This window comes from Arthrobacter oryzae, assembly GCF_030812315.1.
Classification (GTDB): domain Bacteria; phylum Actinomycetota; class Actinomycetes; order Actinomycetales; family Micrococcaceae; genus Arthrobacter; species Arthrobacter oryzae_B.
Genome location: NZ_JAUSSM010000002.1, coordinates 562866 through 676041 on the forward strand (window position 1 = coordinate 562866; position 113176 = coordinate 676041).

At 65.5% G+C, this 113176-nt stretch carries 106 protein-coding genes, 6 tRNA genes, 1 other RNA gene, 1 pseudogene and 1 riboswitch (2 of these 115 only partly in view); of the genes and pseudogenes, 34 read left to right on the plus strand and 80 right to left on the minus strand.

Translation table 11 applies throughout. The features are described from left to right. Together J2S97_RS06100 and J2S97_RS06105 are read right to left on the minus strand one after the other, a co-directional pair. Positions 1–255, minus strand: the 5' end (the start) of a protein-coding gene (locus tag J2S97_RS06100; RefSeq protein WP_307047513.1) for an amino acid ABC transporter permease. 411 nt of this gene lie to the left of the window's left edge; 255 of the gene's 666 nt are visible here — the first part of the coding sequence; the start codon lies at positions 253–255; its stop codon lies beyond the left edge, outside the window. A gap of 36 nt (positions 256–291) precedes the next feature. Then, positions 292–1113 carry an amino acid ABC transporter substrate-binding protein gene (locus tag J2S97_RS06105; protein WP_307047790.1) on the minus strand — a complete coding sequence of 274 codons (822 nt, stop codon included), beginning with the start codon at positions 1111–1113 and terminating at the stop codon, positions 292–294. Positions 1114–1265: 152 nt separating this feature from the next. On the opposite strand from J2S97_RS06105, the gene J2S97_RS06110 reads away from it, so the two are divergent. The 5 genes from J2S97_RS06110 (at position 1266) to J2S97_RS06130 (ending at position 5307) form a co-directional block, all read left to right on the plus strand. Then, positions 1266–1913 (plus strand): DUF7255 family protein, encoded by a 648-nt coding sequence (locus J2S97_RS06110; protein WP_307047515.1) that lies wholly within the window; start codon positions 1266–1268, stop codon positions 1911–1913. 180 nt (positions 1914–2093) lie between these two features. Then, positions 2094–2390 carry a hypothetical protein gene (locus tag J2S97_RS06115; protein WP_307047517.1) on the plus strand — a complete coding sequence of 99 codons (297 nt, stop codon included), beginning with the start codon at positions 2094–2096 and terminating at the stop codon, positions 2388–2390. 40 nt (positions 2391–2430) lie between these two features. Next, on the plus strand, positions 2431–3141 hold the full coding sequence (locus J2S97_RS06120; protein WP_307047519.1) for a maleylpyruvate isomerase family mycothiol-dependent enzyme: 711 nt from the start codon (positions 2431–2433) through the stop codon (positions 3139–3141). Between the two features lie 154 nt (positions 3142–3295). Then, positions 3296–3802, plus strand: coding sequence for a DUF2087 domain-containing protein (locus J2S97_RS06125; protein ID WP_307047520.1), 507 nt, complete (start codon positions 3296–3298; stop codon positions 3800–3802). An 80-nt stretch (positions 3803–3882) separates the two neighbouring features. Further along, on the plus strand, positions 3883–5307 hold the full coding sequence (locus J2S97_RS06130) for an HNH endonuclease (RefSeq protein ID WP_307047523.1): 1425 nt from the start codon (positions 3883–3885) through the stop codon (positions 5305–5307). A 122-nt stretch (positions 5308–5429) separates the two neighbouring features. Here J2S97_RS06130 and J2S97_RS06135 read toward each other — a convergent pair whose 3' ends face one another. Beyond that, positions 5430–5948, minus strand: coding sequence for a hypothetical protein (locus J2S97_RS06135; RefSeq protein ID WP_307047525.1), 519 nt, complete (start codon positions 5946–5948; stop codon positions 5430–5432). Positions 5949–6015: 67 nt separating this feature from the next. Between J2S97_RS06135 and J2S97_RS06140 the strand changes: the two are divergent. After that, positions 6016–6179: pseudogene (locus J2S97_RS06140) on the plus strand (Y-family DNA polymerase); the annotation flags it as partial. Between the two features lie 380 nt (positions 6180–6559). On the opposite strand, the gene J2S97_RS06145 reads toward J2S97_RS06140, so the two are convergent. The 11 genes from J2S97_RS06145 to J2S97_RS06200 all read right to left on the minus strand — a co-directional run bounded on the left by J2S97_RS06145 (position 6560) and on the right by J2S97_RS06200 (position 19667). After that, on the minus strand, positions 6560–7219 hold the full coding sequence (locus J2S97_RS06145; protein ID WP_307047527.1) for a hypothetical protein: 660 nt from the start codon (positions 7217–7219) through the stop codon (positions 6560–6562). A 481-nt stretch (positions 7220–7700) separates the two neighbouring features. Then, positions 7701–8789 (minus strand): class I SAM-dependent methyltransferase, encoded by a 1089-nt coding sequence (locus J2S97_RS06150; RefSeq protein WP_307047529.1) that lies wholly within the window; start codon positions 8787–8789, stop codon positions 7701–7703. Positions 8790–8966: 177 nt separating this feature from the next. Then, a complete protein-coding gene (locus J2S97_RS06155) occupies positions 8967–10601 on the minus strand; it encodes a helix-turn-helix transcriptional regulator (RefSeq protein ID WP_307047531.1) in 1635 nt (544 codons plus the stop codon). Between the two features lie 394 nt (positions 10602–10995). Next, the gene (nrdF, locus tag J2S97_RS06165; protein WP_307047532.1) at positions 10996–11970 is read right to left on the minus strand and encodes a class 1b ribonucleoside-diphosphate reductase subunit beta; all 975 of its coding nucleotides are present in this window, start codon (positions 11968–11970) and stop codon (positions 10996–10998) included. Then, a complete protein-coding gene (locus tag J2S97_RS06170) occupies positions 11967–12758 on the minus strand; it encodes an NUMOD3 domain-containing DNA-binding protein (protein ID WP_307047534.1) in 792 nt (263 codons plus the stop codon). Before J2S97_RS06170 ends, nrdF begins: the two co-directional genes overlap by 4 nt. 35 nt (positions 12759–12793) lie before the next feature. Next, the gene (gene nrdE / locus J2S97_RS06175; RefSeq protein WP_307047792.1) at positions 12794–14938 is read right to left on the minus strand and encodes a class 1b ribonucleoside-diphosphate reductase subunit alpha; all 2145 of its coding nucleotides are present in this window, start codon (positions 14936–14938) and stop codon (positions 12794–12796) included. Positions 14939–14940: 2 nt separating this feature from the next. Beyond that, entirely contained in the window at positions 14941–15414 is a 474-nt protein-coding gene (gene nrdI / locus J2S97_RS06180; protein ID WP_181038801.1) for a class Ib ribonucleoside-diphosphate reductase assembly flavoprotein NrdI, read from the minus strand. A 41-nt stretch (positions 15415–15455) separates the two neighbouring features. Beyond that, complete coding sequence (nrdH, locus tag J2S97_RS06185; protein ID WP_104173085.1) at positions 15456–15701, minus strand: glutaredoxin-like protein NrdH; 246 nt, start codon at positions 15699–15701, stop codon at positions 15456–15458. Positions 15702–16138: 437 nt separating this feature from the next. Continuing rightward, positions 16139–17560, minus strand: coding sequence for a class I SAM-dependent methyltransferase (locus J2S97_RS06190; protein ID WP_373460501.1), 1422 nt, complete (start codon positions 17558–17560; stop codon positions 16139–16141). Beyond that, positions 17557–18288: a DUF1365 domain-containing protein gene (locus tag J2S97_RS06195; protein ID WP_307047540.1), complete on the minus strand. Its 732-nt coding sequence runs from the start codon at positions 18286–18288 to the stop codon at positions 17557–17559. Before J2S97_RS06195 ends, J2S97_RS06190 begins: the two co-directional genes overlap by 4 nt. Then, complete coding sequence (locus J2S97_RS06200) at positions 18285–19667, minus strand: NAD(P)/FAD-dependent oxidoreductase (RefSeq protein WP_307047542.1); 1383 nt, start codon at positions 19665–19667, stop codon at positions 18285–18287. Before J2S97_RS06200 ends, J2S97_RS06195 begins: the two co-directional genes overlap by 4 nt. A gap of 211 nt (positions 19668–19878) precedes the next feature. Between J2S97_RS06200 and J2S97_RS06205 the strand changes: the two genes are divergently transcribed. Beyond that, positions 19879–20799, plus strand: coding sequence for a LysR family transcriptional regulator (locus tag J2S97_RS06205; protein ID WP_307047544.1), 921 nt, complete (start codon positions 19879–19881; stop codon positions 20797–20799). A 28-nt stretch (positions 20800–20827) separates the two neighbouring features. On the opposite strand, the gene J2S97_RS06210 is transcribed toward J2S97_RS06205, so the two are convergent. Beyond that, a complete protein-coding gene (locus J2S97_RS06210; protein WP_307047546.1) occupies positions 20828–22234 on the minus strand; it encodes an aldehyde dehydrogenase family protein in 1407 nt (468 codons plus the stop codon). A gap of 98 nt (positions 22235–22332) precedes the next feature. On the opposite strand from J2S97_RS06210, the gene J2S97_RS06215 reads away from it, so the two are divergent. Then, the gene (locus tag J2S97_RS06215) at positions 22333–22839 is read left to right on the plus strand and encodes a DUF2004 domain-containing protein (protein WP_307047548.1); all 507 of its coding nucleotides are present in this window, start codon (positions 22333–22335) and stop codon (positions 22837–22839) included. A gap of 76 nt (positions 22840–22915) precedes the next feature. Here J2S97_RS06215 and metE read toward each other — a convergent pair whose 3' ends face one another. The 8 genes from metE to J2S97_RS06255 form a co-directional block, all read right to left on the minus strand. Further along, the gene (metE, locus tag J2S97_RS06220) at positions 22916–25264 is read right to left on the minus strand and encodes a 5-methyltetrahydropteroyltriglutamate--homocysteine S-methyltransferase (RefSeq protein WP_307047552.1); all 2349 of its coding nucleotides are present in this window, start codon (positions 25262–25264) and stop codon (positions 22916–22918) included. A gap of 94 nt (positions 25265–25358) precedes the next feature. Further along, the gene (locus J2S97_RS06225; protein WP_307047554.1) at positions 25359–26330 is read right to left on the minus strand and encodes a methylenetetrahydrofolate reductase; all 972 of its coding nucleotides are present in this window, start codon (positions 26328–26330) and stop codon (positions 25359–25361) included. Between the two features lie 433 nt (positions 26331–26763). Beyond that, positions 26764–27546 carry a hypothetical protein gene (locus tag J2S97_RS06230; RefSeq protein WP_307047556.1) on the minus strand — a complete coding sequence of 261 codons (783 nt, stop codon included), beginning with the start codon at positions 27544–27546 and terminating at the stop codon, positions 26764–26766. Next, the gene (locus tag J2S97_RS06235; protein ID WP_307047558.1) at positions 27543–28553 is read right to left on the minus strand and encodes a vWA domain-containing protein; all 1011 of its coding nucleotides are present in this window, start codon (positions 28551–28553) and stop codon (positions 27543–27545) included. The genes J2S97_RS06230 and J2S97_RS06235 overlap by 4 nt, the downstream gene beginning before the upstream one ends. Beyond that, entirely contained in the window at positions 28550–29563 is a 1014-nt protein-coding gene (locus tag J2S97_RS06240; RefSeq protein ID WP_307047560.1) for a vWA domain-containing protein, read from the minus strand. Before J2S97_RS06240 ends, J2S97_RS06235 begins: the two co-directional genes overlap by 4 nt. Continuing rightward, entirely contained in the window at positions 29554–29991 is a 438-nt protein-coding gene (locus J2S97_RS06245) for a hypothetical protein (RefSeq protein WP_307047562.1), read from the minus strand. Before J2S97_RS06245 ends, J2S97_RS06240 begins: the two co-directional genes overlap by 10 nt. A 37-nt stretch (positions 29992–30028) precedes the next feature. After that, positions 30029–30919, minus strand: a complete 891-nt coding sequence (locus tag J2S97_RS06250) for a DUF58 domain-containing protein (RefSeq protein ID WP_307047564.1) — start codon at positions 30917–30919, stop codon at positions 30029–30031. A 10-nt stretch (positions 30920–30929) separates the two neighbouring features. Further along, positions 30930–31937: an AAA family ATPase gene (locus J2S97_RS06255; protein WP_307047793.1), complete on the minus strand. Its 1008-nt coding sequence runs from the start codon at positions 31935–31937 to the stop codon at positions 30930–30932. Positions 31938–32099: 162 nt separating this feature from the next. Here J2S97_RS06255 and J2S97_RS06260 point away from each other — a divergent pair, with 162 nt between their 5' ends. After that, positions 32100–32303 carry a hypothetical protein gene (locus tag J2S97_RS06260; protein WP_231510972.1) on the plus strand — a complete coding sequence of 68 codons (204 nt, stop codon included), beginning with the start codon at positions 32100–32102 and terminating at the stop codon, positions 32301–32303. 6 nt (positions 32304–32309) lie between these two features. On the opposite strand, the gene J2S97_RS06265 is transcribed toward J2S97_RS06260, so the two are convergent. The 20 genes from J2S97_RS06265 to J2S97_RS06360 all read right to left on the minus strand — a co-directional run bounded on the left by J2S97_RS06265 (position 32310) and on the right by J2S97_RS06360 (position 53661). Then, on the minus strand, positions 32310–33185 hold the full coding sequence (locus J2S97_RS06265; protein WP_307047566.1) for a carbohydrate ABC transporter permease: 876 nt from the start codon (positions 33183–33185) through the stop codon (positions 32310–32312). Further along, complete coding sequence (locus tag J2S97_RS06270; protein ID WP_307047568.1) at positions 33182–34063, minus strand: carbohydrate ABC transporter permease; 882 nt, start codon at positions 34061–34063, stop codon at positions 33182–33184. Before J2S97_RS06270 ends, J2S97_RS06265 begins: the two co-directional genes overlap by 4 nt. A 3-nt stretch (positions 34064–34066) precedes the next feature. Then, positions 34067–35452, minus strand: a complete 1386-nt coding sequence (locus J2S97_RS06275) for an extracellular solute-binding protein (protein WP_307047570.1) — start codon at positions 35450–35452, stop codon at positions 34067–34069. 117 nt (positions 35453–35569) lie between these two features. Beyond that, entirely contained in the window at positions 35570–36772 is a 1203-nt protein-coding gene (locus tag J2S97_RS06280; RefSeq protein WP_307047572.1) for an ROK family transcriptional regulator, read from the minus strand. Between the two features lie 205 nt (positions 36773–36977). Next, positions 36978–38120, minus strand: coding sequence for a class I SAM-dependent methyltransferase (locus tag J2S97_RS06285; protein ID WP_307047574.1), 1143 nt, complete (start codon positions 38118–38120; stop codon positions 36978–36980). Between the two features lie 79 nt (positions 38121–38199). After that, positions 38200–39369 (minus strand): NAD(P)-binding domain-containing protein, encoded by a 1170-nt coding sequence (locus tag J2S97_RS06290; RefSeq protein ID WP_307047576.1) that lies wholly within the window; start codon positions 39367–39369, stop codon positions 38200–38202. A gap of 56 nt (positions 39370–39425) precedes the next feature. Next, positions 39426–39779, minus strand: coding sequence for a zinc ribbon domain-containing protein YjdM (locus J2S97_RS06295; protein ID WP_307047578.1), 354 nt, complete (start codon positions 39777–39779; stop codon positions 39426–39428). Between the two features lie 89 nt (positions 39780–39868). Continuing rightward, positions 39869–39944, minus strand: a tRNA-Ala gene (locus tag J2S97_RS06300). 187 nt (positions 39945–40131) lie between these two features. Further along, positions 40132–40204 (minus strand) — tRNA-Ala (locus J2S97_RS06305). 140 nt (positions 40205–40344) lie between these two features. After that, complete coding sequence (gene rsfS / locus J2S97_RS06310; RefSeq protein ID WP_307047580.1) at positions 40345–40746, minus strand: ribosome silencing factor; 402 nt, start codon at positions 40744–40746, stop codon at positions 40345–40347. Between the two features lie 105 nt (positions 40747–40851). Next, positions 40852–42318 (minus strand): hypothetical protein, encoded by a 1467-nt coding sequence (locus tag J2S97_RS06315; protein ID WP_307047582.1) that lies wholly within the window; start codon positions 42316–42318, stop codon positions 40852–40854. A 7-nt stretch (positions 42319–42325) separates the two neighbouring features. After that, positions 42326–42943, minus strand: coding sequence for a nicotinate-nucleotide adenylyltransferase (gene nadD, locus J2S97_RS06320; protein ID WP_373460502.1), 618 nt, complete (start codon positions 42941–42943; stop codon positions 42326–42328). A gap of 55 nt (positions 42944–42998) precedes the next feature. Further along, positions 42999–43223, minus strand: coding sequence for a hypothetical protein (locus J2S97_RS06325; protein WP_307047584.1), 225 nt, complete (start codon positions 43221–43223; stop codon positions 42999–43001). 80 nt (positions 43224–43303) lie between these two features. Beyond that, positions 43304–44653, minus strand: a complete 1350-nt coding sequence (locus J2S97_RS06330) for a glutamate-5-semialdehyde dehydrogenase (RefSeq protein WP_307047585.1) — start codon at positions 44651–44653, stop codon at positions 43304–43306. 26 nt (positions 44654–44679) lie between these two features. Beyond that, the gene (proB, locus tag J2S97_RS06335) at positions 44680–45777 is read right to left on the minus strand and encodes a glutamate 5-kinase (RefSeq protein WP_307047797.1); all 1098 of its coding nucleotides are present in this window, start codon (positions 45775–45777) and stop codon (positions 44680–44682) included. A gap of 64 nt (positions 45778–45841) precedes the next feature. After that, entirely contained in the window at positions 45842–47431 is a 1590-nt protein-coding gene (obgE, locus tag J2S97_RS06340) for a GTPase ObgE (protein WP_307047587.1), read from the minus strand. A 116-nt stretch (positions 47432–47547) separates the two neighbouring features. After that, positions 47548–47811 (minus strand): 50S ribosomal protein L27, encoded by a 264-nt coding sequence (rpmA, locus tag J2S97_RS06345; RefSeq protein ID WP_009372867.1) that lies wholly within the window; start codon positions 47809–47811, stop codon positions 47548–47550. Between the two features lie 61 nt (positions 47812–47872). Next, positions 47873–48181: a 50S ribosomal protein L21 gene (gene rplU, locus J2S97_RS06350; RefSeq protein WP_011692233.1), complete on the minus strand. Its 309-nt coding sequence runs from the start codon at positions 48179–48181 to the stop codon at positions 47873–47875. 323 nt (positions 48182–48504) lie between these two features. Beyond that, positions 48505–50097: a bifunctional hydroxymethylpyrimidine kinase/phosphomethylpyrimidine kinase gene (locus J2S97_RS06355; RefSeq protein WP_307047589.1), complete on the minus strand. Its 1593-nt coding sequence runs from the start codon at positions 50095–50097 to the stop codon at positions 48505–48507. Beyond that, positions 50080–50177, minus strand: a riboswitch (TPP riboswitch). It overlaps the preceding gene by 18 nt. Before the next feature lie 118 nt (positions 50178–50295). After that, positions 50296–53661, minus strand: a complete 3366-nt coding sequence (locus J2S97_RS06360; RefSeq protein WP_307047591.1) for an Rne/Rng family ribonuclease — start codon at positions 53659–53661, stop codon at positions 50296–50298. 469 nt (positions 53662–54130) lie between these two features. Here J2S97_RS06360 and J2S97_RS06365 point away from each other — a divergent pair, with 469 nt between their 5' ends. Further along, positions 54131–54799: a vitamin K epoxide reductase family protein gene (locus tag J2S97_RS06365; RefSeq protein WP_373460503.1), complete on the plus strand. Its 669-nt coding sequence runs from the start codon at positions 54131–54133 to the stop codon at positions 54797–54799. A gap of 116 nt (positions 54800–54915) precedes the next feature. Here J2S97_RS06365 and ndk read toward each other — a convergent pair whose 3' ends face one another. Genes ndk through ileS form a run of 4 tightly spaced genes read right to left on the minus strand, consistent with a single transcriptional unit; the run spans position 54916 to position 60555 of the window. Beyond that, complete coding sequence (ndk, locus tag J2S97_RS06370) at positions 54916–55335, minus strand: nucleoside-diphosphate kinase (protein WP_307047593.1); 420 nt, start codon at positions 55333–55335, stop codon at positions 54916–54918. Between the two features lie 37 nt (positions 55336–55372). Next, complete coding sequence (locus tag J2S97_RS06375; RefSeq protein ID WP_307047595.1) at positions 55373–55816, minus strand: DUF4233 domain-containing protein; 444 nt, start codon at positions 55814–55816, stop codon at positions 55373–55375. Between the two features lie 2 nt (positions 55817–55818). Continuing rightward, positions 55819–57177 carry a bifunctional folylpolyglutamate synthase/dihydrofolate synthase gene (locus J2S97_RS06380; RefSeq protein ID WP_307047597.1) on the minus strand — a complete coding sequence of 453 codons (1359 nt, stop codon included), beginning with the start codon at positions 57175–57177 and terminating at the stop codon, positions 55819–55821. A 3-nt stretch (positions 57178–57180) separates the two neighbouring features. Continuing rightward, complete coding sequence (ileS, locus tag J2S97_RS06385) at positions 57181–60555, minus strand: isoleucine--tRNA ligase (protein WP_307047599.1); 3375 nt, start codon at positions 60553–60555, stop codon at positions 57181–57183. Positions 60556–60913: 358 nt separating this feature from the next. Here ileS and J2S97_RS06390 point away from each other — a divergent pair, with 358 nt between their 5' ends. Beyond that, positions 60914–61939, plus strand: coding sequence for an endonuclease/exonuclease/phosphatase family protein (locus J2S97_RS06390; RefSeq protein WP_307047601.1), 1026 nt, complete (start codon positions 60914–60916; stop codon positions 61937–61939). 44 nt (positions 61940–61983) lie between these two features. Here J2S97_RS06390 and J2S97_RS06395 read toward each other — a convergent pair whose 3' ends face one another. Continuing rightward, positions 61984–62745: an SDR family oxidoreductase gene (locus J2S97_RS06395; RefSeq protein WP_307047603.1), complete on the minus strand. Its 762-nt coding sequence runs from the start codon at positions 62743–62745 to the stop codon at positions 61984–61986. Between the two features lie 9 nt (positions 62746–62754). Next, positions 62755–63009: a DUF488 domain-containing protein gene (locus J2S97_RS06400; protein ID WP_307047606.1), complete on the minus strand. Its 255-nt coding sequence runs from the start codon at positions 63007–63009 to the stop codon at positions 62755–62757. Between the two features lie 61 nt (positions 63010–63070). On the opposite strand from J2S97_RS06400, the gene valS reads away from it, so the two are divergent. After that, positions 63071–65692 (plus strand): valine--tRNA ligase, encoded by a 2622-nt coding sequence (gene valS / locus J2S97_RS06405; RefSeq protein WP_307047608.1) that lies wholly within the window; start codon positions 63071–63073, stop codon positions 65690–65692. A gap of 397 nt (positions 65693–66089) precedes the next feature. Here valS and J2S97_RS06410 read toward each other — a convergent pair whose 3' ends face one another. The 6 genes from J2S97_RS06410 to J2S97_RS06435 form a co-directional block, all read right to left on the minus strand. Then, a complete protein-coding gene (locus tag J2S97_RS06410; RefSeq protein ID WP_307047610.1) occupies positions 66090–66704 on the minus strand; it encodes a mycothiol-dependent nitroreductase Rv2466c family protein in 615 nt (204 codons plus the stop codon). A gap of 68 nt (positions 66705–66772) precedes the next feature. Continuing rightward, complete coding sequence (gene clpX, locus J2S97_RS06415) at positions 66773–68062, minus strand: ATP-dependent Clp protease ATP-binding subunit ClpX (protein WP_028268994.1); 1290 nt, start codon at positions 68060–68062, stop codon at positions 66773–66775. Positions 68063–68259: 197 nt separating this feature from the next. Next, the gene (locus J2S97_RS06420; RefSeq protein WP_307047612.1) at positions 68260–68919 is read right to left on the minus strand and encodes an ATP-dependent Clp protease proteolytic subunit; all 660 of its coding nucleotides are present in this window, start codon (positions 68917–68919) and stop codon (positions 68260–68262) included. A 38-nt stretch (positions 68920–68957) separates the two neighbouring features. Further along, positions 68958–69569, minus strand: coding sequence for an ATP-dependent Clp protease proteolytic subunit (locus J2S97_RS06425; RefSeq protein ID WP_307047614.1), 612 nt, complete (start codon positions 69567–69569; stop codon positions 68958–68960). 259 nt (positions 69570–69828) lie between these two features. Next, on the minus strand, positions 69829–71226 hold the full coding sequence (tig, locus tag J2S97_RS06430) for a trigger factor (RefSeq protein ID WP_307047616.1): 1398 nt from the start codon (positions 71224–71226) through the stop codon (positions 69829–69831). 67 nt (positions 71227–71293) lie between these two features. Continuing rightward, positions 71294–71368 (minus strand) — tRNA-Pro (locus J2S97_RS06435). Positions 71369–71536: 168 nt separating this feature from the next. Between J2S97_RS06435 and J2S97_RS06440 the strand changes: the two genes are divergently transcribed. Continuing rightward, a tRNA-Gly gene (locus J2S97_RS06440) sits at positions 71537–71610 on the plus strand. Positions 71611–71694: 84 nt separating this feature from the next. Here J2S97_RS06440 and J2S97_RS06445 read toward each other — a convergent pair. The 3 genes from J2S97_RS06445 to J2S97_RS06455 all read right to left on the minus strand — a co-directional run bounded on the left by J2S97_RS06445 (position 71695) and on the right by J2S97_RS06455 (position 74257). Further along, positions 71695–72621 (minus strand): Fpg/Nei family DNA glycosylase, encoded by a 927-nt coding sequence (locus J2S97_RS06445; RefSeq protein WP_307047618.1) that lies wholly within the window; start codon positions 72619–72621, stop codon positions 71695–71697. Then, positions 72621–73115, minus strand: a complete 495-nt coding sequence (locus J2S97_RS06450; protein ID WP_307047620.1) for a ribose-5-phosphate isomerase — start codon at positions 73113–73115, stop codon at positions 72621–72623. The genes J2S97_RS06445 and J2S97_RS06450 overlap by 1 nt, the downstream gene beginning before the upstream one ends. 140 nt (positions 73116–73255) lie before the next feature. Next, complete coding sequence (locus J2S97_RS06455; protein ID WP_307047622.1) at positions 73256–74257, minus strand: hypothetical protein; 1002 nt, start codon at positions 74255–74257, stop codon at positions 73256–73258. A 145-nt stretch (positions 74258–74402) separates the two neighbouring features. Between J2S97_RS06455 and pepN the strand changes: the two genes are divergently transcribed. Continuing rightward, on the plus strand, positions 74403–76955 hold the full coding sequence (pepN, locus tag J2S97_RS06460) for an aminopeptidase N (RefSeq protein ID WP_307047624.1): 2553 nt from the start codon (positions 74403–74405) through the stop codon (positions 76953–76955). An 89-nt stretch (positions 76956–77044) separates the two neighbouring features. Beyond that, positions 77045–77524, plus strand: coding sequence for an OsmC family protein (locus J2S97_RS06465; protein ID WP_307047626.1), 480 nt, complete (start codon positions 77045–77047; stop codon positions 77522–77524). Between the two features lie 30 nt (positions 77525–77554). Here the strand turns inward: J2S97_RS06465 and J2S97_RS06470 are convergent, their stop codons facing one another. Further along, the gene (locus tag J2S97_RS06470; protein WP_307047627.1) at positions 77555–78553 is read right to left on the minus strand and encodes an NAD-dependent epimerase/dehydratase family protein; all 999 of its coding nucleotides are present in this window, start codon (positions 78551–78553) and stop codon (positions 77555–77557) included. A 109-nt stretch (positions 78554–78662) separates the two neighbouring features. Here J2S97_RS06470 and J2S97_RS06475 point away from each other — a divergent pair, with 109 nt between their 5' ends. After that, the gene (locus J2S97_RS06475; RefSeq protein ID WP_307047629.1) at positions 78663–79328 is read left to right on the plus strand and encodes a mechanosensitive ion channel family protein; all 666 of its coding nucleotides are present in this window, start codon (positions 78663–78665) and stop codon (positions 79326–79328) included. Between the two features lie 2 nt (positions 79329–79330). Further along, positions 79331–79786 carry a globin gene (locus J2S97_RS06480; RefSeq protein WP_307047631.1) on the plus strand — a complete coding sequence of 152 codons (456 nt, stop codon included), beginning with the start codon at positions 79331–79333 and terminating at the stop codon, positions 79784–79786. 69 nt (positions 79787–79855) lie between these two features. On the opposite strand, the gene J2S97_RS06485 is transcribed toward J2S97_RS06480, so the two are convergent. Further along, complete coding sequence (locus tag J2S97_RS06485; protein ID WP_307047633.1) at positions 79856–80521, minus strand: hypothetical protein; 666 nt, start codon at positions 80519–80521, stop codon at positions 79856–79858. Positions 80522–80584: 63 nt separating this feature from the next. On the opposite strand from J2S97_RS06485, the gene tesB reads away from it, so the two are divergent. Continuing rightward, positions 80585–81565 carry an acyl-CoA thioesterase II gene (gene tesB, locus J2S97_RS06490; protein WP_307047635.1) on the plus strand — a complete coding sequence of 327 codons (981 nt, stop codon included), beginning with the start codon at positions 80585–80587 and terminating at the stop codon, positions 81563–81565. A 108-nt stretch (positions 81566–81673) separates the two neighbouring features. Here the strand turns inward: tesB and ettA are convergent, their stop codons facing one another. The 3 genes from ettA to J2S97_RS06505 all read right to left on the minus strand — a co-directional run bounded on the left by ettA (position 81674) and on the right by J2S97_RS06505 (position 84757). Then, positions 81674–83356, minus strand: a complete 1683-nt coding sequence (ettA, locus tag J2S97_RS06495) for an energy-dependent translational throttle protein EttA (protein WP_307047637.1) — start codon at positions 83354–83356, stop codon at positions 81674–81676. 127 nt (positions 83357–83483) lie between these two features. After that, complete coding sequence (locus J2S97_RS06500; RefSeq protein ID WP_307047639.1) at positions 83484–84113, minus strand: DUF6993 domain-containing protein; 630 nt, start codon at positions 84111–84113, stop codon at positions 83484–83486. Positions 84114–84178: 65 nt separating this feature from the next. After that, positions 84179–84757 (minus strand): single-stranded DNA-binding protein, encoded by a 579-nt coding sequence (locus tag J2S97_RS06505; RefSeq protein WP_307047641.1) that lies wholly within the window; start codon positions 84755–84757, stop codon positions 84179–84181. 221 nt (positions 84758–84978) lie between these two features. Between J2S97_RS06505 and J2S97_RS06510 the strand changes: the two genes are divergently transcribed. After that, positions 84979–85051: transfer RNA gene (locus tag J2S97_RS06510), tRNA-Arg, on the plus strand. 232 nt (positions 85052–85283) lie between these two features. After that, the gene (locus J2S97_RS06515; RefSeq protein ID WP_307047643.1) at positions 85284–85715 is read left to right on the plus strand and encodes a LapA family protein; all 432 of its coding nucleotides are present in this window, start codon (positions 85284–85286) and stop codon (positions 85713–85715) included. 78 nt (positions 85716–85793) lie between these two features. Here J2S97_RS06515 and J2S97_RS06520 read toward each other — a convergent pair whose 3' ends face one another. From J2S97_RS06520 to J2S97_RS06540, 5 genes are all read right to left on the minus strand, one after another. Then, positions 85794–85970 (minus strand): hypothetical protein, encoded by a 177-nt coding sequence (locus J2S97_RS06520; protein WP_307047645.1) that lies wholly within the window; start codon positions 85968–85970, stop codon positions 85794–85796. Between the two features lie 107 nt (positions 85971–86077). Further along, the gene (locus J2S97_RS06525; RefSeq protein WP_307047647.1) at positions 86078–86509 is read right to left on the minus strand and encodes an SRPBCC family protein; all 432 of its coding nucleotides are present in this window, start codon (positions 86507–86509) and stop codon (positions 86078–86080) included. Positions 86510–86732: 223 nt separating this feature from the next. Beyond that, the gene (locus J2S97_RS06530) at positions 86733–87590 is read right to left on the minus strand and encodes a sugar phosphate isomerase/epimerase family protein (protein WP_307047649.1); all 858 of its coding nucleotides are present in this window, start codon (positions 87588–87590) and stop codon (positions 86733–86735) included. Then, entirely contained in the window at positions 87587–88801 is a 1215-nt protein-coding gene (locus J2S97_RS06535) for a dihydrodipicolinate synthase family protein (protein ID WP_307047652.1), read from the minus strand. The genes J2S97_RS06530 and J2S97_RS06535 overlap by 4 nt, the downstream gene beginning before the upstream one ends. Next, positions 88801–89970 carry a Gfo/Idh/MocA family protein gene (locus J2S97_RS06540; protein WP_307047654.1) on the minus strand — a complete coding sequence of 390 codons (1170 nt, stop codon included), beginning with the start codon at positions 89968–89970 and terminating at the stop codon, positions 88801–88803. The genes J2S97_RS06535 and J2S97_RS06540 overlap by 1 nt, the downstream gene beginning before the upstream one ends. 159 nt (positions 89971–90129) lie before the next feature. Here J2S97_RS06540 and J2S97_RS06545 point away from each other — a divergent pair, with 159 nt between their 5' ends. From J2S97_RS06545 to J2S97_RS06555, 3 genes are all read left to right on the plus strand, one after another. Then, entirely contained in the window at positions 90130–91227 is a 1098-nt protein-coding gene (locus tag J2S97_RS06545; protein ID WP_307047802.1) for a LacI family DNA-binding transcriptional regulator, read from the plus strand. Then, positions 91215–91976 carry an alpha/beta hydrolase gene (locus J2S97_RS06550; RefSeq protein ID WP_307047656.1) on the plus strand — a complete coding sequence of 254 codons (762 nt, stop codon included), beginning with the start codon at positions 91215–91217 and terminating at the stop codon, positions 91974–91976. The genes J2S97_RS06545 and J2S97_RS06550 overlap by 13 nt, the downstream gene beginning before the upstream one ends. A gap of 77 nt (positions 91977–92053) precedes the next feature. Next, positions 92054–92701 carry a GNAT family N-acetyltransferase gene (locus tag J2S97_RS06555; protein WP_307047658.1) on the plus strand — a complete coding sequence of 216 codons (648 nt, stop codon included), beginning with the start codon at positions 92054–92056 and terminating at the stop codon, positions 92699–92701. Positions 92702–92743: 42 nt separating this feature from the next. On the opposite strand, the gene J2S97_RS06560 is transcribed toward J2S97_RS06555, so the two are convergent. Then, positions 92744–93982: an ROK family transcriptional regulator gene (locus J2S97_RS06560; protein ID WP_307047660.1), complete on the minus strand. Its 1239-nt coding sequence runs from the start codon at positions 93980–93982 to the stop codon at positions 92744–92746. 116 nt (positions 93983–94098) lie between these two features. Between J2S97_RS06560 and xylA the strand changes: the two genes are divergently transcribed. After that, complete coding sequence (xylA, locus tag J2S97_RS06565; RefSeq protein ID WP_307047662.1) at positions 94099–95286, plus strand: xylose isomerase; 1188 nt, start codon at positions 94099–94101, stop codon at positions 95284–95286. Between the two features lie 85 nt (positions 95287–95371). Further along, positions 95372–96799: a xylulokinase gene (gene xylB / locus J2S97_RS06570; RefSeq protein ID WP_307047664.1), complete on the plus strand. Its 1428-nt coding sequence runs from the start codon at positions 95372–95374 to the stop codon at positions 96797–96799. Here the strand turns inward: xylB and J2S97_RS06575 are convergent. Together J2S97_RS06575 and map are read right to left on the minus strand one after the other, a co-directional pair. Continuing rightward, positions 96789–97694: an aldose 1-epimerase family protein gene (locus J2S97_RS06575; protein ID WP_307047666.1), complete on the minus strand. Its 906-nt coding sequence runs from the start codon at positions 97692–97694 to the stop codon at positions 96789–96791. The genes xylB and J2S97_RS06575 overlap by 11 nt on opposite strands. 83 nt (positions 97695–97777) lie before the next feature. Continuing rightward, complete coding sequence (gene map / locus J2S97_RS06580; RefSeq protein WP_307047668.1) at positions 97778–98545, minus strand: type I methionyl aminopeptidase; 768 nt, start codon at positions 98543–98545, stop codon at positions 97778–97780. A gap of 126 nt (positions 98546–98671) precedes the next feature. Between map and J2S97_RS06585 the strand changes: the two genes are divergently transcribed. Beyond that, a complete protein-coding gene (locus tag J2S97_RS06585; RefSeq protein WP_307047670.1) occupies positions 98672–99361 on the plus strand; it encodes a DNA alkylation repair protein in 690 nt (229 codons plus the stop codon). A 39-nt stretch (positions 99362–99400) separates the two neighbouring features. Here the strand turns inward: J2S97_RS06585 and mptB are convergent, their stop codons facing one another. Continuing rightward, positions 99401–100957 carry a polyprenol phosphomannose-dependent alpha 1,6 mannosyltransferase MptB gene (mptB, locus tag J2S97_RS06590; RefSeq protein ID WP_307047673.1) on the minus strand — a complete coding sequence of 519 codons (1557 nt, stop codon included), beginning with the start codon at positions 100955–100957 and terminating at the stop codon, positions 99401–99403. 157 nt (positions 100958–101114) lie between these two features. On the opposite strand from mptB, the gene orn reads away from it, so the two are divergent. The 3 genes from orn (at position 101115) to def (ending at position 102685) form a co-directional block, all read left to right on the plus strand. Beyond that, positions 101115–101750, plus strand: a complete 636-nt coding sequence (gene orn, locus J2S97_RS06595; RefSeq protein ID WP_307047675.1) for an oligoribonuclease — start codon at positions 101115–101117, stop codon at positions 101748–101750. A gap of 131 nt (positions 101751–101881) precedes the next feature. Next, positions 101882–101954: transfer RNA gene (locus J2S97_RS06600), tRNA-His, on the plus strand. A 158-nt stretch (positions 101955–102112) separates the two neighbouring features. Next, positions 102113–102685, plus strand: a complete 573-nt coding sequence (def, locus tag J2S97_RS06605; RefSeq protein ID WP_307047677.1) for a peptide deformylase — start codon at positions 102113–102115, stop codon at positions 102683–102685. 84 nt (positions 102686–102769) lie between these two features. Here def and J2S97_RS06610 read toward each other — a convergent pair whose 3' ends face one another. The 4 genes from J2S97_RS06610 to rnpB all read right to left on the minus strand — a co-directional run bounded on the left by J2S97_RS06610 (position 102770) and on the right by rnpB (position 106099). Continuing rightward, positions 102770–103567: an HNH endonuclease family protein gene (locus tag J2S97_RS06610; RefSeq protein WP_307047679.1), complete on the minus strand. Its 798-nt coding sequence runs from the start codon at positions 103565–103567 to the stop codon at positions 102770–102772. Between the two features lie 92 nt (positions 103568–103659). Then, complete coding sequence (locus J2S97_RS06615) at positions 103660–103869, minus strand: hypothetical protein (protein ID WP_307047682.1); 210 nt, start codon at positions 103867–103869, stop codon at positions 103660–103662. A 77-nt stretch (positions 103870–103946) separates the two neighbouring features. Next, complete coding sequence (locus J2S97_RS06620) at positions 103947–105428, minus strand: glyceraldehyde-3-phosphate dehydrogenase (protein WP_307047683.1); 1482 nt, start codon at positions 105426–105428, stop codon at positions 103947–103949. Positions 105429–105706: 278 nt separating this feature from the next. Next, positions 105707–106099, minus strand: an RNA gene (rnpB, locus tag J2S97_RS06625) — RNase P RNA component class A. A gap of 111 nt (positions 106100–106210) precedes the next feature. Between rnpB and J2S97_RS06630 the strand changes: the two genes are divergently transcribed. Both J2S97_RS06630 and J2S97_RS06635 read left to right on the plus strand, forming a co-directional pair. Next, positions 106211–107065 (plus strand): alpha/beta hydrolase, encoded by an 855-nt coding sequence (locus J2S97_RS06630; protein WP_307047685.1) that lies wholly within the window; start codon positions 106211–106213, stop codon positions 107063–107065. A gap of 60 nt (positions 107066–107125) precedes the next feature. Then, the gene (locus J2S97_RS06635; protein ID WP_307047687.1) at positions 107126–107890 is read left to right on the plus strand and encodes a YaaA family protein; all 765 of its coding nucleotides are present in this window, start codon (positions 107126–107128) and stop codon (positions 107888–107890) included. Positions 107891–107951: 61 nt separating this feature from the next. Here the strand turns inward: J2S97_RS06635 and J2S97_RS06640 are convergent, their stop codons facing one another. Together J2S97_RS06640 and J2S97_RS06645 are read right to left on the minus strand one after the other, a co-directional pair. Further along, the gene (locus tag J2S97_RS06640) at positions 107952–108689 is read right to left on the minus strand and encodes a zinc ribbon domain-containing protein (RefSeq protein ID WP_307047689.1); all 738 of its coding nucleotides are present in this window, start codon (positions 108687–108689) and stop codon (positions 107952–107954) included. Positions 108690–108749: 60 nt separating this feature from the next. Then, the gene (locus tag J2S97_RS06645; protein ID WP_307047691.1) at positions 108750–109682 is read right to left on the minus strand and encodes a Nif3-like dinuclear metal center hexameric protein; all 933 of its coding nucleotides are present in this window, start codon (positions 109680–109682) and stop codon (positions 108750–108752) included. A gap of 99 nt (positions 109683–109781) precedes the next feature. Here J2S97_RS06645 and msrA point away from each other — a divergent pair, with 99 nt between their 5' ends. From msrA to epsC, 3 genes are all read left to right on the plus strand, one after another. Next, the gene (msrA, locus tag J2S97_RS06650) at positions 109782–110306 is read left to right on the plus strand and encodes a peptide-methionine (S)-S-oxide reductase MsrA (protein WP_307047693.1); all 525 of its coding nucleotides are present in this window, start codon (positions 109782–109784) and stop codon (positions 110304–110306) included. Positions 110307–110383: 77 nt separating this feature from the next. Continuing rightward, positions 110384–111319, plus strand: a complete 936-nt coding sequence (cysK, locus tag J2S97_RS06655) for a cysteine synthase A (RefSeq protein ID WP_307047695.1) — start codon at positions 110384–110386, stop codon at positions 111317–111319. A 41-nt stretch (positions 111320–111360) separates the two neighbouring features. After that, positions 111361–111945 carry a serine O-acetyltransferase EpsC gene (epsC, locus tag J2S97_RS06660; RefSeq protein ID WP_307047697.1) on the plus strand — a complete coding sequence of 195 codons (585 nt, stop codon included), beginning with the start codon at positions 111361–111363 and terminating at the stop codon, positions 111943–111945. On the opposite strand, the gene J2S97_RS06665 is transcribed toward epsC, so the two are convergent. Together J2S97_RS06665 and gndA are read right to left on the minus strand one after the other, a co-directional pair. Further along, positions 111942–112775 (minus strand): oxidoreductase, encoded by an 834-nt coding sequence (locus J2S97_RS06665; RefSeq protein ID WP_307047699.1) that lies wholly within the window; start codon positions 112773–112775, stop codon positions 111942–111944. The two genes, epsC and J2S97_RS06665, sit on opposite strands and share 4 nt — an antisense overlap. Before the next feature lie 135 nt (positions 112776–112910). After that, positions 112911–113176, minus strand: the 3' end of a protein-coding gene (gene gndA / locus J2S97_RS06670; RefSeq protein ID WP_307047701.1) for an NADP-dependent phosphogluconate dehydrogenase. Its footprint extends 1171 nt past the window's final position; only the last 266 of its 1437 coding nucleotides appear in the window; its start codon lies off the right edge, out of view; it ends in the stop codon at positions 112911–112913.

Below are 113176 nucleotides of genomic sequence, written 5' to 3' on the forward strand. Positions count from 1 at the left end.
GGTGACGCCGATCGAAGGAAGCCCGTAGAAAATGACGAACAGCTGGACCAGGAGGGGTGTGCCGCGAATGACCGAGATGTAAATCCTCGCAATGGCCGCGAAGACGGGGTTCCGGCTCAGCCGCATCAGGGCAATCAGCAGGGCCAGCAGCAGTCCGAGTCCGAACGACGCCAGGGCCAGGGGAATCGTGCCCGTGACGGCACCCATCAGGATGGGGCCAAGCGAGCTCCATACGAGGTCCCAGTTGATAGTCATGCTCTGACGCTGCGTTCTCCGTCGGCCTCCATACCGCTATTTCGAAACGTCGGCGTCGAAGTACTCCTGCGAAATCCTGGCAAGCGTGCCGTCGGCCTGCAGCTCGCCGAGGGCGGTGTTCACGGCCTCCGTCAGGCTCGTTGATCCTTTGCGGAACGCGAACGCGCTGAGCGACTTGTCAGTGGTCTCGGCGGCAATTTTGATCTCGTCGTCTTTCGCGGTCTTCTGATAGTCGAGGTAGGTCAGTTTGTCGTTGATCGTGGCGTCAACACGCCCCTGCTTCAGCAGTGTCACCGCCTGCGCCCATCCCTCCACTGCCTCCACATTGGCGCCGCTTTCCTGCGCCAACTTGTACCAGTTGCTCGTCAGGGACTGCGCGGTGGTCTTGCCCTTAAGGCTGTCGAAGGAGCTGACGCTGCTGTCATCAGCCTTGGTGACGATGACGCCTGTGCTCACCGTGTACGGCTCCGAGAATTCGTATTTCGCCTTGCGTTCGTCGGTGATCGAGACCTGGTTGGCGACAACGTCGAACCGCTTGGCCTCAAGGCCGGCGAAGATGGCGTCGAACTGCGTTTCCTGGAAGGACGCCTTGACCCCGAGCTTCTCGGCGACGGCCGTGATGATCTCCACGTCATAGCCGGTCAGGTCGCCGCTTCCGTCGGCATGGAAGGAGAAGGGTTTGTAGGTGCCTTCCGTGCCGATCTTGAGCTCGCCTGCGTTCTTGACGTCGCTCAGCGACGTGTCCGCCCCGCCCGCCGGAGAGGTGCCGGACGGAGGGGTGGAACCGGAGCCGCAGCCGGCCAAGGCCAGTGCTGCCGCTGCAACGAGGCCGATAGCGGAAAGACGTGTGCGCTTCATCATGAACCTTCGTCCTGTAGCCGGAAGAGGCTTGCCAGCTATACCGCGGCCGGCAGTCCACTACCGACGATAGCAAGATCTGCCTTTGGGGAACACAAGATGCGGAGGCGCGGGACACATGGTTCCCCGCCCCGGCTCGCTAGGATTCGACCATGGGAAAGCACGGGAAGCGGGCCAGCGCCTTCAAGGCCTCGTTGGAAGCGGCCGGATATGACGTTCTGGAAACACCCCGCGAACATGGCGTGGCGGCAGCCACCACGAAGCAGCTTTCCGATGAGGTCCGGGTCTCCATCGTCAACGTCTACCGCGCACTGGGTGGTGTCAGGGACGACGCCGAGTTCACGGCCGGGGTGTGGGACTTTGCGTGTTCGGACGGGTTGTTCATCGAGTTCGACGAGGCCCTGCACTTCAACCGCTACCGGCCGGTGACTCTTCAGACCCCGTGGTCGTCTGAACTCCCTTGGGCGCTGGACTACAGCGGCTACAGCGGGGCCATGGAAGGAATGTGCCTGAAGGACGGGAAGTCCGGCGGCAGGTGGGCCAGCCCGTCGTCGGACGCCATGTTCGGCGGCTCGGACGCTCCGGGAGTGTTTGGGGACAGAGGCTCATCCCGGTGGAAGCAGCGCGCGCTCTACGATGCGGTCCGCGATGCCTACGCCTGGTCCACACCAGGGGCGAACCTGGCCCGCATCTCGATTCACGATGAGATTGGCGGCCTCAGCGTCAACTGGGCGACCAGCCACGGGCTCCTGCTGGACCCCCTGGAACTGAGGGAATTCATCGAATCGCGCACAGCCTAGGGATCCCCGTCACCGGCTCTGCCCGTAAAGCTACGACGTATTGGTCCCCATTAAGTTGCCGAATTGATCAATTCCTCAACTTACTGCCCGGTAAGGGTTATGCCTGCACACCGCAGCGGCTAGCCTTTCATAGAGGCCGGGGGGAGGTCCCCGGCTGATGGCTACAGAGGACCAGCGAAAATGCCAAGCACAGTGACCTTTTCGGTGACAACCATGCCCAGGAGCGGCTCAGAAGGCAGCTTCCGGGAAATCGTCCGCAACCTGCGGACGGACGAACTCGAGGACTGCTTTCTGACGGTCTTCCACGTCGGCGACTCATACGCCCTGCTCAGCGGTGAAGCGATCCACAGCGCGCACACTGCCACCAACGATGCCCTCCGCGCCTACCTCCTCCGCCGCCTCGCGGGCAACGGCATCGGTTTGGATTTTGATGTGAGGATCGACCGGGCTTCGGAAGCCGCCCGCTCCCGTTCATAACCCGTCCGGGATGTGATCGACGGCGCGATACGCTCATCCCATGTCGCCCGAACGCTACCTCGCCGCACTGGCCGGCATAGTCGACAGCCTCAGCGCGCTCGCCCGCCAGCCCGACGACGTGCTGTCCCGTTCCGTACCGGCCTGCCCCGGGTGGACACTCAATCAGCTGTTCGGGCATCTCGGTTCAATTGAACGCTGGGCCGCCGCTGTGGTTCTGGGCGGGAAATACGTCGAGGAGCCGGCCCCGCCAACGTTGGGTGCCGCCCCATGGTTCCTCGATGGCACTGCTCCGTTCCTCGCGACGATGGCGGCCCTGGATCCGGAGGCACCGTGCTGGAACTTCGGACCGCCGCCGCGCACCGCGGGTTTCTGGCTTCGCCGTCAGGCGCACGAACACGCCATCCACCTCATCGACGCCAGCCAGGCTTCCGGCCGGGCGGCGCCGGACCTTGGAGCGGACATCATGCTCGACGGCGTCGACGAGGTCCTGACCATGTTCACCCCGCGCCAGCTACGGCTGGAGCGGATGCAGCAGCCGGAGAAGGCCGTGTCATTCCACGTGCCGGGGGCAGCCAGCTTGTCCGCGGGTAGCTGGACGGTGGGCCCGGGACCCGCGGCGGCATCCATCACCGCGCCGTTGCCAGACATGTACCTCGGCCTCTGGGGCCGGTCCAACCTCGAAGATGCGGCCGTCATCGATGGTGACGCTTCCCTGGCCCTTCGCGTCCTCCGCGGCCCGCTGACACCGTGAGCCGGACCTTTACACTCGGCAACGCCTGCCATTGCTGCGGTTTCCGTCGCACCGCTGGAGGACTACGATTTGCCTGTTGACGACGCACTTGGTGACCAGCGATAACCGGGGGCAGGCGAAGAGTGAGGAAAATGCTGTGACTGGAGGGACGAGGATGAGCGGACCGCACTGGCGGCGAGTGGTGGCAGCCCTCGCCAACAGCGACGCGCGGACCGCCTACGCGCAAATAGTGCTCGGGGCCAAGCTCTCCGACGTCGTTGCTGATCTCAATGACCACCGGCGCAACCGGGCCATCGCCGCCCTGCTGGAGTCTGGGCTCGTCGAACGGACTGCTGCCAACGAACTGGAAGCGCCTGAGGCGATTTTCCGCAACCTCCTCACGCAACAACCCCGGCGACAGGCGCAGACCGGGCTGGCCCGCTTCATGCGCCTGGGCAGGATCGACAGGTATCCGGCCAATATGGCGGAACGGCGGGAGCTCCTGGCCTGGATTGTCAGCGAAGCCATTAAGCCGGGCGAAGACCTCACCGAAAAACAGGTCAACGAAAGACTCCTTAGCTATGCCGACGATGTAGTGATGCTCCGCCGCTACATCATCGACTTCGGACTGCTGGAACGGACCCCTTCGGGATCCTCGTACTCCCTGCCTAGAGGCGGGTAGGGCGTCAGTCGGAGCCGGAGTCACACCGCAACACAGCCAATTCCATCATTACTGTCAGGGGTGGCTGGCAGACTCTGACTATGGACGGCACTCAGGATCTCCTGTCGAATCAGACGACGACGCCCCACGGCGCCGCTGTCCCGATTGCCACGGTTCAGGACCTGATCGCTGCCGTGGGCTCCATCGAGTTGTGTGCCGACAGCGCCGGGCTAATCGGGCAGCTGAGCGGACTCGAGCACGCGAAGTCGGCCATGGCCGGCCTGGAGGCGAGGATCGCCGTTGCAATTGACGGCAACGAGCGGCGCGCCCAGGCAGCGGCGGGGGTTCCAGTGTCGGAACAGGGCCAGGGCGTTGCCGCTCAGGTCGCCCTGGCCAGGGGCGAGTCCCCTTCCCGTGGCAGCCAACTGCTGGGCCTGGCCAAGGCACTGGTAACGGAGATGCCGCACACCCTGGCGGCCTTGGACACCGGCCAGCTGAGCGAATGGCGTGCGACTCTGCTGGTGAAGGAGACAGCGTGCCTGACGCCCGCGGACCGCTGCGCCGTCGACGAAGAGCTGGCCGCAGATGCCGGAACGTTCATCGGCGCCGGGGACAGGACGATAATCGTTGCGGCCAGGGCGGCTTCCTACCGGCGGGACCCTCGTTCCGTGACGCAACGGGCCAGCCACGCAGCCAACGAGCGGCACGTCAGCCTGCGCCCGGCACCGGACACCATGACTTACCTGACCGCGTTGCTCCCGGTGGCCGAGGGCGTCGCTGTCCACGCAGCTCTAAGCCGCCACGCCGACTCCGTGCGCTCGGACGGGGACCCGCGTTCCCGCGGCCAGATCATGGCTGATGCCCTTGTAGAGCGGACCACCGGTGCCCCGGGAGGCATATCCGGAGTTGAGATCCAGCTCATCATGACCGACCGCACACTCTTTCAGGGAGACAGCGAGCCCGCCCGACTGGCTGGTTACGGCGTCGTGCCGGCCGGCTGGGCACGGAACGTCGTTAAGCCGGGACAGAAACGACCCGGAAACGACAGAGGAACCGCCGCCAGGACGGACTCCGGCCGGAGGGACCTCGACATCTGGCTCCGCCGCCTTTACACAGCACCTGCGACTGGTGATCTCGTCGCCATGGACTCCCGGGCCCGGCTATTCCCGGCAGGGCTACGCCGGTTCATCCAAGCGCGCGACCATACCTGCCGTACTCCTTACTGCGATGCCCCGATCCGCCATCACGACCACGTCGTTCCGTGGCATGACGGGGCCGCCACCAGCCTCGGAAACAGTGCCGGCCTCTGCGAGGCCTGCAATCAAATGAAAGAAATCCCGGGTTGGAACGCAAGGCCACGTCCAGGGCCCCGGCATCGGGTGGAATTCACCACGCCCACCGGACACAGCTACTACTCCACCGCACCTCCGTTGCCGGGGGCCAGTTGCACCGGGTGGACGTCAGCTTCCACCATGGCAGGGTTCACGCCAGCGTCTGCTACTCAGGTGACCGGACGCGCGGCGTAAACACGGGCTTGGTTTGGCATTTGCCGGCACCTGGCGGCGCAGGAGCTGGATCTCCTGGTAGGCGCCGGTCCGTCCGAATCTCAGCTGCTGACTACGATCCACCGGCGGCCTGGTTCGGAATCTCAGTCGTGTTTCATCGCAGGGCGTCGCATTCCGCTGTAGGCTACCCCGACCCCTGCCAGGAAAATCAGGACAGCGAGGTAGACCGGGCCGAGGTGCCCAAGCGTGGCCAGACCCCACGGGTAATGTGCGGGGACGGCCACTGCGAGTCCCACGGTCGGGACCACAACAGCTGTGGCGAAGGCCCACCGTTCTCCTCGGCGCACCCCGTACCAGGACAGGCCTGCGATGGCCAGCCCGGTCGCCGCGATGAAGCCGCTGAGCGCAATGTGCAGATGGCTGATGTAGTGATGCAGCTGCGGGCTAAACGCCTCAACCTCCGCCATCCCCTTGTCTACTTGATCGGGGCCGATACCCAGCTCGAGGAAGGCACCCGTAAAGTTGAGTCCCAGGAAGACTGCGGCGTACGCAACAAAGGCCAGCCCAGCAAGCGTCATGAGAGCGGCCCCCGTCCTGAGGCGGGCCTGGTCCCCCGGAGTAGTTTGGATGGCAGGCATAGCCACCACCCCTCTCTCAGTCATGTAGGTACTCGATAAGAGCCCCGTGATGGTAGGCCTGTCAAGAGAGAGTCCCGAATAGGAGGCAGGCTTCTGCGCCTCGGCCGAGCGGGCGTTCGACCCGCCCTGGAAGGCAGGCACGTGGTTGTGCTGTCCAACAACAACGGCTGCGCCGTCACCCGGTCCCAGAAAACCAAGGCCCTGGGCATCCCTATGGGTGAGCCGTGGTTCAAACTCGCCCCGCGGACCAAGGAGTTGCAGGTAAGGGGCGCTATTCAAACGAGCGCTATTCGGAGCGAATATCGGCCTTGGCCAATACTCGGGTTCGTAAGGGCGACCTACCGGCTCACTAATTCCGAGCCGCATCGGTTTACGGGCGGCGCCCCTCAGATCGCAACCGACGTGGCCTGGCTCCGGTTCCAACACCGACAAGCGCCGAGATGGTCGGCGAAGCAGGGTACTCGGCGGCACCCCGGAGAACTCACGTAGACCCATGGTTGGTTCCAAGTAGACAGCGCGCTCATGCCGAATTGAGGATGTCCGCGGCAATGTCCAGTGATCTATCTGACCGAGGCCTTCAAGAACGTCCGCGCGAGGGTCAAGGCCAACGCACGTCGGTGCCCGTCAGGTCGACTTCACGGCACCCTGGGGGCAGGGACGGATGTTGTCGGATGCTTCCACATGCTGTACGCCACCGGCAGCATGGCCACGAGAGCGGCGACACCATGGACGTAGAACTGGACGGCGGACAGCGGGACAACGCGCGACAGGGCCATGACGAGCAGCGCCACGACGACGACCCAGGTAAGCAAAGGGCTCAGCAGTCCGCTACGCGAGACACTGATGGCAAAGCCGACCATCCCGACAGCAAATGTGACCGCCGCGGCGATCAGCAGCGGGATGAACCATGGGATCAGGGCATCTTGAGCCGCCCCGACGTCTCCCCCCGTTTCACTCGCGGCGAGCGGTGCGAATTCCATTGCTGGCAGCATCGCGTACAGCGTGCTGCCGATGACGACGAAGGGCAGCGCGGCGGCGCTCCAGCGGTCTTCGCCTAGCTCCTGGAGGTGACTTCTGATCGCGAGGAATGCCACCGCCAGGACTGCTGAAGCGACTCCCGACGCCAAGTGCACAACTCCCCAACGCGTCGGGTCGGCGGTGACCTCCGCAACCAATGCATCCGTGTTCGGCAGTCGGCCGGGCAGGTACGGGTGGTAACTGAGAGCCGCGAGCAGGATCACTGGCGCGATCGCTACGACGCCTGCGCGGAGCGAATGCTTGGCCTGGATAGACATAAGGAGCCTCCTGCAGCAGGTGCCACGCCGGGCTCCGTCCCACCGGAGTCGGTTCTGGAAACTCAGTATAAACCTGTGAGTCATGGGAGCGATGCGGACGGCACTCGCCGGTTCCTTCCATCCGATAACCATCCAGGCCAACCCAAGGCGGATAAGCGGAATCTCCAGCAGCCGCTCGTCAAGCTCCAACAGGGGGCCTCCGACCACGAGCGCCGGCACAATCACGGGCAGGCCACGCCCTCGACCTCACCGCCCGGTCGCCGGACAAAGGAGAGAGGAGGCAGATGTGAGACCCGCGAACGGACGCATAGAGGCGTCGACTAATTGGAAGTTTGTGGGAGGAGAAGCTGGCCTTGGTGACAGCTGAAGTCCTCCCTAAAACTGCGGCCCCGAAAGTCAAAGCTGAATTCTCAGTCCAACTTCCGGGGAGCAGTTCACGGCATGGGCGGGGATCTTCGGATATACGTTGGGCGGCAGCGTGTTACCTTCTGGCGATGAAGTAGGCGTTGAACGGATCTGATTCGATGTCCTTGGACTCCACGTTCGCGAAGCCGACGTCGGCGAGCATCGACAGCGCGAGCTGTTCGCCCCAGGCGGTGCCCAGCCCGTCGCCGTCGAGTCCGAGCGAAACGCTCATGCAGTGGAAGGTCGAGATCGCGTACAGGTAGCTGCCCCAAGGGAGCTCAATGTTCTCCTCCACCTTGCTGGATGCCTTGATGTCCACCATCAGGAAGATCCCGTCCGGCCGCAGCGCGCGATGGATATTGCGCAGCACGGCCGCCGGATGCGCCTGGTCGTGGATGGCGTCGAAAGCCGTCACCGCATCGAAGCAGGCCCCGACGTCCAAGCCTGCCACATCAACGACCTCGAAGCTGGCGTTCGCCAGTCCCAACCGTTCCGCCTCACTGCGGGCGGCGCGGATGGCTGCCTCGGAGAAGTCGTAGCCGGTGAACCTGCTGGCGGGGAAAGCCCGGGCCATGAGGTTGATCGCGTGGCCGCTGCCGCAGCCGACGTCGGCCACGTCGATCCCGGCCTTCAGCCGTTCAGGCAGATCAGGTACCAACGGCAGGATCACGTCCAGCAGTGCCGCATCGTGTACCGCCGCGCTGGTCTCGGCCATGTTCCGGTGGAAGTGGGGGTAGTCCCCGTAGGACAGCCCGCTGCCGTGCCGGAAACGCTCGATGATCTTCTGTTCAACTTCGCCCATCATGGAAATGTGCTGCATCAGGATGGCCATGTTGCCCGGACCCGCGGCGCTGGTCAGGACGGCAGCATGCTCACGGGGCAGCCAGTACGTCCCGGTCGCCGCATCGTAGCGGACCACGCGCGCCGCGGTCATTCCGCCCAGCCATTCGCGCACATAGCGCTCGTTGAGGTCGCTGGCGTCGGCTAGCTGCTCACTGGTGGCGGCGGGCAAGCCTGCCAGCGTCTCGAACAGGCCTGTCTGGTGCCCAACGCTGGTCAGCAGGGCGATCGCGGCATCATTCAGGATGCCTACGAAGCGTCCGGCTAGAGCCTCGGAGGCCTCGGCGTCGAACTCCGCCAGTGAGGTTTCGTGGTCGATGGTCATTGTTTTCGTTCCTCCCTTTACTCCAGGCGTCTGTGCCTGATTGATTCCAGCGTAGGAATTTCCAGGTGCTAACGGCATCGGGCGAATGATGCGTTCTGTCCGGAGCAAATGGGGCGAATCATGCAGACGCCGGTCCGGGTAGTTAGCGCCCCGACGTCGGCCGGAAGACGGCGGGAACTAGCGGCGCGGCTGCAGTCCGTGTTCGTGAGCCCAGGCCGCGGCGGCAGTGCGCGAGGAGACGCCGATCTTGGCAAAGATGTTTGCCAGGTGCCTGCCGACCGTCTTCTGGCTGATGAACAATGCCTCGGCGGTTTGCTTGTTGCTGGCTCCCGCGGCGGTGAATGCCAGCACGTCCGCCTCGCGCTCGGTCAGCCCGCCGGGCAGTCCGCCCGATAGTCGGCCGCCGTCGAGCCGGCGGACATCCGGCAGGGCACCGAGTTCGCGATAGATCGCCAGTGCGGTGGCGGAGTCCGCGGCGGCGACGCTGGACTGTCCCAGCCCGAGGTGCGCCTGGGCGAGCTGTTCGTAGGCTCTGGCTGTGTCGTAGCGGGCATGCAGGCTCCGGTACTCGTGGACGACGGCCTGCAGCACCGGCAACGCCTCGGCGTGCTGAGACTGGGCGATCAGGATGGCGGACCGGGCCTGCCCGGCCCAGGCGCGGAAGCCGGCGGTGGCGAACACGGCTGCGGTTTCCTCCAGCCGGGTGCAGAGCCGCTCGGCCTCATCAAAGTGCCCGAGAGCTAGGGCGATTTCGACGCCGGCCACCAGCAGCCGTGCCCCCGCCAGCCTGTCCCGCCCGGCCAAGGCGGCACAAAGGCCAGCCCAGGCCGCCTCGTTCTTCCCTGCGGCGTGCAGAAGCAGCGACTCGCCCGGCTGCGGTTCGGTCCCCAACTCCCGGGCCCGGGCGTAAGCTTTCGCAGCGCCGCTGCTGTCCCCGCGAAGTCGGCGTATTTCGCCCAGCTGGTAGTAGGCCTCGCCTGCCACCCAGTTGTTCCGGCCCACGAGTTCCGCCCCACTCTGCTCGATCGCGTGTTCCGCCGCGTCCCAGCCGCCTTCGATGCTCAGCAGCTGCAGTCGATGGATGCGGCAGATGCCGGCATACACGACGTCTCCGACGAACTGCTCGCCCCACTGCTCGGTGGCGTCAGTCCAGGCGCGCATCCGGTGCAGGTCGGCCAGCTCGTGGCACGCGTGGATCACCGTACAGTAGATTTCGCCTGCCCATTCCGGCGGTAGCCGGCCGGCGAGGACCGGAAGCATTGCCTCGTCCAGCTGGGCAAAGCCGGATACGGTACTGCCGCTGCGCAGGTCTGCCAGGCCGGCGAGCACCAAACCGAAGGATGTGAGTGCGGGGACGCGCAGGCTCCGGCCCAAATCCTGCAGCTTGGCCGCGGTCTCCCTCGCCGGGCGCAGGTCCTCGAGACTAAGCGCGAGGCTGGCATCTAGGTAGAGCAGATAGCCGTGCTCCGGACCCTCTGGAAGACCCTGCAGTAGTCCCCGGGCCCGACTCACCCAACCGGACGCGATGACGACATCTCCACGGATGAACCACAGCAGACCCAGGTGCAGGGCCTTCATGGCCGCATCTGATGCATCGCCGTCGTCCTGGAAGCGGTGGTAGACGTCCTCGGAAACCTCCAACGATTCCTTGACCTGTCCGAGCCACCACGCGGCTCTGCCCAGGAGACTCAAGTCCCCTGTTTCCAGCTCTGACAATGCTCGGGCTTGGCTGAGCTGCCGGTAAGCGGCATGCCAGTCGCCGCGGGCGTACGCCGTCCGCGCTATGGCCAGCAACCCGTCAAACTTGTCCATCCCAGACACCACTTCAACGGTAGCGCCGCGGATAGCAGCCGGTCGAGCCACTCTTGAGGGCAATTCCGGTGAACGAGTGGGACACTCGGTTCCATGCGCGAACTCGTCGTTCTCGGTACGGACCCCCGGGTCCCGACGCGGTTCCGCAACCACAAGCGTTACCTGCTGCGCCGGGATGGCGAGGCCCTGCTCTTCGATCAGAAGCTCCATGCGGAATGGCAACCTAGTAACCCGAGCCATTCACCTGCCCAACAAAGGAGAGTGGCCCCTGTGCACTGCACGGGGCCACTCTCTCTTAGCTCTCAGAAGCTGAAGAAGTTCTCAGTGCTGCTCGAACTAATGCTGTGCAAAACCGCCAGCTAGCCTCCAACATGTGCAACTAACAAAGGAGGAACTAGAAGTCCCAGTCGTCGTCCTCAGTGGTGACAGCCTTGCCAATCACATACGACGAACCCGAGCCCGAGAAGAAGTCGTGGTTCTCGTCAGCATTCGGCGATAGGGCCGACAGGATGGCCGGGTTCACGTCGGTGACCGAGGCCGGGAACATGGCTTCGTAGCCCAGGTTCATCAGCGCCTTGTTGGCGTTGTAGTGCAGGAACTTCTTGACGTCCTCGGCCAGGCCAACGGAGTCGTAGAGGTCGTGCGTGTACTGGACTTCGTTTTCGTACAGCTCGAAGAGCAGCTCGAAGGTGTAGTCCTTGATTTCCTGGCGGCGCTCCTCGGAGACCTTCTCCAGGCCCTTCTGGAACTTGTAGCCGATGTAGTAGCCGTGCACGGCTTCGTCGCGGATGATCAGGCGGATCAGGTCAGCCGTGTTCGTCAGCTTGGCCCGTGAGGACCAGTACATGGGCAGGTAGAAGCCCGAGTAGAACAGGAAGCTCTCCAGCAGCGTCGAGGCCACCTTGCGCTTCAGGGGATCGTCGCCCTGGTAGTAGTCCATGACGATCTGGGCCTTCTTCTGAAGGTTCTCGTTCTCGGTGGACCAGCGGAACGCCTCGTCGATTTCCTTGGTGGAGGCCAGCGTGGAGAAGATGGAGGAGTAGCTCTTGGCGTGCACGGACTCCATGAAGGCGATATTCGTATACACGGCCTCTTCATGCGGGGTGATTGCATCCGGGATCAACGAGACGGCGCCGACGGTGCCCTGAATGGTGTCCAGCAGAGTCAGGCCGGTAAACACGCGCATGGTGAGCTGCTGCTCGTCCGGGGTCAGTGTGGCCCACGACTGCACGTCGTTGGACAGCGGGATCTTCTCCGGAAGCCAGAAGTTGTTGACCAGGCGGTTCCAGACGTCCACGTCCTTTTCGTCCTGGATGCGGTTCCAGTTGATGGCTTCAACATGGCTGAGAAGCTTTACTTTTTCTGTCATGACTCCGACTCGCTTTCTGAAGAGAGACTTGGTTTGGCTGAGTCCTCGACGCAATACTTGCAGTCGGCTTTCTCGACGCCTTTGTTGGTGTGATGTCTGGTGTGGGCACTGCGTTGGCTGGACGGCTTAGGGACGCCTTTTCGGACCGCTGACATTTTCGCACGGGTCTCCGCGCTAGCCTTCTTTCCGAAGTTTGGGTTGCCGGCACCCTTCTTGGCCTCTGAGAGCGCTACGCGAGTTTTTTCACTGACAGAATGCCCGAAGCTCGGGTGCTCCGGGCCGAACTTGCCGAAGTTGGGATTCTCCGGACCTGAGTACGATCCCTTGCGCTCCTGCGACCACTTCTCCCGCTGCTCTAAACTGTGGCTCTTGCCGTAAAAGGACGCTCCCGGCCCGGACTGCCTGGCAATTTTGCAACCAGTGGAACGAATCCGAGCAGCCTCCCGCATCTCCTCTGTCCACACGACGCCGGTCGGCCCCAATCCGCCCTCCGATAAATTCAGGAGCCGGTCGCCTTCGCGCCGCAGGTAGCTGATCCAGTCCATCTCGGCCTGTCCTAGTTCAGGCAGTCCTTCAATCCAGTCCAGCTCATCTGCAATAACCTCAGAGCGATCGTGCTTCCGGAGCCAATCGTAGAACGGCGTTTTGCGCCCTTCGGTAGCTACGCGGAGGTGCTGATGGAAACGACGACTGGCCGTCTTGGTGGTGATACCGACATAGCGGTACTCGACCTCCCGCCGAAGCCGGATGCCGTAAACCACGCCGCCCGTCGCCGTCGTCGTTTCCATCTTTCATCCCTTACTAGATCAACCGATTTCAGTTGTCATAGCGCACATGAGACGCAACCCTCAACCTCGGTCCCTTCCAGCGCGAGCTGGCGGAGACGGATGTAGTAGATGGTCTTGATGCCCTTTTTCCAGGCGTAGATCTGGGCCTTGTTGATGTCGCGCGTGGTGGCGGTGTCCTTGAAGAACAGCGTCAGGGACAGGCCCTGGTCCACGTGCTGCGTGGCGGCGGCGTAGGTGTCGATGACCTTCTCGTAGCCAAGCTCGTACGCGTCCTGGTAGTACTCCAGGTTGTCGTTCGTCAGGTACGGCGCCGGGTAGTACACGCGGCCCAGCTTGCCTTCCTTGCGGATCTCGATCTTGGACGCCACCGGGTGGATCGAGGAGGTGGAGTTGTTGATGTAGCTGATCGAGCCCGTCGGCGGGACGGCCTGCAGGTTCTGGTTGTAGATGCCGTGCTCCATGACGGAAGCCTTCAGCTCGCGCCAGTCATCCTGGGTGGGGATGTGGATGTTCTTGAACAGCTCCGCGACCTTCTCGGTCTGGGGCACCCACTCCTGCTCCGTGTACTTGTCGAAGAACTCGCCCGAGGCGTACTTGGACTTCTCGAAGCCGCCGAAGGTCTGGCCGGTCTGGATGGCCAGCTTATTCGAGGCGCGGACAGCGTGGTACACCACCGAGTAGAAGTAGATGTTGGTGAAGTCCAGTCCCTCTTCGGAACCGTAGTGAACGCGCTCCCGTGCCAGGTACCCGTGCAGGTTCATCTGGCCCAGGCCGATGGCGTGGCTCTGGTCGTTGCCCTTCGCGATGGACGGCACCGAGGTGATGTTGGACATGTCGGACACGGCCGAGAGCGAGCGGATGGCCGTCTCGATGGTGAGGCCGAAGTCCGGGGAATCCATGGTCTTCGCGATGTTCAGCGAGCCCAGGTTGCAGGAGATGTCCTTGCCGGTCTGGTCGTAGGACAAGTCATCGTGGTACGTCGTGGGCTGTGAGACCTGGAGGATCTCGGAGCACAGGTTGGACATGATGATCTTGCCGTCAATCGGGTTTTCCCGGTTCACGGTGTCCTCGAACATGATGTACGGGTAGCCGGATTCGAACTGGATCTCGGCGAGCGTCTGGAAGAACTCGCGTGCCTTGATCTTGGTCTTCTTGATCCGGGAATCGTCCACCATCTCGTAGTACTTCTCGGTGACCGAGACGTCGGAGAACGGCATTCCGTAGACGCGTTCGACGTCGTACGGGGAGAAGAGGTACATGTCCTCGTCGCGCTTGGCCAGCTCGAAGGTGATGTCCGGGATCACGACGCCGAGCGAGAGGGTCTTGATGCGGATCTTCTCGTCCGCGTTCTCCCGCTTGGTGTCCAGGAACCGGTAGATGTCCGGGTGGTGGGCGTGCAGGTACACGGCACCTGCGCCCTGGCGGGCACCGAGCTGGTTGGCGTAGGAGAAGCTGTCCTCGAGGAGCTTCATCACGGGGATGACGCCGGAGGACTGGTTCTCGATCTGCTTGATGGGCGCGCCGACTTCGCGGATGTTGGTCAGCGCGAACGCCACGCCGCCGCCGCGCTTGGACAGCTGCAGGGCGGAGTTGATGGAGCGGCCGATCGACTCCATGTTGTCTTCGATGCGGAGCAGGAAACAGGAGACCAGCTCGCCGCGCTGCTTCTTGCCGGCGTTCAGGAACGTGGGCGTGGCCGGCTGGAAGCGGCCTTCGATGATCTCGTCCACCATCTGCAGGGCGAGCTGCTCGTCGCCGCGGGCCAGGTGCAGGGCAACCATGCACACGCGGTCCTCGTAGCGCTCCAGGAAGCGGTTGCCGTCGAACGTCTTCAGCGTGTAGGACGTGTAGAACTTGAAGGCGCCCAGGAAGGTCTCGAAGCGGAACTTCTTCTTGTACGCGCGCTTGTAGAGCTCGCGGATGAAGTTCATCGTGTACTGGTCGAGCGTCTCGCGCTCGTAGTACTGGTTCTTCACCAGGTAGTCGAGCTTCTCTTCCAGGTCGTGGAAGAACACGGTGTTGTTGTTAACGTGCTGCAGGAAGTACTGGTGCGCAGCCTCGCGGTCCGCCTCGAACTGGATCTCGCCGTTCGGCCCGTACAGGTTCAGCATGGCGTTCAGCTCGTGGTAGCCCAGGCCCTTGTAGGCAGCGGGCAGCGCGGGCTTCTCCGCGGCGGGCATGGTTACTTCTGTGTCTGCGACAGTAGTGTCCAAAACTTGTCCAATCCTTGATTTACCAGGCGGACGTCGTCAGGCGTCCCCATGAGTTCGAAGCGGTAGAGGTGCGGTATCTGGCATTTGAAGGCGATGATGTCGCCGGCCATGCAGAAGTTGTCCCCAAAATTTGTGTTTCCTGCGCCGATCACCCCGCGGATCAGTTTTCTGTTCTGCGGGTTGTTGAGGAATCGGATCACCTGTTTCGGCACTGAGCCCTCGCCGCCGGTCCCCCCGTAGGTGGGAACCACCAGGACGAAAGGCTCTGTGGCGACGAGCTCAGCTTCACGCTGATACAGGGGAATCCGGGCTACATCCCGGCCGAGCTTCTCAACGAAGCGCCGGGTGTTCTCGGATGCCGAGGAAAAATAGATGAGTTGGCTTTGGGTCGTATTGACGGCCTGAGCCCCAAGGGGAGCATCGGCCAATGCCAGTGCTGCCACGGGAGTCACCTCGCCTGTGTTGTTGGTGGGAAGTTTTGCCCCTACGCGACGGAGGATGCGGCAGCCAGTGCCAGTTCCTCGATCTTGTCCGGACGGAATCCGGACCAGTGGTCCTGCTCGGTAACCACAACGGGAGCCTGCATGTAACCCAGGGCCTTCAGGCGCTCGAGTGCATCCGCGTCCTGCGAGATGTCGACGCTCTGGTAGGTGATGCCCTTCTTGTCCAGCGCACGGTAGGTCGCGTTGCACTGAACACAGGCCGGTTTCGTGTAAACCGTTACGGTCATGGTCCCTGTCCCCTTTGTTGAAGTCATTGCTCTTCGTTTTCCGCGAGCCCTGCCCGAACTGGAATCCATGTCCGAATACTGGTCTCGCCGGCGGCTGCCCAGGCAGCCTATATGCATGTTGATGTCTGACGCAGATGCCCCGGTCAATCTGTATGTCGATACTACATGTAGTGCAAGCGCCTCGGACGAACCCCTAGATGATGTATTACAAGTATGTCATTTAATGCACCGTTAATCCACAGGCCATTGGGTGAAAAATGTCCGTGTTTCTGCTGTTTTCGAGGACGAAATCCACACCCTGTGGAGTAGTTAGCCACATTTAATCCCCTGCGTGTCGCGTGGTGGACGGCGTGTCGCCCCGGTGCCGCACGCGTGTCGCGGGGCACACAAAAGGGGTCCTGATCGCTTCGTCAGGACCCCCGATGTGATGAACGGAACTATGTGTGCGGGTTGGCGGGAGGACCGCCGGCCGCACGCTTGGACGCTGCGTGGTCCAGGACAATCTGCTGGACGTCGAGGTAGCCCGTCTCGAAGCCGGCCCTGGAGTAGCACAGGTAGAACAGCCACATCCGCTGGAAGACCGCGTCGAAGCCCATCGCCGCCACCTCGTCGGCGCGGGCCATGAACCGCTCCTCCCAGAGGCGCAGGGTCTGCGCGTAATGCTCGCCCATGGCCAGGCGTTCACGGACCCGGAGGCCGGTCTGCTTCTCGGTGATTTCCTCGATGGCCCGGACGGACGGGATGACGCCGCCGGGGAAGATGTACTTGTGCACCCAGGTGTAGCTCGTCCGGGTGGCGATCAGCCGGTCGTGGGCGATGGTGATGGCCTGGATGGCCACCTTGCCGCCGGGGGCCAGAACGCGCTCGATCGTCTGGAAGTACGTGGCCCAATACTCGTAGCCGACGGCCTCGATCATTTCGACCGACACGACGGCATCGTACTCGCCCTCCACGGCCCGGTAGTCCTTGAGCTCGATGGTCACGGAGTCGGCGTAGCCGGCCTCCGCTACGCGCCAGCGGGCGAGTTCCTGCTGTTCGCTGGAAAGCGTGACGGAATAGACGGTGGCGCCGCGTGCAGCCGCCCGCAGGGCGAGTTCACCCCAACCTGTGCCGATTTCCAGGACCCGCGTCCCCTGCCCGACGCCGGCTTTGTCCAGCAACCGGTCGATCTTCGCCTGCTGGGCGGCGGCGAAACCGTCCCAGGCAACGGTCCGCAGGGCGTCCCCGCTCTCCGGAAAGAGCGCGCTGGAGTACGTCATGGTGCTGTCCAGGAAGGAGGCGAACAGCTCGTTGGAGAGGTCATAGTGCCGCGAGATGTTGGAGCGGGTGTTCTGCTCGGTGTTGCGTTCCCTGAGCGGCTGGCGCGGGAGGTATAGGGCCCTCAGTTTCTGCAACGGCTCGGGCACGAGCGACCCGACGCGGGCGGCGAAGACCTCCATCACCGCGGTGAGGTCGTCGGCGTCCCAGTCCCCTGCCATGTAGGACTCCCCCAGGCCGATCAGCCCGCCGCCGCCGAGCCTGGCAGCAAAGGCATCCGGACGGTTCATGGTCATGACCGGGTAGGTCTGGCCGGGCCCGGCTGCCCTGCCGAGGACCGTCCCGTCCGGGTAACGGACTTCGAGGGGGAGCCTCCGCACCGCGGCCTTGAAGATGGCGTCGGCGGCCCGGCCGGCCACCAGTGCCTTGAGGCTCGTGGGCACCGTGGCGATGCTCGGCCACACTTCGGCGTCGATCACTGCCGGCGGCTGGGGAACGGTGCAGGGACCTGTACTGTCCGGGGCGAAGCCGGTCCGGACCGGGGTGGAACCCCGGTCCGCAGGCTGTCCGGCGGGGGATCCGGTCGTTTCGGTCATTGTCACTGAACTGCCTCCTGTGAGGGGTGGTGGGGTCGTTTGATGAGGGGCAGCCGGCGCGCCCAGAGCTTGATGCCCTGCCACCGGATCTGCGCGGCTACGCGCAGCGGCGCCAGGGGAACGGCGAGCGCGGCGGCGAGGATGTTCGGGACGGACGCGTCATGGCGTTCGCCGTCCACGGTGGCCACGAAAGGCTTGTGCCCGTCGCGCTCCAGCACGATGGATACAGCGAGCCGCTCCCCCGGTTCGGGGAGTTTCATCCGGTACTGGCCCTCGACGTCGTTGAACGGAGAAACGTAAAACGCCTTGGGCACACTGGCCCGGCCGGCGTCGTCCGTTTCGAGCAGGTAGCAGTGCCGCTCACCGTAGGTGTTGTGCACTTCGGCGACGACGCAGCGCAGGCCGCCGGCGGCGTCGTGGCACCAGAACAGGCTGAGCGGGTTGAAGACGTAGCCCAACACCCTTGCGCTGGCCAGCATGGTGATCCTGCCGCCGTCGGGCTCTATCCCCCGGGTCCGCAGGAACCGTTCCACGTTGCCGCGGAACGAGCCTTCCGGATCGCCGAGGTGGTCCGCGACGCGGAAATCCGCGAGGGGTCGGAGCGGCCAGGGCACGGACGGGAGCCGGTCGACGTCGACGTACCAGCTGTAGCTGCGGTACGTAAACGCATTGTGCAGCGGCGTGCGGCGCACATGCGCAATGGAGGTGCGGTAAATGGCTGCCTGGGTGCTCATCGGGCCCCCACCGCGGCAGCGCCCTGCAGGGACGAATGCTGCGGGCCGGGACCGGACAGTGCGGACTGCTGTTCCCACTCCCGTCCAAGGCGGGCTGCCGCCTTGACGCCGGAGAGTGCGCCGTCCTCATGGAAACCCCAGCCGTGGTACGCGCCGGCGAAGGCCAGGCGCCCATCCCCCAGCGCCAGGATCTGCTGCTGGGCCCGGAGGGATTCGGGCGTGTACTGCGGATGTTCGTAGACCATCCTGTCCAGCACCGTCCCGTCGGCAATGAGGTCGGACTCCCCCAGGCTCACGATGTAGCGGCCGCCGTCCGCGGGCACGAGCCGCTGCAGGCGCGTCATGTCGTAGCTGACCAGGACCCTGTCCGGCTGCGCGTCGCAGGACGGCAGCCGGTAGTTCCAGGAGGCCTTGGCATTGCCGCTGGACGGCAGGACGGCCTCGTCGCGGTGAAACACCGTCTGGTTGACGGAGTAGGGCATGTTGCCCAGGGCGTCCCTCTCCGCCGGTGACGCGTCGGACAGCATGCGCAGCGCCTGCCCGGGATGCGTGGCGATCACGACGGCGTCGAAGGTTTCCCTTCCGTGCGGGGTGGTCAGTTCGACCCCCTCCGCATGGCGGCGTACGGAGGTGACCGGGCTGGCGAGCCGGACGTCCGGCAGGGTGGCGGCCAGCTTATCCACGTAGGCACGGGATCCGCCGGTCACCGTCCGCCACTGCGGCGAGCCCGTGACACCCAGGAGGCCGTGGTGGGCCAGGAAGGTGAAGAGGTACCGTGCCGGGTAGGCCAGCGCGGTGGTGGGATCGCAGGACCAGACGGCACTGACCACGGGGGTCATGAAGTGCGAAACGAAGTAGCTGCTGAACTTCTCCCGGGCCAGGAAATCTGCCAGCGTCAGGCCGTCCTTGCCGGCATCCGCGGCTGATTCTTCCCGGGCCAGCAGGGCGCGGGCGCGGCGGTGGAACCGCGTCACCTCCAGCAGCATCAGCAGGTACCTTCCGCGTAGCAGGGTGGAGGGCCGGGGAATGATGCCGCGCCCTTTGGCACGGGCTCCGGCATATTCCAGGCCGCATCCGTCGCAGCGGACCGACATGCTCATCTCGGACTCCTGCGTCTCGACGCCCAGCTCCGCGAAGAGCCGCAGCAGCGTTGGGTACGTGCGTTCGTTGTGCACGATGAAGCCCGTGTCCACGGCAAGGGACGGGTTGTCCGCCTGCATCACGTCGTGAGTGTGCGCATGTCCGCCCAGCCGGGACTCCGCCTCGAAGAGGGTCACGTTGTCCCGTTGGTTCAGGACATAGGCCGCGGTCAGTCCTGCCACGCCGCTGCCAATCACGGCTACCCGCCGGCCATCCGGAATCGTTGCTGCTTGCGACACTGATCTGCTCCTGTTGGTTTGGCCTGAAACATCCTGATGGATCGTCTTATGGGCAATTCGTCACCGACGGGCGTCCGGATGAGTATTAATTCCAACTGGCCGTCGTGGCGCGATTCTCCGCAATGGACACAGCCCCAGGGGAGTCGACGTCCCGGGGTCCCGGGGCGATATGCCACAATGAAGCGGGATTTCCGAAGGCGAAGGGCAACCATTGATCAACCCTGTTCATTTGCGGACGCTGGTCGAGGTCACTCGCCTGGGCTCATTCGCGGCGGCGGCCAGCCGGCTCGGCTACACCGCCTCCGCCGTCTCCCAGCAGATGTCCGCCCTGGAGCGGGACACAGGCGTGGATCTTTTCCAGCGCTCCGCCAGGAGTATCCACCCCACCGAAGCCGCCCTGGTGATGACCCGGCACGCCGCCAAGGTCCTGACGGACATCGAGGCCCTCATGGCGGCCGCCTCCAGGACCCACGACGCCACCAGCCAGGAGCTCAGGCTGGGCATTTTCCCCAGCCTCGCCACCTATGTCCTGCCGCTGATCCTGCGGAACCCGGCGTGGAAGAAGCTCGGCATCGACCTGCGGGTTTCCGTGGCCGAGCCTGCGCAGACCATCCAGGGGTTGCGCACCGGGGGCGAGTTGGATGTCGCCCTGGTCTACCAGGTGGGCCAGTCCGGCCTGGCGTGGCCCCACACCGTGAACCGGCAGTGGATCGGCGACGACGAATTCCGCGTGGTGCTGCCCGCGGCCTGGGGTTTCCGCGCTGACGCCAAGGTGGCTGCGGACCATCTGTCCGATATGCCGTGGATCGTCCATCACCCGGGGACCAGCGACGCGACGGTGATTGAACGGCTGTTCGCCAGCTGCAACCTGCACCCGCGGGTCGTTGCCTACAGCGATGACTTCCACGCCAGCCTCGAAATGACCGCCTCGGGACTTGGCGCCGCGCTTGTTCCCGAACTCGCCCTGCGGCACCGGCCTGCCGGCGTGGTGGTCCTTGACGTTCCGGAGATCAGGCTGGCCAGGAACGTCTTCGCCCTGCTGATCAACGACAAGCAGACGGCACGGGTCCAGCTCTTCGTCGAGCTACTGGCCGACACCCTGCACAGCCTGGGAGCTGCCCGCAAGGACTAACGGGTCCTGGAGCTAACGGGTCCTGAAACTAACGGGTCCTGGAACGGCCGGGCATCCGGCCTGTAAAGGACAGTAGGGCGGTCACCAGCTTGTCCTTCGCCGTGCCGTACGGCGGATAGGCCAGCCCGATGGTGTCCGGCCACATCGGCTTGTCCAGGCTGGCCCGCTCGTGCGAGAACGTCCGCACGGAATGTTCACCGTGGTACGCCCCCATGCCGCTTCCGCCGACCCCGCCGAACGGGAGCCCCGGGATCGCAGCGTGCGCCGCCGGCGCCCCGTATGCAAGCGCGCCGGATGAGGTACTCTCCGCGAAGGACCGTCGGACGTTGTCATCAGGGCTGAAAACATACACCGCGAGGGGCTTGGGACCGGCGTTGATCATGCGGATGGCCTCGTCCCTTCCGCCAACGGGGACCAGCGGGAGCAGCGGGCCGAAGATTTCCTCGCCCAGGACCAGGTCGCCGGGTTCGGGCCGCAGCAATGTCGGCGCAAAGTACCGGCTGCCCCGGTCCCGCTGGCCGCCGTGGACCACCGTACTTCCGTCAGCCAGTTCCGCGAGCCGTTCGAAGTGCCGGTCATCGACGATCCGGCCATAGGAACCGCTGGACGACGGGTCTGTCCCGAACATTGCGGTGATGGCGTGGACCAGCTGCGGTTGAAGGGCGTCCAGCACCTCGGGGGTGGCCAGCACATAGTCGGGCGCCACGCACGTCTGCCCGGCGTTCACGAACCGGCCCCAGACTATGCGCCTGGCTGTGGTGGCCAGGTCAGCGGTGCCATCCACATACGCCGGGCACCGGCCTCCCAGTTCCAGGGTCACAGGCGTCAGGTGTTCGGCTGCAGCCCGCATGACCACGCGGGCGGCGTTTTGCCCGCCGGTGAAGAAGATATGGTCGAAACGCTCCGCCAGCAGGGCCGTGGTTTCAGGGATGCCTCCGGCCACCACCTCGGCGGCGCCGCCCAGGTACCCTGGCACCCAGCGGACCAGGGCCGCCGATGTGGCCGGGGCGTGCTCGCTCGGCTTCAGGACCACGGTGTTGCCGGCGGCAAGGGCTCCGGCGAGCGGTGCGAGGGCCAGCTGGACAGGATAGTTCCAGGGACCGATTACCAGCACCACCCCGAGCGGAGTCAGCTCGGTCCAGGCCCTGGCCGGCTGCACGGCGAGCGGCACGTCGACCCGGCGGGGCCGCAGCCATCCGGCCAGGTGCCGTTCCAGGTGGGCCGCCTCGGCGGTGACGAATCCAAGTTCGGTCAGCTGCGATTCGCTCCGGTGCTTGCCCAGGTCGCTGAGCAGGGCATCGGCAAAATCCTCACCGCGCTCGGCCAGCATCCTGCGCAGATTGCCCAGTTGTTCGAGGCGCCAGGCCAGCGGACGCGTCGCCCCGCTGTCGAAAAGCTTGCGGGATCGGGCGACGGCGGCGGCAGCAGTGTGCATCCGATCAATGTACCTGCGCGGGGACCCGCTCGGGTCCCGTCCCAGATAAAAAATCCCCGATGCTGGAATGGACTGCCCGAGAGGACTATGTTGAAGATATGAACAAGGTACTCAGCCGCCACTTTGGAGAGATCGAGCTCAACCACGGCCGGGACCATAACATCGCCGCCAAACACGAACTGGCCGGCCAGCCGGTTGAGCTGGACCTGAACATCAACGCGCATGACCACTTCGACGAGGCGGCCATGCACAAGGTGGACTACCGGCTGCGGTACCTGCCCGAGCTTGTGGACCAGGTGCGGGACATGATCGCCGAGGAACTGGACCAGGAAGGCACCAGCCCCCAGGAGTACCGCCACTTCCACTGCAATGCCATCAAGGACGAGCACCTCAAGAAGGTGTTCGGCGTCGAGGACAAGAGCCAGCTGACGAATGCCGTGTTCCTGAAGGCCCTGAAACTGGGCCATGTGGGCATCTACCCCGGCCAGCCAGAACGCTACTTCGTCCTGGACTTCACCCTGGGCGAGCACTTCACCGACGAAGTGCTGGTGGCCTCCGCTGACGAGGACGGCGTGGTGGACGACGAAATCGTCTGGGAGTCCTGAAGCAATCGATTGTTAAAGCACGACGGCGGCCGGTCACCTGAGGTGACCGGCCGCCGTCGTGTGTGGCTGCTTTTGGCTACTGCGTGGCTGCTTCCAGCAGGCCGGCGCGGACCGTCTTGGTGGCCGCGACGAGGTTGCGCAGGGACTCTTCGGTCTCGACGTAGCCGCGGGTCTTCAGGCCGCAGTCCGGGTTGACCCAGAGCTGGCGGGACGGAACGTGCTTCACAGCGGTGCTGAGCAGATCGGTGACCTCCTGCTCGCCCGGAACGCGCGGCGAGTGGATGTCGTAGACGCCCGGGCCAACGCCGCGGCCGAAGCCGTGGGACTCGAGGTCGTGGACAACCTCCATGCGTGAACGTGCGGCCTCGATGGAGGTGACGTCCGCGTCCAGTCCGTCGATGGCGTCGATGATGGCGCCGAACTCGGAGTAGCACAGGTGGGTGTGGATCTGGGTGGCGTCGGCAGCACCGGCCGTGGCGAGGCGGAACGAGTTCACGGACCAGTCCAGGTAAGCGGCCTGGTCGGCCTTGCGCAGGGGAAGGAGCTCGCGGAGGGCGGGCTCGTCCACCTGGATGACCTTGATGCCGGCGGTTTCGAGGTCGGCGATTTCGTCGCGCAGGGCCAGGCCGACCTGGTTGGCGGTCTCGCCCAGCGGCTGGTCGTCGCGGACGAACGACCAGGCCAGGATGGTGACCGGACCGGTGAGCATGCCCTTCATCGGCTTGCTGGTCAGCGACTGGGCGTATTCGGCCCAGGCCACCGTGATGGGGGCGCTGCGGGTGACGTCGCCCCAGAGGATGGACGGGCGGGTGCAGCGTGAGCCGTAGGACTGGACCCAGCCGTGGACCGTGACGTCGAAGCCTTCGAGGTTCTCGGCGAAGTACTGGACCATGTCATTGCGCTCAGGCTCGCCGTGCACCAGGACGTCGTAGCCGAGCTCTTCCTGCAGCTCCACAACGCGCTTGATCTCGTCCTTCATGAGCTGCTCGTACTGCTCGTTGGTGAGGTCGCCCTTGTTGTTGCGGGCACGGGCCGAACGGATTTCGGAGGTCTGCGGGAACGAGCCGATGGTGGTGGTGGGCAGCGGCGGCAGGTGCAGGGCCTCTTCCTGGGCGGCTTCGCGGACCGAGTACTCGGAGCGGTTGAAGTCGGCCGGGGTCAGGGCAGCGGTGCGGGCACGGACGTCGGCGCGCTGGACGCCCTCGGCTGCGGCGCGGGAAGCGATGATGCGGGTGGCTTCATCGATGGCCGGCTGCACGGCGGCAGCGTCGGTCAGCAGGCCGGCGAGGGTAACAACCTCAACAGCCTTCTGGTCGGCGAATGCCAGCCAGCTGCGGAGCTGCTCGGACAGCTGGGCCTCTTCCTCAACGTCGTGCGGGACGTGCTGGGTGGAGGTGGAGGTGCTGATGGCCAGCTTGGCAACGGACATCTTCAGTTCGGCGATCTTGTCCGCCGAGGCGGCAAGATCGTTGCGCCAGATGTTGTGGCCGTCCACGACGCCAGCGACCAGGGTCTTGCTTCCCAGTGCGGCGAGTGCTGCTGCGGAGGGGACGGCGCCCTTGAAGATGTCGATGTGCAGGGCATCGATGTTGGTGGCGGCGAGGGTGCCGAGCTGGCCGTTCAGTGCGCCGTACGGGGTGGAAACGAACAGCTGCGGGCGCTGGGCAGCCGAGGAGAGAACCTCGTAGGAGCGGGCGACAGCGGCCTGGATTTCCTCGGCGGAGGTGTCCTGGTCAACCACCAGGGCGGGCTCGTCCAGCTGGACCCAGCTGGCGCCGGCGGCGGCGAGCTTCTCCAGCAGCGCGGTGTAGACCGGCAGGACGTCCTCGAGGCGGGACAGCGGGCTGAAGCCGGCGGGGGCGTCGTCGGAAGCCTTGCTCAGGAGCAGGAAGGTGACCGGGCCGACGATGTACGGGCGGGTCTCCACACCATTGGCGAGGGCGTATTCGAATTCCTCAACGATGCGGTTGGAGGCCAGCGTGAAGTTGGTTTCCGGGCCGATTTCCGGCACCAGGTAGTGGTAGTTGGTGTCGAACCACTTGGTCATTTCCAGCGGCTGCTCTTCCTTGTTGCCGCGGGCGAGGGTGAAGTAGCCGTCGATGTCCAGCTGTCCCTCGGCGTTGAGGAGGTTGCCGAAACGGGCCGGCACGGCGCCCAGGTGGGCGGCGGCGTCGAGCACCTGGTCGTAGAAGGAGAAGGTGCCCGGTACGGCTGCTGCTTCGGTGAGGCCCAGGCCCCGCAGGCGCTTGGCGGTGCCCAGCTGGATTTCCTTGGCGGCGGCGTCAAGCGCGGCTGCGTCGATCTTGCCCGCCCAGTAGGCTTCGACAGCCTTCTTCAGTTCGCGGCGGCGGCCGATGCGCGGGTAGCCCAGGATCGAGGCCGACGGGAACGGAGTGGCCACGGCCGGGGTGTTCTGCTCAGTCATGTGAAATTCCTTGGATCTGTTGGTGAAAATCGGGGGGTGTTTGGTGCTGCAGATGCTAGGTGCTTGGTGCTAAAGGGGCGGGCGGGGCCGACCCTCAGCTCGCCATTTCCTGGTGGCGGCGGGCAATAGTATTGAGCCTGCTCGCCGGACGGGCCGGCCGCGGCAGGGCCAGCTTGTCCAGGACCTCCAGGGCACACGCATGTTCGTTGAAGGTGTACAGGTGAATGCCCGGTGCTCCGGCATCCAAGGCGGCGTTAGCCAGGTCCACCGTGGCGCGGACGCCGATCAGCCGGCGTTCCGCGTCGGTATCCGCCGCGGCCAGCCGTGCCATCAGTTCCGGTGCGGGTTCGACGCCGGTCAGCTCACCCAGGCGGGTCAGCCGGCGCACGCTGGTCAGCGGCATCACGCCCGGAATGATCGGGATCGTGACCCCCGCCCGGCGTGCCCTCGTGATGAGGTCGGCATACTGTTCGGTCTGGAAGAACACCTGGGTGATGGCAAAGTCAGCACCGGAGCGCTGCTTGGCCAGCAGCACCTCGACGTCGTGGGCCTCCGTGGGCGATTCCGGGTGCCGGGTGGGGTACGCGGCCACACCGACAGCCACCTTGCCGGCGCACAGCAGGGCCGAACGGCGCTGCTCCACGCGGCGGATCAGTTCGATGAGGTCCTGGGCGTAACGCAGGGAGCCGCTGGCGGGGGTTCCGCCGTCCTTGGGCTGGTCTCCGCGGAGCGCCAGGATGCCCCGGACGCCGACGTCGAGCAGTTCACCGATGATTTCGGACAGCTCCTGGGGCGTGTTGCCCACGCAGGTCAGGTGTGCCAGCGGGCGGAGCGTCGTCTCCAGCAGGAGACGGTTGATGAGTTCGACGGCGGTGTCCCGATTGGATCCGCTGGCGCCGTACGTCACGGATACGTAGTCCGGGTCCGTGGATTCCAGCTCGCGGATGGTGGTCCAGAGCGACTCGGCGGCAGCCGGGGAACGCGGCGGGAACAGCTCATAGGAGAGCGCCACCGGGGCAGTGTCGGAGAGATTCGGGTGCGTGTCAATAAGGCTAGGTGGAGACATTTGCGTCCTTGGCTTTGAGCCATTGGCGGCAGCTGCGCCTCAGTCCATGGGACCTCGGAAACGCCGAACCGTCAATGAATTTGAGTTTGGGGAACACGGAATTAACTTCGGCAGGGCGCAGCCGCGACTGTTACGCCTGACAAGAAGTATTCCGTGAGCAAATGTCAGGCCCACATGGGGGCACCCACACCCTCCTGGCGGCCGCTGGGCGGCACATCCACTGCGGAGGATCGCTGACACGTTACGTCGGTAACTTGTATAAGACTCTAGGGCCCGCCTCCGGGGCGTTCAAGCTGGCCGCCGAATTAAGACGCACCTTTACGCCTTGTTGCGTCACGGCACAGAACATTGTTCGCCCGCAGGTCCGAAATCGACCAGCCCCCGAACTCCGTTGGCGGCGGGCCCTCCGGTTCCGGTCCTTGCAGGTTCCCCGCTACCAGGGTTTTTCGGCACCGGTTTCGGCGTCGCTCCCGTTGAGGTATTCGTCCCGCTGCCTGCCGTCGTTCCGCTCCCGCTGTGCGGACTTGGCGGATTCCTCCAGCTTGTCCAGTTGGCTTTGCTGCGGTTCGGGGTCGGGCTGCGGCTGCTCTTCGGCTCCGTCGCCGGGTTCCGCCTCCGGGCTTCCGAGCTTGTCGGCTTTGGCCTGCAGCCGCCCTTCAGCCTCCCGCAGGCGGTCGCCTTCGCCGTCGGCTCCGTTGGCGCTGTCCTGGCTTCCGTCCGGGCTAAAGCACCCGGTCGGGGCAGCCTTGACCACGGCCAGGCCGTCGTCGTAAAGTTTGGCGGCGTCGGTGCCGGCATTGCCGGGCTCCGCAGTCTGGTCGGCCAGCCGTTCGATGCTCAGGACCAGGTTGACGCGCACTTTGCATTCATCGGCCGGCGGGGCGTCGGCGAGGGATGCCTCGAAAAGGGTGCGGGCGCCGGCGTAGTCTCCGTTCAGCACCAGGGCATCGCCGGCGGCAAAGGGCGCCTTGTGCCGTTCCACGATGTTCGCGATTCCCAGCCCGGAGGCCGCGGACGCGACGGCAGCCCGGTCGCCGCTGCCGAATGCCACGGTTGCCTGGCCGCCCAGGTAGCCGACGCTCAGCAGCTTGACGGCGAGCGCCACGGCAGCCAACGCGGGCACCGCGGACACCAGCAGCAGGCGGCGCCGTAGATGCTTTCCCGGATTCGGCTTGCCCTCTTGCGGCGGGAATGGCGGGAACGTCTCCCTGTTCATGCGCGGGCCTCCTCTTTCCCAGACCCGAGCTGCCTCAGCTGGCGAAGCACCTTGAGGCTCTCCCACAGTGCAAGAAGGAACGCGGCCAGTGCCGGCGCCCAGTAAAGCTCCACCCGGCCCTCGAGTGACTCCGACGTTTCCTTCAGCGCTCCGGGCCTGGCCGCCTGCATCATCGGCGCCACTGCATCCCCTGCCGCCCGGTGCACGTACGGCACGCCCAGCTGCGTTGCGATCTGCCTCAGCATGTCCTCGTCGATTCGGGACACGGCATCCCCGGCGCTTCCGCCGCTGCGGTCCTGGATATAGTCGGTGCCCGCGGCGGATGAGTAGTTGGCCTTCTCCTTCATCCGCCCGCCCTGCCCGGTTCCGTAACCCAGCACGGCGCCGCCGTTAACCAGGGATGCGTCCACGCGCATCGGTTCGGGTGCCTTGCCGCTGGTCTGCTCGCCGTCGCCCAGGTAATACACGATCCGGGCCCGCTCGGGGTGGCTGTCCCGTGCCGCTTTCAGCCGTTCATTGAGCACAGTCCGGGCAACCGTCACGCTGCTGCCCGTGGAATACACGGTGACCTGGGGCTCCAGGACACCGGTCAGGGTGTCAAGGGCGGAAGCGTCCGTGGTCAGCGGCATCCGTACAACAGCCTGGGAGTCGAACGTGATCAGGGAGAACCTGGCTCCGGCTAGCTCCCCGGCTATTGCCATGATGTCCTTCCGGACGCCGTCGAGCCTGGGGCTGCCGTTTCCGTAGTCCTCGGCTGCGATGCTGCTGGTGGTATCCACGAGAAAGAAGACGTTCAAGTCGGTGGCGGCTGCGCGGACGCTGCCGCCTGGTATGCCGGGCCGGAGCGCCGCGAACAGCAGTAGCACTACCAGCCCCGCGGGCAGCAACGAGCCGCGGAGTCGCGAGCGGCCGTGCCGGCTTCGGACGGCCGTCCACGCCAGGAAGACAACGACGGCGAGAACCACCGAAACCATGACCCACCAGGGCCAGATCGGCTGGAAGGTCATGACCTCAGCCTCCAGGATGCGCCGGCCAGCACCAGGCCGGACACTAAGGCGATTCCCAGCGGAATCTCGGCGCGGTCCGCCAGGGCGGCCTGCGGGGCGGCCTTGAAGGCCGTGGCCTCCGTCGACTGGACCTTGCGGATGATGTCCTGGACCGCTTCCGGGCTGTCCAGGGCGTAGTACGCTCCGTCGGTCCCTTCCGCGGCCATCCTCAGTTGGGCACCGGGCTGGTCCGGGTCAATTCCGTAATCGAACTCTCCGGGGTTGAGGGCATAGACGCGGACGTCCTTCTCCTTGGCCAGCACCGCCGCTTCCTCGAGAGTGAAGATTGGGTCCCCAGAGACAAAATTGTCGGTGGCCAGGATGACGGAACGCGACCGTTCCACTGTGCCGCCGGAGTCTCCCGGCGCACCGTCCTCGGCCGCCGGGAAGCCCTCTACGCACGAAGCCAGCCCGTCACCGATCAGCGAGGAGCCGGCACCGTTCCACGTGCCGTCCAGGAAGCCGGCGCTGCCGGGCGCGCCGTCGAACGCTTCCTTGGCCTCCGCAAGCTGTTCCTGCACGAAGTCATAGTCGTCCGTCAGTGGAAAGACCTGCACCGCGCTGCTGTCGAAGACGGTCAGGCCCAGCCGCTCGCCGTCGAATCCCTGCGCCAGCCGGGCGAAGACTTCCACCACAGCGGCGTCGGCGCTGCTCATGGATCCGGACGCGTCGAGGCACAGGATGATGTCGCGGTTGCGCTGCTCGGGGCTGACCGTGCTTCGCTCGGCCGGGCGTGCTGCTGCCACCACTGCGGCTGCCATCAGCACTCCCCCGGCGACCGCAGCAACAGTGAGCCAGCGGCGGTGGCGCCGCACTGCGGCCCGGTACTCAGGCAATTCGGTCAGCCGGTGGCTGTGGGCCACGGGCCGCCGGACGGAACCGTCGATCCGGTCCCGCTTCCTGACCACCCAGTACGTCCCCCCGGCAACAAGGAAGGCCGCCGGAATCATCCACCAGAAGATCAGTTCCATGTCCGGACCAACTCCCGGGCCGTTTCCGCCGCGGCCGCGACAGAGTCGCGGGGTTCAGTGTCCCGGGGCTCGGGGCTGAACTCCGCCGGATATAGGCTGCTGACGGCCAGTGCGGCGGCCGGAATGCCCTGCCGGTGGAGTTCCGCCAGCGTCATCCGCGGAGCGTCGATCCCGGCAATGTCGCGGACAAAGCTCCTGATGAGCAGGCTCAGCTCCTGGTGAGACGCGCGGGCCGACAACCGGCCGGCCGCGGCCTCGCCCGCCACGGCATCGATGCGGCGCAGGTAGTCCCGCTTCAGGATGGACGGATCCGACGTCGGCCCGAAGGAAGCGGCGGGCACCGCACGCTGCCGTTGCCGGGTGCTCAGGAAGACGAAGGCAAGCCAGGCGGCCACGAGGAACAGCAGGCCAAGGCCTGCCCACGGCAACCACGCACTGTATGACAGCGGGGCATAGAAACCCGAATCATTTTCCACGGCGGTGCCGTTCCAGCAGCGTGAACACCGCAGGCATCACGTCATGGCTGCTGCCCGCGTGGACATGGGCAATGCCCAGCCTGCGCAGCACGGCCTCGCGAGCGGCATCGCGCTGTTCCTGCGCCGCCGTGTAGGCACGGATAACCGCCTCCGACTCAGCCAGCCGGCCGGGGAGGAGACGGGAGTCCGCCACGTCGTAGCGGTCGGCGGGTTGGGTGGCGGAGTCTGCCCCTGCCAGCTGCGCGTCCTGCACTGTCAGCCAAAGGACTTCGTGCTGGGCCCGCAAACGGCGAAGCAGCCGCTCCATCCCGGCATCGGGCACCAGTTCATCGGCCACCACGAAGAGCAGCATGCGCTGCCCGTAGTTGCGTGCCACATAGGAGAGCTGTTCGCCGATGCTGCTGCGGGGCGAGGTCAGCCCCGTGCCGCCGTCGACAGTCCGCAGGATCCTTTCCAGGTGGGCTTCGCCGGCCTTTGCGGGCAAGGACCGGGAGCCCGTGGCGTCACCGCAGACCAGGCCGACGACGTCACCGTGGCGCTGGGCAAGGTAGCCCACCACTCCCAGGGCCATCACGCCAATATCTTTCTTCTCCTCGCCGCCGAGTGCGGAAGCGGCCATGTTGCGGCCGGTGTCCGTGATCAGCAGCACGGTCTGACGCCGCACGGCCACATAGCGCTTGATGAGCGGGGAGCCGTGCCGGGCGGAGGCTTTCCAGTCGATGTCGCGGACTTCGTCTCCGGGGATGTAGGCCCGGAGGTCGTCAAAGTCCAGGCTGCGGCCTTTGAAGACGGAACCGTATTCGCCGTCGAGCATTCCCCGGGCCTTACGGTGGGCGAAGATGGACATCTTCGATTTGACCCGGGTCAGGAGGCTGGACATAGGGGCGCGCTCAGGGGGTCTGGACGGATGCAACTATGGCATCGATGACGGCCTCGACGGGAACCTGTTCCGCCACTGCCTCGAAGCCAAGGATGATCCGGTGCCGGAGCACGCGGTGGGCCAGGGCCTTCACGTCCTCGGGGATCACGTGGTCGCGGCCGTTCAGCAGGGCGACGGCGCGGGCGGCCTGGCTGAAGGCAATGCTGGCGCGCGGGCTGGCACCGAACTCGATGAAACCCGCCAGGCGGGTGTCAATGTACTGGGCGGCGTTGCGGGTGACGAACACCAGCCCCACGATGTACCTGACGATCGCCGGGTCGATGTAGACGCGCTTGACCAGTTCCTGCACCTCCGAGACCGCGTCCAGTGACGCGGCGGCGGCGGGGCGCTGTTCATCGGTGAAGACGCCGGAATCGATCCTGCGGATGATCTCGGCCTCTTCGGCCGGTGTGGGGTAGTCCAGGACGTCCTTGAGCATAAAGCGGTCCATCTGTGCCTCGGGCAGCAGGTACGTGCCCTCCTGCTCGATGGGGTTCTGCGTGGCCAGCACCAGGAAAGGCGTGGGCAGACGGTGCACCACGCCGCCGATGGACGTCTGCCGTTCCTGCATCGCTTCGAGCATGGCGCTCTGCGTTTTGGCGCTGGAGCGGTTGATCTCGTCCAGGAGGACGATGTTGGCGTGGACCGGACCCAGCTGCGTGACGAATGTCCCCTTGGCCGCATCGTAGATCTGTGTGCCCACGATGTCGCTGGGCAGCAGGTCAGGCGTGCACTGGATCCTTCGGAACTCTGCGCTCACGGAGTCCGCCACGGTTTGCGCAGCGGTGGTCTTCGCCAGCCCCGGGACGCTTTCGAGCAGGATGTGGCCGCCCGTCATGAGTCCCACCAGCAGCGATTCACGGAGCCTGGCCTGCCCCACGACCTTCGCGTCGAAGCTGCGCGAGATGTTGGCCATGACCTGCTGTGCCCGGGCCAGTTCCGCCGCTTCGATCCGGACGGCGGCCGTAGTCTGAAGCACTGAAGAATCCCCCTGGTTGGTGTTCATGACCGGCCGCTGCTGCTGCCAGGTTGCCGGCGGCCGCAATGCGTCCGCCACGGGCCATACTATCCAAGCCGCGGCCGGCAGTTTCCACAATGGGGAGCCCTCCCCATGGCGGCCGGGCGGGACTATCCTGATGGGATGATCCAGCTTCCAGCCAGTTACCAGGAGTATCTCGCCGGCAAGAGCGAGAGTTTCATCAACACCGTCCGGCCGATCCTCATGCAGTCGGCGGCCGAAAAGTTGCACGGCGTCAGGGTTCTTTACAACCCCGGCCCCACCGGCCACCAGGCGCACCTGGACGACACGATCCCGTTCGGAACTGTGGTCGAAGACATCGACTGAGCGGCCTCAGCCCTTCATCGCCCCGGACAGCGCAAACGATCCGGCGGACCCGCGCGCCACCAGTACGTACAGGACCAGGACGGGAACCGAATAGAGGACGGAGAATGCGGCCAGCTGGCCGTAGGCGATGGCCCCGTGTTGTCCGAAGAAGCTGAAGATCGAAACGGACGCGGGCTGCTTGGACGGGGACAGCAAAAGCACGAAGGGTACGAAGAAGTTGCCCCAGGTCTGGATGAACACAAAGATGAACACCACTCCCAGGCCCTGGCGCATCAGCGGCAGCACCACCGTGCGCAGCGCCGTAAGCCCGGAAGCGCCATCCACCCAGGCGGCTTCCTCCAGCGAAACGGGCACTGCATCCATGAAATTCTTGGTCATCCAGATGGCCATAGGCAGGGCGGTTGCCGCTAGGAACAGGACCGTGGCCGGCATGGAATCGAGCAGCCGCAGCTGGACGAACAGGCCATAGACGGGCACCATGATGGCAGTCACCGGCAGGCACGTGCCGCACAGGATCGAATAGAGGAACGGCCTGTTGAACCTGGACTGGAAACGGGACAGCGGGTAGGCGGCCAGCACTGCTGCCACCAGGGTAACCGTCGCCGTCCCGCCTGAGAGCAGCAGGCTGTTCCAGAGTGGAATGATCAGCAGCTCCGGAGTGAGCACGGCCGCAAAGTTGGTGAGCGAGGCACTGGCCGGCAGCTGCGTCTGGTACCCGGCCTTGGTGTCCAGCGAGGCGAAAACCAGCCAGAGCAGCGGCAGCACGAAACAGGCACCGATGAGCAGCAGGGCCGCGTCCGCCGGAGCCCGGGCCGAGCGCCGCGCCGGTGAGGTCACTCCCCCGTGCGTTGCCCGCCGGGCGGCACGTTCCGCCGTCGTCATCGCCTGTCCCCCTTTAGCAGCCGGACGTAGGCGATCCCGAACACCAGGCCAAGGACAATGAGCACTGAGGCGATGGCCGTGCCGTAGCCGATGTCGCCGAACTTGAAGGCTTCCTGGTAGGCCAGGACCGGCAAAGTGGTGCTGGCGTTGGACGGTCCGCCCGCAGTCATCACCCAGATCAGCGTGAAGACCGCCAGGGTCTGCAGGGTGACGAGCATCAGGTTGGTGGCGATACTGGACCTGATCAGCGGCAGGGTGATGAACACCAGGCGCTGCCAGCCCGCAGCACCGTCCATGAGCGCGGCCTCGGAGATGTCGCGGGGCACGTCGGCGAGGGCTGCCCGGTACACCAGCATGGAGAACGCGGTGCCGCGCCAGGTGTTGGCCAGCACCACGGCCACCATAGGGAACGCATACAGCCAGTCGGCACCGGCCAGGCCTGCACCGCCGAGCAGCTGGTTCAGTGTCCCGTCGTTGCTGAAATACGCGTAGGCGGCAAAGGCCGCAACAATCTCGGGAAGCACCCATGCCGCCACCACGGCCGTTCCCACGAGGGTTGACACAGACTTCCGGGCGCGGGTCATCAGTCCGGCAATGAGAAGTCCCAGCAGGTTCTGGCCCACGATCGCGGACGCGACGACAAAAACCATCGTCAGGACCACCGAGGCGGGGAACGCGGCGTCGCTGAGCAGGCGGCTGTAGTTATCGAGGCCGGTCCAGGCCGGGTTCCTGGCGTTGCGCCCGGTCAGGGCTGCGTTGGTGAAGGACGCGTGGAAGGACCACAGGACGGGTGCCGCCAGGAAAAGGAGCATCAGCAGGACAGACGGCACGACCGGCAGCAGCCGAAGCTGCTGCCGGACGGACTTTCGTGCAACCATCCGCTACTTCTGCAGGACCTTGGCGTCACCCACCTGGTCCCTGACTGTTTTGTCGTACTGCTCGGCCGCTTCCTGCGGTGAGAGGGCGCCGGTGATCACGGCTTCGGTGGCGACCTGCACCGCGGCGGAGATCCGTGGATAGTCGGCGGTGGCAGGCCGGTAGTGAGTGACGGAGACCAGCTCTGACACGTCCTTCACGAACGGGTTGGCCGCCAGGTAGTCGGGTTCGGAGGCCACGTCCGTGCGGACGGCGATCTGGGAACTGGCCACGGTGAAGGACAGGGAGTTCTTCTTGTTCAGGGCCTCGGTGAGGAACTTGAACGCCAGGTCCGGATTCTTAGAGTCCGCACCGACGGCCAGGGTCCAGCCGCCGGACATGCTGACGCCGCCCGGTTCCTGGCCACGCTGCGTGGGGAACCTTGCAACACCCATGTCCTCCGTGTAGCCGGCCCACTCGTAGCTGCCGCCCTTCTGCCAGAACGACGGCGTGTAGGACCCTTCAACAGTGGCCCCCATTTTGCCCTGCGGCAGCCATTCGCCGAAGACCTTCTTCCAGACGTTGGCATCAAGCGCCTCGGCCGGCGTGACAGCCAGTTTCTCGTCGTAGAGGGTTTTCAGGAACGCCAGCGAATCCGTGAACCCCTGCGAGCCGACAACCCATTTCTTCTCCTGCTGGTCGTACAGTTCCGAATCGGTGCCGTAGAGCAGTTCGTAGAAGCTCTGCATCACGGTGCCTTCACCGGTTGCTTTGCCGGCGTACATGTTGAACGGGACGACTTCCGGGTCCGCGGCCTTCATTTTGCGTGCGGCATCGAGGATGTCGTCCCAGGTCCGGGGCTGCCACGGAACGGCAATGCCGGCCTTCTGCAGGACCTTCTTGTTGTACCAGATGGCACGGGTGTCAGTTCCGAGGGGCACCGCGTAGATGCCGCCGTCGTCTCCGGTGCCGGCAGCCTTGGCGGCCTCGTTGAAGGACTTCCAGTCGTCCCATTTCTCAAGGTAGCTGTCCAGTTTCAGGAGGTATCCGGCGTCGACGTCCGACCTCACTTTGAACGTGTCCTCGTAAAAGACGTCAGGGGCCGTCTCTGCCGACCTCAGGGCCAGCGCAAGCTTGGTGCCGTAGTCGTCGTCATTGGCCTCGATGGGCTGCAGTTCCACGGTGGTGCCTTGGTTCGCAGCTTCGAAGTCCCTCTTGGCGTCCTTGAACAAGGTGTCGAGGGCGGAAAACGAATCGGTCTTTTGGTAGACGATCTTCAGGGTCCGGTTTTCGGCGGCCGGCTGTTCCGCGGAACAGGCGGCTGTTGCCAGCAGACCTACCGCGGACAACACGGCGACAAGTAGTCTGGCAGGGTGGAATTTGGCAGGTAGTAATTTGGCAGGGCGGTGCATGACGCTCCAATCTTCGAGCGGCTGCAGCCCCCAATAACCTCCAGCTGGCCCCAGCCTTTAGCCGATATGCAATTTCAGGTTAATGCTGCCCACTGGCACCGCAGCTCCGGCCAGGCCTTAGCCTTCCAGCAGCAGCCGCTGTGCGCGCGGGGCCAAGGTATGCTCGAGCACCAGGCAGGCCGCGCCAATGGCTCCTACGTCCTCTCCAACGCCGGTGCCGACAACCTCGACGCCGTGGATCTGGCGGGCCGCGCTGTTCTCCGCCAGCAACTGCGGAACACGGTCCAGGTACCTCTGCGAGAGGAGCGTCCAGAACGGGCCGCCGAACACCACCCTCTCGACGTCGAGGGTGTTGGTGACGACGGCGACTGCCCGGGCTACGAGGACGGCGGACTGATCAATGATCTCCCCGGCCTTGCTGTTGCCGGCTTCGGCTGCCTCACACAGTTTCGCGAAGCTCTCCTGGACCGCCGGAGCGCCCGAAGGGTGGCGTTCAATGTCCAGGACTCCGGCGGCTTCGGCCTGCGCCACCAGGACCTGCGGAATGCAGGAAGACTTCACGCATCCCTTCAGCCCGCAGTCGCAGGGCGCACCGTCCGGGTCCACGATGATGTGCCCGATTTCGCCGGCGTTCCCGGACGTGCCGCGCACCACTTCGTCGTTCAGGACGATGCCGCAGCCAATGCCGGTGCCCATGTACATGAAGACAAAGCTGCCGGAGCCGCTGGGGCCGCCTGCCCAGGTTTCGGCGACGGCGGCGCTGGTGACGTCTTTGTCCACCAGGGTGGACAGGCCGGTAGCCTCCGCCAATGCGTCGCGCAGCGGCACACGGTCCCAGCCGAGCAACAGCGGCGGATCCACCACCGTGCCCTCTTCCAGGTTGATGGGGCCCGGGGCAGCCACGCCCAGCCCGGCAATCTTGTCCGGATCGACGCCGGAGGCGGCCACAAGGTCCTTGATCTCGGCGGCAACGGTGGCGATGACCCCGTCGGGGTCGCTGGCACCGGGAGTATTGATCCGGGAGTGCCTGACCACGGCCCCCACGAGGTCCAGCACCACGAAGGTAGTGACGGCGGGATCGAGGTGCACGCCTACGGCATACATTCCGGCAGGATTCAGCCTGAGGATGGTGCGGGGCTTGCCCGGCCCGCTCCCTTCCTTCCCGGCTTCGACAATAAGGTTTTGGTCGAGCAGGCGCCGTGAGATGTTGGAAATCGTCTGCGGGGAAAGCCCGACGATCTGGGCAAGTTCCACGCGGCTGAGGCCACCTGAGGAGCGCCGGATGGCGTCCAGGATCACCGTGAGATTGAAGTCCCCCATACGGGGCAAATTTGTTCCGCGCCTCGGCGATGGCGTGCGGATCTCAGTCACGGATTCCCCTAAACTTCTTCGGTTATGCACTACTGATGCTTGAATCGTACGTTACCTGCGGGCGTGGCGGTACGCTCACACGCTGACTTATGGCAGGGCGGTTTCCCTGCCGTGGCGGCCCTTCAGCCGGCCCGTCATCCCCGCGCCGGCGGCGTTACGGGTGCGGGGCGCGTGCGGTGCTGACCGCAACGGTGAACTTGGCGTTCCGGCCCGCTACGCGGGTGGGACCGACGAACCGTTCCAGGGCCGGCAGATACTGCAGGTGGCTGTTATACACGGTCCAGAGTTCCCCGCCCGGTGCCAGTACCCTTCCGGCGGCACGGAACATCTTGAGCCCCGCCCCGGCATGGACGCTGGCGCCCAGGTGAAAGGGCGGATTCAACAGAATGAGCCCGGCACTTCCTTCGGGAAGCGAATCCATGGCGTCGTCCTGGAGAACAGTGATCTGCCCCGCCAGTCCGTTGGCCTCGGACGTTGCCCGGGCAGAGTCGACGGCGGCGGCCGACTGGTCTGTCGCTGTGACTTTGGAGCCCGGATGGCTTCTGGCATACATGGCGGCCAAAATGCCGGTCCCGCAGCCCAAATCCACCACGTTCTCGGCCGACGGCATGTCGGGCAGGAACCTCAGCAGGAACCTTGTCCCGATATCGAGCTTGGTGCCGGCGAACACCGCACCGCGTGCACAGACCGTCAGGTCCAGTTCACCGTTGGGGTCAGCGACGGGAAACGGCGGCGGTCCGGTCACGGGCAGCGGGTCCCGGGCTATGAGCACCCTGGATTTCTGCCGGGCCAGCTGCGGCTGTACATCGTTGAAGTGGCGTAGCAGGACGGAGTTCATGCCCAGGCTCATGTGCTTGATCCGGCCGCCGGCCAGCAGGACCGCGTTTGGTGCCGCGAAGCGGGCCACGGAGTCGGCCACTTCCTCCAGCTCCGCGAGCGTTTTGGGCAGCTGGAGCAACACGACGTCGGCGCCGTCGAACAGGGCTGCGCCGAGCGGCAGCTGGTCAAAACCGGCGTCGACGTTGAGGGCCGCGGCATTGTTCCGGAGGGCCCGCTCCCCCGTGATGAGGTCCTGGTGGACCCGCACGTTCCTGACGCCGCAGGCGGCCAGCGCCCCCAGAGTGAGGGCTCCATAGCGGTCCCCGACCACGGCGATGCGGCTGTCCGGGGTCAGGAGCTCCGCCGCAGTTTCGAGCAGGAGCCTGTCAGTTGCGTCCCAGGCCTGCAGGTTGGGGGCTTCAACATCCGGGAACCGGCGAAGGCCCAAGAGGACTGATTCCAAGCTGTTGTCCGCCACGTGCTAGCTGCCGCCTTCTCTGTCCATCGTCGATCCGCTGCCGGGAAGATTCACCGGGGCGAAAAGCTACCCAGTAAACCTACCGCGAAACGGCCCGGTCCGCGGTCGGCGGCACCGCTTCCGGGGCTGGCCTACCCAGCATCCCCAGGACGCCGGCCACGGCCGCCCGACCGGCACGGTTGGCGCCGATAGTGGACGCCGACGGCCCGTAGCCGACCAGGTGAACGCGTTCCTCTGCTGCCACCTGCGTGCCGTCCATCGCGATTCCGCCGCCGGGGCCGCGAAGGTGCAGCGGGGCCAGGTGTTCCAGCTCGGCCCGGAATCCGGTGGCCCAAAGAATGACGTCGGCTGCCAGGAAGCTCCCGTCGGCCAGCCGGACTCCATGGGGTTCGATGGTGGTAAACATCGCGTGCCGGTCCAGGGCGCCGCGCGCCGCTGCGGCCCGCAGGGAGGGGGTCCAGATCAGTCCGGTCACGGAAACCACGCTCTGCGGAGCAAGCCCCTGCCGGACCCGCTCTTCTACGAGGGCGACGGCGTCGTGTCCCGCCTTCTGGTCAAAGCCGGCGTCGCGCCATATCGGCTCCCGGCGGGTGAACCAGGTTGTGGAGGTCACCTGGGATATTTCGTCCAGCAGGCCGACGGCGGAAATACCTCCGCCCACCACAATCACGTGCTGCCCGCGGAAGTCCTCGGCATCCACGTAGTCGGCCACATGCAGCTGCCTCCCCCGGAATGTGGACTGGCCGGGGTAGATGGGCCAGAACGGCCTCGTCCAGGTGCCGGTGGCGTTGATGACTGCCCGTGCCGACCAACTGCCGGCCGAGGTTTCGATCCTTAGCCGCCCGGACGGGTGGTTGTCCTCGCGGGATACGGAGCGGACTTTCACGGGCCGCAGGATGTTCAGCCCGAGTCCGTCCTCGTAGTCCCCGAAATAGCGGGAGAGAAACCCGGAACTGGGCTCAGCCGGGTCAACGTCCGGTTTGGGAATGCCTGGCAGGTCGCTGATCCCGTTTACGGTGGCCATCCGGAGGCTCTGCCAGCGGTGTCGCCACGCTCCGCCGGGTCCGGCTTCGGCGTCCAGCACAACATACGAACGGGGCGATTCCTCCGGGGCGGGAACCGCGTTGGCCGGGGCGGGAACCGCGTTGGCCGGGGCGGGAAAATTGGCTGGGGCGGGAGCAGGGACGAAGCCACGCCGCTGCAGGTGGTAGGCAGCCGACAGGCCGGCCTGTCCTGCGCCGATCACCACAACATCCGCGATCTGAAGTTCCGTTGCCTCGGGGTCAGCGATTTCCGGTACCCGCCCTAGACCTTCTTGACCACGCTGGATTTGAGTTGCATGGGACCAACGCCGTCCACTTTGCAGTCGATGTCATGGTCTCCGACGCCATCCCTGAGCCGGATGCCGCGGACTTTCGTCCCCACTTTGATAACTGTGGAGCTTCCCTTGATTTTGAGGTCCTTGATCACAGTCACCGTGTCACCGTCGGCAAGCACATTGCCCACTGCGTCCTTGATCACAGATTCCGCCGTTGCTGCAGGTTCCGCGGCCTCGGCTGACCACTCGTGGGCGCACTCAGGGCACACCAGCAGCGCACCCATCTCATACGTGTACTCGCAGGAGCATTCAGGGCAAGGGGGAAGGGCGGCGTCGTTCACGCTCCCATATTAGTCGAGCGCACCTCGGCGGGACGCGGAGGCGCTTAAACAACAGAAGCCGCCCGATCGGGCAGCTTCCGCTGTGAATTTGGTGGAGCTGAGGGGACTCGAACCCCTGACCCCCTGCATGCCATGCAGGTGCGCTACCAGCTGCGCCACAGCCCCAAACTCTTGATCCTTTCGGAGTGACCTCCGTAAGCAACTTGATTATCTTAAACCACAATCGTGTAAGACGCCAATCCGGCGGAGGCGTTCGGCGGACGCCCGCAATACTCACCGTCGGCGCCGGCACGAGAGAGCGTAAATAACAAAATGGCCCGCCGGAATCTGTCGATTCCGGCGGGCCATTCGGTGGAGCTGAGGGGACTCGAACCCCTGACCCCCTGCATGCCATGCAGGTGCGCTACCAGCTGCGCCACAGCCCCGAATTTTCATTGCTCCGGCACCTTCAGCTTTCACTGTCGGGCCCGGCTCTCCGTCCGGATCTCTCCGAAGCAACTCAAATATCTTAGAACAGCCGTTCCGAAAATTCCAAATCGGGCATATTCGGGCGGCAGCTTCCGGCTTACTCGCTGTCTGAGGAAACAGCAGCCTTGGCCGAAGTGTCGTCGCCGAGCTGGAGGTCCACGACGGGGCAGTCCTTCCACAGTCGCTCAAGGGCGTAGAACACGCGGTCTTCCTCGTGCTGGACGTGGATGACGACGTCGGAGTAATCCAGCAGGACCCAGCGTCCGCCGGAGCGGCCCTCACGGCGAACAGGACGGAGGTCCTGCTTGCCCAGCTCCTCTTCGATGCCGTCAACGATGGCGTTGACCTGGCGCTCACTGGGCGCCGAGGCGATCAGGAAAACGTCGGCCAGGGCAAGCCGCTCGCTGACGTCCAGGGCAACAATGTCCTGGGCGATTTTTTCCGCAGCAGCGCGCGCTGCTACGCGGGCTGTGGCGATGGATGTTTCGGTTGCAGTCACGGGACTCCTTGTAGTGGTTTAAAGCTATGTATGTTCCGACGCCAGGGGTGTCTGCCTCAAAGTGAGGGGAGAACAGCAGCGTTGGCGGCGCGCCGGAACGTTGAATCAGGGCGCCAGGCCGCTGATGATCATGGTGACGCCGGCAATCAGCGCGACGATCCCCAAAGCGAGAACGCCCAACTGCAGCAGACGGATACGGTGCGCCCGGCCCAAGCCGGCAGTGACGGCATCAAGCGGTTCCAGGCCGTAGGCGGAATTGGCGGACACACGTGGCCTGTCCACGAAATTTTCACCGGCTTCGGCTGCCCAGGGCTCGCCGGACGCGGATGCTGCAACCTGCGTGGCCGCAGGATCAGTTGCGGCCTGAGCCGCTGCTTCGGCACGGGCGAGCACCCCGGCCCGCCCCGTCACCGGCCTGCCAGTCCGTTGCCTTGACGGTCCGGACTTGCGTGTTCCCTTGGTGCCTGGCGGCTGCAGCCGGGGTCCGGGGTTGGTGACTACCGGCACATAGGAGGTCGCGGGCTTTTTCATCACCGGCCGGTCTATGCCCGGAACCTTCTCGAACTCCAGGGGCGTCACCATCGCAAGGTTGCTGACGGCTGACGGCTCGGTCTTTGGATGCGCTGACTGGCTGGTCTGCTCGGCCAGCTTCTGCTTGGCCATGGCCCGCTTGTTCAGGACGGCGGCACGCTCGGCCAGGGCAATCTGCTCAGCGAGGATTTCGGGGTCCACCGCTTCAGGATCGTTCGCCGCGATGTGCTCCATCTTGGCGATCTGGTTCCTCGCCTGTTCGGCGAGGAGGGAACGTGCTGCGAGGGCCTGCTCAACGGTCATTCCATCAGGAAGCTGGCTGTCCGGGTTGGCCTGCGGGGGTTGTGCCTGCGTCGGCCTGGCCTGTGAGGGTTTTGTTTGTGGCTGTCCGGCCGCAGGGGGTTGTGCCTGCGTCGGCCTGGCCTGTGAGGGTTTTGTTTGTGGCTGTCCGGCCGCAGGGGGTTGTGGCTGCGGGGTTCCCGCCTGCGGCGAAGCCGACGTCGGCCGGGCTGGCTGAACGATCCGCTGTGCGGACGTGCGGGCAGGCGGAACGATAAGATTGGCAGCCGTAGCCGGTGCGGCCTCGGCCTGAAGCTGCTGAAGGCGAAGCTGGCGGCGCGTCGGCGGACCGCCGCCGGCAAGCCGTTCTTCCTTCTCTGCCAGTTCCTTGATGGTGCGCAGGGCAGCACGGTCCCGTGCCCTGCTCTGTGAGGAACGCTCGGCTCCGGTCGGAGGACGCACGGAGTCCACCGGGCCTGGAGCCACACGCCGGATCCGGCCGGTCCCGGCGCCGGGGTGGTCCGTGCCGGCACCCGAGCCGGTTTCGCCGGGTTGCGTCCCGGGTCCGGGCTTGGTCGTCACATCAACGTTCTTCAGCGCATCGCCGCGGGCAGGTGCGGGTGTCGCATTGGCGGGTGCTTTTGAGGCAGGGGTAACCGGACGCGGAGCCGAGGGCTCCGCATCCTGGCGTGTTTCCGCGCGCTCATCTCTGGCCTGTCGCAATTCACGACGGCTGCGGAGGGGAGGCTGTTCCTGGCTCATTTAAAACTCACTCGGTACTGGCTGGTTCGTGTAATTCGGTAAGTGCGGCGCTGTGGTCCGGGTCTGACTGCCCGGCGTACAGGCCGTATTTCGCAATATACTGGACCACCCCGTCGGGTACGAGGTACCAGACGGGATTGCCTGCCGCGACGCGGGTTCTGCAATCCGTGGACGAGATCGCCATGGCGGGCACTTCCAGCAGGCTGACGTCCTTCCGGCCCATCCCGTCAAGGATGTGGCCCGGACGGGTCACACCCACAAAATGTGCCAGCGACCACAGCTCGTCGATGTTTTTCCAGGACAGGATCTGCGCCATGGCGTCCGCGCCGGTGATGAAGAAAAGGTCTGCATCCGGCCGTTGCGTCCGGAGGTCCCGCAGGGTGTCGATGGTGTACGTCGGACCGGGACGGTCCACATCCACCCGGCTGACCGTGAAACGCGGGTTGGAGGCTGTGGCGATCACCGTCATGAGGTAACGGTGCTCGGGTTCACTGACCTGCTTGTGCGTTTTTTGCCACGGCTGGCCGGTCGGGACAAACACCACTTCGTCGAGGCCGAACTTCGCCGCAACTTCGCTGGCCGCGACAAGGTGGCCGTGGTGGATGGGATCAAATGTGCCACCCATCACACCCAAACGCAGGCGGCGCTTGGCGCCGCGCCGCTTCAGGACGGCAGTGATGTTAGTGGCCTTGGCCGTGATCGTGCTTGTTCGGGTGCTGGCGGTGCGGGTCCGAGTGCTCTTCAACGGCTTCGTGCCGGTTACCCAGGTTGCTGTAGGACAGTGTCACGAACATCAGAACGAGCATGATCGCAAAGATCACCACACCGAAGACCCACGGTTCTGCCCACAATGGAGCCAGTTCTTCATGTTCGGCGACGGACGCGCCCACCTGCTGCAGCAGCATTTTCTCCCCTAAAGAGTTCACACAATGACGACGGCGGTACTTCCCGCCGTTCCGGACTTCTGTTCCATGTTACAGCGTTGCTAGCTGCGGATCTGGCCCTCGCCCTGGACTATCCACTTGGTGGTAGTCAGTTCGGTCAGCCCCATGGGGCCACGCGCGTGGAGCTTCTGGGTGGAAATGCCCACCTCGGCGCCGAGTCCCAGTTCCCCGCCGTCCGTGAACCTGGTGGAGGCGTTGACGATGACCGCCGCCGAGTCGATTTCGGAGATGAAGCGTTCCGCGTTGGCAAGGTCGTTGGTGATGATGGCCTCAGTGTGGCCGGTCGACCAGCTGCGGATGTGCTTGACTGCCTCTTCGAGGTTGTCCACCATGGCAACGGCAAGGTCCAGGTCCATGTACTCGGTGGCCCAGTCCTCATCGGTGGCAGGAACCGTTTCGACGGACGCGGGCAACGCGGCTCGTACGCGGGCGTCGGCGTGCAGCGTGACTCCGGCCTTCCGAAGTGCCTCGGCGACGGCGGGAAGGACGGTGGACCCGGAGTGCACCAGGAGGGTCTCCACCGTGTTGCAGACGCTGGGCCGCTGGGTCTTGGCGTTGAGGAGGATGTCCACCGCCATGTCTTCAGTGGCAGATTCGTCAATGAAGATGTGGACGTTGCCCTCGCCGGTCTCGATGACGGGGACGGACGAGTTGTTGACCACGGTCTGGATCAGGTCCCTGCCGCCGCGCGGAATAAGGACGTCCACCCGGCCGCGGGCGCGCATCAGGACGTTGGCCCCTTCACGGCCGAACTGGTCCACCGTCTGGACAGCGTCTGCCGGCAGGCCAACAGAAGCGAGTGCGTCGCGGAGGACCCTGATGAGGGCCTCGTTAGTGGCTGCCGCGGCGGTGCCGCCGCGCAGGATGACCGCATTGCCGCTCTTCAGCGCCAGTCCGGCGATGTCCACCGTCACGTTGGGGCGGGCTTCATAAATGGCGGCAACTACGCCCATGGGAACGTTGACCTGGCGCAGGCGCAGGCCGTTGGGCAGCGTCTGGCCGCGGACCACGTTTCCCACCGGATCCGGCAGGCCGGCAAGATTCTCCAGGGCGGCGGCGAGGGCTTCGATACGGGTTTCGTTCAGCGACAGGCGGTCAAGCAGGGCGGCCGACGTTCCGTTGGCGCGTCCGGCCTCTACGTCCTTGGCGTTGGCGGCCAGGATTTGATTCTTGCTGTCGATCAGGGCGGCGCCGATGGCGCGGAGCCCCTTGTCCTTCCAGGCACGGTTTGCGCGCGCCATGCTGCGGGCAGCGTGACGCGAACGGTCGGCGACGGAATAGACGGCAGCCTCGACGTCATCCGGCGAAAGCTGGGCCTGTTCCGGCGTGGAAGATACCTCCGTGGAGTCGTTGGATTTCTCAGCGGCTTGGTGAATCAGTGCCTCAGTCATCATTCAAGTCTAGGCGAACCGGCCCGTTAGACCAGAACCAGGTCGTCAACGTGAACAACCTCACGGTCAAAGCCGCGCCCAAGCGACTCCCCCAGCTCCACCGTGGAACGTCCCAGCATTTGCGGCAGTTCATCGGAGGAATAGTTGACCAGGCCCCGTGCTATGACGGTACCGTCGGGCGACAGCATTTCAACGGCGTCGCCGGATTCGAAGGTTCCCTCAACGGCGGTAATGCCGGCCGGGAGCAGCGAGGTGCGGTTATCCCGGATGGCCGTGACGGCGCCGTCGTCCAGGATCAGCCGGCCCTGCACGTGCGCAAGGTGGGCGAGCCACATCATGCGCACCGACTTGCGTCCGCTGTTGACGGAGAACCAGGTTCCGACGTCCTCGCCGTTAAGCGCTGCGGCAGCATTGGCGGTGGAGGTGACCAGGGCAGGGATTCCCGAGTCTGCTGCCATCGTGGCGGCCTCAACCTTGGTCTGCATTCCGCCGGTTCCGACTCCTGCCTTGCCGGGCTTGCCGATGTTCACGCCTTCGAGGTCCTGCGGGCCATCAACCTGCGGAATCCGCTTGGCGCCCTTCGAGGGCGGGCCGTCATACAGGGAGTCGACGTCGGAGAGCAGCACGAGGGCATCCGCGCGGACCAGGTGCGCCACCAGGGCAGAGAGCCGGTCGTTGTCACCGAAGCGGATTTTGTGCGTGGCAACGGTGTCGTTCTCGTTGACCACGGGCACAACACCCAGGTTCAGGAGCCGGTTGAGCGCACGGAAAGCGTTCATGTGGTGGCTGCGCCGCATGAGGTCATCCGCGGTCAGCAGCACTTGGCTCACCGTTACACCGTGCGCTGCGAAGGCATGGGTGTAGCGGGCCATAAGAAGTCCCTGGCCCACGCTCGCGGCGGCCTGCTGGGTGGCGAGGTCCCGCGGACGCTTCAAGAGGCCCAGCGGCGCGAGGCCTGCCGAGATGGCGCCGGAGGACACAAGGATGATCTCCGTGCCCGCGTTGGACTTCGCGGCCAGCGCGTCCGAAAGTTCGATCAGCGCCTCTTCTGAGATTCCACCCTTGAGGCTGGTGAGCGACGACGATCCGACCTTGACTACGATGCGGCGGGCCCTCGCGAGCATGCTGCGGTCGTCGGTCCTGGGTTCCTCGATGACAATTGCGGAATTATCGGTCACGTGTGGGGGTTCACTCCTCATTCTCGGTGGTCAGTCCGCTTTCCTTAAGCGGCCGGGCGGCCCGGCGCCCGCTGACTGATTCAGTCCAGATACCGGCTTTGCGCTCGGCTTCAAGCTCGGCCCGGGCCGCAGCCTTGGCGTCGCGGCGTTCCTGCTGTTCGTCGCGCTTCTGCCCGCGGGTGGGGCGGTCGCCGATGTCGGCAAAGCGGACGTCGGTGCCACGCGGCGAGGCGAGCAGTTCGGCGCCGGCCATCATGGTGGGCTCCCAGTCGAACACCACGCCGTCGTCTTCACCGATCACCACAGTGTCGCCGGGCTTGGCGCCCTGCTTGAACAGCTCGTTTTCCACGCCCAGTTTGGCCAGGCGGTCGGCGAGGTAGCCAATGGCTTCCTCGTTGGTGAAGTCGGTCTGCTTGACCCAGCGCACAGGCTTGTCGCCCAACACGCGGAACAGCGGCTCGAGGTTCTTCTCTTCGCGGCGGATCTTGAAGCCTGACTCGTTAACTGCCCTCGGGCGCAGCACAGGGGCGTGCACCTTGGGCGGCGTGGCAGCCACAGCATCCCGGGCGGCCTTGACGATCTCTGCCATGGCGAAGCCGAGCTGACGCAGGCCTTCGTGGCTCGTCGCGGAAATCTCGAACACACGGTAGCCGCGCGACTCAAGCTCGGGCCGGACGAAGGCGGCCATGTCCTTGCCGTCAGGCAAATCGACCTTGTTAAGCGCCACCAGCCGGGGGCGGTGGTTCAGCGGCACAACCTCGCCGTCGGAGCCGGCATAGCTCATGTCAACCGCGTATTTTTCGAGTTCGGCTTCGATGATGGCGAGGTCGGAGAGCGGATCCCGGTCCGATTCCAGGGTACCGCAGTCCAAAACGTGGACCAAAGCTGCGCAGCGCTCCACGTGCCGCAGGAAGTGGTGGCCCAGGCCCTTACCCTCGCTGGCCCCTTCGATGAGTCCGGGGACGTCGGCGATGGTGAAGCGGACGTCGCCGGCCTGCACCACGCCCAGGTTGGGGATCAGAGTGGTGAAGGGGTAGTCGGCAATCTTGGGGCGTGCCGCTGACATGGCGGCGATGAGGCTGGACTTGCCCGCGGACGGGAAACCCACGAGGGCGATGTCCGCAATGGACTTCAGTTCCAGGACGATGTCGCTGGATTCGCCTTCGATGCCGAGCAGGGCGAAGCCCGGGGCACGGCGCTTCTGCGAGGAAAGCGCAGCGTTGCCCAGGCCGCCAGGACCGCCGGCGGCCGCGATGAACTCGGTGCCTTCGCCGACGAGGTCGGCCAGGACGCGGCCGTCCTTGGTCTTGACGACGGTGCCTTCCGGAACCGGGAGGATCAGTGTTTCGCCGTTTTTCCCGCCGCGCCAGTCGCCCATGCCGGGTCCGCCGTTGGTGGCGTGGCGGTGCGGTGCGTGGTGGTAGTCCAGCAGCGTGGTGGTCTGGGCGTCAACGCGAAGGATGACGTCGCCGCCGTCGCCGCCGTTGCCGCCGTCGGGACCGCCCAAGGGCTTAAACTTTTCGCGGTGGACGGAGACACAGCCGTGACCGCCGGTACCGCCGGATACGTGCAGTACTACCCGGTCTACAAAGCTCGCCACGTGAATCTCCTCTGTGCATAACCTGACCGTCTTGGACGCCCAAATTGATTGTAATGCGGTTAAAAGAACAGTGGAGCGGGCCATCATGGCCCGCTCCACCGGTTCAGATCTTGTTGTTACTCTGCAGCTGCAGCAGCAACGATGTTCACGACTCGACGTCCGCGGCGGGTGCCGAATTCGACAGCGCCGGGGGTCAGTGCGAACAGGGTGTCGTCACCGCCGCGGCCAACGCCTGCACCCGGGTGGAAGTGGGTGCCACGCTGGCGGACGATGATCTCGCCTGCGGAAACTACCTGGCCGCCGAAGCGCTTGACGCCGAGGTACTGGGCGTTGGAGTCACGACCGTTGCGAGTGGAACTCGCGCCTTTTTTATGTGCCATTTGAAATGCCTGCCTTAAAAATTCTGGGGAATCTGCTGAAAACCTGAAAAGTAACGGAAGGTTACTTGATACCGGTGATCTTGACCTTGGTCAGTTCCTGACGGTGACCCTGGCGCTTCTTGTACCCGGTCTTGTTCTTGAACTTCTGGATGACGATCTTCGGACCACGAAGGTCCTGAAGGATCTCAGCCGTAACCGTTACCTTGGCCAGGTCCGCAGCGGCAGACGTGACTTTGTCACCGTCTACCAGGAGCAGTGCGGGCAACTCAATGGTGCTGCCGGCTCCACCGGGGACGCGGTTCAGGGTAACGAAGTCTCCAACGGAAACCTTCTCTTGGCGGCCGCCTGCGCGGACAATCGCGTACACCACTGGGGAACTCACTTCTCTCGACGTTTATTACTAGATTTGCGTGCGGAACCTGGGTCCAATTGTTTGGCCTGGCTCACGCTGTGCCTCAACGCCGGTGGATTCCCCGGGGGAACCCATGAGTTATCCCACGAACGATTCTGTTTGTAATTCCAAACAGACTGATCCGGGGTCATAACCCAAGTGTTGGCGTAAGCACCGAAGATCTAGAATACGCTAATTTTGCCTTCGGCCGCAAATGAGGCTGGCTCCGGTGGTAGTACGTGATAGGCGCCACTCCGTGTAATACGGACTGGCACTGCAACGACTTCCGGAACCGTGCCCCACTATCCTACCGGCTTTGGAACGCTTTCCGGTCCAGCGTGCAGGCGCGGCGCGTCGAAGAATTCCACCTCGTAGCGGCACGACTGCCGGAAGACCAGCCGCATGGCCTGCCGTTCCGCTTCCGACGCCGCCCGGGCGGCGTCATCGGTGATCCGCACCGCCTGCCTGGTAGCGGCGGCGAAGTCCTCGTCCGCGTACGTCCGCAGCCAGTCGGCGTAGGAGTGGCCCGACGGCGATCCGGCCGCCAGGAACTGCCCGTGCAGCGTGGCCCCTACTTCGGCGTACAGCCAGAAGCACGGGAGTACCGCTGCGACGAGCACTCCGTAGCTGCCGGAAACAGACGAGGCCAGCAGGTGGTCCACATATGACTTGGTCACCGGCCCCAGTCCGGAGTCCACAGTCCGGGTGCTCAGCCACGTCCGGTGCAGCTCGGACTCCACCTCAAGGCATTGCTGTGCCGACCGGGCCCAGAACAGCTGCTCGGCCTCGGTGGGGGCGATCGCGGCGGCACGGGACAGCACCCTGGAATAGCCGTTCAGGTAGACGGCGTCCTGGGCAAGGTAGTAGGCAAAGTGCCGTTCCGCGAGGGAGCCATCGGCCAGGCCGCGGATGAAGTCCAGCCCGTAGATGTCCTCAAGGTCCGGTCCCGCGTCCTGCCAGAGTACTGCGGCGAACCGGCCTTCCGCCGGCACGTCCTGACCCCTGGGCGCCAGATGGTGGAAGTGGTGGACCGGGCCGTTGCCCGTTCCCACGTCCAGCGCTCCGGATTCCCGGAGCGCACCCTGCAGCCACGGCTTCACGGCACGCAACGACGCCTCCCAGTCCCCCAGCCTCGCCTGCACGGTGGCCATGGCGGAGGACAGCGAGCACCCGGTCCCGTGGCTGTTCGCTGTGGCGATCCGGTCGCCGTCGACCACCACAACGTCCTGGGCCAGCAGCCCTTCGGTGTTGACGAGTGCGTCCGGGCATTGCCCGCCGTCAAGGTGTCCGCCCTTCACCAGCACGGTGGTGCCGGCCTGGGCGGCGAGCCGTTTGCCTTGGGCCAGTGCGTCCTCCCAGTTGCCCGCGAGGGGTTCGTTGAGGAGCATCGCCAGTTCTGCAAGGTTCGGTGTGATCAGGTCGGCGAGAGGCAGGAGTTCACGCAGTTCCGCTTCGGCGGCCTCCTGCAGGAGCCGGTCCCCGCTGGTGGCGACCATGACGGGATCCAGAACCACGACGGCGGGACGGGCCTTCGCCAGCCAGCTGCGGACTGCGGCAATCACCGCGGAGTCACCGAGCATGCCGATCTTGACGGCGTCGATGCTGATGTCATCGCTGATGGCCTCAAGCTGGGCGGCCAGGAAGTCCGCCGGGGGAACGTGGACGGCCCGGACGCCGTGGGTGTTCTGCGCCGTCAGGGCGGTGATGGCAGCCATGCCGTAGCCGCCGTTGGCGGCAATGCTCTTAAGGTCTGCCTGGATCCCGGCCCCTCCGGACGGGTCCGATCCGGCGATGGCCAGCACGCGCGGCGTGGCGCGCAGGGCGGCATCTGTAGTTTTTCCGGCTGCCGTCGTGGAGGCCGGGGTGGGCAGGAATGATGAAGACAAAGGAGACATCCCTTCGCCGGTGCTAACCGGACAGGTTCTACGGGTGTGGATCTCAGCCGGCCCTGTGCGCGGCACCCCGTGTCAGTCCCCTAGCCTAGCTGTTTTCCTTTAACGACCTCGCGGGTACGGCCCGAACCCGGCGTATTACTACGCCCGGTTCGGACCGCACCCGCGGGGTCGGTCGGCTGTGGGATCAGAGCTCTCGGTCTAAAGTTCGGAGGCCGGTACTCCCACACCGAGGATGATCGGTTCGTTGGCCGGGGCCTTGGCCGGCGTGTCCTTTTTCGCCGGCTCGGGTGCCTTCGCCTCGTGGCTGTGTCCTGACGCGACCACTGGAGCAGTCTCGTGGTGTTCCACGGACGTTTCGTTCGCTGCGCCCTGGGCACGGCTCGCGCTGCGGTTCCTGCGCGGACGGCGCGCCCGGCCCTGCACCGCAGTGTGGTCGGTGTAATCCGCTTCAGCAGCCTGGACCGCCGGGGCCCGGGTTGCCGGAGCCTGTGCTGCCGGTGCCTGGGCTGCCGGAACCTGGACTGGCGGTGCCTGGACTGGCCGCACCGGCTGCTCGGCCGGTGCGGCCGGGCTCTCAGCCGGTGCAGGCTCGCCAAGGTGCGCGAACGCCTCGGCCAGGCGGTCAAGGGTCAGGGCCGCACCGCTGGCCGGCGCTTCCCCTGCGTGCTCAACGAACGGCAGCGCAACCTTTTCGCCGCCGAAGGTCAGGACAGCCGCCGGACGCCCGGCTGCAGCCGCCTCGGTTTCGGAGACCTTGGCCGGCCGCGCCGTGGCGGGAGCGGACTGCGCTGATGTGGCCTGCGCGGAAGCGGACTGCGCCGGCGTTGACTGGACCGCAGCGTGCTGGCCAGCGAGTGCCTGCCCGGCCGACTGTGCAGCGGTTGCCGCCGCCGGGGCGGCGTGGCCGGTCTCGGCGTCGTGCAGGTGCGCGGCGTGCGCCGCAGCAGCGATGTTGGCCAGCGCCAGGCGGGTAGCCTCGGCCTTGGCATGACGCTCGGCATCGGTGGGCTCGTGGTGAACCGCGGCCGGCGTTACCGGAGCGGCCTCGGGAGCCTGCCCGCCCTTACCGCGGCGGCGGCTCTTGCGCTCCGTGCGGACGGGCGGCTGCGCTTCGGTCCGCGGGACGTGGTGCTCTGCGGCAACCACGTTGGCCCGGCGGTGTTCCACGGGCTCGTCGTGGGTGACGATGCCGCGGCCGGCGCAGGTCTCGCACTGCTCGCCGAAGACCTCCAGGAGCCCGGTGCCCATCCGCTTGCGGGTCATCTGCACCAGGCCAAGCGAGGTCACTTCGGCAACCTGGTGCTTGGTCCTGTCGCGTCCGAGGCACTCCACCATGCGGCGCAGCACAAGGTCGCGGTTGGACTCCAGCACCATGTCGATGAAGTCGATGACGATGATGCCGCCGATGTCGCGAAGGCGCAGCTGGCGCACCACTTCCTCGGCGGCTTCCAGGTTGTTCTTGGTGACGGTTTCCTCGAGGTTGCCGCCGCTGCCGGTGAACTTGCCGGTATTCACGTCCACCACGGTCATGGCTTCGGTGCGGTCGATGACCAGGGAGCCGCCGGACGGAAGGAATACCTTCCGGTCCAGGGCCTTGTGGATCTGCTCGTCGATCCGCCAGGCCGAGAAGATGTCCTGGTCCTTGGTCCACTTTTCGAGCCGGCCCACCAGGTCCGGAGCAACGTACGTCACGTACGCCTCGATGGTGTCCCAGGCTTCCTCGCCCGAGACGATCAGCTTGGAGAAGTCCTCATTGAAGACGTCGCGGACCACCTTGATGGTGAGGTCCGGTTCGCCGTAGAGGAGTTCCGGAGCAAGGATCTTGGTGGACGTTGCCTGGCCTTCGATGCCTTCCCACTGGGCACGCAGGCGGTTGATGTCGTGCGTCAGCTCCTCCTCGGAGGCGCCCTCGGCAGCGGTGCGGACGATCACGCCGGCATCTTCCGGCAGGCGGTCCTTGAGGATCCGCTTGAGGCGGTTGCGTTCGACGTCGGGCAGCTTGCGCGAGATTCCGGTCATGGAGCCGCCGGGTACGTACACGAGGTAGCGGCCGGGCAGCGAGATCTGGCTGGTCAGGCGGGCGCCCTTGTGGCCGACCGGGTCCTTGGTGACCTGGACCAGCACGGAGTCCCCGGACTTCAGCGCGTTCTCGATCCGGCGCTGCTTGCCTTCGAGGTTGACCACGTCCCAGTTGACTTCACCGGCGTACAGCACGGCGTTCCGGCCGCGTCCGATGTCCACGAAGGCGGCTTCCATGGACGGCAGCACGTTCTGGACCTTGCCTAGGTAGACGTTGCCGATCAGGGAATCCTGCTGGGTCTTGGACACGAAGTGCTCGGCCAGGACGCCGTCTTCGAGGACGCCGATCTGGATTCTGTCGTCGCGCTGGCGGACGATCATCTGGCGGTCCACGGATTCGCGGCGCGCCAGGAACTCGGCCTCAGTGATAACGGTGCGGCGGCGGCCGGTGTCGCGGGATTCACGGCGGCGCTGCTTCTTGGCCTCGAGCCGGGTGGACCCCTTGACGGATGTGACGCGGTTGTTGACCGGCGCCTCGCTGACGGCGCGGGGGGCGCGGACGCGGGTCACGGTGTTGGGCGGGTCGTCGTCTCCCCCGCCCGTGAGCTCAAGATCCTGGTCGCCACGGCGGCGGCGGCGACGTCGGCGGGACGTCACGCCGTCCTCTGCGGTCCGGGTGGACTCCTCGTCGGCATCCTCTTCAGCGGCGCCTTCGGTGTCTTCGGCCTCGCCGGTGGCTTCGCGGTCGGTCACGCGGCTGCGGCCTCGGCGTCCGCGGCTGCGGCGGCGACGGGGGCCGCCTGCCTCAACGTCGCCGTCCTCGTCCGTTTCTTCCTCTTCAGTTTCCTCGACCGCTGCAGCGGGCGTGGCCGCAGGGCGGAGCACGGTGCTCAGGTCGGGTGCCTGGAAGATCATGGACGTGACCGAGCCGGGCTCAAGGAAGAGCGCACCCACCGGGCTGCTTGTTTCCGCGGCTGCGGGCTTTTCAGGTTCGGCAGCTGCTGCTTCCTCCGTGGCTGCTGATGCGCCGGCGGGTGCTTCCTCAACGGGCGCGGTTTTGGCGGACGGGGCAGCCTCTTCCCCTACGGGCGCGGGTTCAGCGATCGGAGCAGGCTCCTCGGCAGGCGCGGGTTCAGCGGCGGGCTGGGCCGCGGCCACTTTGGCGGGGGCCTTGGCGCGTGAGGCGCGGCGGCGGACGGGTTTTTCGACGACGGCGGCCTCGACCGGCGCCTCGTCTGCGGGCGCTGCATCAACGGGGGCTGCGTCGACCGGAGCGGCGGCGTCCTCGGCGAACACCGGGAGCGGCTCGGCGGGCTCGACCTTCTTGCGGGACCGGCTGCGGCGTGCCGGGGGCTTTTCCTCCGCTGCCGTATCGGCCACCGGCGACTCCGCCGGAACTGCCTCCGATTCACCCGCTGCGACGGCTTCCGCCTTGGGAGCGGCTTTGCGCCGTGTCCGGGTGGCCTTCTTCGGCGCCTCGGGGGCTACTGCTTCTTCGCTGGCAGCGGCTTCTTCATTAACGGCTAGGACCTGGTCATTTTCCATATGTGGCGACACTCCTGCCCCTGACGTACCGCCACATCCGGCACCCATTGGGGCACATATTGTCAAAACCCGCAGGCGTTGACAGAAGTCAATTGGATACCCTCAGGTTCGCACCGGCAGTGGGGTGCGGCAGCCCTGGAGGGCCGGCGACGTCGTTCTGAAACCCGTTGTTCCTCAAGCCACAACCAGGTGCCGTCCAATGGCATTGCGGGAAAGCCGGGATCTATCGTGGATCCGGAGCCTGCCCTGCTCATCATTGGCGGTCTTACAAACGAGCAACCGGACCGGAATCCGAATGTGGATCGTATTCCAGCCAGCTTCATTCTCTCATACGCTCAGTCAATCGCGGCGGAAGCACGGCCTGCCAACGCACAATCAGGCTGCCGGCGTAAGGATTCTGTGCGGCTCATCCAGCCTGCGGCGTTACAATCAGGGCGAGGAGCCCTCGAGAAAAAGGACGCAACATCCCATGCCCAGCATCTCCAATTCCACGCAGGCCCAGATGGTGGACGGCGGTCTCCGCGAGCGTGAGACGGCCCAAAGCCTGCCTCCCATGACCAGGGACAAGCCATTCGGATGGCTGCTGGTTATCACCGGCATCGTCGGATGGCTCGCGTCGGGCGCCCTCGTCCTGGAAAAGCTCGAGGTCCTCAAGGATCCGAACCACGTAACGGCCTGCGATATCAATCCGTGGGTGTCCTGCGGTGCCGTCATGCAGACTTGGCAAAGTTCCGTCTTCGGCTTCCCCAACATGTTTATCGGCATCGTGGCGTTCGCCGTCATTATCACCACGGGCATGGCTGTTCTTGCCGGCGCAAAGTTTGCCCGCTGGTACTGGCTTGGCCTCCAGGCCGGTGTGACGCTTGGCTTTGCCTTCGTGGTGTGGCTGTGGTCCCAGGCCCTGTATTCCATCCACATCCTCTGCCCGTTCTGCATGGTGGTCTGGGCCGCGATGATCCCGCTCTTTGTATGGGTCACGGTCCGGAACATCATGCACGGAGTGATCAAGGTTCCGGCCGGGCCCGCGAAGCTTGTGGGCGACTCCGGCTGGATCGTCACGGCCCTGCTCTACGTGGCCGTCATCGCAACCATCTTCTTCGCCTTTATCCAGGTGTTCATCGGAACGTCCGGCTACTAAGCCAAGGAAAAAGCGCGAGCGTACAGTTGAGGCCCCGGTTTCCGCGGAAACCGGGGCCTCAACTGTACGCTCGCGCTTAAGGCAGGGTGCTTAAGTGTCCGTTCGCGCTGTGGCTGTTAGTCCTGAAACCAGATCTTGATCTCGCGTTCCGCGGACTCCACCGAATCCGAACCGTGAACCAGGTTCTGCTGGACCTTCAGGCCCCAGTCGCGGCCGAAGTCGCCGCGGATGGTGCCGGGCGCCGCCGTCGTCGGGTCCGTGGTGCCGGCGAGGGAACGGAAGCCCTCGATGACGCGGTGGCCTTCGAAGATCGCGGCGACAACGGGTCCGCTGAGCATGAACTCCACGAGCGGCTCGTAGAACGGCTTGCCCACGTGCTCCTCGTAGTGCTGTTCCAGCAGTTCGCGGCTGGCGTCGACCTTCTTGAGCTCGGTCAGGTTGTAGCCCTTGGCTTCGATCCGGCCAAGGATGGCGCCGGTCAGGTTGCGGGTCACGCCGTCGGGCTTGATCAGGACGAGGGTGCGCTCAATGCTCACAACTGCTCCAATGTGGTTGGTGGGGTTTGGACTAAGTCTAGTTGGTTTCGCCGTCGGGGTGGGCTGCTTCCCACTCGGCCTGTTCACGCTCGCGCTGCGCGGCCTCGCGGTCGATCCGGATGCCGGTCCGGATGCCATACCACCAGGCCACGGCAAAGAGGATCCCGACCACGAACATCATGGGCTCAATGAATCCGGTGAAGATCAGGACGAGCTGCAGGATCCAGCCCAGTGCCACACCCCACGGCTTGGACAGCACGGCGCAGGTCAGTACGAGCACCAGGCTCAGGACGATGCCCACCGAGAGAATCACTGCCGGCGGGAACTCGTCGCGCCGGAGTCCGAAAACCGCCAGCGTGGCGAAGAACGCGACGAACCCTTCGAGCACCAGGACCGTGGAGGCGAACATGACTTTGGTGGAACGCCGCTTCTTGGGCATGCCCGGCCGCCACTCCCGCTGCGCCTTTGTGAGTCGAGCCATTGTCAGGCGTCCGCCTTTCCGAGCAGGATCCGGGCTTCGGCCACGAGCGTGATGGAGCCCGTCACCAGGACGCCGCCGGCGAGGTCCTCATTGGCTTCGGCATGCTCCACGGCCCATTCCAGGGCGTCGTCGAGTTTTTCAGCCACATGGATGTTGTCTTCGCCGAAGCCCAGGTCCAGCGCAAGTTCCGCGAGGTCCTCGGCCGGGACTGCCCTGGGCGAGTTCGACTGGGTGAAGCAGTATTCCGCGGCGAGGTCACCCAGGGACTCCTTGAGCTGACGAAGGATCTCCTCGGCGTCCTTCTCCTTCAGGACGCCCACAACCAGCACCAGTTTGGTGAAGCTGAAGGCTTCGTGGATGGCCTCGGCCGAAACCCGGATGCCCTCGGGGTTGTGGGCGGCATCCACAATGATGGTCGGCGCAGTCCGGAGGACCTCCAGGCGGCCCGGGGACGTGACCGAAGCAAACGCTTCCTGCAGGACCTCGGCGTCAAGCGCCTTCTCCCCGCCGAAGAACGCCTCGAGCGCGGCAATGGCGACGGCGGCGTTTTCCGCCTGGTGCGCTCCGTGCAGCGGAACCAGCAGTTCCTCGTACCGTCCGGCCAGGCCCTGAATGGTGACCATCTGGCCGCCGACGGCAACGGTCCGGGACTCGACGCCGAACTCCACGCCTTCGAAGCGGTACGGTGCCTGGACTTCCCGGGCCTTTTCCAGCAGGACCTGGGCGGCGCCGACGGGCTGCGCGGCGCTGATCAGGAAGCCTCCGGGCTTGATGATGCCCGCCTTCTCGTAGGCAATGTCTTCCGTGGTGTCGCCAAGCAGGTCCGTGTGGTCCAGCGAAATGGGCGTCACGACGGCGACCTGTCCGTCACCGACGTTCGTGGCGTCGGTGATGCCGCCCAGGCCCACCTCCATCACGGCCACGTTGACCGGTTGGTCGGCAAAGACGGCGAACGCCAGGATGGTGAGGCATTCGAAGTACGTCAGCCGGGGCTGGCCCTCGGCCTCAAGCTCGCCGTCCACGATCTGCAGGTATGGCCGGATCTCGTCCCAGATCCGGACGAAGGTCTCGTCCGATACCGGTGCGCCGTCGATGCTGATCCGCTCGGTCACCTTGGACAGGTGCGGGCTCGTGTACCGCCCGGTGCTCAGCCCGTGGGCCCGGAGACCGGCCTCGATCATGCGGGCGGTTGACGTCTTGCCGTTGGTGCCGGTGACGTGGATGATCGGGAACGCCTTGTTGGGCTCCCCCAGCACATCCATGGCCCGGAACAGCGGTGCGAGGCGCGGTTCCATCTTGTTTTCCGGCGCCCGGCCCAGCAGTTCGGCGTAGACGCTCTCTACGGAAAATTCGTCTGTCATTGCTTAGGCCTCTACTTTTTCAACGCTGATCTGCGGTTCTGCGGAATCTGCTGCAACGGTGCCCAGGTCCACTGTCAGGGTTTCGGTCCTGATGAGTCCGGCATTGGCTTCCAGGGCGTCGATGACGTTCTGCGCGGCGGTCACGGTGGTGCGGATCCGGTCGCTCACGTTGAGGCCGGCATCCTTTCGGGCCTGCTGGATGGCACGGACCATGTCCCGGGCCAGGCCTTCGGCTTCCAGTTCGGGGGTGACCTCGGTGTTGAGGACCACGAAGCCGCCGCCGGGCAATACTGCGACAGCAGAAGATGCAGTCGCCGAGCCGCCCTCGGACCCCGCCACGACCGTTTCCAGCGTGTATTCCTGCGGTTCGAGGACGAGTCCGCCCGCCGTGACCACTCCCGCGTCGTCCACGGACCAGTCGCCGGACTTGGAGCCCTTGATGGCCTGCTGGACGTTCTTGCCGAGGCGCGGTCCTGCGGCCCGGGCGTTGACCACGAGCTTCTGCTCGATGCCGAACTCCTCCGGGGAGGCGCTCTCGGCGTCCAGCAGGCGGACGGAACGCAGGTTGAGTTCATCGGCGACGACGGCGGCAAAGCCTCCCAGCGCATCCGCGCCGGGTGCCACCACGGTGAGCTCCTGCAGCGGCAGGCGGACCCGGAGGTTCGCGGCCTTGCGGAGTGAGGAGCCGGTGGAGCAGATTTGCTGGACCCTGTCCATGGCCTCGACGAGTCCCGGGTTGGCCGGGAAGAGGTCAGCCTCCGGCCAGTCGGCCAGGTGCACGGAGCGCCCGCCGGTGAGGCCGCGCCAGATCTCCTCGGAGACCAGCGGCAGCAGCGACGCGGCCACCCGGGAGACGGTCTCCAGCGCGGTGTAGAGCGCGTCAAACGCGTCGACGCTCTCGTCAAAGAAGCGCTGGCGGCTGCGGCGGACGTACCAGTTGGTGAGCATGTCCAGGTAGCTGCGCAGTTCGTCGCAGGCACCGGAGATGTCGTAGCTGTCCAGCTGGGCGGTCATGTTGCGGACCAGGTCTCCGGTGTTGGCCATGAGGTACTGGTCCAGTGTGTCCGCGTAGCCGTCATAGCGCAGCTTCGCGTCGTAGCCCTTCGCTTGTTCACCGGCTGCGCCAGACGCCGCGTTCGTGTACAGCGTGAAGAAGCTGTACACGTTCCACAGCGGCAGGATGACCTGGCGGACGCCGTCGCGGATTCCCTGCTCGGTGACCACAAGGTTGCCGCCGCGCAGGATGGGGCTGGACATCAGGAACCAGCGCATGGCGTCGGAACCGTCGCGGTCCAGGACCTCGGAGACGTCCGGGTAATTGCGCAGGCTCTTGGACATCTTCTGCCCGTCCGAGCCGAGCACGATGCCGTGGCTGATGACGTTGCGGAACGCCGGCCGGTCGAACAGCGCCGTGGACAGGATGTGCAGCATGTAGAACCAACCGCGCGTCTGCCCGATGTACTCGACGATGAAGTCTGCCGGGTTGTGGGTGTCGAACCATTCCTCGTTCTGGAACGGGTAGTGGACCTGGCCGTACGGCATGGAACCGGAGTCGAACCAGACGTCCAGGACGTCCTCGACGCGGCGCATCACGGACTGGCCCTCTTCGGGGGTGCGGGGGTCGTCGGGGTTCGGGCGGGTCAGTTCGTCGATGAACGGCCGGTGCAGGTCAACCTGTCCGTCCTTGTTCAGCGGGAGCCGGCCGAAGTCGGCCTCGATCTCGGCGAGCGAGCCGTAGACGTCGGTGCGCGGGTATTCGGGGTCGCTGGACTGCCACACCGGGATGGGGCTGCCCCAGTAGCGGTTGCGGCTGATGGACCAGTCGCGGGCGTTGGCCAGCCACTTGCCGAACTGGCCGTCTTTGACGTTGCCGGGGATCCAGTTGATCTCCTGGTTCAGCTCGGACATGCGGTCCTTGAACTTGGTGACCTCCACGTACCAGGAGGACACCGCACGGTAGATCAGCGGGTTGCGGCAGCGCCAGCAGTGCGGGTAGCTGTGCTCGTAGCTGGCCTGCCGGACCAGGCGGCCCTGGGCGCGCAGGACCTGGGTGATGGGCTTGTTGGCCTCGAACACCTGCAGTCCGACGATGTCGTGCAGGTCGCCGTGCGAGAACAGCGGCAGGAACTTCGCGCCCTCGTCCACGGACAGGACCACGGGGATGCCCGCCTCTTCACAGACCTTCTGGTCGTCTTCACCGTAGGCGGGCGCCTGGTGGACGATACCGGTGCCATCGGTGGTGGTGACGTAGTCGGCCACGAGGAAGCACCAGGCGTTTTCCGTGCCGAACTTTTCGGCGTCGCTGAAGTCGGTCCAGAGCGGCTGGTACTGCAGGCCGGCCAGTTCGGCGCCGGTGTACGTGGCGGTGACCGCTGCCTCGGCCGCCTCAACGCCCGCGGTGCCGTCGCCGTAGCCCAGGTCCTTGGCATAGGTGCCCAACAGGTCGGCGGCGAGCAGGAAGCTCCCCGCGACGGGGGCCTCGGGGGACGCCGCCTTGATGCCGTTGGGGCCAACTGGCAGTACCGCGTAAGTGATGGACGGCCCGACGGCGAGCGCCAGGTTGGTGGGCAGCGTCCAGGGCGTTGTGGTCCAGGCGAGCGCCTGCACGCCGGCGAGCTGCCTGGACAGTTCCGACTCCCCTGCCGTGATGGGGAACGTCACGGTGACCGTCTGGTCCTGCCGGTTCTTGTAGACGTCGTCATCCATGCGCAACTCGTGGTTGGACAGCGGCGTCTCGTCCTTCCAGCAGTACGGCAGGACCCGGTAGCCGTTGTAGGTCAGGCCCTTTTCGTGCAGCTGCTTGAAGGCCCAGAGCACGGACTCCATGTACTCGACGTTGAGCGTCTTGTAGTCATTGTCGAAGTCCACCCAGCGGGCCTGGCGCGTGACGTAGCTCTTCCATTCGTCCGCGTACTTCATCACGGAGGCGCGGCAGGCGTCGTTGAACTTGTCGATGCCCATGGCTTCGATCTGGGTCTTGTCCGTCATGCCCAGCTGCTTCATGGCTTCCAGCTCGGCGGGCAGGCCGTGGGTGTCCCAGCCGAAGCGGCGCTCAACGCGGCGGCCGCGCTGCGTCTGGTAGCGGCCCACCAGGTCTTTGGCGTAGCCGGTCAGCAGGTGGCCGTAGTGCGGCAGGCCATTGGCGAAGGGAGGGCCGTCGTAGAAGACGAACTCGTTGCTGCCGGGTTCGCCGCCGGGCATGTCTGCGCTGCGCTGGTCGATGCTCGCCTGGAAGGTGCCGTCCTGGTCCCAGTACTTGAGGATCCGTTCTTCGATCTCCGGGAACTTCACGGAGGCAGACACGCCAGAGGTGTTGGAAGCGGACGTGGTGGAACCGGAGCCTGACAGTGCGGCAGAGGCCTTGGGGTAATGAGTCATCTCGACATCCTGGGTTGAGCTAGTGAGCAAGTGGATCATTCAGGATGCGAGGACGGCCCGTACGCTGTCTTCCAACAGCACCGGCACCGCGGTACCACCTCACTTACCGCCGCCGGACCCCGTGAAGGGAGAGAACCGGCGTCGGCCGCTCATTGCTGCTGTGACGGGCTTACCCGTCCGGTTCTACTGGTCCGGGTTCCTGCGCCGCAGGGCCCGGAGGTTCTTCCGGAAGCTCACCGGTGATGGCCGGGTCAAAGCTGATACTCGATTGTACCCAGAGTTGCAGTGTTCTTCAGTAAACCGGAAGCTGCGTTGCAGTTGTTCTCCGGTAACCGGGCACCTGCATAGACTCGGGCACATGACTTTCCCCGCCCCGGTTTCCACCGCCGCCCTCCCGTCACAACGGCGCAGGTCCGTCACGTGGCCGGTGCTCGCCGTGCTGGTTTCCTTGCCGGTGGCGGTCCTGTCCGTCTTCCGTGCCATTCCGGCAGAGTGGCCCACCGCCGTCGTCCAGCTGCTGTCCTTCACCCCGTGGCTGGTGATACCTGCCGGCGCCGCGTTGCTCCTGTCGATCCTGGCCCGGCGGGCCTGGCTGGCCTGGATGACGGCCGCCCTCATGGCAGTCCAACTCTTCTGGCTTTTCCCGCTGGACCACGGCCGGAGCATTCCCGACACCGCAGCGCCCCCGGTGCAACTGACGGCCATGAACCTCAATTCGGAATTCGGCCAGGCGGACGCGGCGGAAATTGTCCGGCTGGTGCGGGAAAACGGCGTCGGGCTGCTGACTGTCCAGGAACATTCGCAGGCGCTGGAAGACAAGCTGGCCGCCGAAGGCCTGTCCGCCCTGCTTCCCCACAGGATCAGCGACCCCACAAACGACGGCGCCGGCAGCGCCGTCTACTCAGCGCACCGGATGGAAGCGGTCGGCGTCGTGCCGGATACGCCGTTTCAGATACCGATCGTCCGGGTCACCGTTGAACGGTCGGGAACGACGGCGGTCCTCGAAGTGGCGAACGTCCATGCGCTGCCGCCGGTTGACGTCCGGATTGGCCAGTGGCGCAGCGACCTCGCAGCCGTGGCCCGCCTGGCCGCACGGCCTGGCAACCGGCTGCTCATCGGCGACTTCAATGCCACCTACGATCATGCCGAGTTCCGCGCACTCCTCGACGGCGGCCCCGATGGCCGGAAGATGGTGGATGTTGGAACGGCCGCCGGCATGCGCCTCGTCCCAACGTGGCCGATGGAAGGACCCCGGCTGCCCGGTATTGCCATCGACCATCTAGTGACCAGCCCGGGCATCGCCGGTTCCGGGTACGGGGTGCATCGAATCCCCGGAACCGACCACGCCGCAGTCGTGGCGACGCTGAGCGTCCCGGCGGGTTAGTGGCCCGGCAGGTTACTGGCCCGGCAGCGGGCTGGCGCCCTGACTCAGGCCTGTTTGCGGATGAGCTTGTAGTTAGCGGCCTGCGCCACTGGCCGGATCACGATCTGGTCCAGGTTCACGTGGTGCGGGGCGGTGACGGCGTAGCGGACCACGTCGGCGACGTCGTCCGCCGTGAGCGGTTTCTCGACGCCCTGGTAGACCTTGCCGGCGGCCTCCTGGTCGCCCAGCCTGTTGAGGGCGAATTCCTCGGTGTGCACGAGGCCCGGAGCAACCTCGATGACCCGCAGGTTGTGTTCCACCTCTTCGAGCCGCAAGGCGTCGTTCATGGCGTGCTGGGCGAACTTGGCTGCGTTGTAACCGCCGCCGCCCTCATAGGAGGACAATCCGGCCGTCGACGTCAGGTTCAGGACTGTTCCCTCCCCGCAGGCCCGCAGCATGGGAAGGAAGGCCCGGGTCAGTTTCATGGTGCCCAGGACGTTCACTTCGAACATCCACTTCCAGTCGTCCGTCTTGGCATCCGCGATCCTGTCCGCGCCCCGGGCGCCGCCGGCAACATTGATGAGGGTGTCAATGCCGCCTGCCTCCGTCACTTCGGCCAGGAGCCGCGCCACGTCAGCATCTTCAGTGATATCCGCAGGTATTGCAGTGGCTCCGGTTTCCTCAGCCAGTGCTGCGAGGCGGTCCGCGCGGCGGGCGACGGCAAAGACCGTCCACCCCTCAGCCGTCAGCGCGCGGACCGTGGCCTGGCCGATTCCTGTGCTTGCTCCCGTAACTACTGCTGCCTTCGTCTGCTTTTCCTCAGTCATGGCACCACCCTAGCGCCGGAGGAACTCCAACAGCACACGGGCGTGGTTGACTTCCGGATCCCTGGCGCCATACAGCAACGTGATGCGCTGATGCTTCTCCGCCAACTCCTGCAGTGCAATGTCCTTGAGCCAAAGGTCCAACCGGGCCCGTTCCTTACTGACCCCGCGCGGCCAGAGCCGGTCCACCAGGACGCGGAAACCGTCGTCGCCGGCCGGTTCCTCGTAGATGCGCTTGGTCACTAACTGGCGGGCTTCGTTGTCCATACCGGGATGCTAGTGCAGGGAGACGCGCAGGCGATGGAAGAGAACATGAAACAATTGCTCCATGGCTGAAGACAAACAGGGTACAGACACGCCCACCACTGCCCCTATCAACGTTCCGGACAAGCCCGCCCTTGAGGGGTTGGAAGCTGCCCTGACGCAGCGCTGGCTTGACGAAGGGACCTACAAGTTCAATCGGGAGACCACCAGGGAGCAGGTCTACTCGATCGACACTCCCCCGCCCACGGCGTCGGGCTCCCTGCACGTGGGGCACATGTTCTCCTACACCCAGACCGACGTCCTGGCGCGCTACCAGCGCATGACCGGCAAGAACGTCTTCTACCCGATGGGCTGGGACGACAACGGCCTGCCCACCGAGCGCCGCGTCCAGAACTATTACGGCGTTCGCTGCGATCCGGCAATCACCTACGACGCCGCCTACCGCCCGCCGGCAGAGCCCGCCAAGAACCAGCGCGACTTCGATGTCATCTCGCGCCGGAACTTCATCGAGCTGTGCGAGGAACTCGCCGTCGAGGACGAGAAGGTCTTCGAGAACCTCTTCCAGACCTTGGGCCTCTCCGTCGACTGGGACCTGACCTACCGCACCATCGACGACAAGTCCCGGGCCATCTCCCAGCGCGCCTTCCTGGCCAACCTCGCTGCCGGCGACGCCTACATGGCCGAAGCCCCCACGCTGTGGGACGTCACGTTCCGCACCGCAGTGGCCCAGGCCGAACTCGAGGACCGCGAAGTGGCCGGCGCCTACTACCGCTACCCGTTCTTCACCGAGGACGGCGAAAAGATCTACGTCGAGACCACCCGCCCGGAGCTGCTGGCCGCCTGTGCCGCCCTCGTGGCCAACCCCGACGACGAGCGGTACCAGCCCCTGTTCGGCAAGATGGTCACCTCCCCCCTGTTCGGCGTGGAGGTGGAGGTCAAGGCGCACCCCCTCGCCAAGGCGGACAAGGGCTCCGGCATCGCCATGGTCTGCACCTTCGGCGACCTGACCGACGTCACCTGGTGGCGCGAACTCCAGCTGCCCACCCGCGCAATCGTGGGCCGCGACGGCCGCATCATCGGGGAAACCCCGGACTGGATCACCACTGAGGGAGGCCGCGCTGCCTTCGGGTCAATCGCCGGCAAAACTGTCTTTAGCGCCAAGGAAGCAGTGGTGGATCAGCTCTCCGCCGCCGAACTCCTCGACGGCGAGCCGAAGAAGATCATGCACCCGGTCAACTTCTTCGAGAAGGGCGACAAGCCCCTTGAGGTCGTGACGTCGCGCCAGTGGTACATCCGCAACGGCGGCCGAGACGAGGACCGCCGCGAACGCCTGATCGGCCGGGGCAACGAGATTGAATTCCACCCGGCATTCATGCGCTCACGCTACGAGAACTGGATCTCCGGACTGAACGGCGACTGGCTCGTATCCCGCCAGCGCTTCTTCGGCGTGCCTGTACCGGTCTGGTACCCACTCGACGCAGACGGCAACCCCGACTACGACGCGCCGATCCTGCCCTCGGACCAGCAGCTCCCGGTAGACCCGGCAGCCGATGCGGCCCCCGGCTACGAAGAAGCCCAGCGCGATGCGCCAGGCGGCTTCACCGGTGACGCCGATGTGCTGGACACCTGGGCGACGTCCTCGCTGACGCCGCAGATCGTGGGCGGATGGAGCACGGACGAGGCGCTCTTTGCCAAGGTCTACCCGTTTGATGTGCGCCCGCAGGCCCACGACATCATCCGGACCTGGCTGTTCTCCACCGCTGTGCGTGCCGACGCGCTCCAGGACACGGCGCCGTGGAAGCACGCGGCCATCTCCGGCTGGATCCTTGATCCGGACCGCAAGAAGATGTCCAAGTCCAAGGGCAACGTGATCGTCCCGACCGACGTCCTCAACGAATACGGTTCGGACGCGGTCCGCTACTGGGCTGCATCGGCCAAGCTCGGCGCGGATACCGCCTACGAGATCGCCCAGATGAAGATCGGCCGCCGCCTGGCGATCAAGCTCCTCAACGCCTCGAAGTTCGTCCTGAACCTCGGTGCCACGGAAAACTCGGTGGTATCCACGGACCTGTCCGTACTGACCAACCCCTTGGACCGCGCGGTGTTGGCGCAGCTCTCGGACGTCGTGGCACAGGCCACCAAGGCCTTCGAAAACTACGACTACTCCCGTGCCCTGCAGATCAGTGAAAGCTTCTTCTGGCAGTTCACCGACGACTATGTGGAGCTCATCAAGGACCGCGCCTACGGTGCTGCCGGCGAGGCTGAGCAGGCGTCCGTCCTGGCGGCCCTCGCCACCAGCCTGGATACCCTGCTGAGGCTGTTTGCGCCGTTCCTGCCCTTCGCCACCGAAGAGGTCTGGGGCTGGTGGCGCAGCGGCTCGGTACACCGCGCCGAATGGCCCAAGCCCCTGGAGGTGTCCGACGGCGACACCACCATGCTCGCGACTGTCGGGGTCGCGCTGAGCGGCATCCGCAAGTCCAAGTCCGAGGCAAAGGTCAAGCAGCGCACTGAGGTCATGTCCGCCACGATCACGGCCACGGAGTCACTCACGACGCAGCTGAAGGCCGGCCTTGCGGACCTGAAGGCAGCCTCCAACGCACGTGAATTGACCTTGGTCGCCGGCGAAGGCGAACTCACCGTCAGCGATGTTGTGCTGGCCCAGCCGGAGGAAGCACCGGGCGCCTAACGCCTGCCGGGCCGCATGCCTGCCTGGCAGGCCGAAGGCAAAACAGAAGCCCCATCAGCGTCCTGCTGGCGGGGCTTCTGATTTTGGGCAAAGGGGAAGCCCCATCAGCGTGTTGCCGTTGGTGGGGCTTCGACTTTTCGATTGTCTCGTGACGTCTATGACAACCTGGCGGAATCCTCGGAATTTCAGGTCTTCCTACCTCGTCACTGGTAGCCAGCTTCTGACTTTGCCGAAGGCTGCGTCAGATGCGTGTCACTGAATCTTTGGTTTCCGTGTCCCTCTTCTTTCGAAGTGGGTAAGAACTATTGTTGTCCCACCCAAGGCGATCCGCAATAGCCCCGGAAGAACTACATGGAAGTAATTCTCGCGGGCCTCCAAGGCCGTCCCGAGGAGGACGTCAGTTGAATTCAGGCCGCTCGGTGCGGCTGCGCTTGATCTCGAAGAAGTGCGGGTACGCAGCCAGGGTCACCGCGGCGTCCCACAGGCGGCCGGCTTCCTCGCCCCGGGGAATGCGCGTCAGGACCGGACCAAAGAACGCCGTGCCGTTGAACGCCACTACCGGCGTTCCCACGTCCTGCCCCACGAGGGAGATGCCCTCGTCGTGGCTGGCGCGGAGCTGCTCGTCAAAGGTGTCCGAGGACGCCTCGGCTGCGAGCTCGGCCGGAAGGCCGCACTCCGCCAGGGCCTTGCTGATGACGACGCCGAAGTCCTTCTCGCCGCCGTCATGGATCAGGCTGCCCATGGCGTCATACAGGGGCTTGATGACCTGGTCGCCGTGCTGCTCCCGGGCGGCGATGATGACGCGGACGGGGCCCCAGGCCTTGTCCATCGCTTCGCGGTAGCCCGGGTCCAGCTCGCGGCCCTCATTCAGGACGGCAAGGCTCATGACGTGCCATTCGGTGTCGATGTCGCGGACTTCCTCCACTTCGCCCAGCCAGCGGGAAGTGATCCAGGCGAAGGGGCACAGGGGGTCGAACCAGAAGTCGGCTTTGCTCGCGGTGGTTTCAGGCACGGAAATCTCCTCGTAAAAGTCAGCAGGGTGTGGCGCGCACTAGGCACTCATCTACCAAGAGCAGAGAACTAAGCGGATTTATTCCGGCGCTTCGCCACTACATCGTGGGCGATCATGGTGGGCTGGGCCTTCTTAGCCACCACGTCGGCGGTGATGACAACGCTGGCGATGTCATCACGGCTGGGAAGATCAAACATCACCGGAAGAAGCACTTCCTCCATGATGGCGCGGAGTCCGCGGGCGCCGGTGCCGCGCTCGAGTGCCTGGTCAGCGATCATGTCCAAAGCCGCGTCGTCGAACAGCAGCTCGACGCCATCCAGCTGGAACATCTTCTGGTACTGCTTCACCAGGGCGTTCTTAGGTGTGGACAAAATCTGTATCAAGGCGGGCCGGTCCAGGTTGGAGACCGTGGTGATGACGGGAAGCCTGCCGATGAATTCCGGGATCAGCCCGAACTTCAGCAGGTCCTCCGGCATGACCTCGCCGTAGGAGTCGGAGTTGTTCTTGACCTCGTTGAGCGGGGCGCCGAAGCCGATGCCCTTTCGGCCTGACCGGGAACCGATGATGTCCTCGAGGCCGGCGAACGCACCCGCAACGATGAACAGCACGTTGGTGGTGTCGATCTGGATGAACTCCTGGTGCGGGTGCTTCCGGCCGCCCTGCGGGGGAACCGACGCCACAGTGCCTTCCAGGATCTTCAGCAGCGCCTGCTGCACGCCTTCACCGGAGACATCCCGGGTGATGGAAGGGTTCTCGCTCTTCCGGGAGATTTTGTCGATCTCGTCAATGTAGATGATGCCCTGTTCGGCCTTCTTGACGTCGTAGTCAGCGGCCTGGATGAGCTTCAGGAGGATGTTTTCGACGTCCTCGCCAACGTACCCGGCCTCCGTCAATGCCGTGGCGTCCGCGACGGCGAACGGGACGTTGAGGCGCCGGGCCAGGGTCTGCGCGAGGTAGGTCTTGCCACAACCGGTGGGGCCGATCAGGAGGATGTTCGACTTGGCGATCTCGACGTCGTCGTGATGGACGCCTTCGGCGAGGCTGCCGCTCTTGGGGGCATGGCCGGCCTGGATCCGCTTGTAATGGTTGTACACCGCGACGGCGAGGGAGCGCTTGGCCGGCTCCTGGCCGATCACGTACTCCTGCAGGAAGTCGAAGATCTCGCGCGGCTTGGGCAGTTCGAAGCTGCCGAGATCCGCTACTTCCGCGAGCTCCTCTTCAATGATCTCGTTGCAGAGTTCAATGCACTCGTCGCAGATGTAGACGCCGGGCCCGGCAATGAGCTTTCGCACCTGCTTCTGGCTCTTTCCGCAGAAAGAGCACTTCAGCAGATCCGTGCTCTCGCCAATCCGAGCCATATGTGAACCCCTTAGTATCTTGCCGCTATCGCAGCACTGCACCGGTTGCTGGAATCACGGTGGGTCCGGAAGGTCCGGCCGTGACATGTTCCACTCTAGGTCACATTCGGCCTGAGGGGTGGAACCTTACGCGTTGAAAACGAAAGCCGGTGCGGTCCATTTTGTATGAACCGCACCGGCTCCGCGTGTAGTGCCAGTTACCTGGCGATCGCCTGCGGTTTGATCTTGCGGGAATCGAGGACCTGGTCGATGAGGCCGTAGGACATCGCCTCGGCGGCGGTCAGGATCTTGTCGCGCTCGATGTCGTTGTTGACCTGCTCGGAGGTCCGGCCGGAGTGCTTGGCCAGCGTGTCTTCGAGCCAGGACCGCATGCGCATGACTTCCGCTGCCTGGATCTCAAGGTCCGAGGCCTGGCCGCCCTGGCCGCCGGACAACGCCGGCTGGTGGATCAGCACGCGTGCGTTGGGCAGTGCCAGCCGCTTGCCCGGCGTGCCGGCTGCGAGCAGGACGGCCGCGGCGCTTGCCGCCTGGCCCAGGCACACAGTCTGGATCTCGGGACGGATGTACTGCATGGTGTCGTAGATGGCCGTCATGGCGGTGAAGGAACCGCCCGGCGAGTTGATGTACAGGGTGATGTCGCGGTCCGGGTCTGTGGACTCGAGCACCAGCAGCTGTGCCATGACGTCGTCAGCGGAGGCGTCGTCCACCTGGACACCGAGGAAGATGATCCGGTCCTCGAAGAGCTTGGTGTACGGGTCCTGGCGCTTGAAGCCGTAAGGGGTACGCTCCTCGAACTGCGGCAGCACATAACGGCTGGTGGGCAAGTTCCCGGCAGACGATCCGAAATCGTAGTTCATGTTCATTTCTCCTGGAATCATTTCTGTCTTCGTGCCGGTTAGTTTTCCGAGCCGCTGGCGTTTTGTGTTCCGCCGCCGCCGGCCACAGATCCCGCGTGCGCGGCGATCTTGTCGAAGAAGCCGTAGTCGAGGGCTTCAGGAGCCGTAAACCACTTGTCGCGGTCGTTGTCCTTGAGGATGGTATCGACCGTCTGCCCGGTCTGGTCGGCGGTGAGTTCCGCCATGACCTTCTTCATGTGCAGGATGAGCTCGGCCTGGATCTTGATGTCCGAGGCCGTGCCGCCGATGCCGCCGGACGGCTGGTGCATCAGGATACGGGCGTTCGGGGTGGCGTAGCGCTTGCCCTTGGTGCCCGAGGACAGCAGGAACTGGCCCATGGACGCCGCGAGCCCGGTGGCGACCGTTACGACGTCGTTGGGGATGAACTGCATGGTGTCGTAGATTGCCATGCCGGCGGTAACGGAGCCGCCCGGAGAGTTGATGTAAAGGTAGATGTCCTTATCGGGGTTCTCCGCTGAGAGCAGCAGCAACTGCGAGCAGATCGCGTTGGCATTCTCATCGCGGACCTCGGAGCCGAGCCAGATGATGCGCTCTTTCAGCAGGCGGTTGTAGATGTAGTTGTCCTGGGCTGCCGGATCGACAGTTGCCATCCGGGGGGCCCCTGCTTGCTGTGACATATGTACTTACCTCTCGCTGGCGACGGTGACGTCACGGAACGACATCACTGAAAATCACTACTTGGACACTAACCCGTTTCACGGCCGTTTTGTTCTCACGCATCGCGCTGTTCGCTGACGGCGCACGATTGCCGCAGTGGCGCCGGGTCGCAGCGATTCCGCCTTAAACGGAGAAGCCCCCGGATCGGGGATCCGGGGGCTTCCGTGCAGTGCCTATCAGAGCAAATTCGTGTTAGAACTTCACTGCTGCGGGGTCGTCGCTCGGGGCGGTTTCCTCGGCGGCAGCTTCGCTGTCAGCTGCCGTAGCGTCCTCGGCCTCGGCCGCAGGGACTTCTTCGCCGCCGGGGCGGACGAAGTCGCTCAGGTCAACCTTGTTGCCTTCGGAGTCGGTAACCTCGGCCTGGCCCAGCACTACGGCCAGGGCCTTGCGGCGGCGGACCTCGGAAACCATCATCGGAACCTGGCCCGACTGATCGATGATCTGGGCGAACTGGTTCGGGTCCATGCCGTACTGGCCGGCAGTGGTCACGATGTAGTCGATCAGCTCGTTCTGGCTGACACCGACCTCTTCCTTGTCGGCGATGGCGTCAAGGATGATCTCGTTCTGGAAGGCACGCTCGGTGTTGGCCTTGACCTCGGCGCGGTGCTCCTCGGTGTCGTGCTCGCCTTCACCGTGGGAGTTCTCGGCCTTGAAGTGCTGCTCCAGCTGCTCTTCAACGACGGAAGCAGGGACGGGGACCTCAACGAGCTCAACGAGCTTGTCCAGGACCTTGTCACGTGCCTCAACACCCTGCTCGACAACCTTGGATTCGGCAGCCTGCTTGGCGAGGTCCGCACGCAGTTCGGACAGCGTGTCGAACTCGGATGCCAGCTGGGCGAAGTCGTCGTCGGCCTCAGGAAGCTCGCGCTCCTTGACGGACTTGACCACTACCTTGACCTGCGCGGCTTCACCGGCGTGGTCGCCGCCCACGAGGGTGGTCTCGAAGATGGCGTCCTCGTCGGCGCTGAGGCCGGTGACGGCCTCATCGAGGCCTTCGAGCATGGTGCCGGCGCCGACCTGGTAGGACAGGCCGGAGGCGGAGTCAACTTCGGCGCCGTCGATCGAGGCGGTGATGTCGATGGTCAGGAAATCGCTGTCGGCGGCCGGGCGGTCCACGGACTTCAGCGTGCCGAAGCGGCCACGGAGTTCGTCGAGTGCCTTGTCAACGTCTGCCTCGGAAGACTCGGCAGCGGCAACCTCGACCTTGATGCCGGCGTAGTCCGGCAGTTCGATCTCGGGACGGATGTCGACTTCAGCGTGGAACTTGAGTTCGCCGTCGGTCGCGGTGGGGTCCGGAACCTCGGTGATTTCAACCTCGGGGCGGCTCAGCGGGCGGATTCCAGTTTCCTGGACAGCTTCCTGGTACCAGCCGTTGAGGCCTTCGTTGATGGCCGTCTCCAGCACGTAGCCGCGGCCAACGCGCTGGTCGATCAGCTTTGCGGGGACCTTGCCCTTGCGGAAGCCAGGGACCTGGATCTGCGAAGCAACAGTCTTGTATGCCTCTTCGATGCTGGGCTTCAATTCCTCAAAGGGGACCTCAACATTGAGCTTGACCCGCGTGGGGGTGAGGTTCTCGACAGCGCTCTTCACAGTCTAAGTACTCCTGGTTTTTGTGGGATGGGGTTCTGCAAACGCAACGATCTGACAAGCTGCAGAGTCGGGGTGACAGGATTTGAACCTGCGACTTCCTGCTCCCAAAGCAGGCGCTCTAGCCAAGCTGAGCTACACCCCGTAAGTGCACAGAACAGTCTACGGTGATAACGGCCGGATATGCACATTTGACACTGGGGCCCTGAATTAGGTTTAGTTATATCCGGCTCGAGCAGCCGACCGGAAGAAATGCATCACCGGCTCTTGCGATCACTGGCAGGTGATCAGCAGCAGCCAGGATCATGATCCCGGGGACGTAGCTTAATGGTAAAGCCTCAGTCTTCCAAACTGATTACGCGGGTTCGATTCCCGTCGTCCCCTCCAGGACACAAGCAGGACAACAAGAAAAGCCCCTCTTCGGAGGGGCTTTTCTTGTTGTCCCAGCAACTGTGTCCGGGAAATCTTGCGTCAGGTCCGCCGCTGGCACACGGGGCACCAATAGAGCTTGCGCGCACCAAGGTCCGTGAGCGCCACCGCGGTTCCGCAGTCGCGGCAGTCGAGGCCGTGCCGCCGGTAAACGAAATGCGACTCGTCCGGTGCCGGCAGCCCGGCGGCGGCGTCGGTCCAGTAGCTCTGCGGCGTGGTGATGATCCTGCCGTCGCGGACGCCGTCCGACATCATGGCGACCGTGTCCTCCCACAGTTCCCCTGCCGCCGCCGCGTCCAGCGAGCGGCCGGGCAGCCAGGGATCGAGTCCCTGGCGGAACAGCAGTTCCGCGCGGTAGACGTTCCCGACGCCGGCAATGACCTTCTGGTCCATCAGCAGCGCAGCGAGCGGCGTCCTCCGTGCCCGCACGCCGGCGACGAAGCCTTCCTTGTTCCCGGCAAGGTTGCGCAGCGGGTCCGGACCCAGCCGGGCCAGGACGGCGTCGGCCTCGGCCTCCGTGATGGCATGGCACGTGGTGGCGCCCCTGAGGTCGGCCCAGCCGTGGGCACCGGCAAGCCGGACTCGGACGGCACCGACGGGCGCCGGCGGCCCTGCGTACGCGGAAGCACCGTCGGAGGCGAAAGCAGCGGTGGCTGCCGCGCCGTCGTCGAACACTTCCCGTTCCCCCACCTTCCGGGGCGCGCCGATGCTGGACGCGCCCTGGAACGTGGCGTCGCCGCCGAAGTCCCAGGCGCCGTAGAGGCCCAGGTGCACATGCAGGACGAGCCCATGGTCGAAATGCAGGAACAGGTGCTTGCCGTGGGCCACAATGCCCTCCATGGTGCGGCCGTCCAGCAGCGCCGCGCCGTCAGTGAACCGGCCCTGCGGACTGGAAACGGCGAGGCGCTGGCCGGAAAATACGTCCGAAAACTGCCGTGCCAGCCGGTGGACCGAATGCCCCTCCGGCACTAGGCGATAACCTCGCCGGTGTTCTCGTAGGCAGCGATCTTGCCGATGCGGCGGACGTGGCGTTCATCGTTGCTAAACGGTTCCTGCAGGAATGCCTCGATGATTTCCGTTGCTTCGCCCACGCTGTGCTGGCGCCCGCCGACTGCAACGACGTTGGCGTCGTTGTGCTCGCGGGCCAGTGTTGCGGTGGACAGGTTCCAGGCCAGCGCAGCCCGGACGCCCTTGACCTTGTTGGCGGCAATCTGCTCGCCGTTGCCCGAGCCGCCGAGAACGATACCGAGGGCGTGTACGCCGGCAGCCTGGTCCGCCACGACGGCGAGCGCTGCGTTGATGCAGAAGGACGGGTAGTCGTCCAGGGCGTCGTAGACCTTGGGTCCGTGGTCCACCACGTCGTAGCCCTTGGCCGTGAGGTGGGCCACCAGGTGGGCGCTGAGTTCCATACCGGCGTGGTCGGTGGCGATGTGGACGCGCGGAAAGTCGGAAGATGTGGTCACGGCAGTGTCCGTTCAGTCATAAGCACCGGTAGGCTTCCGGGCTGCTTCGGGGGTCGGGTCCAAGCGTACTAGGACGCGGGCGTCAGGTGCCTGCAGTGAACACTCTGCGGACGTCAGGGCCGCAAAGTCAGGACTGGACATCAGGGCTGGGGCGGGCGCTTCTCCCCGCGGGCCCGTGCGGCCACCCGGGACAGGACAGCTGCCACCCTTTCGGCGGAGTCGGTGCTGCCGCCGCTGACGGCCACCATTTTGCCGTCCGCACGGTTGACGACGACGGCGGGGCCGCTGCTGACCAGCATGGCCGTGGTTCCGCCGTGGTGCCGGTAGCCCCATCCGCCGTAGTCTGCGGCCCGGACGTCCGCGGGTGCGGCCGAGGAGATGGCCGATGCCGGAACCTCCATCACGCGGACGAATCCTGCGACGAAAACCCGCAGGCCGCTCCGGTCGACGCTGATCCGGGCCACGAGGAAGGCAGCTGCCAGCACGGCCAGGACGACCAACAGGGCACCCAGCCACGGGACGGCGATGGAGATCAGGGCTGCCGGGAAAAGCGAGGCGACGCCCAGCATCACGAACACCGAACTGCGCGCATGTACCCACAGCCGCACGGAATCGGTCGCCAGCTCGGGGTCGAGTTCGCGTTCCAGCGCCGCCTGCAGGGCGCGGTCATCGTCCACGGACCACTGTTCGTCGGCTTTGAAGACAAAGCCCACGATGACGCCGAGCGCCAGGGCCGCCCCGCTCCCGAGGGCGATCACCGTCATGTCGACCTGCGCCTCGCGGACGTCGGCGATGCCCGCCTGGCCCACCAGCACGGCAGCCAGGGCCGCAGTGACAAACAGGCTGATGCTGAGGCCGGCGCCCATCATGATGCGCCGCATTACAGCGGGACGGCTCAAAGGAACGGCCTGTCCCAGGGCCAGCCAGCCCACCGCAGCGATGATCAGGCCGCCGAACGCCGCGAAGGAAGAGAAAGGCGCAAACCCGGCCGGGCCGGCGTCGGACCAGCGCACCGCCATGGGGTCCGGTACGTCCTGCCGGAGCAAGAGTGCGCAAACGACGAAAGCGGCGGCCAGCAGCACGGGGAAACCCAAGGCGAACCGTAGTGCCTTGGCGTCCACCGAATCCCTGATCTTTCCCATACCCCAACGCTACTCCGCGCCGACGCCATGTGATCCGCCTAACTTGCCAACGGGCAATGAAGTGAAAGAATAATTTCACAGTGTCGGCGATGACTGTTGCCGGCCGGTAACCGCAACCCTTTCTGGAGGCCCCACCTTGCCAGGTATGAACCTGACGCGCGCCGAAGCCCGTGAGCGCGCCGATCTCATCTCCGTTGAGTCCTACGACGTCAGCCTGGACCTGACTCGGGGTGACAAGGTCTTCGGATCCACCACCGCGGTACAGTTCAGCGCACGCCCCGGCTCCTCCACCTTTATCGATGCGGTGACCCACAAGGTTCACAGCGTTATGCTCAACGGCATTGAGCTGGATCCCGCGGAGGTGTCCGACGGCATCCGCATCCAGCTTCCGGACCTCGCCGCGGAGAACACCCTGCTGGTGGTGGCCGAGGCGCCGTACATGAACACCGGCGAGGGACTGCACCGGTTCGTGGACCCGGTGGACAACGAGGTCTACCTGTACACGCAGTTCGAGGTTCCCGACTCGCGCCGGATGTTCGCCGTGTTCGAGCAGCCTGACCTCAAGGCGAGCTTCACGTTCACCGTGACGGCACCGTCGCACTGGGACGTGGTGTCCAACTCCCCCACCCCCGTGCCCATCGAAACCATTCCAGGCGAGGACGGCCGGGCCCGTTCAGTCTGGGAGTTTCCCCCCACTCCCCGTCTTTCCTCGTACGTCACAGCACTGGTCGCCGGTCCGTACCAGTCGGTGCGCAGCGAGGTGAAGTGCGCCGACGGTCGAGTCGTACCGCTGGGCGTGTTCGCGCGAAAGTCGCTTATGCAGTACCTCGATGCGGACAACATCTTCGAACTCACCCGCCAGGGGTTCGAGTTCTTCGAGGCGCAGTTCGGGTGCCCGTACCCGTTCGAGAAGTATGACCAGCTGTTTGTCCCGGAGTTCAACGCCGGGGCGATGGAAAACGCGGGCGCCGTCACCATTCTGGAAGGCTATGTGTTCCGCGGCAAGGTCACGGGCGCGCAGATCGAACGCCGCGCCATCACCGTGCTTCACGAACTCGCCCACATGTGGTTCGGCGACCTCGTGACGATGCGTTGGTGGAACGACCTGTGGCTCAACGAATCGTTCGCCGAGTACATGTCCCATCTGGCTGCGGTGGAAAATACTGAGTTTGACCACGCCTGGACCACGTTTGCCTCCGTGGAGAAGTCGTGGGCCTACCGCCAGGACCAGCTGCCCACCACGCACCCGATCTTCGCCGAGATCAATGACCTGCAGGACGTCGAGGTGAACTTCGACGGCATCACCTACGCCAAGGGCGCCTCGGTGCTGCGCCAGCTGGTGGCCTGGGTCGGGCCGGAGCAGTTCATGTCCGGGGTCCGCGAGTACTTCAGCAAGCACGCCTGGCAGAACACCGAGCTCAGCGACCTCATGGTGGAGCTGGAAAAGGCAAGTGGCCGCGACCTGGACCAGTGGGGCCGGCTCTGGCTGGAAACAGCCGGGGTCAACACGCTGACGCCGGACGTAGCCGTGGATTCCACCGGCGCGATCACCTCCTTCACCATCGTGCAGTCGGCAGTGGCCGAGCAGCCCACCATCCGGCCGCACCGCCTCGCCGTCGGCTTCTACAACGTCACGGACGGGCAGCTTGTCCGCGTGCACCGCGAGGAACTGGACGTCGACGGCGAACGCACCGAGGTGCCCGGCCTCGCCGGCCTGCAGCAGCCGGACCTGGTCCTGCTCAACGATGACGACCTCGCCTACGCCAAGGTCCGCCTTGACCCGAAGTCCCTGGCCACGGCCACGGCCCACCTGAAGGACTTCCGGGAGAGCCTGCCGCGCACGCTTGTCTGGGGCTCCGCCTGGGACGCCGCCCGCGACGGGGAATCACCCGCCCGCGGCTACGTCGAACTCATCCTGGCCAACATCGCCTCCGAGTCCGATTCCTCCGTGATCCTGGTCCAGCTCCGCCAGCTGGCCACCACTCTCACCTACTACGTTGCCGAGGAGCACCGGGAAAAGACGTCCGTGGCCGCAGCGGACACGCTCTGGGACCTGGCCGGCGCAGTTCCGGCGGGCTCCGATGCCCAGCTCCAGTTCGTGAAGTCCTACGCCCTGCTGGCCCGCAGTGACAGCCAACTGGACACGGTGGCGGCGCTTCTGGACGGCTCGGCCAAACTGGACGGGCTCACCGTCGACCAGGACCTCCGCTGGGAGCTGCTCACCGCGCTGGTGGCCGGCGGGCGGTACGGCCAGGACCTGATCGATGCCGAACTTGAGCGGGACAACACGGCCAACGGCCAGAACGCGGCAGCGCTGGCTTCGGCGGCCATTCCCACGGCCGAGGCGAAGGCTGCGGCCTGGGAGTCCATCGTGGTCAAGGGCGAGTTCTCCAACGCCCTGCAGGCCTCCGCGGTGGCGGGCTTCACACGCGTGCTGGATCCGGCGCTGCTGGCGCCGTACACGGAGAAGTACTTCGACGCCGTTCCCGGCATCGTTGCCAACCGCACCCACGCGCTCGCCCAGCAGATCGTCGTCGGACTCTACCCGTCACAGCAGACCACCCAGGCCACCGTGGACCGGACGGACGAGTTCCTGGCCGCCCTGCCCGAAGAGAGCGCCGCCCTGCGGCGCATGATGCTGGAAAACCGCGACGGCGTGGCCCGCGCGCTGCGTGCCCGCCAGGCCGACGTCGGGTAGCCGCGGCATTTGCCCAAAGGGACCGGAACCCCGGAGCTGCCCTGCTGCAGCTCCGGGGTTCCGGCGTTTGCCGTTACTAGAATTGCGGCATGACGCTTGATGAGCACCGCTACGCCGTGACGGTCCGATGGACCGGGAACCGTGGAGACGGAACGTCGACGTACCGGGGGTACTCCCGTGACCACGACGTCGAGATCCCCGGACTCCCGATCCTCAAGGGCTCTGCGGATCCCACGTTCCACGGGGACAGGACACGGTACAACCCCGAACAGCTGCTGCTGACGGCGCTGTCGCAGTGCCACATGCTCTCCTTCCTCCACGTGGCAGTGAAACATGGCGTGGTGGTGACGGCCTACGAGGACCGCGCTGAGGGCCTGATGCGGACCAACCGCGATGGCAGCGGCCAGTTTGAGTCCGTCACGCTCCGGCCGGAGGTGAGCGTTGCAGCCGATGTGGACGCCGGGCTCATGGAACAGCTGCATGAGGAGGCAAACAAGGTCTGCTTCATTGCCCGCAGCGTCAACTTTCCCGTGCTGCACGCACCCACCACGGTTGGCCCGGGGGCGTAACCGCTGTTGGCTGGCAGTACTGCCGCGCCCTCAGGACGCACCCAACGACTGGAATTCGGCCAGGAGCCGCTCCTCGGTTTCGGCGCTGAGCCCGGCCTTCCGCTCCCTGTCCAGGCCGCGGCGGCGTTCGTCGTCGAGCGTGTCCCGCAGGGTCTCCTGCCATGGCCGCAAGGTGAGGCCGGCTGCGACGGCGGCATCGTTGGAGCGTGTCGTAAAACCGTCATGTCCCGGCGGGAGCCAGAGGGGCAGGGAGTCTTTGCCCGCCCAATAGGCAATCCCCCGGGCAACCAGCCAGTCTTCCGGCACCGTGAGCGTCCGGCCGCCAAAGCCGGCGATGCGCTTGGATTCGTCCAGGTAGTCCTCAAACGGTACGACGCTTCCGACCGCGTTCAGGGCGCCGCCAATCTTCAGGCCTGCCGCCTTCAGGATCCAGGCCGCGAGGTCGCGTACGTCAATGATCTGGGTGGCACTCCCGCCGATGTCCGGAACAACGACAGGACCCGCGTCGCGGGAGAACCGGGCCGGCCAATAGCCGTACCGGTCGGTTCCGTCGCCGGGCCCGCCGATCAGCCCGGCCCGGCAGAGATGGGCCTTCGCGCCGGCCATGGTTGTGGCGTACTGTTCGATGGCCGACTTTGCCTCGCCGTAGTTCTCCGGTGCATAGGCCGTATCTGGTGCAAGCGGGGGCAGCAATGCTGCACTCTCATCCGCGCCGGGCACCGAGGGGTCGGCGTACACCGAGCAGCTGGACACGGCAGTCCAGTGCTCCGCAGCCGGGGCCAGGCATTCCAGCGCATCCCTGGCCTGGTCCGGGTCGCGGGCCACATCAATGACGGCGTCCCAGTCCCCGGCCGCCTTTTCATACGCCTGCTTCCCCTGGGTTCGGTCGGCCCGCAGCCAGGCCGTTCCTTCCGGCGGAGCGGCCGCCGACCCGCGGGCCAGACAGGTCACATCGTGGCCGGCGGCAACCGCCTGCCGGGCAATTTCGGTGGACAGGAAGGCGGTACCGCCAAGGATCAGGATGCGCATGTGGCCACGCTACGGCGCTAGTGTTGAAGGTGAACAGAGTGTTATGCGCCCGGCGAACGCCGGGCCACCTCCGGCAGACGCCGGTGAGCAATAAGGAGCATCCCTGCCGATGTACAGCATGTTGTCGATCACCCCACCCGTCGTCCCGGACGTCTCCGGAATCAACGCCGCCGGAATTGTGATCAGCATCGGGGTTGGCGTTGGAGTGTGGCTCGCGGCCACCTTCGTGATTGCCGGAATCACGAAGAGCGTTGCCGCCGGCACCTCATTCTTCAAGAAGCCCCACTTCAAGTGGGTTGCCCCGGCCCTGCGCGCCCTGGACCACGAGCGCCGCGTCCTGCGGGCGAGGACCATCGGCTCGCTGCTGAACAGCGTGGCCAGCGTCCTCATCGCCGTCATCACCATCATGTATGTCCTCAAGAACCTGGATGTGGACATCGCACCGCTGCTGACCAGCGTGGGTATTTTGGGTGTCGCCATCGGTTTTGGCGCCCAGCAGCTCATCCGCGACTTCCTGGCCGGCATCTTCATCACGATCGAGGACCAGTACGGCATCGGCGATGTCATTGAGACCAGCGAAGTGGTGGGAACGGTGGAGTCCATGGGCCTCCGCATCACCCGCGTCCGGTCGGAGGACGGGGCCATCTGGTACCTGCGCAACGGCGAAATCCTGCGCGTGGGCAACCGCTCCCAAGGCAACTACGTGGCACCGGTGGACGACTCCGCGGACGTACCCCACCCTGATTCGGCACCCCAACAGAAGGCCGGAGAGTAGCCATGAGCACACCATCCCCTGAACAGAGCCAGCCGAAAATGCTGATGCAGAACGATCCGTTCACCCAGCCCGGCTACACGGACAATTTCTATGACGCCGTGGGCGGCCACGAGACTTTTGTGAAGCTTATTGACGTCTTCTACGACGGCGTGGCCACGGACCCGCTGCTCCGGCCGATGTATCCGGAAGAGGACCTGGGACCGGCCAAGAGGCGTTTCCTGATGTTCCTGGAGCAGTACTGGGGCGGTCCCACCACGTACGGCGAAGAACGCGGCCATCCCCGGCTGCGCATGCGCCACATGCCTTTCCGGGTCACCCCCGAGGCCAAGGACCGGTGGCTGCACCACATGCGCACGGCAGTGGACGCGCTGGAACTGCCGCCGCTCTACGAAGGCACGTTGTGGGACTACATGGAGCGTGCTGCGCTGTCCATGGTGAACAGCCCCTCCGACGCCTGAGACCTGGCCTGGCCGCAGGGTACCTACGGGCTGCCGAGCCGCCGGGGTGCCGGGCCTCCGGGGTGCCTGTCAGAGGCCCAGGCCGGCACCCGTGCGGGCCAGGACGTGGCCGCGGCTGCCGCTGAGCCGGAACCAGCGCCCGGCCCGGTAGAGCTTCTGTTCATCGCCGCCCAGGAACCCCAGCGTCAGGGCGGCAAACGCAGCCCCGGCCGGGAGTCCGCCGCCGCCGGGCAGCTCGCGGCCCCATACGGCGGCGCGGGCATTGTTGACGATCAGGGCGCCCGGTTTGTCCGGGACGATGCCCGCCACTTCGGAGATGCCCGCTTCCGCGGCGGCCCTCAGGTCGGCATCGGCAATCGACCCCACCGGCTCCCAGCCTGACCTGGGGGCGCTGACGCCGGCCCAGGACTCGGTGACCGTTGTGGGCGGAACGGGCAGTTCGACGTCGTTCTCTCCCGCGCGGGCGAGCCTGTCCAGCACCGCTGAGAGCGGGACGGTGACGTCGGTCGACGCCGGCTCGGCCAGCGCCATGGTCCGCAGGCCAAGGATGGTGGGCGTGGATTCGCCGAGCAGCCGTGGCCTGAGCACACACACGTAGGCGGCGAGCACGGAGCCTGAGGCCTGAAGCCGGATGGCGCCGTCGTCAATGGCCTTGGCACGCGTGACGTAGGTTCGGAGATCGGCCAGATCACGCGGATCGGCGAAGCGGAAGGACTGGGTTAGGACATCTGACACATTAAGGACTCTACCGGCTGAGCCGCGGTTGAGGAGCGCCGGGGCGACGTCTAGAGTCAAACCATGACTGAAGCGGAAGCCGGATTACAGGCGTTGCCCCTGGAGGACCCCACATCCTCGCTCATTGAACTCCTGGATCTCGGCGAGCTTGAGGGTGCCCGGACCGACGAGGACATCTTCATGGGACCGTCCCAGCGCCAGCCCCGGCAGCGCGTCTTTGGCGGACAGGTCCTGGCGCAATCGCTCATCGCGGCAAACCGGACCGTTGATCGTGCCCGCAGCGTTCATTCGATGCACGGGTACTTCCTGCGCCCGGGCGACGCCAACAAGCCCATCACGTTCGGCGTCCAGCGGTTGCGCGACGGCCGTTCCTTCTCGGCCCGTCGGGTCCACGCGTACCAGGATGGCACGCCCATCCTGTCCATGATTGCCTCCTTCCAGGAGGAGGACGAGGGGATTGACCACCAGTCCCGTATGCCCGACGGCATCCCCGACCCCGAGTCGCTACCCAGCACGGCAGACCTCCTGGGCAAGTTCGACCACCCGGTGGCACGGCACTGGGCCTACGAACGTCCGTTCGATATCCGGCATGTGGACCCGCCGCTGTACATTTCCGCGGAGGGCGAGAGGAAGGCCCGCAATGCCGTCTGGATGAAGACCTTCGGGCCTATGCCGGACGACGCCAATACGCACCGCGCAGCCCTGGCCTACGCCAGCGACTACACCCTGCTGGAATCGATCCTGCGCAAACACGGACTGAGCTGGATCACGCCGGGCATGAGCGTGGCAAGCCTCGACCACGCAATGTGGTGGCACCGGCCAGTGCGCGTCGACGAATGGCTGCTGTACGTTCAGGAGTCGCCGAGCGCCCAGGGTGCCCGCGGCCTTGCCACCGGCAAGATCTTCAGCCGGGACGGCCAGCACGTCGCGTCCGTCGCGCAGGAGGGCATGGTCCGGGTGCCGACCGACCTGAAGAACAAAGTGGTGGGCGCCTTCCAGACGAAGGTCCTCCAGCACCAGATGCGCAAAGGCGGGAAGGACTAGGCCTGAGCTGCTGACGCACGGCGGCCCACCGCCTCAGGGCATATAGAAAAAGGCCGGTTTCCCCTCGGGGGAAACCGGCCTTTTGCATGACCCGGGTGGCTTGGGAGCCTAGTCGCGGGTCAGGCGGCGGTGCGTCACGCGGTGCGGCTTGGCCGCATCGGGGCCGAGGCGCTCCACCTTGTTCTCCTCGTACGACTCGAAGTTTCCTTCGAACCAGTACCACTTCGACGGGTTTTCCTCGTCACCTTCGTAGGCCAGGATGTGGGTGGCAACCCGGTCCAGGAACCAGCGGTCGTGTGATACCACAACGGCGCAGCCGGGGAATTCCAGCAGCGCGTTTTCGAGGCTGCTGAGCGTCTCGACGTCCAGGTCGTTGGTCGGTTCGTCAAGGAGCAGCAAGTTGCCGCCCTGCTTGAGGGTGAGGGCCAGGTTCAGGCGGTTGCGTTCACCACCGGAGAGGACACCGGCCTTCTTCTGCTGGTCCGGTCCCTTGAATCCGAATGCCGCGACGTAGGCACGGGACGGCATTTCAACGTGGCCCACCTGAATGTAGTCCAGGCCGTCCGACACGACTTCCCAAAGGGTCTTGTTGGGGTCGATGCCGCCGCGGCTCTGGTCCGCGTAGGAGATCTTGACCGAATCGCCGATCTTCAGGTCGCCGCCGTCGAGCGGCTCCAGGCCAACAATGGTCTTGAACAGGGTGGTCTTGCCGACACCGTTGGGGCCAATGACGCCAACGATGCCGTTACGGGGCAGCGTGAAGGACAGCCCGTCGATGAGGGTCCGGTCCTCGAACCCCTTCTGCAGGTTCTTGGCTTCCAGCACCAGGCCGCCGAGGCGGGGTCCCGGCGGGATCTGGATCTCTTCGAAGTCGAGCTTGCGGGTACGGTCCGCTTCTGCGGCCATCTCCTCGTAGCGGGCCAGGCGGGCCTTGGACTTGGTCTGGCGTCCCTTGGCGTTGGAGCGGACCCACTCGAGTTCTTCGGTGAGGCGCTTGGCCTGCTTGGCGTCCTTCTTGCCCTGGACTTCGAGGCGCGCGCGCTTCTTCTCCAGGTAGGTGGAGTAATTGCCTTCGTACGGGTACAGGTGCCCGCGGTCAACCTCGGCGATCCATTCCGCGACGTGGTCAAGGAAATAACGGTCGTGGGTGACGGCCAGGACGGCGCCGGCGTAGTTGGAGAGATGCTGTTCCAGCCAAAGCACACTCTCGGCGTCAAGGTGGTTGGTGGGTTCGTCGAGCAGCAGCAGGTCCGGCTTCTGGAGCAGGAGCTTGCACAGCGCGACACGGCGGCGCTCACCGCCGGAGAGCAGCGTGACGTCAGCCTCGGGCGGCGGGCAGCGGAGGGCATCCATGGCCTGCTCCAGCTGGGAGTCGAGATCCCAGGCGTCCGCGGTGTCAATGGCTTCCTGGAGCTGGCCCATTTCCTCGAGGAGCACGTCGTAGTCAGCGTCCGGGCTGGCCATTTCCTCGGAGATCTCGTTGAAGCGCTGGATCTTGCCGAAGATCTCGCCCACGCCTTCCTGTACGTTGCCCAGGACGGTCTTTTCCTCGTTCAGCGGCGGCTCCTGCAACAGGATGCCGACGGTGTACCCGGGGCTGAGCCGGGCCTCACCGTTCGAGGGGGTGTCCAAACCGGCCATGATCTTCAGGATGGTGGACTTACCGGCGCCGTTCGGGCCAACAACACCAATTTTGGCGCCAGGGAAGAAGGACATGCTTACGTCGTCAAGAATGAGTTTTTCGCCAACGGCCTTGCGGGCCTTGGTCATTGTGTAGATAAATTCCGCCATGGTTCCAAATCTAGTGGGTCGGCGGGGTTAACTCACATTCGCGGCCTTCATCCATGCCGTCCGGCATCGTTCGGACCGGGACACCCGGCAAAGCGGAAGTCAGGAGACGCGGAGGTCTCATGGAGGCTCAGCCGCCGACGAAGCACTTTCCCGTCGCCAAAACCGGAAGGACTGTGACCACGACGCTTCCGTCGCGGATCTGGCCGATCACGCAGTCCTTGCCCTGCAGCGCAGCAGCCTCAATGGCATCAACTTCCAGGCCGGTGGGCGTGCGGCCGGCGGATACCTGCAACGAACCTGCCGGTATTCCGGCGCCGGTCAGGGCCGCTGTCAGCTGTTCCTGGCCGGGTTTCGGGTTGCCGACAACTACTCCGCGAAGGGCGTTACCCACGGTTTCACTCAGCCGCGCGGTGGCAGCGTCCAATTCGGGCTGGTCCGCGGCCGACGACGCAGCAGGCCCGGTCGTGGTCGAAGACGACGGCTGCGCACTCTGCGGTTCCGATGCGACGGCCGCAGCCTGCGATACCGGGGCCGAAGTGCCCGACTCCGCTCCGGTGCAGCCGGCGATGCCCGTGACGAGTACTGACGCCGCGATGAGCGACACAGTCACACTGCGAACGCGGCGGCGGTTTCCGGGCTGCTGGTTTCCGGACTGCTGCCTTCCAGCCGGCTGGTTTCCGGGCTGGCCGTTTTGGGATTGTTGGTTCTCGGACTGGCGGATTCCGGCCTGGCGCCGGGGTGTCTCTGCTCGGATCACCTTGCCATTCTGCCATGCGGCACCGCAGGGGACGGTGCCGCACTCGCGGCATCAGCGGGACATGTTCAGGCGGCGGCCCCGGTAAGTTCCCCGGTCTCCGAATCGAGCTCCAGGACGTCACCGTTATCGTCCTCGAAGATCCCTCCGGCGGCCGGGTCAGCGTTTTCGTCATCCTCTCCGCGGTCCCCGGCGTCCTCAGGATCTTCCGCGTCAGGCACGACACCGCCGTCCGGCGCTCCGGCGGCAGATCCTTGCTGACCCTGTCCCGCACCGGGCTGGGCGGCGTTTCCGGCCGTGCGGGTGAAATTGGCGGAACCCCACATAAGGTCATGGCCGACGGACTCTGCGTCAATCTCGGCAACGTGGTAAATTCGGCCGTCCTTTTCCCAGCTCCGCATTTTGAGCCGGCCCACGATAATGACGCGCTGGCCTTTCTTGATGCTGCATCCAATGTTGCCGGCAAGCTGTCGGTAGCCCTGCACGGTGAACCAGTTCGTGTTGCCGTCGACCCATGTGCTTGATGCGCGGTCATACCGCCGGACCGTGGAACCGAGCCGAAACGATGCGGTGGCCACTCCCCCGGGTGTGGTGGAACTCCTGATCTCCGAGGCGACGAAGCCCCGGACTGTGATGTTGTCAGTCATCTTGGTGTCCTGTCTCGAATGATGGTGCCCTACCTGGCACCTTCAGCTTCACTCCGCGCCCGGCATCGGAGCGAGGGGCCGCCATCCGTATGTGCAAAACCCAGGGCGACGCCCGGATGTTGGGGACAAGTCAAAACGCCGCCAACGGGCTGACTGGCCGAAAGCGCATGGCACTGTAAACTTTTCTAGGCGCCGCCGGAATGGTCCGGCCCCGCCAACGTGCCCCAGTAGCTCAGGGGATAGAGCAGCGGCCTTCTAATCCGCCGGTCGGGGGTTCGATTCCCTCCTGGGGCACAAAAAGGAAGCGGTTCCCGCCTGCGCCAGCGCAGTGGGAGCCGCTTCCGTCTTTCCACGCGGCCGCGGCCGGAGGACAGTGTTAACTAACCCATTGGAAATGGCACAGCGCATTCCTCCATGCCTTTTTAGCTAAGCATGCTTATGATTTTAGTGTGGCGCCGACTCATTCGAAGTGGCGTCGGCGCCACATCTGCCGCCACGGCGGATCACCTCGGAGAGGATGGACCGAATGACTCAGCACTCGCACGACTACGATCCGAACGAGACGGCCCCGGCATCAGCGCAGGCTCAACCCGTCAACCCGGAGCGCCCGGTGCAACCCGGAAACCCGGAGCCGGTTCCGCCGGGTGCAACGGCTGGCCCAGCGCCTGCTACGCCGCCTGCCCCGGAGGACAGGCGTGTGACACGCGCCGGCATGGTCTGGGCGGCTGTCGCCACCGCATTGGCGGTGATGGTTCTGCTGATCGTATTCATACTGCAGAACCAGGATTATGTGCAGGTCAGATACTTCGGGCTGGAAGGGGCTGTGCCACTGGGCATTGCGCTGTTCATCGCCGCCGTGGGCGGCGGCATCCTGGTGGCGGTTGCCGGCGCTGCCAGAATTATTCAGCTTCGCGCGGCGGCCCACCGGAGAAAGGTCCTGGCGCAGCGGGTCCGATAGGGACGCGCCGGGAGCGAGGGACGCACCATAAGCTGGAGGCACGCCGCGAAGCGCCGGCCGCTGATCCGGCCAGCCAGGTCACCTGTGCTCGGAGCTGCCCGGGTGCCCTTCGGGAGTGTCATCCATCCCGGCGATATCGGGCTCTATTGTTGCGGCCAGGTCGCTGTCGACGGAATCCCGCGCAGCCTCGTCCACCGGCCGCGACGTTCCGTCGTCGCCTCGCGCGGTGCCGTTTTCGTCTGGAATCTCAGTCATGAGGCCAAGTTAAGCCTGTTCCGGGTGCTTGTCGAGGCTTCGCGCCCCGCTACACGGCACCACGTTACGACAACGCCACGGACAGCGCTCCGGATGGCATGGAAACTTTAGCGCTCCAAAAGCTCCTTCAGGTTTCGCAGCACCATTTCCCAAAGCTTGGTCGATTCCTCTGCCTCGGAACCGCTCTTGTTGTTGCCTTGCGTGATGGTGACCCGGGTGCCTTCCGGCTTCTCGTCCAGCCGGTATTCCACGGTGTGGTAATTCTCCGGCGCATCCGGCAGCCCCGTCAGCGGGCTGTAGTGGGTAATGCGGAGGAGTTCCTCGTGCCGGTTTTCCAGCACGATGCCCTTGTCTTCGTAGCTCTTGCCTTTCCACTCCCCGGCGAAGGTAACCGGATCACCTTCCCGCCAGGTGGTGGTCACATTCGTGCCGAGGAAATACTGTTTGACAATTTCCGGATCGGTGAGCGCCTTCCACACCCGGTTCCGCGGGGCTTCCACGAGGACGGACGCTTCCGCGTCCTTGATCTGATCATTCATCCCTGTTCCTCCTGGGCCTCAGGATACGCGCGGAGGTTGACCGTGTTAAGAGAACAAGTGTTCCGGGAAACAACCGCCGGCAGCAAAGAGAGGGCAACCATGGCAACGGCCCGGCACCGCATTGCGCTGCCGGGCCGTCAGTGGGGCGCGCGCCCCGGCCGTGACGAAGCAGGGGCACGCGGTCTGGTCAGGAAGCACGCCGTTGGGGGAACGGCGCGGCGCATCAGGCGTATGGCTGGACGAGTCCTGCGTAGCGCTCCTTCATGGTCGCCAGGACGCTGTCGCCGTCAGCGTCCCAGATTTCCTGATTGAAAATTTCCACTTCGATGTCGCCGGTGTATCCGGCGTCGCGGACCCAGGTGCCGATGGTCGCGAAGTCGATGACGCCGTCGCCCATCATGCCCCTGGACAACAGTGCGTCGGCGGCGATTGGCAGGTTGAAGTCGCACACCTGGTAGGAGGCAATGCGGTTCTCCCGGCCGGCCCGTTCGATCTGCGCCTTCAGTTCCGGATCCCACCACACGTGGAAGGTGTCGACGGCGACGCCGACCGCCTTCGCGTCGTACGGTGCCGCCAGGTCCAGCGCCTGGCCTAGCGTGGAGATCAGGGCACGGTCGGCGGCATACATCGGGTGCAGCGGTTCCAGCACCAGCCGGACGCCATTCTCGACGGCAAACGGAACCAGGTCCGCGAGGCGGTCAGCGACGCGCTGGCGGGCCGCCACCACGTCCTTCTCCCCCGGTGCGAGGCCGCCGACCACAAGGAACAGTTCCCGGGTGTCCAGCGCCACGGCTTCCAGGATGGCGGCGCGGTTGTCGGCGAGCGCCGCAGCCTGCCCCTCGGCGTCGGCCGCCGTCAGGAAGCCGCCACGGCAGAGCGAGGACACCCGCAGGCCGGCGTCCCTGATGAGCTTGGCGGCCTTGTCCACGCCGGCTTCGTGCACGCGGTCACGCCACGGGCCGATCGCCGGGATGCCGGCACGGGCGCAGCCGTCGACGGCCTCGGCCAGGGTCCACTTCTTGGTGGTGGCGCTGTTGAGGGAAAGTCGCGAAAAAGGGGACGGTCCTGAATTAGATGTCATACTCCCACTCCGTTGATGCGCAGGTAGTCCGACATCCGGAACGCGGCCAGGGCCGGGTCCTTCAGCAGCCCGGCCTGGTCGGCCAGTTCAAAGGTCTTCGCCAGGTGCACCACGGAGCGGCCCGAGTGCAGTCCGCCCACCATCTGGAAGCCCGGTTGCTTGCCGTTGAGCCAGGACATGAACGCGATACCGGTCTTGTAGTAGAACGTGGGTGCGCTGAAAATGTGCTTGCCCAGTTCCCGGGTGGAGTCCAGGATGGCGCGGGCCCTGACGGCGTCGCCGGCGTCGTAGCATTGCAGTGCTGCCGATGCTGCCGGGTAGATGGCGGCGAAGATGCCCAGCAGGGCGTCCGAGTGGTGCGTGCCGTCGCCGTCGATCAGTTCCGGGTAGTTGAAGTCGTCGCCGGTGTAGAGGCGGACGCCTTCGGGGAGTGCCGCGCGCAGCGCAACTTCGTGGCTGGCATCGAGGAGTGAAACCTTGACGCCGTCCACCTTGTCCGCGTGCTCCCGGATCAGGGACAGGAACGTTGCAGTAGCCGTGGAAACGTCGTCGGAGCCCCAGTAGCCGGCCAGGGCGGGATCGAACATGGTGCCGAGCCAGTGCAGGATGACGGGCTGGTCCGCTTCCTGCAGCAGCGTCGAGTAGACGTGCAGGTAGTCATCCGGCCCGGTGGCAACCTTCGCCAGGGCGCGTGAGGCCATCAGGATGACCTTGGGCCCGGCCTCGGATACAACGGCGACCTGCTCCCGGTAGGCGTCGAGGACGGCCTGGATGCCGGCGGCGCCTGTGGGCAGCGTTGCCGGATCGAGCTGGTCGGTGCCGGCGCCGCAGGACACCAGGTCGCGGACGGACTTGCCTGCCGTGGCGGCGTTGCGGGAGGAGACCACCGAGGCCGCCTCCACGCCGGTGCGCTTGATCAGCTGCTGCGTGGCAGCCCAGTCCAGGCCCATGCCGCGCTGGGCGGTGTCCATGGCGTCTGCCACGCCGAGGCCGTAGGACCAGAGCTCGTGCCGGTAGGCCATGGTGGCATCCCAGTCGAGGCGCGCCGGGGCGCCCGGGGTGTTATCGGCGGTGACTTCCGGGATGACATGGGCGGCGGCGTAGGCGTGCCGCGAGGTGATGGGGGCCGATGGCCGGGACCAGGCGGGGGCGGACTGAAGCCGGTATTCGCGGGTTCCGCCGTCGTGGGTGGGAAGGATCAGCGATGTCATTAGAGCGTGATCTCCGGGATGTCGATGGTGCGGCGTTCGTCGTTGGACTGCAGGCCAAGCTCGGCGAGCTGCACGCCGCGCGCGGCGGAGAGCAGGCCGAAGCGGTGTTCGCGGCCGGCAACGACGTCGCGCAGGAATTCTTCCCACTGCAGCTTGAAGCCGTTGTCCAGTTCGGCGTTGGCGGGGACTTCCTGCCACTGGCTGCGGAAGGATTCCGTGACGGGCAGGTCCGGGTTCCAGACCGGCTTGGGCGTGTGGGCGCGCTGCTGGGCTACGCATTTGTTGAGGCCGGCAACAGCGGAACCGTGCGTGCCGTCGATCTGGAATTCAACCAGCTCGTCGCGGTAGACGCGGACGGCCCAGGAGGAGTTGATCTGGCCGATGACCGGTTCGCCCGCCGGCGTTTCGAGTTCGAAGATGCCGTAGGAGGCGTCGTCAGCGGTGGCCTGGTATTCCTTGCCGGCCTCGTCCCAACGTGCCGGAATGTGGGTGGCGGTCTTGGCATTGACGCTTTTGACCTTGCCGATGATGCCTTCGAGGACGTAGTTCCAGTGGCAGAACATGTCCGTGGTCATTCCGCCGCCGTCTTCCTTGCGGTAGTTCCAGGACGGCCGCTGTGCTGCCTGCACGTCGCCCTCGAACACCCAGTAGCCGAATTCGCCGCGGATGGACAGGATGCGGCCGAAGAAGCCTTCGTCGACCAGGCGGCGCAGCTTGACCAGGCCGGGGAGGTACAGCTTGTCGTGCACAACGCCGGCGGTGACGCCGGCTTCCTTGCCGATGCGGGCCAGTTCGATGGCCTCTTCGAGGGTTTCGGCCGTGGGCTTCTCGGTGAAGATATGCTTGCCGGCCAGCATGGCCTTCTTCAGCGTGGCAGCCCGGAGGCTGGTCATGGAGGCATCGAAAATGACGTCCACGGTGGGGTCGTTGATCACTGAGTCGAGGTCCGTGGTCCACTCCGCCACTTTGTGAAGCTCGGCGAGTTCACGGATCTTGGCTTCGTTGCGTCCCACCAGGATGGGCTCGACCTGTACCTTGGTGCCGTCCTCCAGCGTGAAGCCGCCGGCGTCCCGGATGGGGAGGATGGAGCGCAGCAGGTGCTGGCGGTAGCCCATCCGGCCGGTGATGCCGTTCATGGCGATGCGGATCGTCTTTGTTTCGAAGCCCATGTGTCCTCCACGGTTCGTAGCTCAGTAAATTGTTGGGAAAGCGCATTCCCACTGCATTTATGATGCATCTTTCGGGGCCACATGGCAAGCGCTTTCCCGAAAGTCGGTCAAACTGCCATAATGGCCAGTAAGCGCACGTTGGCTGAACAGGAGATACCGGTGGCTGCAAGTACCCTCACCGAGGTGGCACGACTGGCCGGGGTTTCGCCGGCAACTGCATCACGCGTCCTCAACGGTTCCGCCCGCAAGCCGGGGCCGGGCGTGTCCGAGCGGGTGCGCCAGGCGGCCGAAACCCTCGGCTATATCCCCAACGCCCAGGCACAGGCCCTGGCAAAATCCAGCTCGGGACTTGTGGGCCTGATTGTGCACGACATCGCCGATCCGTACTTTTCCGCCATAGCCCGCGGCGTACAGGAGGTGGCCCGTGAGCAGCACAAAATGGTTCTGCTGGCCACCACGGGCGGAACCCCCGCGGATGAGAAGGAAGCTGTGGCCGCTTTCGCTGCCAGGCGGGCGGACGCCATCGTCATTGCCGGCTCGCGGTCCCGCCGGCCGGAGGACGAGAAGGGCAACGCTGACCTTGCCGCCGAACTGGACCGCTACTGCCGTAACGGCGGACACGTGGGCGTCGTGGGACAGGCGATCGTCGGCGCCGGAGCGTTGGACGGCTACCACCTGGTGGAGGTGCCGAACGAAGAGCTGGCCATGGAACTCGCCGGCAAGCTTGCCGCCAGCTATTCAGGGGACTTCGTCATCATCGGCGGCCCGGAGGGGCTGATCACCTCTGATGACCGGATCCGCGGCTTCCAGTCCGGCCTTGCCGCGGCCGGCCGTCCCGCCGCCGAGGTGCTCCGCGCATCCTTCAACCGCGCCGGCGGCTATGAGGCGGGGCTTGAGCTGGCCCGGCGGATCCAGGACGCCCGTGCCTCCGGTGCGTCGAAAGAGGGAGAAAAACCAGGCCTGTGCATCCTTGCGGCAAACGATGTCATGGCCATTGGCGCCACGGCGGGGCTTCGCTCCCAGGGCTTCAGAATTCCACGTGACGCCCTGATCGCCGGGTTCGACGACATCGAGACGCTCCGGGACTTCCGGCCGGGGCTCTCAACGGTCCGCCTTCCGCTCGAGGAAATCGGCCGCCTGGCCACGCTGAGCACCGCGGGTGCTGAAGCTCCCGACGGCGGGGACGGCCACGACGACGACGGGCCGTCCGTTACGGGTCAGGTGACACTCAGGCGGAGCACCGAGTGGACGCCCTGACGGGAAGCCCCACGGCGCCGGCCGGCCTCAGCGTCATCCCTGCTAACGGGGAACCGCTCCGCGAGTCCCCGGCCATGCTGGTCCTTCCCGGCGGCGGCTACGAACGCCACGCCGACCACGAGGCCGAGCCGGTGGCCGGCTGGCTGGCGTCGCTGGGCATCCACGCCTTTGTGCTGCGGTACCGGGTGGCGCCGCACCGCCACCCGGCGCCCCTGCAGGATGCCAAGGCCGCCCTCGCCTGGATCCGGACCGGCCGGCACGGACTCGCTGTAAACCGGTCGCGGGTTGGTGTCCTCGGGTTCTCCGCCGGCGGCCATCTTGCGGCCACACTGGCCGCCGGCATCCCCTCCGGCGAGGAATCACTCGATGTACCGGGCTCCCGGCCCGACCTGTCCATCCTGTGCTATCCCGTGCTGTCCTTCGAAGCTGCCGTCCACCAGGGCAGCATCAACAACCTGCTCGGCGCCTCGCCATCCAAGGAGATCCTGGCGGGACTGTCTGCCGAGCTGACTGTCACCGGCGACACTCCCCCGGCCTTCATCTGGCACACTTTTGACGACGGAGCCGTGGATGTCGAGCACAGCCTCCGGTATGCCCTCGCGCTGCGCCACGCTGCTGTGCCCGCCGAACTGCATGTCTATCCGCATGGCCGGCATGGGCTGGGCCTGGCTGCCGGGGTCCCCGGCGTGGAGCGGTGGACGGAGCTGTGTGCCACGTGGCTTGCCGGGCGCGGCTGGCGCCCTGCCTAGGCGGGCACCCGAGCCCACGCCTGAGATTCGACGCAGCGGCGTTCCGTCGCAGCAGGCAACCGGTCTAGCCTGTTTCCATGACCGCCAAGCGATCCGACAGCCCTGCACCGGTGACCGCAGCGCCCGTGACCACCGCGCCGGTGACCACTGCGCCGGCCGAATGGCCCGACGTCGAACGCCTTTTCGGTGTTCGCGGCGAGCCGTCGCGCTGCTGGTGCAGGTTTTTCGCCCTGACCGGGCCGGAATGGAATGACTCCGCTCCCGGGGACCGTAAGAACCAACTACGGGAAAAGTTCGACGCCGGCGCACCGGCGCCCGGGGTCCTCGCCTTCAGGGACGGCCAGCCGGTGGGCTGGTGCGCGGTCGAACCGCGCGGCTGCTACCCGCGGATCCTGCGTTCGCAGGTTTTGAAGGCCGCCGGCCCGGCCGCGGCCAGCCAGCCCGGGGACGGACCTGAACTGCCCGTCTGGTCGGTGAGCTGCTTCGTCGTCGCACCGGGCCACCGCCGCACCGGTGTGGCTGCAGCGCTGCTTCAGGCCGCCGTCGGCCATGCCTTTGCCCACGGCGCCGGCATCGTGGAAGGCTACCCCGTTGTACCTGAGCAGCGGCCGAAAGCGGGCCCCGCCGATCTCTACCACGGAACCCTGAAACTGTTCCTGGCCGCCGGCTTCAAGGTAGTCAGCGACGCGGTCCCCGGCCGGGCGGTGGTCCGGCTCGTCGCCTAATCCTGAACACCGGCCCGGCCTGAGCACAGCCCGGCGCGAAGCCTATCCTGCCGGTGTCAGGCTGAACGGGGCGGCCAGGACGGAGCGCAGGGAACTTCCGGCCGCACCCAGCAACGCCGCGGACTGGCCCAGCTCCGAGACCGCAACCCTGTCGGGACTGACGACGCCGGGCGAATAGTCGGCCAGGCTCCGCACCACAGCGGGAGTAATCCACGGTCCCATCTGGGTGAAGTGGCCGCCGAGCACCACGGCGGACAGGTTCATCAGGCGCGCCGTGGATGCCGCGGCAATCCCCAGGTAGTGGCCTGCGCGGGCGACCGCTGAAATGGCGGCCGAATCTCCGGAGGCGAGTTGTTCGCGGAGCCCCGCGAGCCGCACGGATGCCGTGCCCGGCGGAATGCCTGCTTCGGAGAAGATGGCCTCCTGCCCGGCGAACGTTTCCAGGCAGCCATGGCCGCCGCATGAGCAGTCGGGCCCGGACGGTTCCACCACCATGTGGCCCACCTCGCCTGCCTGCCCCCGGGGGCCTGCGAACAGTTCGGAGCCGATCACCAGGCCACCACCGACCCCCACTTCCCCGGAGACAAAGAGGTAGTCGTGGAAATCCAGTCCGTGCCCGTACCAAAGCTCGCCCAACGCCGCGCAGTTGGCTTCATTGTGCAGGACCGTGCCGAACGGCGCAGCGGGAAGCAGCCTGCCAAGCTCCAGTGCAACCCCGCGCCAGTGCAGGTTGGGGGCGCTGTCCACAGTCCCCGATGTCGCGTCCACGAGTCCGGGAACAGCAAGTCCACCGCCTAAAATCACGATTCCGGCCGCGGACGCTTCGGCAGCAATGTCGCTGACCAGCCCGGCCAGCAGGGTCATGACGGATTCGGGCGACTCGCCGCGGTTGCTGCTTTCCAGTGTCCTGTGGATCCGCAGCGTTCCGCCAAGGTCCAGAAGCCCGGCCGAAATATAGTCGACATTGATTTCCATGCCCACCACGCCGCGGCGGTTGCTCAACTCCAGGGCCACGCCCGGGCGGCCGCGTTCACCGTCCCGGGCAGCGCCGGACTCCGCCACCAGCCCGGCATCCACCAGCTCCGCGACGAGGCTGGACACGGAGGCCTTGGTGAGGCCCGTCCGGGCCGCCAGGTCAGCACGTGTTGGGTGCATGTCCGGATCACTGCGCGCCTTCGCCAGGGAAGCCAGCACCCGCACCAGGTTTCCGCGCCGGACATCCTCGACGCGGCCGGGCGCAGGGCGGCCCGGACCGCCGTCGGCATTTTTTTCCAGAGACATTTCCGCCGCCTTGATCATTGACCTAAGTCAATCATGATGCATATAGTTCAGATTGAAAACTAATTGATCCTCCGGCTCCCCAGCAGTGGCCGGCCCCTCTGAACCAAGGACGCTTCATGACTCTTCAGCCCACCCCTGCAGACCGTTTCACCTTCGGCCTTTGGACCGTCGGCTGGACCGGCGCGGATCCGTTCGGCGTCGCCACCCGCCCCGCACTGGACCCAGTCGAGGCCGTACGCAAGCTCAGCGAACTCGGCGCCTACGGCATCACCTTCCACGACAACGACCTGATCCCGTTCGACGCCACGTCCTCCGAGCGCGGTCTGATCCTGAAGAACTTCAAGGCAGCCCTGGCCGAGACCGGCCTGAAGACCCCCATGGTCACCACCAACCTGTTCAGCCACCCGGTCTTCAAGGACGGCGGCTTCACCTCCAACGACCGGTCCGTCCGCCGGTTCGCGCTCAGCAAGGTCCTGCAGAACATCGACCTCGCAGCCGAGCTGGGCGCCGAAACCTTCGTGATGTGGGGCGGACGCGAAGGCAGCGAATACGACGGCTCCAAGGACCTCTCGGCCGCCCTGGACCGCATGAAGGAGGGCGTGGACACGGCCGCGGCCTACATCAAGGACAAAGGCTACGGCCTCCGGATCGCCCTGGAACCCAAGCCCAACGAGCCCCGCGGTGACATCTTCCTTCCGACAGTCGGACACGGGCTGGCCTTTATCGCCCAGCTCGAACACGGCGACATCGTGGGCCTCAACCCGGAAACCGGCCACGAGCAGATGGCCGGACTGAACTTCACCCACGGCATCGCCCAGGCACTGTGGGCAGGGAAGCTCTTCCACATCGACCTCAACGGCCAGCGCGGCATCAAGTACGACCAGGACCTCGTCTTCGGCCACGGCGACCTGACCAGCGCATTCTTCACGGTGGACCTTCTCGAAAACGGGTTCCCCAACGGCGGCCCCAAGTACGACGGTCCGCGTCACTTCGACTACAAGCCCTCCCGCACCGACGGCTACGACGGTGTCTGGGAATCCGCAAAGTCCAACATGTCCATGTACCTGCTGCTCAAGGAACGCGCCCTCGCCTTCCGCGCCGACCCCGACGTGCAGGAAGCGTTGAAGACGTCCGGCGTGTTCGAACTCGGCGAGCCCACACTTGCCGCCGGCGAGACCGCCGCGGAGCTGCTCGCTGACGCCTCCGCCTTCGCGGAGTTCGACGCCGATGCGGCCGCCCAGCGCTCGTTCGCCTTCGTCCGCCTCAACCAGTTGGCCATCGAGCACCTGCTCGGCGCCCGCTAGGCCCGCTTTCCCCAACAGCACTACCCGCTGCCGCCGGATCCGGATATTGCCGGGTCCGGCGGCAACCTTGCAGAAAGAACCCGCCATGCCGCTAGTCGCCGGAATCGACAGCTCCACACAGTCATGCAAAGTGGTGATCCGCGAAGCCGGCACCGGCGTGCTGGTCCGCCAGGGGCGCGCGGCCCACCCCGAAGGCAGCGAGATCCACCCCGACCACTGGTGGACTGCCCTCCAGGAGGCCATCGCCCAGGCGGGCGGCATTGACGACGTCGCCGCCGTGTCCGTCGGCGGCCAGCAGCACGGCATGGTGTGCCTGGATTCCTCCGGTGCGGTGGTCCGCCCGGCGCTGCTGTGGAACGACACACGCTCGGCCGGCGACGCCGAGCAGCTCATCGCAGAGGCGGGCGACGGCGACCCCGCCGCCGGCGCCGCCTTTTGGGCGGAGGCGACAGGGACCGTCCCGGTGGCGTCCCTGACCATCACTAAACTTCGCTGGCTGGCACGGGAGGAACCGGACAATGCCCGCCGCGTCGCGGCCGTCTGCCTCCCGCATGACTGGCTCAGCTGGCGGCTGGCCGGCCACGGACCAGGAACGGGTCCGTCGTCGCTGCAGCTGCTCCGGACTGACAGGTCCGACGCGTCCGGCACGGGCTACTTCTCCACGGCGTCGGGGACCTACTTACCGGAGATTCTCGAGAAGGCCCTTGGCCATGTGCCGGTGCTTCCCGCCGTCGCCGGTTCACTGGAGGCCGCCGGGCAGACCCCGGCCGGTGCGCTCATCGGCCCCGGAGCCGGCGACAACGCCGCTGCTGCCCTCGGCGTCGACGCGCGTCCCGGCGATGTTGTGGTGTCGCTGGGAACGTCAGGGACCGTCTTCGCCGTCTCTGCGGCTCCCGCCGCCGATGCGACCGGACTCGTTGCCGGTTTCGCAGATGCCACCGGCAACTTCCTCCCCCTTGCCTGCACACTGAACGCCACCCGGATTTTCGATTCCACCGCTGCGCTGCTCGGCGTGACCCTTGCCGGACTCACGGAACTCGCCCTGGACGCCCCGGCCGGATCCGGCGGGCTCACGCTTGTGCCGTATTTCGAAGGTGAACGCACACCCAACCTGCCGCACGCCACCGGCTCCCTCCACGGGGCCACCCTGGCCAGCTACACGCGCCCCAACCTGGCCCGGGCCGCCGTCGAAGGCGTGGTCTGTTCCCTCGCGGACGGCCTGGCGGCTTTGCAGGCACAGGGGGTCACTGCCGCGCGGATCATCCTGGTGGGAGGCGGGGCGCAGTCCGCTGCGGTGCAGCAGATTGCCGCCTCCGTATTCGGCCTCCCCGTCGTGGTGCCCGAGCCAGGGGAATACGTGGCCGACGGCGCCGCCCGCCAGGCGGCGGCCGTCCTCACGGGACGGTGGCCGGAGTGGGAATCGGCCCGGATCAACGTGACGTCGCCCGGCGGCGGCTCCCCGGACGTCCTCGCCCAGTACCGGCGTTACGCGGGGGCCTACCTCAACGGTTGAGCGCCCGGATGGTCCAGCTGGCCTCGTGGGACTCCCCCGGGGCCAGCCGGATCACGCCGGTACCGCTGTTGAACGCATCCGGCGGGCACGTCATGGGTTCAACCGCGAGGCCAAGCCGGGACGGCCCTGCGGGTTTGTCCGCGGTGTGGATCTGCAGCCACGGCCACGCACTATCCCACTCCAGCTCGACGCCGGTGCCGGACGGGTCAAAGGCCCGAACGGCCGCGAGGCCGTCCCCGTTGGGAATCAGGCCGGTAAAGGCATGGTCGATCTCCACGGCACCCAGGAGCTTTTCGGTCCGGAAGTCGAAGGCGTGGCCCTCGACGCCGGCCATGCCTTCGGGCAGGAGCCTGTCGGCGGAGACCTCCATGTATTCGGTGGCCGGGATCTGCACGGTCCACTCATCGAGCGGGGCGTTTCCGGCTACAAGGTACGGGTGGGGGCAGACGCCGTAGGGCGCCGCATCCGCCCCAATGTTCTCGGCACGAACGGTGCTGCGCAGCCCGTCGGCCCGCAGCTCGTATTCAACGGAGACGTCAAGGCGCCCCGGATACCCCTCGCCCGGCTCGACGCGGGCGCCAAGGCGGACGGACAAAGCGGTCTGTTCCCGCAGTTCCCACAGTGCCCCGAACACCAGTCCGTGAAGGGCGGTCCCCCGCTCCTCCTCGTTGACCGCGGCCTGGAAATCCCCGCCGTCGAAGCTGTAGCGGCCATCAGCCAGCCGGTTCGGCCACGGAGCACAGATGACACCGCGGTAGTCCGGGATACCGCCGTCGGCGCCGAAGCTGATCACCAGATCGCGGCCGTCGTGCCGGAGTTCGCGGAGGGCCCCTCCCCTGGCCGTGGCGATGGCGGTGTAGGGGCCGAAACTGATCTGGTGCTCGGTGGCGGTCATGTGGTTTCCGTTACTGCTGGGAGAGGTTGTTAGCGCTCACTATTGTAATCCCCTGCCATCACTTCCCGCGATGGGCGCGGCCATCAGGGCAGCGTGAGGATCACCGGCCCGTCCGCCGTGACGGCGACGGTGTGTTCGCTGTGGGCCGCCCGGCGGCCGTTGGCGGACCGCAGCGTCCACTCGTCGTCGTCGTGGTAGTAGTCGTCTTTGCCTCCGAGGATCAGCATCGGTTCAATGGCGATCACCAGCCCCTCCGTCAGTTTTATGCCACGGCCGGGACGACCATCGTTCGGCACAGGAGGCTCTGCGTGCATCGTCCGGCCGATCCCGTGACCGCCGTGATCGGCCAGCAGGCCGTAGCCGGCCCGGCGTGCCGCTCCGCCGATCGCATAGGCAAGGTCGCCCATTTTGTTGCCGATCCGGGCCATCTCGATTCCACGCGCCAGGGCCGCATCGGTGGCAGCAACCAGCGCGAGGTCCATCGGATCCGGAGTGCCGACGACGAAGCTGACGGCGGCATCCCCGCACCAGCCCTCCAAGAACGCGCCGCAGTCCACACTGAGGAGGTCACCGTCCTGTAGCCGGTAGTCGTTCGGGATCCCGTGGACCACTGCGTCGTTGACGCTGGTGCAGATGACACCCGGAAAAGGAACCGAGGCCCACCGGGGACGGTAGTTGAGGAAGGCGGGCGCTGCACCCGCGGCCGAAATCGTCTCGGCGGCCAGTTCATCAAGTTCCTTGAGGGAGACACCCACATCCGCTGCGTCCTTCACCGCAGCCAGGGTGTTAGCCACGACCCGCCCGGCCTCACGCATCTGCGCAATCTCGTCTGGGCTCTTGATCATGGACATGCTGGTACCTCCGGGATGCTGGCGCAGTCCCGGAGGATTGCCTTCTCCGGCGGACCGCTGTTTTGTGCTCCACTCTAGGGCCCGGACACCAGGTAAGCACGGACCACTTGTGGCTATCGTTGCTCCATGGGACACAGCGACGTGCTTGCAGCCATCCGGGCCAGGCTCACCGCCTCCGCCGACCCGGCGCGTGGCGCTGGCGCACAGGCCTACCTGAAATCGGCCATGCCGCAGTTGGGCGTGCGTGTGCCCGAGGTGCGAAGGATCGTCAAAGCTGAGGCCGCAGCCGCGCCGTTCACGTCGGCCGACGAGCTGAGGTCAGCCGTGCTGGAGCTCTTCCGGACGGCGACCTACCGGGAGGAACGGTATGCCGCGATAGACCTGACGGCCTCGCGGCTTGTGAGGACGGACCTGGCAATGTTGCCTGTCTACGAGGAAATCATCCGCACCGGAGCGTGGTGGGACCTGGTGGACGGTGTGGAAGACCGGCTGGGCCGGCTGCTGCAGGCTCACCGGAGCGTGTTGACACCGGTCCTGCTGCGGTGGAGCACGGACCCGGACTTCTGGATCCGGAGGTCGTCCATCACGGCCCAGTTGGGGGCGAAAGCCAACACCGACACCGAACTCCTGGCCGCCGTTATCGAGGCCAACCTGGCGGACCGGGAGTTCTTCATCCGCAAGGCCATCGGCTGGGCGTTGCGCGAGTACGCAAAAACCGATCCTGCGTGGGTCAGGCAGTTTGCTGCGAAGCACGCGGCCGGCCTCAGCCCGCTTTCACTCCGCGAGGCGCTCCGGAACCTGCCTGCAGAAGACTGACCGCCGGGAATAGACGGACCGAACTGTGTCCGGCTCCCGTCAGATGACCGGGCGGGTGGTCACCGGCTCGTCCGGTTTGCTGAACAGCTGCTTCGTTTTGGGGTCCAGGAAGATCAGGTACAGCGCGAACATCAGGGCGATGATGGCCGCGGCGTTGCGTGCAAGGGCCAGGGGAAGGCCCAGGTCCTCGGTCTGCAGGTAGGGGAAGACTTCCAGCTGGTCCGAGATGGCGTAAACCATAAAGAAGGACACGATGAAGTAGAGGGCCTTCACCTGCCAGTCGTCCCGGATGCCGGTAACGGCAAACAGCGGGATAAGCCACACCACATACCAGGACTGGATCATGGGGGCGAGCAGGACCACTGCCGCGAACGCCAGGGTGAGCCGGCGCATCAGCCGGTCATGGTCGCCGCGGAAGATCTGCCAGGCGACGATACCGACGGCGAGCAGCTTGCCGGCGTCGTAAACCCATTTGGCCAGCCCCCAGCCGTCCAGCCCGAAGGCGTTGGAGATGGAGGCCACCACGAGCCCCAGCAGGCCGACCGGGGCGTACCAGATCCAGATGCTGCCGGGGGCGGACAACCCGTTCACCCAGCCGAAGCCGAAGCCGTTCACCAGGCTCATGCCGTACAGGATTGCCACGCTGATGCCGGCTGTGAGTCCCCAGAAAATGAACTTCCGTGGCCAGGCTGCGTTCTTACCGGCCCAGAGAAGCCCGATGAACGGCAGGAACACGATAGTGATCGGTTTGACGGAGATCGAAAGCGTCACAAGCACGAGTCCGAACACCACACGCTTGGTAGCGCAGTAGTAGAGCCCGGCCAGCGCGAGTCCGATCATCAGCGCATCGTTGTGGACGCTGGCGATGAAGTTGGTGAGGAAGAGCGGGTTGGCTGCAGTCAGCCACAGCGCCCGGTGCGGATTCACGCCGTGCAGCTCCGCCAGTTTGGGCACATAGACAATGCACAGCACGACGCCAACGAGCGCCGCCAGCCGGAACAGCATCACGCTGGCTTCCGGGTGCACGTTCGTGGTCCACACCACGAGTTGTTCAATCCACAGGAACAGCTGGCCGTACGGAACCGGCGCTTCCGTCCACATCTTGTCAGCACCGAGCTGGAAATAGTTGGACAGGGCCGAGATGCCGTTCTCGTAGGGGTTGAAGCCTTCGACCATAAGGCGGCCCTGCCCGATGTAGGCGTACACGTCCCGGCTGAAGAGCGGCACGGAGAACATCATGGGCAGCCCCCACAGGGCGACTGCCTGCAGCGTGGCCTTGCGGGCACCAGCGCCCCAAACACGCACACGCTGGCCAAGGCGAAGCCAGGCACGGACCAGGAGCATGCCGCCCACGGCCAGCAGCACGATGGACAGCGCAACTCCCACGGCTTCTGTGCGCATCCAGATGAACAGCGGCAGGCGGCGAAGCTCCGAGACGGGGGCGAGCCAGCCGACCCCCAGCGAGCCGATCGCCATGAACATCGAACCTGCGAACCCCGAGAGGAGGGGTGAGAGGGCGTTGTCCACTTCAGCCGCTGCCGGCTCCGGTGACGTACCGGCAGCCACATTTCCCGCCGCAGGTACAGGCGCCGTCATCTCAGGATCGTCCAATCTGTTGTGGGGCATATTTCACCCGATGGCAGCCGGGCAGGCCGGCGGAAGCGGGGCCGCAGCAGTGAAGAAAGGGCACCGCCACGTACCCGAAATCCTAGCATCGGACAGCTCAAGAGCCGCGAAACGGTAGGCTGGGCGGGTGCCTATAACTAACGAACGCATTGTCTGGATCGACTGCGAGATGACCGGCCTGGACCCCAAAAACGACGCCCTCATTGAGGTTGCCGCCCTGGTCACCGACTCTGAACTGAACATTCTCGGCGAAGGTGTCGACGTCGTCATCCGCCCCGATGATGCCGCCCTGGCCCAGATGAACGACTTCGTCCGGGACATGCATACGCGCTCCGGCCTGCTCGAGGAGCTTCCGCACGGCAAAACCATGGCCGAAGCCGAGGCCGTCATCATGGAGTACATCGCGAAGTGGGTTCCGGACCCCCGCAAGGCCCCGCTGGGCGGCAACTCCGTGGGCACCGACCGCGTGTTCCTCGCCCGGGACATGCCCGCCGTGGTGGAGCACCTGCACTACCGGGTGATTGACGTCAGCACCATCAAGGAACTCTCGCGGCGCTGGTTCGCCCGCGCGTACTTCCAGGCCCCGGCCAAGCACGGCGGCCACCGCGCCCTCGGGGACATCAAGGATTCCATCGATGAGCTGCGGTATTACCGCGAGGCGATCTTTGTTCCCGCGCCGGGTCCGGACAGTGCCACCGCACAGCGCATTTCGAAGTCCGTCATGGCCTCCGCCGGAACCCTCGCGGAGCCTGCAGAAAAGTAATCTGCACCACGTTTGCGGGAAATTTTCGCAAAAGGGGCAAAAGTGGCAAAAACACCCCCGCGGAGCAGGTAAGCTATATGACGTTGCCTTCCAAGACAGCCGGATAGCCGGACGGTCTCGCAGGGCACATGGTGGGCGTAGCTCAGTTGGCAGAGCGCCTGGTTGTGGTCCAGGAGGTCGCGGGTTCAACCCCCGTCGCTCACCCTCATGAAGGGCAGGATTTTCCGCCCTTACGTAAAGGCCGCACCGGTTATCCGGTGCGGCCTTTATTTGTTTCCTGGAAAGGTCCATGGCACCGGCTGTCGTGCGGGCCGGACTCTTCCCGGACCTGATCCCGCACAGCATCAAAGGAACAACCTGACATGACCGTTCTGCCGATCACCATCTGGGGCGAGCCGGTCCTGCACCGCCGGGCCGCCGAAGTGGAAGTCTTCGACGACGAACTCCGCACGCTCATCGCCGACATGTTCGAGACGAACGACGCCGCCAACGGAGTGGGGCTCGCCGCACCGCAGGTGGGCGTGGGCAAGCGCATCTTTGTTTACAAGTTCGCCAATGACGACGGCGTTTCCCCTGCGGGAGTGCTGGTGAACCCGGTCCTTACGCTGTCCAAGGTTTCCGGCGCCCTTCCGGACCCGGACGAGGAGGTGGAGGGCTGCCTGTCGTTTCCCGGCGGCCAGTATCCCCTCAAGCGTGCGGAGTGGGCGCGGGTCCAGGGGTTTGACGGTGACGGGAAGCCGGTGGACTTTGAAGCCACGGACTGGTTCGCCCGGATCATCCAGCATGAGTACGACCACCTGGACGGCAAGCTCTACGTGAACCGGCTGATGGACCGCTACGCCCGGAAGGCCATGAAGCAGGCCAAGCGGAGCGGCTGGGGAGTTCCCGGCCTGACCTGGATGCCCGGCGTCGACCCCGATCCCTTCGGGCACTGAGCCAAACGGCACACCAGCGGCTACTGCGCCGCTGGGCGCCGCTGCTGGACGACGCTGCTGAACGGCGCCCGGCTCCCCCGGCTGCTAGCGGGGAATGACCGTCTGCTGCTGCGGGCACGATGCCAGCACCCGCTTCATGGCATCCTTCTCCGGCTGCGTGACCCACAGCGCGTAAGCGGATTTCACGGAAATCTGGCGGGCGACATAGTGGCACCTGAAGGCCCTGTTCTTCGGCAGCCAGCTGGCTGCGTCTGAAGCGCTTTTCTCCTGGTTGGCCGGACCGTCCGCGGCCACGAGGTTTAGGGGATCATTGGCGAGGCTCTGGCGCTGTTGCGGCGTCAGCTGCTGGGCGCCCTTCTGCCAAGCGTCCCCCAGCGCCACCACATGGTCGATCTGGACGGCCTTGCTGCTTTCCGCTCCCCTTGTAAAGGTCACCACCGCCCCGGTGTACGGCTCGTGGAACTGGCCGGCTGCCACGCGGCAGCGCGATCCCTCAGTAAACTGCGCGCCGGCCAGGTCACGCCGCAGGATGTCGTTGCGGGTGTCGCAGCCGTTGCGGTCCACATCCATCCACGCCTGGCCGAATGCAGTGCGCTCGTAGTTGTCATTGGCGGCCCGCCCCTTTACGGCGAGGGTCTCCAGCGCCGCCTCGGCACTGCCTTCGGGCACCGGCCGGACCGGGGGAACGGGTTTCATCCACGATGGGTCCAGCACCGGAGCTTCGCTGGGACCGGTGACCGGCGGCTCTGCGGCGGCGAACTGGCCGGCGATGAAAAACCAGGAAACGGCGGCAACCAGTCCTACGGCCAGCACAATCAGGATTGCCCAGGCCTGACGGGAGCGGCGCCGGGCGCGGCGGTACGCCGTCCAGCTGATGGTCATGGCTGATGGGTCCGGTGACGATTCCTATGCACGCGAAAAGCCTAGGCCGGGGCACTGACAACCAGGCCGATATCCACAGTGTGGAGGAGCGGTTACTGCTCCTTGATCACACGTTTGAGGTCTTCGGTGGCGATGTCCAGCAGGTCCTCGAGCTGTTTGACCCGGCTTTCCGGAACCTCTCCCGCAGCATGCGCCACGCGCGCCTGTTCGAAGAGACGGGTGGCTTCCTTGTGGTTCTGGCGCGCTACGTCGAGGGCGTGTTCCAGCGTGGTCTCATGTTCGAGAGTCGATTCCTGTTCCATGACACCATTCTGTGTCGGTTTCCCGGCGGATGCCAGAGCACCCGCCGGGAAACCTCAATGCTGAAACAGCCCGGCCGCTAGACCGCTGCGATCGCTGCCAGCGCCGCGGCCGGCTCCTTGACGGGGAACGACGGCGGGTTGACGCCTGCCATTTCCTCCATCACGCGGACTACCTGGCAGCTGTAGCCGAACTCGTTGTCGTACCAGACGTAGAGGACAAGGTTCTTGTCATTGGAGATGGTGGCAAGGCCATCAACAATTCCCGCGCGGCGTGAGCCGACGAAGTCGGTGGAGACCACTTCCGGCGAATCGATGTAGTCGATCTGCTTGCGCAGGTCCGAGTGCAGCGACATCTGCCGCAGGAAGTCGTTGACTTCGTCCTTGGTGGTGCCGTGCTCCAGGCTCAGGTTCAGGATGGCCAGGGACACGTCCGGGGTGGGAACGCGGATGGAGCTGCCGGTGAGCTTGCCCAAGAGTTCGGGCAGTGCCTTGGCCACGGCCTTGGCGGCACCTGTTTCGGTGATCACCATGTTCAGCGCGGCGGAACGTCCACGGCGGTCGCCCTTGTGGAAGTTGTCGATCAGGTTCTGGTCGTTGGTGAAGGAGTGGACCGTCTCGACGTGGCCGTGGACCACACCGAACTTGTCGTTGATGGCCTTCAGGACCGGAGTGATGGCGTTGGTGGTGCAGGACGCGGCCGTGACGATCTTGTCCGAATCCAGGATGGTGCCGTGGTTGATGCCGTGGACGATGTTCTTCAGGTCGCCCTTGCCCGGTGCCGTGAGCAGGACGCGCGAAACGCCCTTGGCCAGCAGGTGCTGGGACAGGCCTTCGGCGTCGCGCCAGCGTCCCGTGTTGTCCACGACCAGCGCATCCTTGATGCCGTAGGCCGTGTAGTCCACCGTGGAGGGGTTGTCCGAGTAGATGACCTGGACCTGCACGCCGTTGGCCGTGATGGTGTTGTTCTCGGTGTCGACCTTGATGGTGCCCTCGAACGAGCCGTGGACGGAGTCGCGGCGGAGCAGGCTGGCCCGCTTGGCGAGGTCGTTGTCCGAGCCGCGGCGGACCACGATGGCGCGGAGCCGGAGGCCGTGACCGCCACCGGCCTTTTCGATCAGGAGGCGCGCCAGCAGGCGGCCAATACGGCCAAAGCCGTAGAGCACGACGTCGGTGCTGGTGCGGTCATCGCCGCCCCGCTTGCCCACGATGTCGGCGAGTTCAGCGCGTAGGAACTCATCCAGGCTCGCACCGTTGGCCTCGGTCTTGTACTTCTGGTTCAGGCGGGCGATGTCGATTGCCGCAGCGCCCAGTTCCAGACCGGCGAGGGCATCCAGCAGCGGGGCCGTCTCTTCGAGGAGCAGCTCGTCCTTGCTCATCCGGCGTGCAAAACGATGCGCCTTCAGGATGTTCATGGTGGACTTGTTGATCAGGCTGCGGCCGTGGATTGAGGTCACCACGTTGTTCTCGCGGTACAGCCGGCCGATCACCGGGATCATGGCCTCGGCAAGCGCCTCCCGGCCCATCCACGTATCAAGACAAGAATCTGACGTCTGGCTCACAGAACTACCTTCCTTGGGTCAACCACATACGTCTTCGTATGCGGATGTCGGCCACCGGAGGTATTCCGGGGCACAGGCATCGGCGGGGATTCGGTCCACCCCGGACGCCTTGGAGAAACGCAAAGAAAAACCGCCAGCTGCGAACGCAGACCCGGCGGCAGAACTTCTACGTTCGCTATCCATTCTAAGGTGGCAAAGCCCCCTCCACCGCCGCGAAGAGCGTGAAGTCACTCACACGGCCTCGCTGGCTCGCCGGGTGGCCGGCCGGATGCTTGTGGTGGATGGGTTGACCGATACGCCGGGTTCTGTGTTCCCGCGCCGTTGCCGGGGCGGGAATAGCGGCCATCCATCTACGAACGCCGTTGCCGACGCCCTCCAGCGGCCTACCCGGGCACTCGGGCGAGCAGCCCTCGAACGTGCCCTGTCTGGCCTTGCTCCGGGTGGGGTTTACCTAGCCTTCCCGGTCACCCGGGAAGCTGGTGGTCTCTTACACCACCGTTTCACCCTTACCTGCTTCGTGCCGCTTTCAAAACCGGCGCGATGCAGGCGGTCTGTTCTCTGTGGCACTGGCCTGCGGGTTACCCCGAGTGGGCGTTACCCACCACCCTGCCCTGCGGAGCCCGGACGTTCCTCGAGCCACTTGCGTGACGCGCAGCCGCCTGGTCAACCCATCCGCATTTCATTCTACGTGCAGTGGCGGCCCGTTCCGTCCGGGCACTGGTCCCGCCCCCGTTGTTCGGGACGGTCTCCGCTTCCCGCGCCATCCCGCCTATGATCGGGCCATGGGTTCGCCTGGAATTTCCCGCCGCCGCTTGCTGGGGCTCGGAGCCGGCGCTGCCGCGGCCGCCTCCCTGGCTGCGTGCTCCGCCGGGACGACATCCGGCCCCGCCGCGCCGTTGTCCATGCGCACCGGCAGCTTCACCTCGCAGTTCCGGCCGCAGACCGCCACGAACTGGTCCCTGGCCGTACCCGGGACGGGCAGCTCCCCCGGATCCCCGGTGGGTGCCACAGCCGGAACTCCTCCCGTGGCGCTCTTCCTGCACGGGACAGGCTCCGACCACCGGATGATCTTCGAGGAGCTCCGTGCGGCCAACGTCCTGTCACAGCACGTGGCCCGCGGCGGGACGCCGTTCGCGATCGCGGCCGTGGATGGCGGCGAAAGCTGGTGGCACCGCCGCGCAACCGGCACGGACACACAGGCGATGGTGGTGGAGGAATTCATCCCGCTGCTGGCGGACCAGGGCCTCGACACCGGCAGGATCGCCGTTTTCGGCCTGTCGATGGGCGGATTTGGCGCGCTGCTCCTCGCGTCCCAGCACCGGATCCCCGGACTCCGTGCCGTCGCGGCGATGAGCCCGGCAGTCTGGAGCCTGCACGACGCCGGGCGGACGGACAATTTTGACAGCGCCGAGGATTTCGCGGCCAACGACATCTTTGCCCTCCGGCCGGAGCTTGAGCTGCTGCCGAAAAGAATCGACTGCGGCACGTCCGACAACCTGCTTTACAGCGTGCAGGACTATGTAAGCGGCCTGCCCGGCGACCGTGAGGGTGGGTTCCAGCACGGCGGCCACGACGACGGCTACTGGCGCTCCATCCTCCCGGAGGTCTTCGCTTTCCTGGGCCGGAACTTGGCCTGACGCGTGCAGCCGCCGTCACCGCAGCGTCCGTTTTTTTGCGCGCGCCGGTAAGATCGTACGGTGCTGATTCTGCTGCCGCCGTCTGAAGGCAAGACCCCCGCTCCCACCGGTGACGCCGTCGACTGGACCGCCCTGAGCTTTCCCTCTTTGAATACTTACCGCGCGAAGGTGCTGGAGGCACTGGGAAACGTCAGCGCCCACCATGACGCCCTCGCGCTGCTGGGCGTCGGCGCCTCGCTGAGTGCCGACGTCGAACGCAACACCCGGCTGCATACGGAGCCGGCCGCTCCGGCGCACCAGGTCTACTCCGGAGTCCTGTATGACGCGCTGGGCTACCCGTCACTGACGGCGGCGCAGCGCCGCAAGGCGGATGAGTCGGTGCTGGTCATTTCCGCCCTCTGGGGCGCCATCCGCTTTGCCGACCGGGTGCCGGCCTACCGGCTGTCGATGGGGACGTCACTGCCCGACGTCGGCCGCCTTGCCTCGTTCTGGAAGCCGCAGATTTCGGATGCGCTGGCTGCTGAAACCGAAGGCGAGCTGTTGGTGGACTGCCGCTCCAGTACCTACGCCGCCGCTTGGTCTCCCCCGCCGGCGCAGACAGTTGCCGTCAACGTCTTCACGGAGGTGAACGGCGTCCGCAAGGTGGTCAGCCACTTCGCCAAGCACACCCGCGGCGAGCTGGCACGCCACCTGATGACGCGCCGCGGCGCCGGCCCCCGCACGCCTGCCCAGCTGCTCAAGGCGGCCCGGGAAAAGTGGGAAGCCGAGCTGGTCGAAGGCACGGCGCGCAAGGCGCACGCCCTCAACATCATCCTGCCCAACTGACTCGCAGTTAACGTCGTCATTCGCGCTTTTCACGACGTTAACTGCCAGTTACTTGGGGTGGCTAGGCCCACTCCGCCGAGCGGACCAGGATGCAGCCGGAGTCCGGGCAAAATACGATGTCGTCCTCGGCCGCTGCCTTGATCTCGGCAAGATCGCCGGGGCTAAGCTGCATTCCCGAGCCTTCGGACTTTCCGTGGAACAGCCTGGCCGCGCCCACTCCGCGCTTGGCAAGGGTCTTTTCGTAGACGGCAAGCATGCCCTCGTCAAGGCCCGCGGCGAACTCCTTGCGCTGGGCACCGACCTCAGCCGCCTCGCCGGCGATCTCGGCCAGGGCCGCGTCCAGCTCGGCGCGGATCACGCCGAAGGAGCCCTGGACGTCGTCCACAATCTTCTGCTGGGCTGCCTGGCGTTCCCGGAGTCCTTCGAGGCGCTCCATGACTTCCAGTTCAACGTCCTCGAGGACTGAACGGCGTTTGTTGAGCGAGGCAATGTCGTTCTGTAGCGCCACGAGGTCCTTGGACAGGCCGGTGCCGCTGTTCAGCCGTGCTTCGTCCCGTTCGATCCGGGAAGCCACCTGCTCGACGTCCGCTTCCGAGCGCTTGAGTTCGGCTTCCGCGTCGTGAACAGCCATCTTGGCGGCTCCGAGCTCACCGTTGGCCACGGACAGCGCAGCTTCAAGGTCGCTGATGCGGGGATCGCCCTCGATGGTCCGGCGGCGGTTGGCCAGGGACTTGAGCCTCGCGTCGAGTCCCTGCAGTTCGAGCAATTTCAACTGTTCCGCCGGTGCTGCCTTGGCCACTATTACCTCCGCTTGTTCCTACCGGCCGTAACCGGGCACCGGATCGGCGCAGTTTAGACTCTAGTCCCCGCCCGGAGTGAGAATGAAGTCCCACGGATCGCTGTTGGTGGTGCTGACGCGGATGTCAACGTCGTGGCCCTGGTCGGTCAGGACATTTCCCAGCGCGTCGGCCGCAGCGGGCAACCACAGCCATTCGCTGGCGAAGTGCGAAACGTCGATGAGGTACGGCCTGTCGTTCACGGCATTCTCACGGGCCTCGGACGCCGGGTGGTGGCGAAGGTCCGCCGTCACGAAGATGTCGGCGTTGCTTGCCCGGACCTCGTTGAACAGCGAGTCTCCCGCGCCGCCGCAGACGGCGACGCGCCGGACCAGCCCGTCCTTGTCCCCGGACACCCGGACCCCTCCCGCCACCGACGGCAGGATGCCGTAGACGCGCGCTGCGAAGTCTCCCAGGGTCATAACGTCCTCAAGGTCCCCTACCCGGCCGATTCCTTCTTCGGGCAGGCCGTTCGCGGCGGGGGTGAGGGGAACCACGTCGTGGAGGCCAAGGGCGTCCGCGAGGACGTCCGAGACGCCGCCGACGGCGGAGTCACCGTTGGTGTGGACGGTCAGGAGCCCGGTCCCGGATTCGATGAGGCGGTGGACCGCTTTGCCTTTTGCCGTCGTCGCCGCCACTGACGTGACTCCCTTGAGAAGCAGCGGGTGGTGCGTGATCAGCAGTTCAGCACCCCATTCAATGGCTTCCTCGATGACGTCAAGGGTGGGATCGACCGCGAACATGATCCTGCTGACCTCGGCTGACGGATGGCCGGCCACCAGGCCCACCTCGTCCCATTCCTCGGCGAGCGACTCCGGCCAGAGCTCTTCGACCGCCAGCAGGATCTCGCCGAGCGTGGGGGCGTCGGAGGCTTCGGCCGCCTCAGTGGACTCCGCACCGGCGTGACCGGCAGTGGTAGGCGCGTCGTCTGCAACGTCGGTGTTCACAGGTTCCATACCCTCATTTTTACCCTATCCGCCGGCTTCGCCTGCACGTGTAACAGTCTCGTAAGGTGGTGGGGGAATCATCAGCGCGCTTCAACCATTGAAGAGGACATGAAAACTTTTGTGCTTGGCGGAGGCTGTTTCTGGTGCCTTGACGCCGTCTACCAAAAAACCAAAGGTGTCACGTCGGTCATTTCGGGCTACACCGGGGGCCATGACCGCCATCCGGACTATTACTCGGTCTGCTCAGGCACCACGGGCCATGCCGAAGTTGTTGCGGTGAGTTTCGATGAGGACGTGATCCCTGCCGAAATCATCCTGGACATGTTCTTCGCCCTCCACGATCCCACCACGCTCAACCGCCAGGGGTACGACGTCGGCACGCAGTACCGCTCGTCCATGTTCTACGAGACCACCGAGGAAAAGATCCTCTTCGAGGAGGCGATCGAACGGAACCAGGAACTGTGGGCACATCCGATCGTCACGGAGGTCAGCAGGCTGCCCGTGTTCCATGTGGCCGAGGATTTTCACCAGGACTACTACGCCAAACATCCGGAACAGGGCTATTGCCAAGTGATCATCAACCCGAAGCTGGCCAAGGCCCGGAAATATTACTCTGCATGGCTTAATGCTTAGCAGCGTTCCGGCCGCCCTCGTTAGGCTGACCTCAGTATTCGCTGTTCAGAGAACTCTTCAGAGATAGGCACAAATACATGGCACGGATCTACGACGACGTCACCCAGCTTGTCGGCGGCACTCCGCTGGTCAGGCTCAACCGCCTGACCGAGGGCCTGGACGCCCAGGTGGCCGTCAAGCTTGAGTTCTACAACCCGGCCAACAGCGTCAAGGACCGTATCGGCGTCGCCATTGTTGACGCCGCGGAGAAGTCCGGCGCCCTCAAGCCCGGCGGAACCATCGTCGAAGGAACCTCCGGCAACACGGGCATCGCCCTGGCCATGGTGGGTGCCGCACGCGGCTACAAGGTCATCCTGACCATGCCCGAGACCATGTCGACGGAACGCCGTGTCATGCTCCGTGCTTTCGGTGCGGAGATCGTGCTGACCCCTGGTTCCGAAGGCATGCGCGGCGCCGTCGAAAAGGCCCAGGAGATCGTGGCCAACACGGAGAACTCCATCTGGGCCCAGCAGTTCGCCAACGAAGCCAACCCGGAAATCCACCGCACCACCACCGCCGAGGAAATCTGGTCCGACACTGACGGCAAGGTGGACATCTTCGTCGCCGGTATTGGCACCGGCGGCACCGTGACCGGCGTGGGCCAGGTCCTGAAGGAACGCAACCCGGACGTCCAGATTGTCGCCATCGAACCGAAGGACTCCGCAATCCTGAACGGCGGCGCCCCCGGCCCGCACAAGATCCAGGGCATCGGCGCCAACTTCATTCCCGAGATCCTGGACACCAACGTCTACGACGAAGTCCTTGACGCCACCCTGGAGGATTCGGTCCGCGTGGCCCGCGACCTGGGAGTCAAGGAAGGCATCCTGGGCGGCATCTCCTCCGGCGCGATTGTCTGGGGAGCCCTGGAGCTCGCCAAGCGCCCGGAGAACGCCGGCAAGCTGATCGTCGCGGTTGTCTGCGACTTCGGTGAGCGTTACATCTCCACCGTGCTCTATGACGACATCCGAGGCTAAGTCTTAGCCCGCCATTCCCTGTTTCCTGTAGAAAGGTCTTTGTGAGCTTTTTCGCAAGACTTAAGGAAGACCTCGACGCCGCCCGGTCGCATGACCCGGCGGCTCGAGGTTCTTTTGAGAACTTTTTTGCCTACTCCGGCCTCCATGCCATCTGGGCGCACCGCCTCACCCACAAGCTCTGGCAGAATCCCTCGCTCCGTTTCCCGGCACGCCTGATTTCGCAGCTGGCGCGGTTCCTGACCGGCATTGAGATTCATCCGGGCGCGACCATCGGCAAGCGCTTCTTCATCGACCACGGCATGGGTGTGGTTATCGGTGAAACGGCGGAAATCGGTGAGGACGTCATGATCTACCACGGCGTAACGCTTGGTGGACGGTCCCTAGCGAAGGTCAAGCGGCACCCCACTATCGGGGACCGGGTGACCATCGGCGCCGGCGCCAAGGTCCTGGGCCCCATCACCATCGGGCGCGACAGCGCCGTGGGTGCCAACGCCGTAGTGGTCAAGGACGCGCCGCCGGAATCCATCATCACCGGAATTCCGGCAACGTGGCGCCACCGGGACGCCCAGCGCGAAACCAAACCTGCCGTGGACCCGGCTGAGTACTACATCGAGTACCGGATCTAGCGGCCCAACCGCTGGTAGATGGCCCAGAAGACCGCGTCGAACACACGGTCCGGCAGGAGTCGCCGCAGTGTCACGATGGCGCGGGCGCCCTTGCCTACCGGATAACGGGTCTTGGGGCGGGCGGCCGTTGCGGCGTGGACGATGGCCTCGGCTATGACTTCCGGGTGCGTTGACATGCCGGAGCCCTCGGTGGAGGCCAACGCCGCGGCGACAATTTTCGCCTGGTCCTGGTAGGGGCCGTGCCCGGAAGTTGCCAGCAGGCTCTCGCCTGAGATGCCGCCCCATTCCGTCTGGGTGCCCGCCGGTTCGATGATTGACACCTTGATGCCGTGGGGCTTGAGTTCCAGGCGCAGGGAGTCGCTGAGCCCTTCGACGGCGAACTTCGTGGCGTGGTACCAAGCACCCAGTGGCTCGTACATCTTGCCGCCGATGGAGGACATGTTGATGATCCTCCCCTGCGCCGCTGCGCGCATGGCAGGGAGCACCAATTGGGTCATGCGCGCGAGTCCGAAGACATTGACGTCGAACTGCCGGCGGCCTTCCGCCGGGTCCACCTCTTCCAAGGAACCGTAGGACCCGTAGCCGGCGTTGTTGACGAGCACATCGATCCTGCCGTGGGCTTCGAGGATTGTAGCCACGGCTGCCGCCATGGATGCCTCATCCGTGACGTCCAGGCTCAGCACCTCCACGCCGAATGCCTTCAACGGCTCCATCTTCGCGACCCGACGGGCCCCGGCGTACACGGTGAATCCGTTCTCGCTGAGCTTTTTGGCAGCCTCGAACCCGATGCCGGTGGATGCACCGGTGACAAACGCGACAGGCTGGGACATGTGCAGCACTCCTTGGTAACGGCAGGCATCGGAAACGCGGACCTGTTAACGCCAACGGCCGCCGCCTCCCAGAGTATCCGGGAAGCGACGGCCGTTGATGTCACCGTTGATGTGAGAACCGGTGGGGCGTAGAAGCTAGTGGGTGTCCACTGCCTCGATTTCGGACTTGTCCTCGCCCCAGAGGGTGTGGAACGTGCCCTCTGCGTCAACACGGCCGTAGGTGTGCGCACCGAAGAGGTCGCGCTGTCCCTGGATCACGGCGGCCGGCAGGCGCTTGCGGCGCAGGCCGTCGTAGTACGCCAGCGAGGAGGAGAACACCGGGACGGGGATACCCAGCTGCACTGCCGTTGCAACAACGCGGCGCCAGGCCGGGAGGACCTCGGCGATGGCCTTGGTGAAGG

Coding starts and splice junctions, on each gene's coding strand:
- J2S97_RS06105 (WP_307047790.1), bottom strand. CDS start 1,113: ATGAAGCGCACACGTCTTTCCGCTATCGGCCTCGTTGCAGCGGCAGCA.
- J2S97_RS06110 (WP_307047515.1), top strand. CDS start 1,266: ATGGGAAAGCACGGGAAGCGGGCCAGCGCCTTCAAGGCCTCGTTGGAA.
- J2S97_RS06115 (WP_307047517.1), top strand. CDS start 2,094: ATGCCAAGCACAGTGACCTTTTCGGTGACAACCATGCCCAGGAGCGGC.
- J2S97_RS06120 (WP_307047519.1), top strand. CDS start 2,431: ATGTCGCCCGAACGCTACCTCGCCGCACTGGCCGGCATAGTCGACAGC.
- J2S97_RS06125 (WP_307047520.1), top strand. CDS start 3,296: ATGAGCGGACCGCACTGGCGGCGAGTGGTGGCAGCCCTCGCCAACAGC.
- J2S97_RS06130 (WP_307047523.1), top strand. CDS start 3,883: ATGGACGGCACTCAGGATCTCCTGTCGAATCAGACGACGACGCCCCAC.
- J2S97_RS06135 (WP_307047525.1), bottom strand. CDS start 5,948: ATGACTGAGAGAGGGGTGGTGGCTATGCCTGCCATCCAAACTACTCCG.
- J2S97_RS06145 (WP_307047527.1), bottom strand. CDS start 7,219: ATGTCTATCCAGGCCAAGCATTCGCTCCGCGCAGGCGTCGTAGCGATC.
- J2S97_RS06150 (WP_307047529.1), bottom strand. CDS start 8,789: ATGACCATCGACCACGAAACCTCACTGGCGGAGTTCGACGCCGAGGCC.
- J2S97_RS06155 (WP_307047531.1), bottom strand. CDS start 10,601: ATGGACAAGTTTGACGGGTTGCTGGCCATAGCGCGGACGGCGTACGCC.
- nrdF (WP_307047532.1), bottom strand. CDS start 11,970: ATGACAGAAAAAGTAAAGCTTCTCAGCCATGTTGAAGCCATCAACTGG.
- J2S97_RS06170 (WP_307047534.1), bottom strand. CDS start 12,758: ATGGAAACGACGACGGCGACGGGCGGCGTGGTTTACGGCATCCGGCTT.
- nrdE (WP_307047792.1), bottom strand. CDS start 14,938: ATGCCCGCCGCGGAGAAGCCCGCGCTGCCCGCTGCCTACAAGGGCCTG.
- nrdH (WP_104173085.1), bottom strand. CDS start 15,701: ATGACCGTAACGGTTTACACGAAACCGGCCTGTGTTCAGTGCAACGCG.
- J2S97_RS06195 (WP_307047540.1), bottom strand. CDS start 18,288: ATGAGCACCCAGGCAGCCATTTACCGCACCTCCATTGCGCATGTGCGC.
- J2S97_RS06210 (WP_307047546.1), bottom strand. CDS start 22,234: ATGCACACTGCTGCCGCCGCCGTCGCCCGATCCCGCAAGCTTTTCGAC.
- J2S97_RS06215 (WP_307047548.1), top strand. CDS start 22,333: ATGAACAAGGTACTCAGCCGCCACTTTGGAGAGATCGAGCTCAACCAC.
- metE (WP_307047552.1), bottom strand. CDS start 25,264: ATGACTGAGCAGAACACCCCGGCCGTGGCCACTCCGTTCCCGTCGGCC.
- J2S97_RS06225 (WP_307047554.1), bottom strand. CDS start 26,330: ATGTCTCCACCTAGCCTTATTGACACGCACCCGAATCTCTCCGACACT.
- J2S97_RS06230 (WP_307047556.1), bottom strand. CDS start 27,546: ATGAACAGGGAGACGTTCCCGCCATTCCCGCCGCAAGAGGGCAAGCCG.
- J2S97_RS06235 (WP_307047558.1), bottom strand. CDS start 28,553: ATGACCTTCCAGCCGATCTGGCCCTGGTGGGTCATGGTTTCGGTGGTT.
- J2S97_RS06240 (WP_307047560.1), bottom strand. CDS start 29,563: ATGGAACTGATCTTCTGGTGGATGATTCCGGCGGCCTTCCTTGTTGCC.
- J2S97_RS06250 (WP_307047564.1), bottom strand. CDS start 30,919: ATGTCCAGCCTCCTGACCCGGGTCAAATCGAAGATGTCCATCTTCGCC.
- J2S97_RS06260 (WP_231510972.1), top strand. CDS start 32,100: ATGATCCAGCTTCCAGCCAGTTACCAGGAGTATCTCGCCGGCAAGAGC.
- J2S97_RS06265 (WP_307047566.1), bottom strand. CDS start 33,185: ATGACGACGGCGGAACGTGCCGCCCGGCGGGCAACGCACGGGGGAGTG.
- J2S97_RS06270 (WP_307047568.1), bottom strand. CDS start 34,063: ATGGTTGCACGAAAGTCCGTCCGGCAGCAGCTTCGGCTGCTGCCGGTC.
- J2S97_RS06275 (WP_307047570.1), bottom strand. CDS start 35,452: ATGCACCGCCCTGCCAAATTACTACCTGCCAAATTCCACCCTGCCAGA.
- J2S97_RS06280 (WP_307047572.1), bottom strand. CDS start 36,772: ATGGGGGACTTCAATCTCACGGTGATCCTGGACGCCATCCGGCGCTCC.
- J2S97_RS06315 (WP_307047582.1), bottom strand. CDS start 42,318: ATGAGCCAGGAACAGCCTCCCCTCCGCAGCCGTCGTGAATTGCGACAG.
- nadD (WP_373460502.1), bottom strand. CDS start 42,943: ATGGGTGGCACATTTGATCCCATCCACCACGGCCACCTTGTCGCGGCC.
- J2S97_RS06325 (WP_307047584.1), bottom strand. CDS start 43,223: ATGCTGCTGCAGCAGGTGGGCGCGTCCGTCGCCGAACATGAAGAACTG.
- J2S97_RS06330 (WP_307047585.1), bottom strand. CDS start 44,653: ATGACTGAGGCACTGATTCACCAAGCCGCTGAGAAATCCAACGACTCC.
- proB (WP_307047797.1), bottom strand. CDS start 45,777: ATGCTCGCGAGGGCCCGCCGCATCGTAGTCAAGGTCGGATCGTCGTCG.
- rpmA (WP_009372867.1), bottom strand. CDS start 47,811: ATGGCACATAAAAAAGGCGCGAGTTCCACTCGCAACGGTCGTGACTCC.
- J2S97_RS06355 (WP_307047589.1), bottom strand. CDS start 50,097: ATGTCTCCTTTGTCTTCATCATTCCTGCCCACCCCGGCCTCCACGACG.
- J2S97_RS06360 (WP_307047591.1), bottom strand. CDS start 53,661: ATGGAAAATGACCAGGTCCTAGCCGTTAATGAAGAAGCCGCTGCCAGC.
- J2S97_RS06365 (WP_373460503.1), top strand. CDS start 54,131: ATGCCCAGCATCTCCAATTCCACGCAGGCCCAGATGGTGGACGGCGGT.
- J2S97_RS06375 (WP_307047595.1), bottom strand. CDS start 55,816: ATGGCTCGACTCACAAAGGCGCAGCGGGAGTGGCGGCCGGGCATGCCC.
- J2S97_RS06380 (WP_307047597.1), bottom strand. CDS start 57,177: ATGACAGACGAATTTTCCGTAGAGAGCGTCTACGCCGAACTGCTGGGC.
- ileS (WP_307047599.1), bottom strand. CDS start 60,555: ATGACTCATTACCCCAAGGCCTCTGCCGCACTGTCAGGCTCCGGTTCC.
- J2S97_RS06390 (WP_307047601.1), top strand. CDS start 60,914: ATGACTTTCCCCGCCCCGGTTTCCACCGCCGCCCTCCCGTCACAACGG.
- J2S97_RS06395 (WP_307047603.1), bottom strand. CDS start 62,745: ATGACTGAGGAAAAGCAGACGAAGGCAGCAGTAGTTACGGGAGCAAGC.
- J2S97_RS06400 (WP_307047606.1), bottom strand. CDS start 63,009: ATGGACAACGAAGCCCGCCAGTTAGTGACCAAGCGCATCTACGAGGAA.
- valS (WP_307047608.1), top strand. CDS start 63,071: ATGGCTGAAGACAAACAGGGTACAGACACGCCCACCACTGCCCCTATC.
- clpX (WP_028268994.1), bottom strand. CDS start 68,062: ATGGCTCGGATTGGCGAGAGCACGGATCTGCTGAAGTGCTCTTTCTGC.
- J2S97_RS06420 (WP_307047612.1), bottom strand. CDS start 68,919: ATGAACTACGATTTCGGATCGTCTGCCGGGAACTTGCCCACCAGCCGT.
- J2S97_RS06425 (WP_307047614.1), bottom strand. CDS start 69,569: ATGGCAACTGTCGATCCGGCAGCCCAGGACAACTACATCTACAACCGC.
- J2S97_RS06455 (WP_307047622.1), bottom strand. CDS start 74,257: ATGGGAAAGATCAGGGATTCGGTGGACGCCAAGGCACTACGGTTCGCC.
- pepN (WP_307047624.1), top strand. CDS start 74,403: ATGAACCTGACGCGCGCCGAAGCCCGTGAGCGCGCCGATCTCATCTCC.
- J2S97_RS06465 (WP_307047626.1), top strand. CDS start 77,045: ATGACGCTTGATGAGCACCGCTACGCCGTGACGGTCCGATGGACCGGG.
- J2S97_RS06470 (WP_307047627.1), bottom strand. CDS start 78,553: ATGCGCATCCTGATCCTTGGCGGTACCGCCTTCCTGTCCACCGAAATT.
- J2S97_RS06475 (WP_307047629.1), top strand. CDS start 78,663: ATGTACAGCATGTTGTCGATCACCCCACCCGTCGTCCCGGACGTCTCC.
- J2S97_RS06480 (WP_307047631.1), top strand. CDS start 79,331: ATGAGCACACCATCCCCTGAACAGAGCCAGCCGAAAATGCTGATGCAG.
- tesB (WP_307047635.1), top strand. CDS start 80,585: ATGACTGAAGCGGAAGCCGGATTACAGGCGTTGCCCCTGGAGGACCCC.
- ettA (WP_307047637.1), bottom strand. CDS start 83,356: ATGGCGGAATTTATCTACACAATGACCAAGGCCCGCAAGGCCGTTGGC.
- J2S97_RS06505 (WP_307047641.1), bottom strand. CDS start 84,757: ATGACTGACAACATCACAGTCCGGGGCTTCGTCGCCTCGGAGATCAGG.
- J2S97_RS06515 (WP_307047643.1), top strand. CDS start 85,284: ATGACTCAGCACTCGCACGACTACGATCCGAACGAGACGGCCCCGGCA.
- J2S97_RS06520 (WP_307047645.1), bottom strand. CDS start 85,970: ATGACTGAGATTCCAGACGAAAACGGCACCGCGCGAGGCGACGACGGA.
- J2S97_RS06525 (WP_307047647.1), bottom strand. CDS start 86,509: ATGAATGATCAGATCAAGGACGCGGAAGCGTCCGTCCTCGTGGAAGCC.
- J2S97_RS06530 (WP_307047649.1), bottom strand. CDS start 87,590: ATGACATCTAATTCAGGACCGTCCCCTTTTTCGCGACTTTCCCTCAAC.
- J2S97_RS06535 (WP_307047652.1), bottom strand. CDS start 88,801: ATGACATCGCTGATCCTTCCCACCCACGACGGCGGAACCCGCGAATAC.
- J2S97_RS06540 (WP_307047654.1), bottom strand. CDS start 89,970: ATGGGCTTCGAAACAAAGACGATCCGCATCGCCATGAACGGCATCACC.
- J2S97_RS06555 (WP_307047658.1), top strand. CDS start 92,054: ATGACCGCCAAGCGATCCGACAGCCCTGCACCGGTGACCGCAGCGCCC.
- J2S97_RS06560 (WP_307047660.1), bottom strand. CDS start 93,982: ATGTCTCTGGAAAAAAATGCCGACGGCGGTCCGGGCCGCCCTGCGCCC.
- xylA (WP_307047662.1), top strand. CDS start 94,099: ATGACTCTTCAGCCCACCCCTGCAGACCGTTTCACCTTCGGCCTTTGG.
- xylB (WP_307047664.1), top strand. CDS start 95,372: ATGCCGCTAGTCGCCGGAATCGACAGCTCCACACAGTCATGCAAAGTG.
- J2S97_RS06575 (WP_307047666.1), bottom strand. CDS start 97,694: ATGACCGCCACCGAGCACCAGATCAGTTTCGGCCCCTACACCGCCATC.
- map (WP_307047668.1), bottom strand. CDS start 98,545: ATGTCCATGATCAAGAGCCCAGACGAGATTGCGCAGATGCGTGAGGCC.
- J2S97_RS06585 (WP_307047670.1), top strand. CDS start 98,672: ATGGGACACAGCGACGTGCTTGCAGCCATCCGGGCCAGGCTCACCGCC.
- mptB (WP_307047673.1), bottom strand. CDS start 100,957: ATGACGGCGCCTGTACCTGCGGCGGGAAATGTGGCTGCCGGTACGTCA.
- def (WP_307047677.1), top strand. CDS start 102,113: ATGACCGTTCTGCCGATCACCATCTGGGGCGAGCCGGTCCTGCACCGC.
- J2S97_RS06610 (WP_307047679.1), bottom strand. CDS start 103,567: ATGACCATCAGCTGGACGGCGTACCGCCGCGCCCGGCGCCGCTCCCGT.
- J2S97_RS06615 (WP_307047682.1), bottom strand. CDS start 103,869: ATGGAACAGGAATCGACTCTCGAACATGAGACCACGCTGGAACACGCC.
- J2S97_RS06630 (WP_307047685.1), top strand. CDS start 106,211: ATGGGTTCGCCTGGAATTTCCCGCCGCCGCTTGCTGGGGCTCGGAGCC.
- J2S97_RS06645 (WP_307047691.1), bottom strand. CDS start 109,682: ATGGAACCTGTGAACACCGACGTTGCAGACGACGCGCCTACCACTGCC.
- msrA (WP_307047693.1), top strand. CDS start 109,782: ATGAAAACTTTTGTGCTTGGCGGAGGCTGTTTCTGGTGCCTTGACGCC.
- cysK (WP_307047695.1), top strand. CDS start 110,384: ATGGCACGGATCTACGACGACGTCACCCAGCTTGTCGGCGGCACTCCG.
- J2S97_RS06665 (WP_307047699.1), bottom strand. CDS start 112,775: ATGTCCCAGCCTGTCGCGTTTGTCACCGGTGCATCCACCGGCATCGGG.